Genomic DNA, 111,614 nt, shown 5'->3' on the forward strand with positions numbered 1-111,614 from the left:
GTCCACAGCGGGTCTGTCCACAGCGGGTCTGTCCACAGCGGGTCTGTCCACAGCGGGTCTGTCCACAGCGGGTCTGTCCACAGCGGGTCTGTCCACAGCGGGTCTGTCCACAGCGGGTCTGTCCACAGCGGGTCTGTCCACAGGGGAGTTATCCACAGCTGACACATCTCTTGCGTGCTTATCCACAGGCCGAGCGCCTGGAGCGGGCGATTTCGCGGTCGAATTGTTCGCCGTAGGACGGTGTGAGGCACTTCGATCCACAGGCGGAGTATTTGCAGCGGCCCCCTCCGCAGGGGTCCTATCCACAACGGCCGAAGCCACAGTGGTCGTATCCCCGGCATCTCTGTCCACAGGGTGCCTGTTTACAGGGGTGAGATCCACAGCCGGCCTGTTCATGGCGGGTCTGTCCACACTCGGGATATCCCCAGCGCCGGTTTCCCCAGCGCCGGTTTCCCCAGCGCCGGTTTCCCCAGCGCCGGTTTCCCCAGCGCCGGTTTCCCCAGCGCCGGTTTCTTCTAGGTGGGTTTCCCCCGGGCTCAGTTTCCCAGCGTGGTTTTCCACAGCCTTTGTGTCCACAAGCTGCGCCAAGAGTGTGGTCACCGGGATTCGGATGGTTGGCGTCTTCGCTGGCGGGACCGTGATGGCAAGGGTCACCAGTGCCGTGGGAAGAGGGGCGGCGGGGATGTACGCAAGCGTGTTCGCCGGAACCTGGACCAGAGCGACCGGCCTTATCAGCACGGGAATCGTCACAGGGACCGCCAGGAAAGCGGTCGTCGGCGTGCGCACCACGGGGAGCGGACTCCACGCCGGCTCGGCGGACGGCGACGGTTGGGCCGGGCGCAGGAGGCGGGCCAGAACGGCTCGGGGCAGCCGGATGGTTTCGCTTCGTTCGCAGGTCACCTCTGCCAAAGGTCCGCGTACTTCCGCGTGACAGGACGTTCTCACTTCCACCGGGATATCTGCCATTTCTTCGTTCTAGCAGCTCAGAGGCCATTTACCTGACGTACCGAACGGTTGGTATGCTCGTGCCCTCAACCGAAGAGCCGGGAGGGCACTGTGGCGCGCTGGGGAATCACCATCCCGTTCGCGGGGAGCGGTCTCGATCGGGAGCTGATCGCCGAACTGCCTTCTCTCGGTTACACCGACGCCTGGTCGGCCGAGGTCAACGGCAACGACGGGTTCACTCCGCTGACTCTGGCCGCCGAGTGGGCGCCGGAGTTGCGGCTGGGCACGGCGATCGTCCCGGTCTCGACGCGGGGGCCCGGTCTGCTGGCCATGACGGCGGCTACCCTCGCCGAGCGGGCGCCCGGGCGGTTTCTGCTCGGTATCGGCGCGTCCTCCCCCGCGATCGTCGAGCGGTGGAACGCCGGGGAGTTCGTCAAGCCGTTCGCGCGCACGCGTGACACGTTGCGGTTCCTGCGCAGGGCGCTTGACGGTGAGAAGGTCACCGAGGCCTATGAGACCTTCTCCGTTCAGGGGTTCAAGCTGGAGCGGGCGCCGACGACGCCGCCGAAGATCGTGTTGGCGGCGCTTCGGCCGCGCATGTTGCGGCTCGCCGCCGCCGAGGCCGATGGTGCGATCACGAACTGGTTGTCTCCGGGTGACGTACAGAAGGTTCGGGGTGAGATCCACGACGAGACCGAACTGATCGCGCGGCTCTTCATCATCGTCAGTGAGGACGCCGACCGGGTCAGGGCCATCGGGCGGCGGATGATCGCCGGGTATCTCACGGTGCCGGTGTACGCGGCGTTCCACGACTGGCTGGGGCGAGGTGAGGTGCTGGGGCCGATGCACGAGGCGTGGGCGGCCGGTGATCGGGCGGCGGCGTTGAAGGCCATTCCCGACGAGGTGGTCGACGATCTGATCATCCATGGCACGGCGGAGCAGTGCCGGGCGCGGGTGAACGAGTACGTTGAGAACGGCCTCACCACGCCCGTTCTGGCCCCGCTCGACCTCGGTGACCAGCCGATGGACCAAACGGTAAGGAATCTGGCCCCGCAGTAACGGAACCAACGCCGCAAAGTCCTCCGTTATCGGGGCAAATGGCCGGGCAGGGAGGCACTCATGGTCAAGGCACGACGGGCGGCGCAGGCGTACAAGGCCTACCAGGACATCTCCAGGCCCGGCAGCCCCGGGCTGGGCGCCCGCATCCGCGCCCTGCCCCGCATGCTGGCCGGCGCGTTGCGCGGCGACTACCGCGAACTCGGCAAGGGCAAGCTGGCCCTGATGGGCGCGGCGATCCTCTACATCGTGAGCCCGGTCGACGTCGTCCCGGAGGCGCTGTTCCTGGCGCTGGGCGTGGTCGACGACTTCGGTGTGTTCCTGTGGCTTGCGACCTCACTGCTGGGCGAAAGCGGGCGCTACGTGGACTGGGAGCGCCGGAACCTCGCCCTGTCCCCTGAACCGGGAGCCGACCGCCGCCCCTTGGCCTAGAGAAGTCCCTGCTCGGCAGCCTGGCTAAGTCGACTTGTCAGCGCCTGGTCGCGCGCCTGGGTGTAGGGCCACCAGGCGAAGTCCGGGAGAAGCCGGATCGTCCGGACCTGCTCGGCACGGCTGCTGTCGGCCGCCTTGGGCTCTCCGGCATCTCAGGCGTTGATGGCCTGGCCAAGAGGCCGGCCAGTCGTGGCTTGGCCCGCGTCCGGGACCTGGACTGAGGAGCGCAGGAGAGCGAAGCGAACCGGAGCGACGAGGGAAGGCCCGGACGGAAGGCGGCCAAGCCCGCCGCGCCGGAGGCGCGGCCATCAAACAGGTCAGATCTCTTCCATGCGGAGCCACGCCCGTGACGGCAGCGGGTGTCCGAACAACCGGGCCGCGTTCCCGTAGGCCACCCGTGCGATGTCCGCCGGCGGCAGGTTCCCCAGTCGCCTTGCCACCGATCGCTGGGTGTCAGGCCACGACGACTCCGCCCGGGGATATCCGCTCTCCAGGAGCACGTGTTCCATCCCGACGGCCATGCGCACCCCGCTCAGGGCCGTGTCGTCGAGGGTGCCGAAGAAGAAGTTGCGGCGGAGGACCTCGCTCGGGCGCAGGCCGCCGTCCCAGGCCGATTCGCTCGACACCGGGTGGTCGAGGGCGTAGTCGGCTCGTTCGGCCAGCATGGGGAGCCAGCCCACGCCGCCCTCGACGATGAGGATGCGCAGGGCGGGGAAGCGCAGGGGGATGCCCGACCACAACCAGTCGGCGCAGGCGAACATCGCCGTCGACGGCATCAGGGTCGTGATCGCCTCGATGGGGGTGTCGGGCGAAGGCACGGGGGCCCACGACGAGGCGCCGGTGTGGAGGCAGACGACCGTGCCGGTCTCCTCGCAGGCGGCCAGGAACGGGTCCCAGTGGCCGCTGTGGATCGACGGGAGGCGCAGGCGGGTGGGGAACTCGGGGAAGACCACGGCCTTGAAGCCGCGGGCGGCGTTGGCCTTGATCTCCTTGGCGGCGACCTCGGGGTCTGGGAGCCAGGGGAGCTGGAGGGCGATCACGCGTTCGGGGTAGGTGCCGGCCCATACGTCGACGTGCCAGTCGTTCCAGGCCTTCACCAGGGCTAAGCCCAGGTCTTGGTCGCGGGTGCGGGCGAAGGCGACGCCCGCCTGGGTGGCCAGCATGCCGGGGAAGTTCAGGGCCGCCCAGATTCCGGCACGGTCCATATCCTCGATGCGCGCGTCGACGTCGTAGCAGCCGGGGCGCATGTCGTCGAAGCGGACCGGGTCGAGGGTCCACGCCTCGCGGGGGCGGCCGGCGCCGACGTCGATGCCCGCGGCCGGGTAGGTCGCGCCGCCGTAGCGCCACACCTGGTGGCCGCTGTCGGTGTCGACGACCTTGGGGGCCGCGTCGTGGTATTTGGACGCGAGGCGGTTCTCGAAGAGGTCGGGCGGCTCGATCACGTGATCATCGACTGAGATGATCACAAAATCCCGCCGCCTCGGCTCAGGGTCGGGAAGCAGCGGGGTACTCACAGCATTCAACGTTAGAGCCAAGGAATAACGCCAAACAAGCTGGCAGGTCTCCGGTTGGTATCCGTTCGTCAGGTCACGGCGGGGCTGGTCGCCTCGGACGCCCCACCATTATCGGTACTTTCGCGCCGGTCGTGAAGCTCTCGGCGGATCAGGAGGATCCAGCCGCCGATCGCCACCCCGATGAACAGCCACCACTGCACTCCGTAGGCCAGATTGAGCCCTCCGCCACCACCCGATTCGGGGGCGGGCACGGGTTCGGGGGCTTTTTCCGCCCTCGGCCGCTGTTCGATGAGATCGACGTACCCGCCGTAGAGGGGGGAGCCGACCAGGCCGGCGATGGGGCGGTCGTCGATCAGGAGGACCTGGCCCGCCGGGAGGCCCTTGCGGTCGATGATGCCGGTCGTCTCGGTGGTCTCGGCCGGGCGCAGGCGGCCCGTCAGTGTCACCTCGCCGCCAGGGGGCGGCGGGACCTCGGGGAGGGTGTCGATGGTCGCGCCGGCCTTGACCCAGCCCCGGTTGACCAGCACGGCGCCGTCGGCGGTCTTGAGCGGGGTGAGGACGTAGAAGCCGACCTGGCTGTTCTGGGTGCGGCGGCGGACCAGCAGCTCGTGGGCGGTGTCGTAGGTGCCGGTGGCGGTGACCCTGCGGAACTTGTCCTTCTCCGGTACGGCCCCGCCCACGCTCGTCAGCGTCTCGACCGGCACCGGAGGCGCGGACAGGTTCGTGGCGTTGCGGTCTTCGGCGGCGGAACGGTCTTCCCACCGGCCGAACTGCCATCGTCCGAGGAAGACGAAGGCCGGGATCACCAGCAGCACGACGACGTGAAGTGCCAGCCAGCGAGGGGTCAGCAGGAACCGGTACACGCCCTACAGACTAAGGACCCTAGGCGGTGCCCTTGACTCTGGATCCCGGTCCGGGCAGCGCGACGGTCTCCCGCGGTCCTCCCACGTGGTGTCCGTCGGCGCAGCGCAGCTCCAGCGTGACGTGGGCGCCGCAGTCGCGGTGGGTGACCAGCAGCGACGGGCCCTCGGGGTCGGCCAGGTAGCGGTCGCCCCACTGGAGCAGCGCGACCAGGATCGGGAAGAGCTCGCGGCCCTTGTCGGTCAGCCGGTATTCGTCACGTTGACGCTGGCCCGGTTCCTGGTAGGGGACCTTGCGCAGGGTGCCCTCGTCGACGAGCCGGGCCAGGCGGGCGCTGAGCACCTGACGGGGGGCGCCCGTGTTGGCCTGGATGTCGGCGAAGCGGCGGACGCCGGCGAAGGCCTCACGCAGCACCAGGAAGGTCCACTTCTCGCCGAGCACGGCGAGGGTGCGTTCGATGGAGCAGTTGTCCAGCCGGAAGGCGCTTCGCGGCGGATCGGTCATGGCACGCATCGTAAATCATCACTTCCTCTACCCATCTGAGTCTACTTGACATACCCAGCCCGGCAAGAAACCCTGAGTCCATGCAGAGAACTCAGGTGGACGTCCGCCCCGCGGGGCCGGATGACGCGGACGGGGTGCGGAAGTTCCTGCTCGACCTCTCGCTGCACACGCAGACGCGCCGTTTCTTCGCCGGGCTCACCCGGCCCACGGACACGCTCGTCACGGCGATGCTGGCCAGGGACGACCGCCGCGACGCCTTACTGGCCACCGTCGACTCCCTGGTGATCGGGCACGCCATGGCCTACCGGAAGGGCGACGAGGCCGAGATCGCGGTCGTGGTGGCGGACGCCTGGCAGGGGCAGGGGGTCGGCTCCCGGTTGATCAGGGAACTGCTCGACCGCGCGGCCGGGGTCCGTTGGGTGACCATGGACGTGATGGGGGAGAACCGGCGAGTGCTGGCCATGATCAACAAGGCCTGGCCGGAGGCCGAGATGGCCGTCGAGCACGGGTCGGTTCAGGTCAGAGCGACCCTCGCATTTGCAGAACAAAGCTCTGTTAGGCCACCATTGATGGTGTGAAGAGCGCGAAGATCGGTCGAGACGGGCGGACCAGGATCATGGACGGCGCCCTGCGCCGGTTCAGCCAGGACGGCGTCTCCGCCACCACTCTCGCCAGCCTCCGCGAGGAAAGCGGCGTGAGCGTAGGTAGTTTCTATCACCATTTCGCCAGCAAAGAGCACGTATTCGGGGTGCTCTACGCCGAAACGCTGACGATGTACCAGGAAGCGTTCATCACCCGGCTTCTCGCCAACGACGACGCCCGCGCCGGGATCGAGGCGATCGTCGCCTTCCATATGGAGTGGTGCGGCGAACACCCCGAACGGGCCCGGCTGCTGATCAGCGAGCGGCCGCCCCGGCGCGAGGAGCCCGGCGGCGCCGAGGTCTCCGAGTCGCGGCGCACCTTCTTCCGCCAGGTCGCCGACTGGTGGAAGCCCCACATGAAGTCGGGGCTGCTCAAGCCGGTCCAGTCGACCATGTGTTACGTGTTGTGGCTCGGCCCCGCCCAGGAGATGTGCCGGTTGTGGTTCGCCGGCGCCCACCAGCCGACCGACGAGGAGATCCGGTCGCTCGCCGAGGCCGCCTGGGCCAGCCTCAGCGGCTGAGCACCCGCCAGGTGCGCTTGTCGAGGGAGATCTCCAGCCGCAGGTCGTGCCGCTGGCGGCGCATGCCCGGCACGGCGATCGTCCGGTGCACCGCGTAGCGCCCCCGGGCCGGGTAGCCGAAGCCCAGCTCCCCCGGCAGCACCCGCAGGTCGTCGCGGTTTCCGCAGGCCGGGCACGTCCACGAGACCAGGTCGCGGCCGCGGTTGTAGTCGTGGCAGGCGCGGAAGTAGTCGTCGGGCCGGAATCGCGAGCCGCACGCCAGGCACGGTATCAGCATGGCAAACTCCCCGATGAGGTTGTCCGGGTGATACGCCCGCCTGCTTGACCGGAACTTGCAAAGCGCTTACGGCGCTAGATTGCTCTGTGTGGACGCACCATCTGACCTGCTCCTACGGCTTCGCGACCGGTTCCACGAGATCGGCTACACGATCGAGGGCGTACGCGAGAGGCTCGGCGACACGGCGGCCTCGGCGCTGGCGCGTGAGGAGCTCGTCCCGGCGCTGCGCGCGACGCGTGACGGCGACTCGCTGGGCACCCTGATCCGCCTGTGGTGGCTGGGGGTGCCGGTCAGCACGGCCGCCGCCGACCTGCCGCTGCAGGAGCTGCTGCGCAGCGGGTTGCTGATCAAGGTGGGGGACACCGTCCAGGCCAACGTCCACATCCAGCCCTGGGAGACCGGCGGCTTCGTGGTGTCCGACCGGAAGGTGCGGCCCGGCGATCCGGCGTTGCGGCGTGACCACGTGGTCGGGGCGGGCGGGGCGTCGGCGAACCTCGCGCAACTTGTTTCACGTGAATCCGTCGACCGGGCGCTCGACCTCGGCACCGGCTGTGGCGTGCAGGTGCTCCACCTCGCCGATCGGGCGAGCGAGATCACGGCGACCGACGTGAACGCCCGCGCGCTCCACCTGGCCCGGCTGAGCTGGGGGCTCTCCGGGGTCACCGGCGTCGAGACGCGCAAGGGCTCGATGTTCGACCCGGTCGCCGGTGAGCGCTACGACCTGATCGTCTCCAACCCCCCGTTCGTGATCTCGCCCGCCGGGCGGCTGACCTACCGCGAGACCGGATACCGGGGCGACGAGTTCTGCCGCGACCTCGTCCGGCTCGCGCCCGCCCACCTGGCCGCCGGGGGCACCTGCCACCTGCTGGCCAACTGGCTCCACGTGCGCGGCGAAGACTGGCGCGACCGCGTCGGCGGCTGGATCTCCGCGACCGGCTGCGACGGCTGGGTGGTGCAGCGCGACGTACAGGATCCGGCCGAATATGTGGAGTTGTGGTTGCGTGACGCGGCCGAGCAGGGCACCCCGGTCTACCGCGACCGCTACGACGAGTGGCTGGAGTGGTTCGAGGCGCAGGAGGTCGAGGGCGTCGGGTTCGGCTGGATCACCCTCAACGACTCGGGTTCCCTCGATCCCGTCGTACGGATAGAGCAGCTCACCCACCAGGTCGAGCTCCCCGTGGGGGCCTACGTCGACCGGGTCCTCGACGCGATTACCACCGCCCACCGGCTGAGCGACGACGAGCTGCGGAACGTCGCGCTGACCCTGGCCGAGGGCGTGATCGAGGAGCGGGTCGGCCCGCCCGGCGCCGACGACCCGTCGGTGATCCGGCTGCGCCAGACCCGGGGGCTGCGCCGGACGACCGACGTCGGCACCGTCGAGGCGGCGCTGGCCGGGGTCGTCGACGGCGAGCTGAAGACCGGACCGCTGCTGGCCGCCATCGGCGAACTCACCGGCAAGCCGGGCCTGGCCGACACCGAGAGCGTGCGCCGGCTGGTGGCCGAGGGGTTCTTCGCAATCGGGCGTTGATCGATCGTCAAGCGCGGCGTCAGAGAGTGAAAGCGGGCGAGGAACCCGGGGGTAGGGACCTCGCCCGGCCCGGCCGGTCGTTTTCAGAGAGGCGGCTGGCGATCACCGAGGCGCACCGTGTGGTTCCCACCGGGCCCCCTAACGCGCCGGGTGAGAGCAGCGACCGGCCGGGCGCTCATGTCCAGTGCGGAAAGGAACCCAGGGTGATCAACCACGTCCGGATGACCAGGCTCGATGACGAACTAGGTCTCGACGCGATCGGCGAGCAGCTTCCGGACGTCGTCCGCCTCGGCCGAACCGAGCCGGATGAACAGGTCGAGGGCCTTCTCTAGCGCGTCGCGGCTGCGGGTGCGGCTGCCGAGCCCGCGCAGCGCCTTGCCGAGCGCGGTCAGCGACTGGGCCTCTCCGTAGGGATGGGTGATCTCCCGGCTGACCTGGAGGGCCTGCTCGGCGTGCCGGGCGGCCTCCTGGAAACGTCCGGCCTTGGTGAGGGTGGTGGCGAGCCGGTTGCAGACGCGCTGCTCCCAGACCTTCTGGTTGCTGGCGCGGAAGAACTCCAGGCATTCGGCGTGGTGGACGACGGCCTCGTTCAGGCGGCCCACGTACGACAACACCACGCCCAGGTGGTAGCGGGCCCTGGCCACGCCGGGGCCGCTGCCGATCTCGCCGAAGATCTGCAGGCCCTGCTCCGAGACGGCGACCGCGTCGGCGGCCCGGCCGAGCAGCAGCAGGTCGCGGGCCGAGTAGCTGAGCACCAGCGCCTCTCCGGCCAGGTTGCCCAGCTCGCGGTAGACCTTGGTCGCCCGGCCGAACCAGTCGAGCGCCTCCGGGTGCCTGCCGAGTCGCCCGGTCACCACGCCGAGCGCGTTGTAGGTCTCCCCGAGCAGGGCGTGGTCGCCGGTGCGTTCGGCGATCTGCAGCGCGTCCCGGAACTCCTGGTCGGCCTCGGCCAGCCGGTTCACCCCGAACAACATCCGGCCGCGCACGTAGTGGGCACGCAGCCGGGTCGGGTCGTCGCCGGCCTCGACGAGGGCGCGGGTGCGCACGTCGAACTCGCGGGCGAACGCGCCCGCCTCCAGCAGCGGCTCCATCGCGACCAGCAGATCGGCGGCCGCGGGCAGGTCGGCGCGTGTCTCCGAGGCAGATTCATGGCGCGGGCCGCGACCGGCCTCCGGCCGGTCGCGGCCCGCTTCTTCCGCGACCTGGCCCAGCATGGCGAACAGGTCGTCGGCCTCGGCGGCCAGCCACGCCACCGACTCGTCGGCCGAGCCGAACGTGTGGCCCCGGGTGCCGATGACCGTGAGGTTGTCGGCGACCTTGCTGCCCTCGTACGCCAGCCGGTGGGCCGCGCGGGCCGAGCCCAGGTAGAAGCCGAGCAGCCGGCGCAGTGCCTCGTGGCGGGCCTCGGGGGTCTCGGCGTCCTCGGCCTGGCGGCGGGCGAACAGGCGCAGCAGGTCGTGGAAGCGGTAGCGGCCCGGCGCGGGCGCTTCGAGCAGGCTGACGTCGACCATCGACTCCAGCACGTCCTCGGTCTCGACCGGGCTCAGGTCGAGCACGGCCGCCGCCGCGGGGGTGGAGATGTCGGTGCCGTTGGGCAGCGACAACAACCGGAACGCGCGGGCCTGGCGCGGGTCGAGCTGGCCGTATCCGAGGGCGAAGGTGGCCGAGACGGCCAGGTTCCCGATCTTCAGCTCGTCGAGGCGGCGTCTCTCGTCGGCCAGCCGGGGGACGAGCGAGGCGACCGTCCACGACGGGCGCGAGGCCAGCCGGGCGGCCACGATCCGGACCGCCAGCGGCAGGAAACCGCAGGCCGCGACCACGTCCATGGCGGCGGCGCGTTCGGCCGCGACCCGTTCGGCGCCGGCCACCGCCGAGAACAGGGCCAGCGCCTCGTCGGGCTCCATCACGTCGAGGTCGAGCAGCTTGGCCGCCGGGAGGTCGGCCAGTTTGCCGCGGCTGGTGATGAGCGCGGCGCAGCCGGGGGCGCCCGGCAGCAGGTGTTCGACCTGATCGGCGTCGCGCGCGTTGTCGAGCAGCACCAGCATGCGCCGGTCGCCGAGCAGCGAGCGGAACAGCGCGGCGCGGTCGGCGAGGCCGTCGGGGATGACGTCGACGGGGATGCCGAGCGCACGCAGGAACGCCGCGAGCGCGGTCTCCGGCGGCGTGGGTTCGCGGCCGTAGCCGCGCAGGTCGGCGTAGAGCTGGCCGTCGGGGAAGGTGTCGTGCAGCAGGTGGGCGACGTGCACGGCCAGGGTGGTCTTGCCGACGCCGCCGATGCCGCAGATGGCCGCGATCGGCACGCCGTCGGTCGCGCCCAGCTGGTTGAGCAGCCGGTTCACCAGGGCTTTGCGGCCGGTGAAGTCGGTGACGGCGGCCGGGAGCTGCGCGGGTTTCGGCATCTCGACCACGGGCGTCGGCTCGGCGTGCTCCTCCGATGCCGGTCTCGGCTTCATGACGTACACGAGCGTCGGGTCGGCGGCCAGCACACGGCGGTGCAGCTCGGTGAGTTCGGCGCCCGGGTCGATGCCGAGTTCCTCGATGAGGGCGTTGCGGGTGTCGGTGAAGACGTTGAGCGCCTCGGCCTGCCGGCCGCAGCGGTAGTAGGCGAGCATGAGCTGCGCGCGCAGCCGCTCGCGCAGCGGGTGGTCGGCGGTCAGCACCATCAGCTCGGAGATGACCTCGGCGTGCCGGCCGAGTTCGAGGTCGAGGTCCATCAGCGTCTCGACGGCCGCGATGCGGCGCTCGAGCAGCCGTTCGCGCTGCGACTCGGCGTAGGGCCCGACGGCGCCCGCGAGTGGCTCGCCGCTCCACCAGGTCAGGGCCTCGCGTAACGTCTCGGCGGCCCGGTCAGCGTCGCCCGCCTTGCGGGCCGACTCGCAGGCGTGCACCGCCTTCTCGAACCGGGCCAGGTCGAAGGCGTCGTCGGGCAGCCTGAGCGCGTAGCCCTTGCCGACCGAGGTGAGCAACTGCGGTGGTGTACGGGGAGAACGGTCCGGCTCCAGCGCCGTGCGCAACCGGGAGACATAGGTGCGCAGCGCGCCAAGCGCCCGGGGCGGCGCCTCCTCGCCCCAGACGGCGTCGATGAGCTCGTTGGGGGTGACCGCGCGGCCCTCGCGCAGCAGCAGCATCGCCAGGATGGACCGCTGCAACGGAGTGCCGAGATCGAGCTCGGCGTCGTCTCGCCAGGCTCTGACGGGTCCAAGTACCGCGAAGCGCAGCTGACCACTCATCAGGAGCCCTCTTCGTACCAATCGGAAGTTTCGCTCGAATGATACGGCGTCAGGTCGCTCGCAATGAGGTCTCAAGGACGGTGAAAGTCCCGTGCAGGCAGGTCGGCCTATCAATGAGCCGTACCCGGAAACGGGGATCGTCCTCACAAACCTGGAGTATCCAATGCGCATCCGCAACGTGCTCGGCGTCGTCGCCACCGCCACCGCCCTCACCATCGGCATGGGCGCGGTCGCCTCGGCCGCCAACGCCGCTCCGCTTTCGTCGAACGACTGGGACTACGACGACGACTGGGGCTACTACTACAGCAACAACGGCAAGGCCAAGGCCAAGGGCTGGATCGACGTCGAGTACGACGACGAGGAGTCCAACACCGTCCGCATCGGCGGCAAGCTCTTCGACCGCGACTACCGGACCGAGCACCAGGGCGGCAAGTGCGGCTACGTCGCCTTCCGCTACGTCTCCTGGGACGACGAGGAGGACGACTGGTCCTCCAGCTACAAGACCTACAAGCAGTGCGGCACCGACGGCTGGAAGAACTTCAAGTTCACCCGCCACGACGTGGCCCAGGTCGAGGTCAAGGTCTGCCAGGTCGGCCTGCACCACAACTTCGCGACCAAGTGCGGCTCCTGGCACGAGATCTACAACGCGTGGGACGACGAGTTCGGCTACACCATCTGATCTTCCACCGATCCATATAGATAGGGGACAATCGCTCCAAAGCGACTGGTGACACGTCACTTGGACAGCACTTCCGCAACAACGTGAGATGACAGCGGCCGGTGCGGGCGATGGTCACCCGGACACGCAGCGGCCCGCCCTCCGGCATGGGGGCGGGCCGCTCGTTCCGTTTCGGCTCGAAGTAATGGCTGGTCAGGCGGCGTGCGCGTAATCAAGACGCGCCAGGATCCGTTCTCGTACCGCCGGCCATTCAGAGCGCAGGATCGAGTAATACGCCGTATCTCGGACCGTGTTGTCGGCGCCTCGGCTGTCCGCTCGCCGCACACCGTCGAGGTGTGCGCCGAGGGCCTCGATGGCGGCCCGGGATCGGTTGTTGCGTACGTCTGCCTTGAGAGTTATCCGGTGGACCTGCCACGTCTCGAACGCGTGGGAGAGCAAGAGATACTTGGCCTCCCGGTTGACACCCGTGCCCTGGGCGGAGGCGCCCAGCCAGGTGTAACCGATGTCCGCGACCGACGGGACCTCGCCCACCACGCCTTTGGTGCCCGGCGGCCAGGGCATGGGGCCCTGCCAGTACTCCAGGTGCATCAGACGGGTGGCACCGACCACGCGGTCGGTGTGCAGCCACCGGATGGCGAAGGGCATCGTGCGGCCCTCCGCCTGCTCAGCCAGAGCGGCCTCGACGTACGAGACCATCTCCTCCCGGCCTGCGGGAACGCGAGTAAACGAGTACGTCGCGCGGTCCTCGCTCGCCGCGGCGACAAGATCGTCGACGGCCGCGAGGGTGAGCGGTTCCAGGCGCACGAAGCGCCCGGACAGGGTGACAAAAGCGGGCATGAGCACATGATGGGGTCTGGACGACATGTCTGGTGCCAAATGACACACGACATCTTGTGGAACCCCAGGTTGAGCGCCCACCATAGCCATAAAACCGCAGGTCAGAGGTGTTTCTTCGCGGCTTCGCCACGGCCGCCGAGAGTAAAGATTCGACAAAGATCGTCAACGCGCCGGAGCGGGTGCCAGGAACATCCTCCTTCGGGCTCTCGACAGCTCCTTCGTGGTCAGTCCGCCGAGGGCTTCCTCCAGGTAGTCGAGCGATTCGGCCACCCACGGGAGCGCCAGCGGATCGGATCCGTGCAACGCCGCGAGACGCTGTTCGGCGGTCTCGCCGTACAACAGGGAAGTGGCCACGCGGACCCGCGCCGAACGGGGCTCGTCGCCGAACGCGGTGCCCGGCAGCACGCCGACGCCGTGGCGGTCGAGCAGGGTCCGGGCCAGTTCGTCGGAGCTGTCGAAACCGGGCATCTGCGGATAGAGGTAGAACCCGCCCTGCGGCACGTCCACCTTCGCGCCCGCGCGCGCGAACCGGTCGGCGACCGCGCGGGCCACGGTGGCGTGCAGCCGCCGTGAGTCGTCGATACGTTCCACGATCTCTTCCGGCTCGGCGAACGCGTACGCGGCGGCGTGCTGCACCGGCGCGGCCGGGGCCGACCAGATCTCACTGGCGACCGCGAGCAGCCGCTGGCGCAGCGCCCACCCGCCGGGCGTGTGCGGCAACCGGGCCACGCCGATCCGCCAGCCGCCCAGCGCGAGCGACTTGCTCAGGCCGCTGGTGATGACGGTGCGTTCGGGCGCCACGTCGGCCGGGCTCAGGAAAGGGGTGGCGTGCGGGTCGTGCACGAGGTCGCGGTAGATCTCGTCGGAGATGATGACCAGGTCGAGCTCGCGGGCGACCTCGGCCAGGCGCCGGACCGTCTCCGGCCGGGCCAGGCGGCCGGTCGGGTTGTCGGGGAGCGTGACGAGCACCGAGCGGACCGTCCGGCCCTGCGCACGGGCGTGCAGCACCGCCGATCTGACCTGGTCGGGGTCGGGGACCCCGCCCTCGCCGGCCGGGGTCGGCACCAGGATCGGGCGCACCCCCACGATCTCGGCCTGGGCGGCGTAACTGACCCAGCTCGGCATCGGCAGCACCATGTCCCCGGGAGACCTCCACTCGCCCGGGTCGGCGCCGATGGCGACCAGCAGGCCGAACAGCAGCGACTTGCTGCCCGGTCCGCAGACCACCAGGTCGGGGTCGGTCGGCAGCTCGCGCCGCGACCAGTAGCCGGCCGCCGCCTCGCGCAGCGCGGCCAGACCCGCGACCTCGCCGTAGCCGTTGCTGGCCCCCGCGTCGGCGAGCCGGGCCAGCAGGGCCGGGTGTACGGGCAGCCCGGCCTCACCGAAAGCCAGGTGCAGCACCCGCTGCCCGGATCTCCGTCTTCGGGCGATGTCTTCGTTCGCGGCCAGAGTCGCCGAAAGTGTGACGTGCATACTGATTCCTCCTGAATGCTGTGGAACGTACCCACCTTGTGTGGGTACGGGCATCAGGACAAGCGAGGCTTTTCGGTGCCGGGCATAAGGAGATCCGATGCTGGATCTGCGGCGTTTGACGTTGTTCTGCGAGTTCGCCCGGAGGGGCAGTATCGCCGCCGCGGCCGCGTCCCTCGGCTACAGCGCGTCGGCGGTGTCGCAGCAGCTCGCGGCCCTGGAACGGGAGGCCGGCGCGGCCCTCATCGACCGGACCAGCCACAGTGCGGAACTCACCGACGCGGGGCGGCGGCTGGTCGTGCACGCCGAACGCATCCTGGCGATGGTCGAGACGGCCGAGTCCGACCTGTCGGCACATGCCGGCACGCCGACCGGGCGGGTCGTCATCACGGCGTTCCCGACCGCCGCCGTCGCCTTCGCGCCCGCGCTCGCCCAGTCGCTGCGGCGGCACAAGCAGCTCGCCCTGCGGTTGTCGCAGAGCCGGTCGGGCCGGGGCATGCGCGAGGTCGAGTCGGGCGAGGCCGACATCGCGCTCGTGGACGACTGGTGGGGGCGGGTGCGGCGGCGCGAGACGCTCACCGTGTTCCCGCTGCTGCGCGACCCGCTGGTCCTGGTGGTGCCGCGCAGACACCGGCTGGCCAACCTCGACGAGCCGGTCGACCCCGCCCAGCTGCGCGACGAGGCGTGGATGGCCACCCCCGAGGGCGAGCCGTCCCGCACCGCCGTCGACCGGCTGCTCACCGAGGTCGGCGGCGCGCCGCCCGTGGCCTGGGAGTTCGAGGGCCTCGGTACGATCCTGAGCCTGGTCGCCAAGGGGATAGGGATCGCCGCGGTGCCCGCCCTGTGCCTGGCCGCCGGGGTGCGCGGAGTGGTGGTCAGGGAGTTCCCCGGGGAACCCGTCGAGCGGGTCATCACCGCCGTGGCGCGCGAGTCGTCGGTGCACCGCGCCTCGGTGGCCGCCTCCCTCCGGGCGCTGCACGTCGCCGCCCGCTATCTGGCCAGTGATCTCGGCTATCTGACCCCCACGAACGGGTTCGCCGACTAGGTTTGGCCGGTGCCGTCGTACACACTCGAACGCCTGCTCACCACGGGAAGCAACAAGATCGTCGCCGGGGTCGACGAGGTCGGCCGGGGCGCCTGGGCCGGGCCGGTGTCGGTGTGCGCCGTGGTGACCGACTTCAGCGAACCGCCCGAGGGGCTGACCGACTCCAAGATGCTCGCGCCCGGCCGCCGTGAGGCGATGGTGTCCCTCCTGGAGTCGTGGGTGGTCGGCTTCGGGCACGGCGAGGCCTCGGTCGAGGAGATCGACACCCTCGGGATGACCGAGGCGCTGCGGCGGGCCGCCCGGCGGGCGCTGGAGGCGCTGCCGGTCAAGCCCGACGTGGTGATCCTGGACGGCAAACACGACTACCTCGGCGCTCCCTGGGCGGTGCGCTGCGAGATCAAGGGCGACCTGAACTGCGTGTCGGTGGCGGCTGCGTCGGTGCTGGCGAAGGTGCGGCGCGACCTGTTCATGGCCACCCTCGAAGGCGCCGACGTCTACGGCTTCGCCGAGAACGCGGGTTACCCGTCGCCGGCACACCAGGCCGCGCTGGCCGAGCACGGGCCGGCGGAACACCACCGGTTGTCGTGGTCCTACCTCGACGACCTGCCGAAGTGGCGGCACCTGAAGCGGCACCGCGACCCCGCGGTCGGAGAAGGGCAGCTCAGCCTCGGGTTCTGAGCATCTCCTTCAGTTCGCCGATCTCCTTCAACGCCTCGCGGAGCAGCTTCTCCGTGTCGTCGCCGGTGTCGAACCTGCGGCCGAACCAGGAGGCCAGCGTCGCCGTCACCACACCCAGCAGTGCGACGCCGCCGAGCATCAGGGCCGAGCCGATGAGGCGGCCGTCGGGGGTGACGGGATAGGTGTCGCCGTAGCCGGTGGTCGTCATCGTGGTGACGGCCCACCAGGTGGCGTCGCCGAAGGTCAGGATGTTCGCGCCGGGGGCGTCGCGTTCGACGCGCAGGACCGCGAGGCTGGCGGCCAGGCCGAGCACGAGCGTTGTCGTGGCGGTGAAGGTCAGCACCTTGCGCTGGAAACCGAGCCGCCGTTGCAGCATGCGCAGCGGCATCATCAGCGGCAGCAGGATGACCAGCAGGTCGATGACGTTGTCCTTGGCGAACGCCTTCTTGTCGCCGGCCCGCACGAAGCGCGTGACGTATTCGGCCAGGAACAACAACCAGCAGCCGAGCTGGGCGAGCCAGCAGGTCAGCTTCCAGTCGTAGGGGATGTGCGGGAAGAGGATCGGGGTCGCGTACGCGACCAGGAAGACGCCCGCGAAGACGAGCATTCGCCACTCGGCCCTCATGGCGGTCAAGTCTAGGCGGGCGCCCCTGTTTTTCTGGGCAGGTTCAGAGCGCGAGACACAGCCGGCCTCCGGCCGGCTGTGTCTCGCTTTGCCCTGGTCAACGCGCTACTAGCAGTCGACGAGCTCCGGCTGCTGGTTGAGGATCTGGGCGCGCGCGGTGGTGAAGTCGGCCAGTTCGGCGGTCGCCGACGGGTCGAACACGGCCACGCGGTGGCAGTTCTGGAACGCCAGCTTCACCTGGAAGTGGCGTTCCAGCGCGCCCCGCATGGCGTCACTGGCGAGGCAGCGCAGGAGCTGCCCCCGGGCCGCCTCGTCGGGCGGCGGGACCTGGTTGTCGGCGAAGGTCGCGCCCGACTCGGTCCGCGTTCTGACCAGCTCGCTGATCAGCCCCCATGCGTACGGCAACGAGTCGCGGACGCAGGCCACGAAGGCCGCATCGTCCACGTCACCGGCCCTGGCCTGGTCGAGCAGATCGTTCGGAACGGTCAGCGACATGAGGCTTTCTCCTCTCGGTTGGGGCGTTTATGACGTTATGCCAAGGCGACGCTCCCGAAAATAAAGCCGGGATCGATCTGGCCGGCCAGATCCACGCCGGTCGCCTTGTTCGCCCAGGCGCGCGCGTTGCGCAGGTGGAACTCGTGCGCCTGACGGCCGAACTTCGCCCAGTCCTTCTCGGCCGCGTCGACTCGGTCGAGCAGGGTCTGGAGACCGGCGAGGTTCCCGGGCTCCAGGTCGTTCAGGGTGAAGGCGCGGCCTTGTTCCATGGCCCGTACGGCCGGGCTGTGGTCGAGGCAGGTGAGCAGGTCGGGGCCGACCTGGTCGTGCAGGAACGCCCGGTCGTCGGCGGTCTGGACCTTGTTGCCGACCACGGCGACGGCGACGTCGAACTCGGCGGCGTACTCCTGGTACTGCCGGTAGACACTGACACCCTGGCGGGTGGGTTCGACCACGAGGAAGGTGACGTCGAACTTGGTGAACATGCCGCTGGCGAACGAGTCGGCCCCGGCGGTCATGTCGACCACGACGTACTCACCCGGGCCGTCGACCAGGTGGTTCAGGTAGAGCTCGACCGCGCCGACCTTCGAGTGGTAGCAGGCCACCCCGAGGTCGGTCTCGCTGAAGGGGCCGGTCGCCATCAGGCGCAGGCCCTCGACCTCGACCGACGGGAAGAACGGGTCGTCGAGGGTGAGCAGGCGCGAGCCCCGGCCGGGCGGGGTCGTCTTGACCATGGCCGCCGCCGAGGGGATGCGCGGGTTGTCGCCGCGCAGGTGGTCTTTGATCTCGGTGAGCATGCCGCCGAGCGGACGGGGCTGCTCCGCGCCGAGAACGAGCGCGAGATGCTGGTTGATGTCGGCGTCGATCGCCACGACCCGGGCGCGGGTGGCTACGTAGCGGGCGAAAAGCGAGGAAAGGGTGGTCTTGCCGCTGCCGCCCTTGCCGACGAAGGCAACACGCACGGGTGGTCTCCCTGATCACGACGATGAAAACGATTGTCGTAATCAGTGTGCCATGGATCTTCAGGTCTGCGTGGGCGAGTAGGCCCGGAAGACTCGGAGCAATGTGGGCCGCATGCGGTCCCATTCGGCGGCGGTGGTCGTCCACGTGAGAACCGTTGTGGTGGTTTCGGTGGAGATGACGCGCCGATATTGGTGGTACGTCTGCCCCTTCACCAGGTGTGTGTCTCGCGCGTTACGAACCTGGCGCCAGGTGAACTCCCAATCGGCCGCCGACCCGAGCTTCGACCCGACGGTCTTCAGGCGCAGCTTCGTGTACGCCTCCACGTTGGGATAGAGGATCGCCTCGGCCTCGTGGAGGGCGGCCAGCGGATCGGTGCCGACCTGGTTCGTCACCTCTATCGACAGGTGGCCGCGCTTGCGGGGGTCGACCCACCAGACGGCGTACTCCCCGACGGTGCGCTTCCACGTGCGGGGCGCCACGGCGTGCCAGCCGGCCGGGGAGTCGTAGGGGACCAGCCGGAACCGCAGCGTGTCGACAGGCGAGGGCGACGGCGAGGGCAACACGACGGGCGCGGTGGTCGGGCCGGTCGCGGCGGTGCGGGTGGTGATGACCGTCGAGTCGGAACGTAACAGCGCCCACCCGCTGACCGCGCCCGCGATGACGACGACGGCCGCGCCGACCGCGATGAACCGCATGCGCGTGCCGCCCCGCACCGGTTTCGGCGCGGGCGGGGCCGGCGGCGGCTCGAACGCCGCGAGCAGTTCGTCGGCGGTCTCATGGGACGGACGCCGCTTCGGGTCGCGCGCCAGCAGCGCCGCGAGCACCGGCCGCAGTTCCTCGGGAGCGGCCGACACGTCGACGTCCTTCGCGGGGGTGCGCGGCTTCTCCTGCGGCAGCGCCGGCGGCTTGCCGGTGACCGCGAAATAGAGCGAGGCGCCCAGCGACCACAGGTCGGCGGTCTCCCTGACCGGCGCGTCGGGATCGGTGCGTTCCGGCGCCCGGAACGCGGCCGCCGACCGCGCCGAACTCCACGACTCGCCGTGGGCGGGCGACCGCTCGCCCACCCGCTTGGCGAACACCGGGTCGGCCGCCACCGCGCCCACGCCGAAGTCGGCCAGCACCACCCGGCCGTCATGCCCGACCAGGATGTTCGCGGGCCGCACGTCGCCGTGCCGGACCCCGGCCGCGTGGGCCACCGTGAGGGCGGCGAGGGCGGTCCTGACGACGTACGCGGCCTTGGGCACCTCCAGCGGCCCGTCACTCGCCACGATCCCGTCGAGCGACCTGGAGCGGGCCAGCTCCATGACGACGTACAGCGTGCCGTCCTCTTCGGCGACGTCGAAGACGGAGGCGATGCCGGGATGCCGCAGCCGCTCGGCCTGCCGCGACTCCCGCGCGATGCGCTGCTGCAGGGCGGTCAGGCGGCTCTCCCGCAACCCGGCGGGGAGCAGCACCTCACGGACGGCCACCGGGCGGTCGAGCAGGTCGTCGTGGCCTTCCCAGACGATGCCCGTGTTGCCCTGGCCGAGCGCCCGGACGAGCCGGTACCGCTTGACTACGAGCTGCCCCGGACTTCCCATAAAGCCTGCCTCTGCACACCCGGGCCTCTATAGGAGTCGGAGTCTTCCACAACTAATGGGGCTTAGGTGAGGTATGTGTCACAGGGTCGGCAAAGACCCTCCGGCGAGGTGGGCCAGGGTCACTCCGGTGAGGACGCGGGTCTCGTTCTCGCGCAGCGCCGCCCAGACCTTCTCCAGCGGCTCGGAGGCGCCGAAGAACGCCTCGTTGTCCTGCGGCACCCCCTCGATCACCACGATGACCTCGGCGAGGGTGATCTGGTCGGCGGGCCGGGCGAGCCAGTAGCCGCCGTCGGGGCCGCGCTGGCTGTGGATCAGTCCCGCGCGGCGCAGTTGCAGCAGGATGTTGTCCAGGAAGCGGCGCGGGATGCGCTGGGCGGTCGAGATGCGTTCCGCCGGGACGGGCCCCGGAGGGGCGGCCGCGAGTTCGGCCGCCGCCCGGAGCGCGTAATGGGTGCGTGCTGACAGGCGCATGCCTGTCAGCCGATCCGCTGGTCCAGACCCCAGCGGCGACGCAGCGCGTTGTCCGCCGCGCCGAAGAGCACGTCGACCACGATGCCGATGAGCAGGATGATGATCATCGTGGCCAGCAGGCGGGCCGAGTCGGCCAGCTCTCGGGCGTAGTGGAGCTGCTCGCCCAGTGAGGGCTGGTTGGCGATGATCACCAGGATCTCGCCCGCCATCAGCGACCGCCACGCGAACGCCCAGCCCTGCTTCAGCCCCGCCAGGAACGACGGCAGCGAGGCGGGCAGGATCAGGTGCCGATAGAGGGAGATCCGCCGCAGCCCGAGCACGTGACCGGCTCGGAGCAGGATCGGCGGCGTGTAGTCGACGCCGGTGATGAGGCCGTTGGCGATGGACGGCGCCGCGCCGAGCACGACCACGAAGGTGATCGCGTTCTCGGTGAGGCCGAACAGCAGGATGGCGAGCGGGAACCAGGCGATCGACGGCATCGTCTGGAGACCGGTGATCAGCGATCCGAACGCCGCCCGGAGCAGCTTGACCCGGGAGACGGCCGCGCCGATGACGACGCCGACCACGATGGCCAGCAGGAAGCCCGACACGGCCCGGCGCATCGTGGTGGCGACGGCGTGCCAGAACTCGGCCTCGCCCAGGCGGTTCCCGAGTTCGCCGAGGGCGGTGACCGGGCCGGCGAAGACGTACTCGGGCCAGAACTCGGCCAGGACGACCGCTTCCCAGATGACCAGGACGATCGAGATGGCCAGCAGCATGGGCCACAGGCGGCCCCAGATCGCCGCCGGGATGTTGCGCTTGGCCTTGACCTGGATCTCGAGCGCGTCGAGGCCGGCGATCTGCGCGTTGACCTTCTCGGGGCTGTCAACGGCCATGGCGGCTGACCTCCTCCTTCAGCCGGACCGTGATCTCGCCGGCCAGCTTGGCGACCTCGGGCGATTCGGTGCGGCGCGGGCGTTCGAGCTCCACCGTGTAGTCCTCGATCACGGTTCCCGGGCGGCTGGACAGGAGAACCACCCGGTCGCCGAGGCGGACCGCCTCGCGGACGTTGTGGGTGACGAACAGGATCGTGAGGTTGCGCTCGCGCCAGATGCGCTCGAGTTCGTCGTGCAGCAGGTCGCGGGTCATCGCGTCGAGGGCGCCGAACGGTTCGTCCATCAGCAGGACGTCGGCCTCCTGGGCGAGCGCGCGGGCGAGGGAGACGCGCTGGCGCATGCCGCCGGACAGTTCGTGGGGGCGCTTCTTGGCGAAGCCGCCGAGGTGGACGACGTCGAGGAGCTCGGCCGCCCGCTCCCTGCGCTTCCTGCGGTCGAGCTTGCGCAGCGCCAGCTCGACGTTGCCCGTGACGGTCAGCCAGGGGAACAGGGCGGGTTCCTGGAACATCATGGCGATCTGCCTGCCGCCGGTCTCGATGGTCCCGGCGGTCGGCCGGTCGAGGCCCGCGACGAGGTTGAGCATGGTGCTCTTGCCGCACCCCGACGCGCCGAGGAGACAGACGAACTCGCCCTGCCCCGCCGTCAGGGAGACCTGGTCGAGGGCGAGGAGGCTGGTGGCGCCCCGGCCGTACACCTTGGAGACGGCGTCCAGCCGGACGGCGGGCACGGGGCCCTCCATCCGGCCGTGGCCGAGCTCCTGGGTAGGAGCTGTCACTTGTCGCTCACCGCCGTCTCGCCCTTGGCGGCCAGGATCCCGTTGAGCGTGGTCAGGTCGTAGATGCCGTTCAGGTCGAGCGGCTTCAGCAGGCCCACCTTGATGGCGTGGTCGGCGCTGCCGACCAGCGAGGAGGCGATCGGGTCGTTGGTGAACGTGATGTTCTTCAGCGCCGCGTCGAGCACCTCGGGCTTGAGCGGCTTGCCGGTCAGCTTCTCAAGCTGCGCGTTGACCGCCGTGGCCGCGCCGGCCGGGTCGGAGTTGATGAAGGCGGTCGACTCGACGTGGCCCTCGATCAGCTTCTTGACCAGGTCGGGGTGCTCCTTGGCCCACTCCTGCCGGACGATCAGGTGGGTGATCACGAACTGCTTGTTCGGCCACAGGTCGCGCTCGTCGATCAGGACCTTGCCGCCGCTCTCCTGGATCAGGCGGCTGGCGAAGGGCTCGGGCACCCACGCGCCGTCGATGTCACCGGTGGCGAAGGTCTGCAGGGTCAGCGAGTTCTCCTGCGGCACGATCGACACCTCGCCGCCACCCTTGGTGTCGGTCTTGATGCCCTTCTCGTCCAGGTAGTAGCGGAGCGCGACGTCCTGGGTGTTGCCGAGCTGCGGGGTGGCGACCTTCTTGCCCTTGAGGTCCTCGATGCTGTTGATCTCGGGCTTCACGACCAGGTAGACGCCCCCCGACGCCGCCCCGGCCACGATCTTGATCGCCTGACCCTTCGACTTCTCCCACGCGTTGATCGCGGGGTTCGGGCCGATGTAGGTCGCGTCGATGGCCCCCGAGAAGACCGCCTCGATGGCGGCGGGACCGGCGTTGAAGGTGCTCGTCTTGAGGGTGACGTTGTCGCCCAGAGCCTTGGTGAAGTAGCCCTTCTCGACGCCGACGAGGGCGGTCGAGTGGGTGATGTTGGGGAAGAACCCGAGCCGGAGCTCGCTCTTCTCCGCAGGTGCCCCGCCGGCAGGAGCGGAGGCGCCCCCGTCGGCGGTCGTACCGCCCCCGCCGCAGGCGGCCGCGAGCGAGGTGACCATCACCGCGGCCAGCGCGGCGACTACCCCGCGAACCCTGCGAGCCTTCATACGCTTCTCCCTGATTCCTACTTAATAAGTCGGGTTAGGCAGTATTAAAGAGCGATCCAAGATTCCCGTCAAGCCCGGTAGGTTTTTGGACATCATGCAAACGTCTAGGAGTTGTATATATACTTACTGTGACTCTGAAGGGACGACGTGTGAGCCTTATAGCTGTCATGAGATCGCTCGATCGGAGGTGAAGGACGTGGGTGCGGGGCGCGAGGATCGTGAATACTCGCTCGACCACGGCCCTCACGGGATCGCGGATCTGGATCGCATGCCAAGGGACGCGCGCTACGAACTCGTCAACGGATGGATTGTGATGTCCCCCTGGCCTGGCATGCGCCACGACTATGTCGGGAAGAAACTCGTGCGAATCCTGGATTCGGCCATCGAGTCCGCCGGAGCTGACCTCTACGTCAACGGTCCTGTCGACATGTACACGGTGAGAGGTCTACGAGTACCTGACATAGCGGTGGCTGACTGGGCGAGTGTGCGCCAAGGGCTGGAAGACGACGAGCGTGCCCATTCGCCGCACAGCATCAAGCTGGTGATCGAGGTGATCTCCCGAAACAGTGGCAGCGAGCGTACCGACCGATATGAGAAGGCCGTCGAGTATGCGGCTTCCGGAGTGCAGGAATACTGGATCGTCGACACCCATCCGACGGTGAACATCACCCGATACGCTCTGGCGTCCGCCTACCTGACCTATCACCGGTTGGAAAGAGTGTTCGCCGGAGCCGTCTTCAAGTCGGAGACGCCGGTGCCGATCGAGTTCGATCCGGCCGTGCTCTTGGAGGCATGAACAAGGCGACCGCCGGATCTCAGGCGCAGGAGTCGTCGAGGTCGATCGGCTTGTCGGCTTTCGCCTTCGGCTTGGCGGCCGGGGTGGCCGCCACCGGGCGGGTGCGTTCGCCCAGGGCCTCGGCGACCTTCTCTTTGATCAGGTCCCAATCCGGGTTTCCGGTCCGGATCAGCGGCGGCACGAACTGGAGGCTGGTGATCTCGGCCTCCTTGACCTTCGGGGCCAGGTCGATCAGATCGGGCACCAGACTGCGCGGGATGTCGGTCGAGACGTAGCGCTTGGTCGCGTCCGCGATGCGTTCGAAGCCGCGCAGCACCTTCAGCGGGTCGGCCTGGTCGGCCACCGCGTTCAGCAGGCACTTCTGCCGGCCCATGCGCTGGTAGTCGTCGCTGTCGGTGCGGGAGCGGCCGAACCACAGGGCCTCGGTGCCGTTCAGCCGCCGGGTGCCGGCCTTGATGAGGCCCTCGCGGTAGGCGCCGAACACGATGTCGTGCTGCACCGTGACGGTGACGCCGCCCATGGCGTTGATGATCTGGGCGAAGCCGCGCATGTCGACCATCGCGTAGTAGTCGACGTCGAGGCCGAGGATGTCGCCGACCGTCGACTTCAGCAGGTCGGCGCCGGACCGTCCCTGGTCTTCGCCCCACTGGAAGACCTCGTTCAGCAGAGCGGCCGGGGGGAAGCCGTCGACCGGCACGTTCTGCAGGTTGCGCGGCAGCGAGAACAGGACCGACTCCCCCGTCCGGGTGTCGACCGACGCCACCGTCATGCTGTCGGTCCGGGCGCCGGGCCGGTTCTTGGCCGCGTCGGCGCCGACGAGCAGGATGTTCAGGCGTTCCCGGCCCGCCCAGGGGTCGGCCGCCACGGGGGCCGCGACCGCGGGGGCCGGGTCGTCGGCGACGAAGACCGTGCTGACGACCTCGTTCGACACGTACGCCAGCCGCGACGCGTAGCCCAGCGGCGCGGCCACCAGCACGCAGAGCCCGGCGACGGCGAGCAGGGGGAGGCCGAAGCGGGTCCGCCGGGGGCGGATCACCAGCCACGACCAGATGATGACGCCCGCCCACGCGACGGCCAGTGTCACTCCGGCGGCGACGACGACGTCGAGCCGCCGCAGCGCCAGCGTCGGCGCGTTGCCGAGGACCGTCACCGCGGCCGACAGCAGGGTCAGCCACAGGGCCGCGAGGGCCAGGCCCGTGCGCACCCGGCCGGTCCAGATGTGCGCGACTCCCCACAGGAGCGTCGAAGCGAGCGTCAGGGCCAACGCCCTGCGCAGGCTCCGGTTTTCGCGCATGACGTCCCGTATGCCCTGTTCGATGCGAATTTAACGTGTCGTGCAGGTGTCGTGGGTCGCGTCGAAGCCCTCGACGTCTTCGATCGTGGTCTTCGGTTCCTTGAGGCCCTGGTAGTCGGCGCCGAGCACCAGGACGACCTGCTGGGTCGTGCCGTTCCGCACGTTGAACGTGGTCGACTTCACCAGTTCGCGGAACACCCGCGCCGCGCGCGTCTGGCCGTTCGGGGTGTATTTCACGAACGTCTTCGCGTAGGGCTTGGGCGCATCCTGCACGCCGAGGATGTGGTAGCCGCGCTGCTCCAGGATCGCCGCCACGTTCGTGGCCAGGCCCGAGCGGCCCGAGCCGTTCTGCACGAGCACGTGGATCTGGCTCTTGGGGATCTTCTGCTCGCCCGTGTCGACCTTGGAGGTGAGCTGGTCTTTGGCGACCATCGTGAACAGGCTCCTGGCCTGCGGCTGCACCCACTCGACCCGGCCGGGGCTGGTCAGCGAGTAGTGCCACGGCGTGGTGATGAAGCGGATCGACCCGGCCTTCAGGCCCTCGGCGCTGAGCGCCAGGTCCTTCAGCACCGAGGGGGTCAGCTCGGGGTCGGTGGTGATCGACTTGGTCACGGCGTCGAGCAGGGCCAGCAGCGCGCCGGGGTTGGTGAGGGTCTCGCCGCTCATCGCCTTCTTCGCCATCGAGGCCAGGAACATCTGCTGGCGCTGGATGCGGCCGATGTCGGAGCCGTCGCCGAGGCTGTAGCGGGCGCGGACGTACCCGAGGCTCTGTTCCCCGTTGAGGGTCTGCTTGCCGGGCGCGAGGGTGAGCAGGGCCTTCTTGTCTTTGATCCCCGGTTCCGGCACGCAGACCGGCACGCCCCCCAGCGCGTCGACCATGGCCTTGAAGCCGGTGAAGTCGACCTTCACGTAGTGGTCGATGTGAATCTTGGTGAGCGTCTCGATCGTCTTCCACGTGCAGCCGATGCCGCCCGAGTTGAACGACTCGTTGATCATGCCGACGTGGGCGTTCTGGCCGGGGAAGCCCTTCCTGGCCGGGCAGGCCGGCAACTGGACGAGGGAGTCGCGCGGGAAGCTGATCAACGTGGCGCCGTCGCGCTTGGGGGAGATGTGGGCCAGGATGATCGTGTCGGTGCGTTCTCCGGCGAAGGAGCCGTAGCGGGCGTTCGCGCCGTTGCGCTGGTCGGAGCCCACGATGAGCACGTTCAGCGCCGGGTTGATCTTGTCGGGCCGGTGGCCCAGGTCGGACGTCGGGACCGACTCGTGCTTGACGTTCGTGGTGACCTTCACGTAGCCGGTGACCACGAAGCTCGCCGCCCCCACCACGACGCCCATCACGGCCGCGACCAGCACCTGCACCCACGCGACCCACAGGCGGCGGGGCCGTTCTGGCAGCGGCGGCGGAACCAGCCTTGGACGCACGTCGACCTGACTCAACGCCCTACCCCCGGGGGAAACGATCCGGGGCCACCCCCCGGTCACCGCTGCAAAGTGTAACGACGAATCCCCTAATGCCCGGCCGAAACCGGCGGTCCGGTGCTTCCACGAGGATTCAGACTGGCCGCCCGGTCTTCGAACGAACCGGGCTCCGACCCGTCGATCAGGTCGAGCAGCATACGCGCGGCGTGTGCCCCATAGGCCGGGATGTCCCTGGTCAGGGCGGTCAGCGGGGGGCGTACGACCTGAGAGAGGGGCGAGTCGTCCCAGGCCACGATCGACAGGTCGGCGGGCACGGCCAGGCCCATCTCCTGGGCGACCGAGAGGCCGGCGACGGCCATGATGTCGTTGTCATAGACGATCGCGGTGGGCCTGACCCGCGACGACAGCAGCCGCCGCGTGGCCCGCGCGCCCTCCTCGCCCGTGTAGTCGGTGTGCACGACCGGGCAGTCGTCGAGCCCGGCGCAGGCGCGGGCGAACTCGCGGTCGCGCAGTGTGGTGTGGACGAGTTTCGGCAGGCCCGCAATTCGGGCGATCCGGCGGTGGCCGAGGGCGGTCAGATAGTCGACGGTCTCGCGTACCGGGGCGCCCTCGTCGGACCAGACCGGCACCAGCGAGCCCGCCCCCGACGGGTCGCCGATGACGACGACCGGCATGCCGAGCTCCTCCATGACCGGGACACGCGGGTCGTCGACGTGCAGGTCGACCAGGAACGCGCCGTCGATGCGGCCCTCGCCCCACCAGCGCTGGTGGACGGCGATCTCGCCGTCGTGGTCGCCGACGACCTGGAGCATGAGCGCGAAGTCGCGCGCCGACAACTCGGCCTCCAGGCCGCTGATCAGCTCCATGAAGAACGGTTCCATGCCGAGGATGCGGGCCGGACGGCACAACGCCAGGCCGATCGCGTTGGCGCGGGCGCCGTTCAGCGCGCGGGCGGCGCTGTTCGGTCGCCACCCGATTTCATCGGCTATCGCAAGAATGCGTCGCCGGGTCGACTCCGATACACCGGGTTGCCCGTTGAGGGCGTAGGACACCGCACCCTTGGAAACCCCCGCCTGACGTGCGATATCAGAGATCGTCGGTCTTTTCACGAACCCACCCCGTCGTGCGACTTAACTGGTTCAGCGTATATCAGCCTATTGACACCCCCGTCATGTGGATTTTACGGTCTCGGTACTTATCCGGTTCAGTCATGAATCACGCATTGGGAGTCCCTTGGGAGCGCTCCCAACTCGTCGGCCGGGGGCTCCCACCGGCCGGCCCATCGGGGTTGGCCAGCAGGTGTGTGGATGCAAGGAGAAGAGACGATGCGGAACCGCGCTACCCGGTTTCTGATCCCCATCGTGGCGGCGGGCTTACTCGCCGCCGCGTGTACGAGTGGCGGCACTCCCACTCCGGCCCCGGGAGCGTCGGCGCCAGCCGCGCCGGCTCCCGCCGCCGAAGGCGGCGCCTTCCCCCGGAACGAGACCCTCTACACGAGCGGCACCCAGTGGGGCCCGCCCGCGAACTTCAACCCCATCCGTGAGTGGGACTCCGCGACCGGCACCAAGGGCCTGGTCTACGAGACGCTGTTCCACTTCGACCCGGTCGCCGGGAAGCTCACCCCGTGGCTGGCCGCGAGCGGGGCGTGGGTCGACGACACGACGTACGAGGTCAAGCTGCGTCCGAACATCACCTGGTCGGACGGCAAGCCGTTCACCGCCGAGGACGTCAAGTTCACCTTCGAGCTCGGCAAGATGGAGACGATCCCCTACCACAACCTGTGGAACTGGCTCTCGGCCGTCGAGGCTCCCGACGCCTCGACCGTGAAGTTCACCTTCTCCAAGGCCAACTACCAGCAGTGGGACTTCAACATCTACAGCCGGTCGATCGTGCCCAAGCACATCTGGGAGGGACGCTCCGAGAAGGACGTGCTGGACGGGATCAACGAGAACCCCGTCGGCACCGGCGCGTACAAGTACCACAGCCACGACCAGGACCGCGTCGCGTGGGTGAAGAACGACACCTGGTGGGGCAAGGCGCAGCTCAACCTCGACCCGAAGCCGAAGTACATCGTCGACATCGTCAACTCCTCCAACGAGGTGGCGATGGGCCTGCTGCTGCAGAAGGGCCTCGACCTCTCCAACAACTTCCTGCCGGGCGCGGCCAACCTGGTCAAGGGCCCCTTCGGCATCAGCACGTTCTACCCCGAGCCGCCCTACATGCTCTCGGCCAACACCGCCTGGCTGGTGCCCAACACCACCAAGAAGCCGCTCAACGACGCCGCGTTCCGCAAGGCGCTGGCCACCTCGGTCGACGTGAAGAAGATCGTCGAGGGCGTGTACGGCAACCTGGTCAAGCCCGCCAGCCCGACCGGCCTGCTGCCGCAGTGGGACCAGTTCGTCGACCAGGCGGTCGTCGGCCAGAAGGGCTTCGCCTTCGACACCGCCAAGGCCAAGCAGATGCTCGCCGACGCCGGTTACAAGGACGGCAACGGCGACGGCCTGGTCGAGAACAAGGACGGCTCGCCGATCGCGCTCAAGCTGATCGTGCCGGCCGGATGGACCGACTGGATGGAGGCCATCCGGGTCATCGCCACCGGCGCCAAGGCCGCGGGCATCAACGTCGAGGCCGAGTTCCCCGACTACAACGCCCTCGTCGAGGCCCGCAACACGGGCAAGTTCGACCTGGTCATCAACAACGAGCGCCAGCTCTCGAACTCGCCGTACACCTACTTCGAGTACGTCTTCCAGCTCCCCGTCCAGGACCAGCAGAACACCGTGAACTTCGGCCGGTACGAGAACGAGGAGGCCTGGAAGCTGGTGCAGCAGCTCGACGGCACCAAGACCGACGACATCGAGGGCATGAAGAAGGTCGCCTCGCAGCTTGAGGGCATCATGCTCGACGAGATGCCGGTCATCCCGCTCTGGTACAACGGCCTCTGGTCGCAGGTCAGCAGCAGCGTGTGGAAGAACTGGCCCTCCAGCGAGGGCAGTGCGCCCAAGTCGGCGCCCACGATGTGGCGTAACTGGCTGGAACTCGGCGGCTTCGAGTCGCTCGCGGCGCTGCAGCCGGTCGCTCCCTAGTCAACCCGTCTCGGCCCTCCCCGGCGCTGCGAAGCCGGGGAGGGCCTCCCTAGGGAGAACCCCTCTTGCGTCGCTATTTCGGCAGGAAACTGCTCATCTACGGGCTGACCTTCTTCATGGCCGTGACCGTCAACTGGCTGGTGCCGCGCCTCATGCCGGGTGACCCGGTCGCGAGCATGCTGGCCCGCGCGCGGGTCGCGCAGCCGGAGGCCCAGGAAGCCCTGCGTGTCTACTACAACAACCTGTTCGGCTTCGACCTCCCCTGGTGGCAGCAGTACCTGAACTCCTGGGGGTCCCTGTTCCGCGGCGACTTCGGGATCAGCCTGTGGGCGTTCCCGACCCCGGTCGCCGACCTGCTCACCCGGGCGGTGCCCTACTCGCTGGCGCTGCTCATCCCCTCGATCCTGCTGAGCTGGGTGGTCGGGAACCGGCTCGGCGCGCTCGCCGCGCGCCGCAAGGTGCTGGACAACACGGTCCTGCCGGTCTCGTACGTGCTGACCGCCACCCCCTACCTCTGGCTGGCCGCCCTGATGGCCTGGGGATTCGGCGTCGTGTGGGGCATCTTCCCGGTGGCCGGCGGCTACAGCTTCTCCATGACGCCCTCGTTGACGTGGGCGTTCGTCGTCGACCTGTTCTGGCACTGGTTGTTGCCGTTCGCGTCGTTGTTCCTGGTCGCGCTGGGCGGCTGGGCGATCGGCATGCGCAACGTGATCATCTACGAGCTCGAATCCGACTACGCCAACTACATGTCGGCGCTGGGCGCCCCGCAGAAGCTCATCCGGCGCTACGCGTTCCGCAACGCCGTGCTGCCGCAGATCACCGGTCTGGCGCTGCAACTCGGTGTGCTGGTCGCGGGCGCGCTGGTGACGGAGATCGTGTTCTCCTATCCGGGCCTCGGGTCGCTGATCCTGGCGGCCATCCAGAACAAGGACTTCTTCCTGCTCCAGGGCGCCTTCCTGTTCATCGTGCTGGGCGTGCTGATCGCCAACTTCATCATCGACGTGGTCTACGTGATCGTCGATCCCCGTACGCGAGTCGGAATGGCGGGTGCCGCGGCATGAAGACGGAGGCGCTCTACTTCGCGATCCGCAACACGAAGCTGCTGGTCGGGGCCGGGATCATCCTGGTTCTGCTGGGAATCGGCGTGATCGGGCCGTTCTTCATCGACAAGCCCCCGACCGAGTACGTCGGCATGCAGATGCAGCCGCCCGGCGGGGAGTACTGGCTCGGCACCAACACGTTCGGGCAGGACCTGTGGGCCCAGTTCGTGCACGGCCTGCGCACCACGTTCCTGGTCGGCGCGCTCGGCGGGGGCATCGCGGCGGTCATCGGCATGGTCGTCGGGTTCCTGGCGGGCTACAAGGGCGGCTGGATCGACGAGATCCTCAACATGCTCACCAACATCGTCCTGGTGCTGCCGACGCTGGCGGTGCTGTTCATCCTGAACGCCTACATCGGCGTCCGGAGCGCCGGCATGCAGGCCCTGTTCGTCGGGCTGACGCAGTGGCCGTGGGCGGCCCGGTCGATCCGCGCCCAGACCTTCTCGCTGCGCGGACGCGACTTCGTCGACCTGGCCCGGCTCAGCGGGGTGGGGTCGGGCCGCATCATCATGCGCGAGATCGCCCCGAACATGAGCTCCTACCTGCTGCTCACCTTCATCCTGCTGTTCGGCGGCTCGATCCTGATCGCCTCGTCGCTCGACTTCATCGGCCTCGGCCCGACCGACGCCGTCTCCCTCGGCCTGATGCTGCAACAGGCCCACCAGTGGAGCGCGATGCACCTGGGCCTGTGGTGGTGGTTCGTCCCACCCGGGGCCGGCATCACCCTCATCGTCGGCGCCCTGTACGTCGCCAACGTCGGCCTCGACGAGGTGTTCAACCCCAAGCTGAGGGAGCTCTAGATGACCCTGGAAGTGGACGACCTCAGGGTCTACTACCGGACCCTGAAGGGCGACGTCCAAGCCCTCGACGGGGTCTCCTTCGGCCTCCGCGACGGCGAGATCCTGGGCCTCGCGGGGGAGTCGGGCTGCGGCAAGACCACCCTCGGCAAGGCGCTGATCCGGCTCGACGGCCGGATGAAACACGTCGGCGGCAGCGTCACCCTCGACGGCCAGGTGCTTCCGATCGGCGACGACGTCAGGATGAACCCCTACCGGTTCAAGCAGGTCTCGCTCATCCCGCAGTACTCGATGAGCGCGATGAACCCGACCCGCAAGATCGGCCGCATGGTCCGGGAACTGCTCGAATCGCGCCGGGAGAAGCTCGACCTCGACGAGCTGCACAGCCGCCTCGACCTCGTCGAGCTGCCGAGACACGTCCTGGGGAAGTATCCGATCGAGTTGTCCGGCGGCATGAAGCAGCGCATGGTCATGGTCATCTCGACCCTGCTCAACCCGTCGCTGCTGATCGCCGACGAGATCACCTCGGCCCTCGACGTCTCCACGCAGAAGGCCGTCGTCACCACGCTGAAGGGCTTCCGCGACCGCGGGTTCGTGAAGTCGATGATCTTCATCACCCACGACATCTCGCTGACCAACCAGCTCGCCGACACGATCATGGTCATGTACGCCGGGAAGCTGGCCGAGAAGGCCCCCGCCTCGACCGTGGTGAACGCGCCGAAACACCCGTACACCCAGCTGCTGATCTCCTCGTTGCCCGAGGTCGGGGTGCGGTACGCCGACAAGCGCCTCACCGGCATCCCCGGGAACCCGCCGTCGCTGCTCAAGCCCGAGCCCGGCTGCCGGTTCCGGGACCGCTGCCCGCTGGCGTTCGAGAAGTGCGCCGAGGACCCGCCGCCGGTCGAGGTCGAGAAGGACCACGTCGTCGCCTGCTGGAAGGCCGCCTGATGCTGAAACTCGACGGGGTCACCAAGGTCTACCGGATCGGCGCGTTCGGCGGGCAGACCATGACGGCGGTCGACGACGCCGGTTTCGAGATCAAGCCGGGCGAGGTGGTCTCGCTGATCGGCGAGAGCGGCAGCGGCAAGAGCACGATCGGCAAGATGGTGCTCCGGCTGCTCCCGCCGACGTCCGGGACGATCTCCATCGACGGCCGCGACGTGCGCGGGATCGGCAGGCGCGACTACTACCGCAAGGTCCAGGGCGTCTTCCAGGACCCGTTCAGCTCCTACAACCCGGTCTTCAAGGCCGACCGGGTCTTCGCGATGATCCGCGAGGTCTACTTCAAGGGCGTGCCCGACAAGGAGTGGACCGCGAAGATCGAGGCCGCCCTCGACGCCGTCCGGCTCAGCCCGGGGGCGGTGCTGAACAAGTTCCCCCACCAGTTGTCCGGCGGCCAGCTCCAGCGCCTCCTGATCGCGCGGGCGCTGCTGCTCGACATCGAGTACCTGGTCGCCGACGAGATCATCTCGATGCTCGACGCGTCCACCCGCATCGACGTGCTGAACCTGCTGGCCGACCTCAAACAGCGGGGCCTCGGGGTGCTGTTCATCACCCATGACCTGGCGCTGGGCAACTACATCAGTGAGCGGACGGTCGTGCTCCACAAGGGAAGGATCGTGGAGTACGGACCCACCGACGCCGTCTTCGAGCAGCCGGAGCACGCTTATACGAGGAAGCTGCTGGCGTCGGTGCCGCAACTGCACACGAAATGGGAGGACGCGTCGTGATCAGGACGCTGCACGAAGGATGGACCGTCACGGCCGTCTCGTCGACCGGGCAACCCCGCCCGGTCGTGGCGGGACTGCCGGCGACGGTGCCGGGATGCGTGCACACCGACCTGCTCGACGCGGGGATCATCCCCGACCCCTATCTCGACGACAACGAGAACCGGCTCAAGTGGATCGGGCGCACCGACTGGTCGTACGAGACGTCCTTCGACTGGGCCGACCCCGGCGACCAGCGGGCCGACCTCGTCTGCGAGGGCCTCGACACGGCCGCGACGGTGATCCTCAACGGCGTCCAGATCGGCCAGACCGCCAACCAGCACCGCGTCTACCGCTTCCCGGCCCGGCACCTGCTGCGCGAGGGGAGGAACACGCTGAAGGTGCTGTTCGAGGCCCCCTACGGCTACGCCGAGAAGCAGCGGGCCGCGCTCGGCGACCGGCCCGGCGCCTACAAGGAGCCCTACCAGTTCATCCGGAAGATGGCCTGCAACTTCGGCTGGGACTGGGGCCCGACCGTGGTCACCTCGGGCATCTGGCGGCCCATCTACCTGGAGACCTGGTCGTCGGCCCGCCTCGCGGAGGTCCGCCCGCTGGTGACCCTCGACGGCCGCGATGGCAAGGTCCGCGTGCACGTCACCGTCGACCGGGCCGCCCAGGCGCCGCTCACCGTGACCGCGTCCGTCGCCGGGGTCGAAGACCGGGTACGCCTGGCGCCCGGCGAACGCACCGCCGTCATCACCCTGACCGTGCCCGAGCCCGACCTGTGGTGGCCGCGCGGTTACGGCGAACAGCCGCTCTACACGCTGACCGTGACCGCCGGCGACAGCGTGTGGTCGCGGGAGATCGGCTTCCGGTCGGTGACGCTGGAGCGCGAGGCCTTCCGGTTGATCGTGAACGGTCAGCCGGTGTTCATGAAGGGCTTCAACTGGATCCCCGACGACTGCTTCCCCAACCGGGTCACCCGGGAGCGGGTCGCCGAACGTCTCCACCAGGCTGTGGACACCGGCGCGAACACGCTGCGGGTGTGGGGCGGCGGCCTCTACGAGAGCGAGGACTTCTACGCCCAGGCCGACGCCCTCGGCGTGCTGGTCTGGCAGGACTTCCCGTTCGCCTGCGCCGCCTACCCCGAGGAGGGCCCGTTCCGGGCCGAGGTCGAGGCGGAGGCCCGCCAGCAGGTCACCCGCCTGTCGAGCCACCCCTCGCTCGTCCTGTGGTGCGGCAACAACGAGAACATCGAGGGGCACGCCGACTGGGGCTGGCAGGACACCCTCGACGGCCGTAGCTGGGGCGCCGGGTTCTACTTCGACCTGCTCCCCAAGATCGTCGCCGACCTCGACCCGACACGTCCCTACTGGCCGGGCTCCCCCTATTCGGGCAGCCCGGACGCCCCGCCGAACGACCCGTCGCGCGGCACCACCCACATCTGGACCGTCTGGAACCGCGAGGACTACACCTTCTACGGCACCTACACGCCGCGCTTCGTCGCCGAGTTCGGCTTCCAGGGCCCGCCCGCGTGGGCGACGCTGCGCCGCGCCGTCTCCGACGAGCCGCTGACGCCGACGTCCAGAGGCGTCGTGCACCACCAGAAGGCCCACGACGGCAACGGGAAACTGCTGCGCGGCCTCGGCGACCACCTGCCGCAACCGCGCGACTTCGACGACTGGCACTACTACACCCAGCTCAACCAGGCCCACGCGATGGCCTTCGGGGTCGAACGCTTCCGCTCGCTGATGCCCTACTGCATGGGCACGATCGTCTGGCAGCTCAACGACTGCTGGCCCGTCACGTCGTGGTCCGCCGTCGACGGCGACGGCCGCAGGAAGCCGCTCTGGTACGCCCTCCGCCGCAGCTTCGCCGACCGTCTCGTCACCTTCCAGGACCCGGAAACCGTCGCCGTCGTCAACGACACCTCCGATGAATGGCAGACAGAACTGGTTGTCGTCCGGTTGACTGTGCACGGTGAGGAACTGGCACGGGAACGTTTCCCGGTGCGCCTGGCGGCCCGGTCGGCGATGACCGTCCCGCTGCCGGCCTCGATGGCGCCGGGCGACCCGTCGAAGGAGCTCGTGAGCGCCTCCGTCGGCGACCTCCGGGCCCTCCGGTTCCCCACCGACGAACTGCCGCAGGCGTCCTACGAGGTCACGACAGAGCAGATCAGCGATGGTGTACGGGTCGAGGTCACGGCCCGCACCCTGGTCCGCGACCTGGCCCTGTTCCCCGACCGCCTCGACCCGGCGGCGGTCGTCGACGACATGCTCGTCACCCTGCTCCCCGGCGAGACCGCGACCTTCGTCGTGACCGGGAAGGATCTCGGCCCGGAGGCGCTGACCGCCTATCCGGTGCTCCGCTGCGTCAACGAATAGACAGGGGAATCATGACCGTCTTGGCGATAGACATCGGAGGTACGAAGTTCGCCGCCGCGACGGTCGAACCCACGGGAGCGATCACCGCCAAGCTGGAGATGCCGGTCGGCCCCGACCCCACGGCCACGCTGAAGGACATCGTGGCGCGCATCGTCGTCCCGGGGCTGATCTCCGAGGAGGGCCTGACCGGCGTCGGCATCGGCTCGGCCGGGCCGCTCGACGCGGTGCGGGGCACGGTGAGCCCGGTCAACATCTCGGTCTGGCGGGACTTCCCGCTGGTCAAGACGGTGGCCCAGCTGCTGCCCGGGGTGCCGGTGCACCTCGCCGGCGACGGCCAGCTGATGGCGCTGGGCGAGTGGTGGCGGGGCCGGTTCTCGGCCGGGGCGCTGCTCGGGATCGTGGTGTCGACCGGCATCGGCGGCGGGCTGGTGTTCGAGGGACAGCCGCACCTCGGGCCCACCGGGAACGCCGGGCACATCGGGCACATCCGGGCCGGTGAGGGCTGGGAGCCGTGCCGGTGCGGGGCCGTCGGGTGCGTGGAGACGATCGCGTCCGGGCCGTCGATGGTGCGGTGGGCGCTGGCCAACGGCTGGCAGCAGGCGGTGGAGCCGACCTTCTGGGCCGGGCGGCCGGTCGACGCCAAGGCGCTGGCCGCCGACGCCAAACGCGGCGTCGCGGTGGCCGTGGAGGCGTTCGACCGGGCCGCGGGCGCGCTGGCCACCGCGATCCTCACGACGGCGGCCCTCTTCGACGTGGACAACGTGGTCGTCGGAGGCGGGGTGGCCGCCGCCGGGACGACGTTGCTGACCCCGCTGCGGCGGGCGGTGGCCGACCAGGCCGGGCTCGGTTTCCTCCGCCGCCTGAAGGTCGAGCCGACCAGCCTCGGCCGCGACGCCGGGCTGCTCGGGGCGGCGGCCCTGGCACTCGGACGGGAGTGACATCCTGTTCCCCGGAGGACGACCACACCGACTCACGAGGACGTACACAACGTGGACCTGCTCACCAACCCGATCAAGGACTACGGATGGGGTTCCCGCACGGCCATCGCCGCGTTGACCGGCCGTACCGCGACCGGCCCCGAGGCGGAGATGTGGCTCGGGGCGCATCCGTCCGGCCCCTCGCGGTTGACGCGGGACGGCGTCGAACACGCCCTCGACGAGGTCATCGCCGCCGACCCCGCCGGTGAGCTGGGGCCCGAGGTCGTCGAGCGGTTCGGCGAGCGGCTGCCCTACCTGATGAAGCTCATCGCGGTCGACGCCGCCCTCTCCATGCAGGTCCACCCCACCCTCGACCAGGCGGCCGACGGGTTCGCGCGGGGCGACCGGAACTACTCCGACCCGTGGCCGAAGCCCGAGATGATCGTCGCGCTGACCCCGTTCTCCGCGCTGGCCGGTTTCCGGCCCGGCCCCGAGGCGGCGGCCCTGGTGGCGGCTCTCGAACTGCCCGCCCTTCAGCCGGTGGCCGACCGGCTTGCCGCCGGCGACGTGCTCGGCGCGCTGCGGGTGCTGCTCGAATGGCCCGCCGACGAGCGGCCCGCGCTGGTCGCCGACGTGGTGCGGGCGTCGCGCCACCCGCTGGTGGCGACCCTCGCGGAGACCTACCCGGCCGACCCCGCCGTGCTGGCGCCGCTGCTCATGCGGCACCACGAACTGGCTCCCGGCCAGGCCATCTACCTGGGCGCGGGGGTGCTGCACGCCTACCTGAGCGGGTTCGGCGTCGAGATCATGGGCAGCTCCGACAACGTGCTGCGGGCCGGGCTGACGCCCAAGCCGATCGACATCGACGAGCTGCTGCGCATCACCGACCCCGACGAGCAGCCCGCCGAGATCACCCCCGTCGGCGACCTCTACCTGCCCCACTGCCCCGAGTTCCAGCTGCGCCGCTTCGTCCCCGGCGAGGGCCGCACCCTCCCGGGCGGGGTGCCCCGGATCGCGGTCTGCGTGGAGGGCACGGTCGTGCTCGCCGGCGAGACCAAGCTGCGCCCCGGCGACTCGGCCTTCCACGCCGCCTCGGCGGGCACCTTCGAGGTGTCCGGCCAGGGCGTCGTCTTCGTGGCCGAACCGCGCCAGAGCTAGCGTGCGGCGGCGACGACCTCGATCTCGAAGCCGTCGCCGCTCACCACGTGGCCGGGCCGGACCTTGAAGCGCTTGCGCAGCTCGACCTCGCCGTCGACCAGCACGTAGCCCTCGGCGACCATGTATTTGGCCTCGCCGCCGCTCTCCGCGATGGACAGATATTTCAGCAGGTCACAGAGCGGGATGAACTCGTCATCCAGTTCAAAGGTCTCGCGCACCTCCCCAGCATAGGGAGGGTCAGCGGTCGCCCGCCCAGACGAACAGGGCGGCGCCGCTCAGCAGCAGGGATACGCAGCACGCCACGGTGCGCAGGTGGTTCCACGGCGCCCACTTCGGCGCGAACTCGGCCCAGACCCGCGCGGCCCGCGCCGGATCGGTGATCTCCCCCGCGGCGAGCAGCGCGTTGTTCAGCGGGACGTTCACGATCGCCGTCGGCACGAACGAGCCGAGCACGTAGACGGCGGTGGCCGCGAAGAAGAGCAGCGCCGCACCGCGGTGACCCGAACCCAGCAGCAGCACCCCGGCGAGGGCCGCGACCAGGGGCGCCCCGATGAACGAGGCGAAGAACAGCGGGTTGAGGATCTTGACGTTGATCTGCTGCATCGCGGCGACCGCGTGATCGGCCCGCGAGGCGTTGAGCCCCGGGATGACCGACACCGAATAGGCGTAGAACAACCCGGCGATGTTCCCCATCAGCAGCAACGCCAGCCCGGCGACGATCACGGTGAGCACGAACATGACAACTCCTGTCTGATGGCCGCGCCTCCGGCGCGGCGGGCTTGGCCGCCTTCAGTCCGGGCCTTCCCTCGTCGCTCCGGTTCGCTTCGCTCTCCTGCGCTCCTCAGTCCAGGTCCCGGACGCGGCCAAGCCACGACTGGCCGGCCTCACGACCAAGTCAGACGGTAAAGAAGGGAGATGTCCCCGCGTATCCGACTGGGGGTTGGACATGTCTCCGACCACAGGGGGAAGCCGGGGTGCCGCGTGATCTTTTGTTTGGTGTTCGTGCTGGTCACGGTGGTCTGGTATCTCCTCCGGGGGGTTTCGCGGTGGTCGCCGCGAGCACGGCGGGCCGTTCAAGCCGGGTCGCCCTACACGCGGTTTCTGCACCAGTGGGTGCTCTCGGCGCCCGCCACGTTCACCTATGTCGTGGTGTTCACGAGTTCGACGATTCTGCAGCGGACGGGGCCGCCGGATCTGATCGACGTGCTGACGACCTTTCAGAGCACCAATCTGGCGCGGTTGTCCGACAATCCGCTCGTGGTGCTCGCGGACAGCGCGCTCTGGGTCTCGGACCGGGGGGCGTTCCTGGCCTTCTACGTGATCGTGTACGCCACCGTCGTCGCCTGGGCCGAGCAGCGCTACGGGACGCCGCGCATCATCGTCATCGGGCTCTGCGGGCACGTGTTCGGGTCGCTGCTGACGGCGTTCGTGGAGTATCACGCCATCACCAACGGGCTGGCACCGGCGCGGCTGGCCGTCTCCACCGACGTCGGGGTCAGTTACATCATGGTCGCCGGGGTGGTGGCCGCCGTGATCCTGATGCGGGGGCGGTGGCGGGCCGTCGGGGTCATCACGCTGACGCTGGGGGTCGGAGCGCCGATCGTGATCAGCCGGAGCGTCTGGGACCTGGGGCATCTGCTGGCCACGATCTGCGGTCTGGTGGCCGCGCTGATCTGCCTGAGGGTGGCGCCGCCGCGTACACCACCCGCTTTTGACCTGGGAAAATGGGGTATGTCCCCTTCGTCGCCGGTCTTGGGGGGAAACGATGGCGCGGGGTGACGTGCCGCGGGTGGCGTCCATCGTGTTGACGGTGCTGGCGGTCTACTCGGCGGCGATCGCCATCGTGCCGCCGCTGCGCGAGATGGCACGGCCGCTGACCGCGCTGGTCGACGACTTCGCCGTCCCGCTGACGCCCAACCTGGCCTACGCCGCGTTCCTCGGGCTGCTCGCCGGGGCGCTGGCGCGGCGCAAGCGGGTGGCCTGGCGGTTGCTGGTGCTGATGCTGGCGTTCTCGGTGCTGCTCAGCGTGATAGCCACGCCGCTGGTGGCGATCGCGCCGATGGCGGAGATACCCGACCAAGGACGGCTGCTCAGCGAGGTGCTGGTCTCCGGGGCGATCGCGCTGATCCTGATCGGCTATCTGTGGTGGGGGCGGGCTGAGTTCTTCGCCAGGACGCAACCCGCGTCGTTCCGCAAGGCCACGGCCACGCTCATCGCGCTGCTCGGGGCGTCCTACGTCGTGGGCTTCCTGCTGACGATCTTCTTCCCGGGCGACCTGATGCGGTCGGCCCGCGCGATCTGGGTGCTCAGCCGGGTGCTCGGCGGGGTGATCGAGGTCGAGGACTACGGCCATCCGCCGGCCTGGGTCGCGTTCCTGATCGGGCTGATGAGCGCCGTCGCGCTGCTGGTGGCGTTCGGGGTGCTGTTCCGGTCGCAGCGGCAGCGGGCCGTGCTCGCGCCCGGCGAGGAGGAGCGGCTCCGTGCGCTGCTGGGTGAACGCGACTCGCTGGCCTACTTCGCCACCCGGCGCGATCGCAGCGTCATCTTCTCGCCGAGCGGCAAGGCCGCGGTGTCGTTCCGGGTGGTCAACGGGGTCACCCTCGCGGGCGGCGACCCGCTGGGCGACCCCGAGGCGTGGGACCACGCGATCAAGGCGTGGATCGGCCAGGCCCGCGAGTTCGGCTGGACCCCGGCCGCCATCGGCTGCGGCGCCGAAGGGGCCAGGGCCTACCAGCGGGCCGGCCTGAAGGTGCTCGAACTCGGCGACGAGGCCGTCATCGAGGTCAAGAGGTTCAGCCTGCAGGGCCGGGAGATGCGTGGCGTCCGCCAGGCGGCCAACCGGGTCGAACGGGCCGGCTACCAGCTCCGGGTCCGCCGCCACGGTGACATCGCCCCCGAGGAGATGCTGCTGATCAGCCGGCGCGCCGACGCCTGGCGCGACACCGAGACCGAACGCGGGTTCTCGATGGCCCTCGGCCGTCTCGGCGACCCGCTCGACGCGAACTGCGTGCTGGTCGAGAGCCTCAGCAGGGACGGGGACGAGGCGGCGCTGTTGTCGTTCGTGCCGTGGGGCGAGCGGGGGCTCTCGCTCGACCTGATGCGCCGTGACCGGACGGCGGAGAACGGCCTGGTCGAGTTCATGGTCGCCGGGCTGGTCAGGAACGCCGGCTGGCTCGGGGTCGAACGTGTCTCGCTCAACTTCGCGGTCTTCCGGTCGGCCTTCGAGGAGGGGGCGAGGATGGGCGCCGGCCCGGTGATCCGGGCCTGGCGGCGCACCTTGTTGTTCCTGTCACGCTGGTGGCAGCTCGAAGCGCTCTACCGGGCCAACGTGAAGTATCACCCCGAGTGGGTGCCCCGCTTCCTCGCGTACGGGGACACCCGCGACCTCGTCAGGGTGGGCATCGCCTCGGCCATCGCCGAAGGCTTCTTCAAGCCGCCGACGCTGCCCCGGATGCTCAGCTCTGCACGAACACCGACCGCCAGTTCGGCTGCTCCAGGTAGCGACGCAGCTCGACCAGGCCGCTGAGCCAGCCGGCCCACCCGGCGTAGGGGGGCTGGGCCGCGTCGAACCCGCTCGCCACGAACGTCAGGGTGGTCTTGCCGCCGGAGCCCTCCAGCTCCCAGCTCGTCACCATGTTGCCCCAGTCGATCGTCGACGCGGTCGGCTCCAGCGTGACGATCTTCGCCGCGTAGTCGCCGGCCGCCTCGAAGCCGCCCATCGCGAACCGGCCGCCGACCTCGGGCTCGATCTCGATCGGGTAGCCGAACCACGCGGTGGCCTGCGCGGAGTCGGTCAGCGCGGTGTAGACGCGGTCGGCCGGGGCGTCGATCTCCAGCGTGGCGGAGAACGCGCCGACCTTCGCCGTGTAGTCGACCTTCGGGCCGAGCCTGCGGCCCTCGACGTGGTCGGCCAGGTTGCCGAGCGCCAGCGCCCAGAAGGTCTCCAGCGCGGCGAGCGGGCTCGGGCTGCCCGAGAAGACGAGCGAGCGGTCGAAGTGGGACTGGACCACCGCGACCACGGTCTCCCCGTCGGTCTCGGTGAGCCGGATCTCGGTCGTGGTCTCGGTGCCGTCGAGCGTCCAGGCGAACTTGATCAGGTCGTCGGCGACCTCCAGCACACGCTGGTGGGGGGCGTCGCCGTCCAGGGTGTGGCGGCCCCAGAAGTCGTACCGCTCGGGCAGGTCGACCTCGGCGTGCTCGGCGAACCAGACGCGCAGTTCGGCGGGGTCGGTCAGGGCCTGGAACACCGTCTTGAGCGGGGCCTGGATCCGGACGGCCGTGATGGGGGACTGGGTCATGACTCTTCTCCTTGCTGGTTCGGGTAACAGGCCACGACGAGCTTGAAAGGGTCGCCTTCAGCACCGCCGTACTTCGTGAACAGTCGTTGCAGGGTTTCCTGGAGCTCGGCCAGGAACTCCGGCCGTCGCTCCGTCGGGACGCGGATGTCGCCCGAGACGCCGATCGACGGCAGCTCGGGGACCGATCGGTCGAGTGCGGCGATGTCGGCCTGGACCTCTTCGACCAGGTCGAGGAGGTGGCCCAGGCTCAGCTCGTCGCGGGCCCGGCCCAGGCCGATGTGGCCGACGAGCCGGGGTGAAAGCCAGTAGGAGCGGGCGGTGGCCTGGTAGATGCCCTCGGAGATGCCGCGCACCTTCCGTTCGGACACCTGCTCGACCAGCCCGGCCTCCACCAGGCGTTTCACGTGGTAGTAGACCCGCTGCGGGGTCTGCGCCAAGATCGCGCCCACTTCGCCGCAGGTGCGCGGCTCGGCGAGCTGCCGCAGCACGTCGATGCGCTGCGGCTTGAGCAGGGCCTCGGCCTGCTCGATCTGTTCCAGGTACAGGACGTCTCTCATCGCAAAAACAAGTTTGTACGTAAAAAACTTCCTTGTCAATAGGGCGCGAAACCGTGATGCGGAGCGAGCGGGTGTCCCCCTAAAGTCCCCACCGTGGAACAAACCGACCGCAAAGCGCTCATCGCCGCGGGGGTGACCGTGGTGCTCTGGGCGTCCGCGTTCGTCGCCATCAGGCACGCCGTGCTCTCGTACTCCCCCGGAGCCCTCGCCCTCGGGCGGATGCTGGCCGGATCGCTGACCCTTCTGGTCATCCTGCTGGCCCGGCGCGAAGGGCTGCCGCCGCGTGCGGCCTGGCCCGGGATCGCCGTCTCCGGCGTGCTCTGGTTCGGGATCTACATGATCGCCCTCAACTGGGGCGAGCAGGAGGTCGACGCCGGCACGGCCGCCATGGTCGTCAACATCGGGCCGATCATCATCGCCCTGCTGTCGGGGCTGTTCCTCGGCGAGGGGTTCCCGCGCCGCCTGCTCATCGGCATGGCCGTGTCGTTCACCGGCGCGGTCGTGGTCGGCTACTCCATGTCGGAGGGCGGCGGGGCCTCGGTGCTCGGCGTGGCGCTCTGCGTGGTTGCCGCGCTGACCTGGGCGATCGCGACGATCGTGCAGAAGCCCGCGCTGCGGCACGCCTCCGCGCTCCAGGTGACCACCTTCGGCTGCCTCATCGGCGCGGTCACCTGCCTGCCGTTCGCCGGGCAGCTCATCGGCCAGGCCGCCGACGCGCCGCTGTCGGCCACGCTGAACCTGGTCTACCTCGGCGTTTTCCCAACGGCGTTGGCCTTCACGACCTGGGCGTACGCCCTGGCGCGGACGACGGCGGGGAAGATGGGCGCCACCACCTACGTGGTGCCGGCGATCGTGATCGTGATGGCCTGGGTGCTCCTGGGGGAGACCCCGACCTGGCTGGCCCTGGCGGGCGGCGCGCTCTGCCTGGCCGGTGTGGCCGTCTCCCGGCGGAGAACGGCCTGATCATCTCTATGCGCGGGCCCGCTCGCCGGCGAGCAGGTGGGTCAGGCGTTCGACCGTGGGGCGTGACTCGACGTGCAGCCGGGCCACGTCGAGGCCCTCGTCGCCCAGGACCGCGAGCAGCGCGATGGAGCCCACCGCGTACACGACGATGAAGCCGCCCCGGCAGCGGATGACCACCTCGCGCAGTTCGTGGAGGCCCACCTCGTAGCCGAAGCGCTTGCCGAGACCGAGGGTCGCGGCCGACAGGGCCGAGACGTTCTCGGGGGAGACGCCGTCGGTGTCGGCGACGACGAGCAGACCGTCAACCGTGGCGACAGCCGTCTCCATCACCCCCGTGACGCGGTCGCGCAGGGAGTGCAGTTCTGCCTTCAGGGCGTTCTGTGCCATGGTTCTTTACTTTCGTCACGTGCTACTTCGGGTGGTGGTGAGCAGGCCCTCTCCGACCAGGGCGGCGATCTCCTTGAGCACCACGAACAGGCCCTGGCCGAGGGCGAACGCGATGTCGCGGGGTGTGCGCCGCCCGTTGGCCTTGATGAGGATCTCGTGACGCAGGCGGTCGGCCGCGATGGTCGGCGGCCGGATCGGCTGCACCGCCGTGGGCCGGATGAACGGCGTGATGCCCAGCTCACGCCACTCTTCGGTGATCGCCAGCCGGCGGGCCGTCTCCCGGGCCAGCCGTTCCCGGGCGATGCCCGGCACGACCGGTAAAGGCGGCGGCACGTCGTGGTCGCCCACCGGCTCAAGCTGGGTGTCCTCGACGCCGAACATGGCCATCGCGAAGACCGCGTCGAACACCGCGGACAGGCAGACGGCCTCCAGCCCGGCCTCCCCCACGCTGCCCCGGCCGACCAGTTCGGCGGCGAGCCGGTCGTCGGGGGCGCCCGCCGTGAACGCCTCGTTCCAGGCCGCCTCGCTCACCCGCCCCGAGCGGATCAGCAGGGATTCCGGTCCGGGAGACGCCGGTGTGGTCGCCGCGACGACCAGCCCGTCGCGGACGTGCACGATCCCGCCCGGACTTCCCATGACACGCAGCAGGTGAAAGCCGTCGACGGGCTCGCCCAACCGGAGCATGGAAACGACACCGACGGGGTGATCGAGGTCGTGCGATGACACTTTTGTGCCCTTCACTATCTGAGGCCGCAAGAGTTACCTTATGTCCCTGCAAGCACAACAGCATTGGATAAGGCAGCATGAACATCGAAACCGCCCTGAAAGAGGCGATGGCCATCGACGGGGCGATCGGCGCCGCACTCGTCGACTACGGCAGCGCAGATGGACCTGTAATAACCGACATTTCCTAACGGGATTTTCATGCGACGGAATGCGTGATCGTGCCCGAATAAGAACCCGCGACCGCCGATGACGGAACTCTGACAATTACTGTCGGATTCCACGCGACCGTGGTATTTCCCACTGCCAGAGTCACGCTGAATGCCGTGTGCGTGCCCGTGAGGGCGGTCGCGTTCGCGGCGGTGAGCTGGCCCGGGGTGAACACACCCGTGCCCGAGACGGTGGTCGCCGGGCCCGACCAGTAGGAGATGTTGGGCCTGGAGATCGTGAACGTGTTGCCGCCGACCGTGGTGGTGAAGTTGGTCGTGTTCACCGTGGCCGTGTAGCTGACCTGGACCGCCGAGCCGCGGGTGTCGGCGACGGTGACCGTGCCGAGCTGGGCCGACAACTGGCCTCCGATGGTGGTGCTGCCGAGCGCTCTGGAGGTGGGGGCGGTGATGGCCAGACCGGCGTTGGCCGACCGTTTCGCCGAACCCTCCCGCCATCCGCCGGGCTCTCGACGGGGCGCCGGGCGTGCCGGGGACGGCGGGCCACTTCGGGCGGACTCCTCCTGAGTGCCATCCAGGACGCCGCCCACGGTCCCGCCCTCCCCGGCTTCCTCCCCCACGGCGGGGACGGCCGTCACCACGGCGGCGACCACCGCTACCAGGGCCGCCGTCACGCGTGCTCTCACGGTGTCCTCCGGGCTCGTCGCCAGATGAGGTAGCCGCCGCCCGCCACGGCGAGCGCCCCCGTCCCGGTGAGCAGGACGGTCGGCGAGAGGAAGGCGGTGCGGCTCAGTTTCACGGCGGCCGTCGTGTCGGGGGCGGCGGGGAACCTCACGGTCCCGCTCGCGGTCCTGGTGGTACGTCCGCTCGTCAGCTCCAGGTCCGCCCTCCACGGCCCCAGAGGCAACGAGGGATCGAGGAGCACCTCGACCCGTCCGACGTCGTCGGGCGCCATGGTCACGCCGCCCGTCACCTTGAACGGCCCGGCCGAGGTGCCGCCGGGGCCCTCCGACAGCCGCAGTTCACCGCTGACGTCGACGGCCCGCAGGCCGGTGTTGGTGACCTGCGCCTCCAGGCGCGGCCTGCCGGCCGCGTCGCGGCCGGCCCAGATCCGGTCGACGCGGAAGTCGGTCGGCGGTTCGCCGCCGGGCCCGACGTCGAGGTAGACGCGGATGCCCACCCGGTTGTTGACCTGGACGTTCCGTTCCTCCGTCGCCGGGGCGCGGGCCTCGGCCCACATGACGGCGTACCGCTCGCCCTTCCAGGCGGTCCGCGGCACCCGGATGGTGGCCCTGAGCACGCGTTCGCCGCCGGGAGGCAGCGTGACGGCAGGGTGGTCGAACACGATCCACGACGACAACTCGTTGGCCGTCTGGTCCGGCAGGAAGCCGAACTTCCTGTTCTTGATCTCGGCCCCGGCCGCGTACAGCCACAACGTCCGGGGTTTCGCGGAGGTGTTGTTCACGGCGATCCGCCGGTGGATCACGGTCCCCGGCGTCACGTGGTCGACGATGTAGGCCCGCGCCCGCGGATCGTCGGCTCTGTCCTCCGGCGCCTCGACGAGCCGGATCCCGATCTGCCCCTCCGGCTTCGCGTCCGCCCGGCACGTCAGGGCCGGTACGGGAAGCAGCACCAGGAGAGGCGGGATCAGGATCCGGAGGAGGGCGGCGCGGTCACGCGACCGAATGGGTCACCGTCCCCGTGTACGTGCCGGCGACCGCGGAGTTCGGGATGGTGACGCGCAGGGTCGGGTTCCAGGTGACCGTGTTGTTGCCGACCAGCGCGGTCGCGGTGAAAGCGGTGACCTGGGCGGAGAGCGGCTGGGCCAGCAGCACCGTGAGCTGGCCGGGCGTGAAGGTGCCGACGCCGGTGGCTGTGGTGGCCGCGCCCGAGGCGTACGCGGCGTCGGCCTTGGGGATCGTCTCGTTCGCGGTGCCGCCGCCCGTGGTGAAGTCGGTCGAGGAGACCCGGGCCGTCCATGAACCGAGCAGCGCGGCCCGCAGGTCTGAGACCGTGACCGGGCCGATCGTGCCCTGGAGGGTGGCGCCCGAGGCGGTGTTGCCCAGGTTGACGCTCGCCGGGGCGCTGATGGTGAGCGCGCCGCCCTGGATCGTGAAGGTCACGGTGGTGTCGGCCGCCTGGGCCGGGGCAACGGATCCGATCAGCAGCACCATGGCCATGCCGATCACATATTTGAGAAACCGCATCGGTCATCCTCACATCGCCCGGAAACACCGGGTTGCGAACAAGTCAGCGCGAGCGTAGATCGCTGACGAGCCGCCCCCCGGCGCTCCTCGCGCGGGTCAGAGGAGATCTTGACCATCCGCTGGGTCACCGCAGGGTGGTCACCCTGTAGTGAGCTCGGGCAGCACCTTCGCGCCGAACGTCTCGATGAACCGGGTCTGCTCCTTGCCCACGTGGTGCAGGTAGACCTCGTCGAATCCGGCGTCGGCGTACCCGCGCAGCCAGTCGGCGTGCCGCGAGGTGTCGGCGGACACGAAGACCGACTTGGCGACCTCCTCGGGGGTGACGAACCGGGCCACGCTGTCGAACATCTCCATGGTGTCGAAGTCCCAGCTCCCGGGCGGGCCGACCACGTTCGACCGCCACTGGTCGTGCGCGGTCGCGAGGGCCTCCTCCTCACTCGGCGCCCAGCTCAGATGCACCTGTACGGCCGCCGGTCCCCGCCCGCCCGCCTCGCGGTAGGCGTCCAGGACCTCCTTCGACTTTGGGCTGTTCACCGTGATCAGCCCGTCGGCCCACTCCGCGACCCACCTGGCGGTCTCCACGCTGACCGCCGCGCCGATCAGCTTCGGCGGCTCCGCCGGGAGCGACCACACCCTGGCCCGGTCGACGGTGACGAGCCCGTCGTGGGTGACCTCTTCGCCGTTCAGCAGGGCCCTGATCACGTCGACGCACTCGCGCAGCCGCTGCTGCCGGATCTCCTTGCGCGGCCACCGGTCACCGGTGACGTGCTCGTTCGACGCCTCGCCGGAGCCGAGCGCGGCCCAGAAACGGCCCGGGAACATCGCCGCGAGCGTCCCGATCGCCTGCGCGACGATCGCCGGGTGGTAACGCTGGCCGGGCGCGTTCACCACGCCGAACCGCAACGTGGTGGCCTGCAGCGCGGCACCCAGCCACGACCACGCGAACCCCGACTCGCCCTGCCGGGCGCTCCAGGGCGCGATGTGGTCGGAGCACATCGCCATCGCGAAGCCGGCCTCGTCGGCGAGGCGGACGGCGTCCAGAAGATCACTGGGGGAAACCTGCTCATGGGAGGCGTGAAAGCCATAGATCGCCATGCCTAACGACTACCCCGGCAAGTCATCCGCTATCGGGCGTAAAGCGGGCAGCTCTATGGTGGGCGCATGTCCTCAAGATCACTGTTGACCGGCGCCGCGTTGACCGCGACCGCCCTGCTCACCGTCGCGGCCCCGGCCGCCCAGGCGGCGGCGCCCGCCCCCGCCACCGTCGCGAAGAACGTGTTCAAGGGCTTCGTCGCCAAGGACAGGAAGGCGATGCTGAAGTGGGCCGCCCCCGACGCGGTCGACAAGCTCCTCAAGTACAAGTTCCGCACCCCCGACAAGTTCGCCGGCTGCACGGCCGCTGGAACGTGCCGATACGTCCACACGAGCGTGAAGGTGCCGGGCGACCTCAACGGCATCCTCATGGTCGTCAAGGGCTCCCGGGTGACCGCGGTCTACACCTCGCAGCACGTCACCTCGCCGTCGACGGTCGCGAAGACCTTCTACCGGTACTGGCAGCTCGGCGCCAAGACCCGCGCCCGCGAGATCGCCACCGCCGGGGCCATCAAGACCCGCTTCGCGGTCAAGTACGACCCGACCGGCGTGCCCTACCACTGGCAGGGCTGCTCCAAGGAGACGAAGGGCTACAGCTGCGCCTACTCCTACGAGGGCGGCGCCATGTTCCTGCACGTGCGGGGCACGAAGGCGGCCGGCTACTACGTGAACTCCGTGAGTTACATCGCCGACTGAAAAGGCATATAGGTCCCGTCTCCGCCGACGGGACCATGCACAGACCCGGTTCGGGTCGGCACGCTGGGTGTCCGGCAACTCTCCCGAAAGGGGAGTCCCTTGGACACGCTCATGCCCGTCCTGTTCATCCTCGCCGTGATCCTTCTCGTGTACGGCGCGGCGCAACGCAACCCGCTCAGGAAGTGCCCTCGCTGCGGAGGCAAGGGCACTCTCCCGTCGAGTGTGTTCGAAGGCCGCTACCGGATCTGCCCCCGCTGCGACCGCAAGGGCGAGATCGGCGGCTAGCGAACCTCGTCCCACGTCATCCGCGTGCTCCGCGGCGTTTCGCCGCCCGGTCGAGGGCCCAGATGTAGTACCAGGGGCCGCTGCGGATCGCGCGGAGGCTGTTCTGGTTCATCGCCTGGATGACGCCCCACAGCCCGCCCGTCGCGCCGAGGATGCCCAGCGCGGGCAGGAGCGCCGGCCCGTGGACGGCCACCAGCGTGGCGCTCACCGTGCCCACGACGGCTCCGCTCGCGGCGACCGCCCGGGTGCTCCGGACCCTCGCCATCTCGTCACGGCAGTCGAGGATGTGCCCCTCGATCTCAAGGCCGATCCTGGCCAGTTCCCGCTCGGACTGGACGGCGTCATGCGCCTGGTCGAGTCTGGCGAGCGTCTGGCGCAGGTGGTTGCGGAGACGTTCGTAGGACCCGAACTCCTCGACGGTGATCTTGCCGAAATCGCGCAGACCGACCCCGTCGATGAACGGCAGGTCCATCTCCAGAATCGGCCGGACGACTCTGCTCTTGACCGGCCTGTCACCGGACACCTCGATCGCCCGGCGCCCCTCGACGAGAAAGTCGATGTCGTTCTTGTGCTTGACCGGCTTCGTCTTGCCGACGGCGCGTCCGTCCTCCAGACGTTGGGTGCGGACACTGTAGCTGGGCAGATACCACGCGAGTCCGGCACGCAGCAGGGGCTCGGCGTCTCTAATCCAGGTTCCGAGACGCGCGAGGTCGGGCGTGGTGAATCCGACGTACCGGTCGTCCCAGGCCTCGGCGTATCCGTCCCTCTTCCGGGCCGCCTCCGCCACGCCGAAGTAGTTCGTCGGCATGTCACCCAGGTTCGGCTTGTCCGAGCGGTATCGGTGGATCTCGTGGTACTTCCCGCGCCAGTCGTCCGACAGCAGCAGCGTGTCGGAGATGAGTGAGACGCGCTTGGTGATCACGTCGAAGGAGCCCCGCCGGACGCCGAGACCGACGTCGAACGTGTGGTTGCCGATTCCGGCCCGGTCGGTCAGCGTGGCCCTGTGGTCGTCCCAGAAGTAGACGGCGTACCGCCGCGCGACCTCCTCCGGGGGATCCTGAGGAGACACATGGCGGTAGAACCGCCGCATGTGCTTGGCGATGACATGATCCTGAACGCCTCCGCGCCGCCACGGCCACATTCATCAAGCGTAGATTCTGCGGACCTTGGCCGGCAGGGCGCTCCCACGGCCCGCCGACCAAGGTCACGACTGGCGATCAGCGCACGTACACGTTGGGCCTGGCGGGGGTCGCCATCCCGTCGCCGATGAAGAAGCTCGGGTGGGGTGGCTGGTTGTAGGCGGTGTTCTGCCAGGCCAATGCGACGCGGTACATCGGGTCGTGCAGCAGGGTGTGGATCTTCACGCCGGTGACCGTGGGCGTCGAGTAGACGCGCAGCGCCCGGTTGTCGCTGGTCGGCCAGATCACCTCTTCGCGCCAGTCGCCGAGGATGTCGCCCGACAACGACGGGGTCGCCTTGGTGCCGTTGTTGGAGTGCACGCCCGAAGCGGTCAGCAGGCGGGTGTCGCCGCCGGTGCCGTACTTGTCGATGCGCACGTCGTCGAGGAGTTCGCGTACGGGATCGGCGTCCCACCAGGCCAGGAAGTTGATCGACGAGGGCTCCCGGCCCAGGCTCGCGCCGGTCGGCGACCGGAGCGTGGTGTCGCGCGCCGACCACGACTCGGCCCCCGCACTGCCGGCCCACACGTCGGCCGAGACGCCGCGGCCGTTGTCGCCGCCCGAGGCGGTCTGCCAGAGGATCTGGCCGGTTCGCGCGTCGGCCATCCACGAGCCCGGCTTCGAGGTGTCCTCGCTGACCTTGAAGATCTCCAGGCCCTGCCGTGCCGGGTTCAGGTCGCCGACGTGCAGCGCGTCGCCGTGGCCGAGGCCGGTGCTGTAGAGGCCCGAGCCGTTGTCGTTGATGACGGCGGCGCCGAAGACGATCTCGTCTCGGCCGTCGGCGTCCACGTCGGCGATGGAGAGCTGGTGGTTGCCCTGGCCCGCGTAGGAGGTGGCGTTGTTGGAGTCGAAGGTCCACCGGCGGGTGAGCGAGCCGTTGCGGAAGTCCCAGGCCACCACGACCGCCCGGGTGTAGTAGCCCCGGGACATGATCAGCGAGGGGCGCTGGCCGTCGAGGTAGGCCGTACCGGCCAGGAACCGGTCGACGCGGTTGCCGTAGTTGTCGCCCCAGCTGGAGACGGTGCCGCGTCCCGGAAGGTAGTCGACGGTCGACATCGCGGCGCCCGTCTGGCCGTTGAACATGGTCAGGAACTCGGGGCCGGAGAGCACATAGCCGCCGGAGTTGACGTAGTTCGCCGACGCGTTGCCGATCACGGTGCCCCGGCCGTCGACGGTTCCGTCGGCGGTCTTCATGGCGACCTCGGTGCGGCCGTCGCCGTCGTAGTCGTACACCTGGAACTGCGTGTAGTGCGCCCCGGCGCGGATGTTGCGGCCGAGGTTGATCCGCCACAGGCGGGTGCCGTCGAGTTTGACGCCGTCGACGTAGACCGGGGACGTGACGCCCGACTGGGAGTTGTCCTTGGCGTCGTTCGGCTCCCACTTCAGGACCAGGTCGACGCGGCCGTCACCGTCGAGGTCGCCGACGCTGGCGTCGTTGGCGGTGTAGTTGGAGCTCGGCGGCGTGATCGGGACGTCCAGGTAGCCGTTGGCGAACCTCAGCGAGGTCTCCGAGCTCGGCCCCTCCACGCCGCCGTTCACGGCCCTGATCGTGTACGTCGCGTCGGACGCCGCCCCGCTGTCCAGGTAGTTCGTGGAGTTGGTGACGGTGGCCACGCGGGTGCCCGACCGGTAGACGTTGAACGAGGTGTCCCGGGCCTCGGTGCCGAGCAGCCGCCACGACACGAGGTTCGCGCTGCCGCTGCGGACCGAGATGACGCCGCGGTCGAGGTCCTCGACCTGTTTCGCGCCACTCGGCGTGGGCGTGGGCGTGGGCGTGGGGGTGGGTGTGGGGGTCGGCGTCGGGGTCGGCGTGGGAGTCGGGGTCGGCGTCGGGCTGGGCTGGGGGCCGTTGCAGGGGACGCCGTTGAGCACGAAGTTCGTGGGCGCGGGGTTGTTGGTGCCGCTCATCGAGGCGTTGAAGCCGAACGCGGTCGAGGCTCCCGTGCCCAGCTGGCCGTTGTAGCCGGCGTCGTCCGCCGTCACGTTGGCGCCGCTCTGGGTGAGGGCGGTGTTCCACGCCTGGGTGATCTGCTGACCGGCGGTGAACGTCCAGGTCAGCCGCCATCCGTCGATGGGGTCGCCGAGGTTGTTGACGGTGACGGTGGTGGAGAAGCCGCCAGGCCACGACGTGCCGACGGAGTAGTCGATCCGGCAGGCCACGGCGGCCTTGGCCGGACTCTGCCAGGCGACCGCGGCGACCAGCAGCCCTGCCGCGATGAGGGCGAAACGTTTCATAGCCGGTCCAATCTGGGGGAGCGTCAGGCCCAGAACGTAGAAATCACGACTCAATTGGTCAACGATCGTCGACTTCGCCGTAATGTCATCCGAGGTCGTGACTGAAACGTTCAGATCGGCCGATTCGGACCCATGGGTCTCATGTCTATTTTCGGACCGCACGAGAAAGCCTGATCTGTCGGCACACGGCGCACCTGTCGGGCGGGGCCGACAATGGCCGACCCTTCGCCGGGATATCCGGATTTAGCCAGCGTACCGGCCCCGAAAAAAGGGACACAAGCCCACATCGCGGCGCTCGAATTTTTTCTTCAGAAGTTTGTTTACAGGCCTGATCGCCGGGGGTAGTTCAGGGGTGTCACTAAATAAGGCGCCACCCCCCGGGGCGAAAATCAAATGAGCTCGATATTTGTGGGGGTGTGTTGTGAGCAGGCTGATCGGCAGAACATGGGCGGTTCTCGTCTCGCTCGCCTTCGCCGTCATCGGATTGTTCGTTCCCGCAGGTACGGCTCTTGCCCTGTCGGTGACGCCGGTGCCGGACGTGGTGGTCGACACTGAGGAGACCGTCGCGGGACGCATCAATCTACCGCGGTGGCCCGGCGATCTCGCGCCGGGCGGAGATGCCACGGTGACGCGGACGATAAAAACAACGAGAAATTATCTGCTCGTCGAATTCGTGCCGGTGATTCTGGTCAGAGATAATCGGCCGGTTCAGGTATACGGCGCGTGGCGGCTGCCAACCTCCGCCCACGTCGCCGGCACCCCCGCACACCGGGCCCGCGCACCGCCTCACACCTGAGCCGAACCACAGACTTACCGCGAAAAGAGATCACGATTGGCGTGCCCCCATCAACGGGGGCACAGCGGTACCTTTTCTCCCCGCGAAGCTCGAAGGAATCGAACTCCGGCGCGTCTCCATGCGCCGGTGGCCCCGTTCCGCACCTCGTTCGGCGTGGTGACCGGCGGTGCCGAGGGGTGGGGCGAACGCGTGGCCATGGCTGAGCCGCGCCACAGCCCCGAACACCCCTCCCTTCCCGCGCGACGAGATGACCACTGGGATGACCACTGCGAAGGAGTGGACAGGCCTCTGAGAGCATCGGGTTACCAACGACCGATGTCAGGAGATCCCTGTGGCCGTCGACCGGCTCCTCCCCACCCCGGAGGCCCGTGACCTGCTCGACCTCACCCGTGATGTGGCGGACAAGGAACTGCTGCCCATCGTGGACCGGCACGAGCGCGCCGAGACCTATCCCGAGGGCCTGTTCGCGACACTCGGCGCGGCCGGCCTGCTGAGCCTCCCCTACCCGGAGGAGTACGGCGGCGGCGGCCAGCCCTACGAGGTCTACCTCCAGGTGCTCGAAGAACTCGCCGCGCGCTGGGCGGCGGTGGCCGTGGCGGTGAGCGTGCACTCGTTGTCGTGCCATCCCCTGGCGACGTTCGGCACCCCCGAGCAGATCGAACGCTGGTTGCCCGACATGCTCGCCGGAGACCTCGTCGGCGGCTACAGCCTCTCCGAACCCCAGGCCGGCTCCGACGCCGCCGCCCTGACCTGCCGCGCCACCCGCGTCGCCGACGGCTACGAGATCAACGGCGCGAAGGCGTGGATCACCCACGGCGGCCGCGCCGACTTCTACGCCCTGTTCGCCCGGACGGGCGAGCAGTCGATCTCCTGTTTCCTCGCACCGGGCCAGGTCGACGGCCTGACCTTCGGCAAGCCCGAAGAGAAGATGGGCCTGCACGCCGTCCCCACGACCAGCGCCCACTGGGACGGCGCGATCCTGCCCGCCGACCGGCTGATCGGCGCCGAGGGCCAGGGCCTCCAGATCGCCTTCAGCGCCCTTGACTCGGGCCGCCTCGGCATCGCCGCCTGCGCGACCGGCCTGGCCCAGGCCGCCCTCGACGCGGCGGTCTCCTACGCGAAGGAACGCACCACCTTCGGCAAGCGCATCATCGACCACCAGGGCCTCGGCTTCCTGCTCGCCGACATGGCCGCGGCCGTCGACTCGGCCCGCGCGACGTACGTCGACGCCGCGCGGCGCAAGGACGCGGGCCTGCCGTTCTCCCGGCAGGCGTCGGTGGCGAAGCTGGTGGCGACGGACGCGGCGATGAAGGTGACGACCGACGCGGTCCAGGTGTTCGGCGGATACGGGTACACGCGCGAGTTCCCGGTGGAGAGGTACATGCGCGAGGCGAAGATCATGCAGATCTTCGAGGGCACCAACCAGATCCAGCGATTGGTCATCGCGAGAGGCCTGGCCCGCTGATCCGGTCAGCCGGGTAGCGGGGGCGAGAGGTCCCAGACGCGGATCGACTCGTCGCGGCCGCCCGTGATGGCGACCGGTTTTCCGCCGACCGTGCCGAACGCCGCGCAGTACACGCGGTCGGTGTGCCCCTCCAGCGGGCCGCCGAGTTCGGCGCCGGCGTTCAGGTCCCAGACGCGGGCGGTCTTGTCCTCGCTGGCGGTGATCGCGATCGGCTTTCCGTCCGACTCGCCCAGGGCCACGCCCCACACCCAGCTCGTGTGGCCGGTCAGCGGGGTGCCGAGGGTCGTGCGGGTCGTCAGGTCCCAGAGGCGGGCGGTCTTGTCCTCGCCACCCGTCACGGCGATGGGCTTGCCGTCGAGTTCGCCGATCTCGACCGACCGGGCCCAGCCGATGTGGCCGGTCATCGGCTCGCCGAGTTGTTTTCTCGTGGTCAGGTCCCAGACCCGGACCCAGCCCTCGTCGCCGGTGCTGACGACGATCGGGACGCCGTTCGCCTCGGCCAGCGCGACCGCCCAGACGGCGCCCGTGGTGCCGGTCATGGGGTCGCCGATCTGCTCGCCGCTGTGCAGGTCCCAGACGCGGACGGTGCCGTCGACGCCGCCGCTGACCGCGATGGGGTCGCCGTTCAGCGTGCCGATGTCGACGCCCTTGACGCCGCCCTCGTGGCCGAGCATCGGGTTGCTCATCTGGGTGCCGTTGCGGAGATCCCAGATGCGCAGGGAGCCGTCGTCGGCGGCGGTGACGGCGATCTCGGTGCCGTCGAGCAGGCCGACGGCGACGTCTCTGACCCACTTCTCGTGGCCGGTCATGGCGTACAGCTCGGAGCCGGTGTTCAGATCGACGACGCGGACCGTGTTGTCGTCGCCGCCGCTCACCGCCGTCGGCACTCCGTCGATGTCGATGAAGCCGATGTTGCGGACGTCGTCTTCCTGGACGTCGACCGGTCCGCCCACCGGCCGGCCGAAGGTGACCGGGGCGGGGGTGAGCGTGGTGCCCATGCGGGCGCCCTCGCCGGTCGTGGCGGTGTCTCCGTCGGGCCAGAGTTGCCAGGTCAGGATGCCGCCGGCCACCGCGACCGCCAGGGCGCCGGCCAGCCAGGCCGGTTTCCGGTTCTTCACCGGAGGGGCGAGCGGCATGGTCTCGACCGCGAACTCGTCGCCCGTCAGGGCCTTGACCAGGTCGGGGGCCGTCGGGCGGAGTGCCGGGTTCTTGTTCAGGGCCTGCTCGATCAGCGGCTTGAGGCCCGCGGGCACGCCGTCGAGTCGCGGCTCGCGGTTCATGATGGCGTTGATGATCTGCGGCACGGTCGTGCCGGGGAAGGCGCGTCTGCCGGTCGCGGCGAAGGCCATCGTGGCCGCCCACGCGAACACGTCGGCGGCCGGGGTGACCTCGCCGTGCTCGATCTGCTCGGGGGCCATGTAGCCGGGGGTGCCGATCGAGCCCGACATCGTCGCGGTGTGGTCGAGGGCGCGGGAGATGCCGAAGTCGATCACGACGGGGCCCTCCGGGCCCATCAGCACGTTGCTGGGCTTGAAGTCGCGGTGCACGATCCCGGCCCGGTGGATGGCCGCCAGCGCGGTCGCGGTCGCCACGGCCAGGCGTTCGAGGCCGCCGCCCGTGCGCGGGCCCTCCTGCTGCACCACGTGGTGGAGGGAGGCGCCGGGCACGAACTCGCTCACGATGTAGGGCCGGTCGCCGAAGACGCCCATGTCGAGCACGCGGGCGGTGCAGAAGGGGGCGACCCGGCGGGCCATCTCGACCTCGCGCAGGAAGCGCCGGCGGTGGTCGGCGTCTTTCGACAGTTCGTCGTGGAGGACCTTCAGCGCGACCGGGGTGCCGTCGGGGGTCTCGGCGCGGTAGACCGCGCCCTGGCCGCCGTGTCCGATGCGGTGGAGGATGCGATAGGTGTCGATCGACGCCGGTATGCCAGGCTCCGCGTTCACGACCTCATGATAGGAGCGGTCCACCGAACCGCAGGATCACGATTCGGCCAGCCCCCGCAGGCAGCGGCCGGGCGGAGAGGTGGAGGCGGCGGGCGATCTCGCCGTTCCGCGGACGCTCCCCCGACGAGTCGAAGGCGCGCGGTCGGCTCCGTGTGAACGCGGGTGAGAACGCACACGCTGGTTCACACGGCACCCCCGGATAGTCAGAGGCGTCACGAAGACAGAAGTCCAAGAGGGGGACATCACAATGAGCGAGTCCGTTAAGGCTCTGATCGCCCAGGCGCGCGCGCAGATCGACAACCTGCCGGTCGACGAGGTCGCCAAGGCGGTCGAGACCGGCGGCGTCACGCTGGTCGACCTGCGGGAGCCGGGCGAGGTGGAGAAGGAGGGCACCATTCCGGGGGCCGTCCTCGCTCCCAGGGGGATGCTCGAGTTCTACGCCGACCCGTCCAGCCCGTACCACCGCGCCGAGTTCGACCCGGCCGGCACCGTGATCCTGTTCTGCGCCTCCGGCGGCCGGTCGGCGCTGGCCGCCCGGACGCTCCAGTCGCTGGGCTACCAGGACGTCGCCCACCTCGACGGCGGGTTGAAGGCCTGGAAGGACGCGGGCCGTCCGACCACCCACGAGAACTGAAAGTGGATCTGGGCCGATGCCGTCCGTCAATGTGAGAGTAGTCGGAGACGGCGGCTAGGCCGGGGAGGGAGCGGGCTCATGGTGTCGATCCGGCTGCTCGGACCGCCGGTCGTCGAGATCGGCGGCCGGCCGGCCAAGCCACCGCGCGGCCGGAAGGCGTGGGCCCTGCTCGCCTATCTGCTGCTGGCCGAACGGCCGCCCAGCCGCAAACGCCTCGCCGAGCTGCTGTTCGGCGACGCCGACGACCCGCTGGGCGCGCTGCGCTGGACGCTGGCCGAACTGCGCCGCTCGCTGGGCCTCAAGGAGGCCCTGTCGGGTGACCCGGTGCGCACCGACTTCGGGGAGGACGTCACGGTCGACGTGCGCGTCCTGCTCGACCAGGACGCCGATCCGGCGCCGCTGCTCGAACTCGGGGGAGAGCTGCTGGAGGGTGTGCACCTCGCGTCCTCCCTCGAGTTCGAGTCCTGGCTCCTGGTGGCCCGCCACCGGGTGGCGGGGATGATCGAGGCCCGGCTCCGGCAGGCCGCCGCCCGGCTGCTCGCGGCCGGGCGGGCGAAAGAGGCGGTCGTGTACGCCGCCCGAGCGGTCGAGCACAACCCGCTCGACGAGGGCAACCACGAGCTGCTGGTGCGCAGCCTCACCATGGCCGGCGACCGGGCCGCCGCGCTGAAGCAGGTCTCCGTGTGCGAAGACCTGATGCGGCGAGAGCTGGGCGTGCGCACGTCGCCCGCGTTGCGGGAGGCGGCCACGGTCGGCTCCGACTCGCCGATGTTGCCGCCGCTCAGCGGCCGGGCCGCCGCGATCAGCCAGCTCAACGCGGGCCGGGCCGCGATCACGGCGGGGGCCGTGGGGCCCGGCGTCCAGTGTCTGCGCACGGCGGTCGCCGAGGCCTCCCGGACGGGGGACGCGGCGCTGAAAGCGCGGGCCTACTGCGCGCTCGGCAGCGCCCTCGTCCACGCCCTCCAGGGGCGCGACGAGGAGGGCTCGCTGGCGCTGCACGAGGCGATCCTGCACGCGGTCGCCTCGGGCGACCGGTCGGTCGCGGTGACCGCGCACAAGGAACTCGGCTTCGTCGAGGTCAAGGCGGGCCGGCGGACCGCCGCCACGATGTGGCTGACCAAGGCCGCCGAGATGGCGCAGACCGACGCGGAGATGGCGGCGGTCTGCGGGGTGCTCGGCCAGAACACCTCCGACCAGGGCGACTACCGGGCCGCGATCGGGCATCTGGAGGAGTCGATCGAGCGGGCCGCCCGCTGCGGCGACCACAAGCAGCACGCCTGGTCGTTGTCGATCCTCGGACGCGTGCACCTGATGCGCGACGAACGCTCCCAGGCCCACGCGGTGCTCCGGCGTTCGCTGGAGCTGACCGAGGAGCAGCGCTGGATGGCGTTCCTGCCGTGGCCGACCGCGCTGCACGCCGAGATCGACCTGCGCATGGGCGACGTCGAGGCCGCCGCCGACGGCCTCGAACGGGCGTGGGTGCTGGCCTGCCAGGTCGAGGACCCGTGCTGGGAGGGGACCGCCGCGCGGGGGCTCGGCCTGCTCAGCCGTGATCGGGGCGACCACACGGCCGCCTTCCGCTGGTTCGGCCAGGCGACCGACAGCTGCAACCGGCTGCCCGACCGCTACCAGTGGGTGCACGCCAACGTGCTCGACGCGACGATCACCTGCGCGCTCGACGCCGGCGACACCGAGCGGGCCCGCCCGCTCGTGACCACGCTGGGATCCCTGGCGGCCCGGTGCGACATGCGCGAATGGGTCGTCCGGGCCCATCTGCACAACGCCCGTCTCGGGGACCGGACGGCGCTCGCCTCCGCGCGGATGCTCGGAGCGGGGATCGACAACCCCGCTCTCGCCGCGCTGCTTCGTTAGGAAACAGGGGAAATGTACGATTCGACGGCCTGGACGCTGGTCGACGAGGGGTGGGGCCGCCGCGCGGTCGACTTCGCGACGCTCAGCGAACCGGGGAACTGCAGAGAATACGTCGCCATGCACCAGCATCTCGGGGTGGGCGACGGCGACCGCATACTCGACGTCGCCTGCGGCGCGGGGCTGGCCCTGGAGCTGGCCGCCGTCCGGGGCGCCCGGTGCGCGGGCATCGACGCCTCGGCCCGGCTGGTCGCGGTGGCCCGCGACCGCAACCCCGGCGCGGACGTCCGTGTCGGCGACATGCACGACCTGCCCTGGGACGACGCGTCGTTCGACGCCGTGACCAGCTTCCGCGGGGTCTGGGGCACCACGCCGCTGGCGCTGCGAGAGATCCACCGGGTGCTGAAGCCCGGCGGCCGGGTGGGGCTGACCGTGTGGGGGCACATCAAGAAGTCCCCCGGCGCGTGGGCGCTGGAGCCGTTCCGGCTGGCCGCGCCGCCGAAGGTCGACAACCAGCGGAACATGGTCGCCCTCGGGCGTCCGGGGGCCGGTGAGCAGGTGCTGGAGGCGTTCGGGTTCGCCGACGTGCGGCGGGTGACGGTGCCGTTCGCGTGGGAGTTCGCCGACCCGGCGACCTACGCGCGGGCACTGGCGTCGACGGGGCCGGCGTACGAGGCGATCCAGAACGTCGGCGAGGACGCGTTCACCGCCGCCGCGATCGAGGGGGCGCGCGAACGGCTGCGGGCCGGTCTGCCGCTCCGGGCGAGTGTCGACGTGGTCGGCTATCTGGCCCGGAAGGAGGCGTGATGAGCAGCTTCCTGGCCGACGTGGAGGCCGATCCGGCGGAGGCCGAGGTCGATCTCAAGGAGTTCGGCTACGTCATGAACGCCACCCGCTTCTGGGGCTACCGGCCCGAGGTGGCCGAGGGCATCTTCGGCCTGGCCAGAGAGGTCACACGCGGGATGCCGCTGCGGCTGCGGGGCATCATGGTGGCCGCCTGCGCGGTCGCCTACGGGAACTCCTACTGCGCGTTGTCGTGGGGCAACAAGCTCGCCGTCTGGGCCGACCCGGAAACGGCGGTCTCGGTGCTCACGGGCTCCGACGCCGACCTGACCGAGGCCGAGCGCGCCGTCGCCGCGTGGACCCGCAAGGTCACCCGGCGGCCCCACGCGACCACCGAGGCCGACGTCGGGGAGTTGCGGGCCGCCGGGTTCACCGACGCGCAGATCTTCGACATCACGACGTTCGTGGCGCTCCGGATCGCCTTCTCCACGGTCAACGACGCCCTCGGCCTGCGGCCGGACGCGCAGTTGCGCACCACCACACCCGAGGGCGTCCTCGCGGCGGTCGACTTCGGCCGCCCGATCGCCGACTAGACCGACCCGACCAGCCGGGCCTCGACGCTGCGCAACATCCCCTCCGCCGTGGCCCGGGGGAGGTAGGCGGTGTCGGCGATGAGGCTCAACTGGCCGGTGCCCGCGTCGGTGCCGACCGTGAAGAACACCTTGAACCTGACGCCCGGCCAGGCGTTCTTGGTGTACGTCCTGGTGTGCGCCACCGACAGGTCGGCCTCGGGCGGGAGGGCGGGCCAGCCGGGGGCGGCCCGGCGGTCGTTGAAGAAGGCGTCCAGGTCGTGCCCGCCGGCCTTCTCGCGCATCGCCGTCATCGCGAACGGGTCGTAGTGGGCGTTGCGGTAGGCCTGGAGGGCGGCCCGATGGGTGGTGCGGCAGAACTCGGGGAAGTCGCGCTCCCGCAGGTCGAGCACGATCAGGGCGTCCTGGCCGACCGTGCCGACCATGCCCCGGGTCCGGGCGTCGCGGCGGTTGTTGTGCACGAGCTGCATGACCACCCGTGACCGCGCGCTGACCTCGCCCAGCTCCCCGGCGCAGGCGGCCAGGAGCACACTGGTCGAGCTGACCGCCAGCCGGTTCGACAAGCGGGTGGCGGCCACCGCCAGCGCGGGCGACTCCATGGTGACCTCGATGAACCGGGGGTCCTCGGGTTCGCCCGGCGGATGGTCGAAGACCTCCAGCGGGGCGTCGGCGAGCACGTCGCGCCAGTAGGAGATCGACCGCGCCGACCGGGCCTGCCAGGCGTCGGAGGCCTCCAGCCCGGCCTGGTCGCGGGGCTGCCAGGCCACCGGCGGCGGCGTGACCCCCTTCAGCAGGGCCTTCCACTCCTCGGCCAGCAGGGCGAGGGCGTGGTAGTCGACCGCCAGATGGGTGAAGACGCAGGCCAGGGCGAACGGGCGGCCGTTCTTGACCACGACCGCGCAGCGCAGCGGCCATTCGGCGCCGTGGTCGAAGACGGTGTGCGCCATCTCGCCCGCCACGCGCTCGGCGACCCGGAGCCCGCGTTCCGGTCCGGCCTCGACCAGGTCGATCTCCAGCACGCCCTCGCGGAGGATCCGCTGCCCGGCGTCGGAGAAGGTGGTCCGCAGGGCCTCGTGCCGTTCGATCAGCACCCGCAGCGCGTCGAGCACCTGGGGCAGTTCCCTGCGGCCGTACACGGGGAACACGAACGGGCAGTTCAGGTAGTTCTGGCTGTCGCCCATCAGGTGGACGGCCCGCCACATCAGCCGCTGGCCCCAGGTCAGCGGCGCCTCCCCCTCTGTGGCGCCATTGAACTCGATCTTCATTTCAGCGCCGCGACAAGGGTGTCGACGTCCTCGAACGACGACAGGTCGCCGCTGAGGTCGATCTCCAGGCCGAAGACGTCCTCGATGGTGTCGATCAGGCTGATCCTGGCCAGCGACGTCAGGCCGAGCGCCGACAACGTGTGCCGTCCGGCCAGCACCTCGCCGGGGCTGATCACGCCGCCGGACGCGTCCGCGATCATCCCCGCCAGCCGCACCCTGAGCTCTTCGGTCATGCCATCTCCAGATCGAGCAGTTTCTCGACGGCCAGTGCCGGCCCGGCCGCGGTGGGCCGTTCCAAGACCGTCCTTATCGGTACGTTCAACGGCGTTCCAGGAACTCGATGGTGCCGTCGTCGCGGTATCGGGCCAGGTCGCCGGTCCGGTAGAGGCGGTCGCCCGGGGCCCCGAACGGGTCGTGCACGAAGCGCTCGGCGGTCAGCTCGGGCCGCCACCGATAGCCGGGGGCCACCCCCGCGCCGCCGACGCACAACTCACCCGGCGTCCCGACCGGCACCAGCCGGAGCCGGTCGTCGAGCAGGCGGATCGTGGTGTTGGCGATGGGCCGCCCGATGGAGTCGTCGTCGGAGAAGGTGCTCCAGATCGTCGTCTCGGTCGAGCCGTAGACGTTCACCACCCGGCCGAACCGCTGCCGGAGTTCGGCCGCCAGGGGCGTGGGCAGCGGCTCCCCGCCCGTCAGCGCCGTCGCGCCGGTGATCCCACCCGGCAGCAGCAGCCGCCAGACCGAGGGCGTGGCCTGCACGAACGTCACGCCCTGCGCCTTCGCCAGATCGGCGAGAGCCTCCGGGTTCCGTACCGCCCCCGCCCCCGCGACGACCACCCGGCCGCCGGTGATCAGCGGCAGGTAGAACTCCAGCGCCGATCTGTCGAACGCGGGTGAGGCGAGCGCGAGCCAGCGGTCGTCCGGGCCCGATCCGAGCAGGTCCCGCATCGCCAGCAGCAGGTTCGCCAGGTTCCCGTGGGTGATCTCGACGCCCTCGGGCCGCCCGGTCGAGTCCGAGGTGTAGACGACGCAGGCGAGGTCGTCGGGCGAGGTCAGCCGCAGGTAGCCCTCGTGGTCGTCGGCCCGCGCGTCGGTCAGCACGAGCTTCGGCTGGGCGTCCGCCAGGATCAGGTCGAGGCGCTCGGCCGGATGGCCGGGATCCAGCGGCAGGTACGCCGCCCCCGCCCGCTGCACGGCCAGCAGCGCGACCAGCAGGTCGTCGGAGCGGGGGATCCGGACCGCCACGAGGTCGCCGGGGCCGATGCCGAGCCGCCGGAGCCGTCCGGCCAGCCGCCCGGCGGCCATGTCGAGCTCGGCGTAGGTCAGCGTGCGGTCGTCGCACCAGACCGCGACCGCCTGGGGGGTCGTCCGCACCTGGGCCGCGAACAACTCGGGCAGCGTGACCGGCGGGTAGGCGACGCCGGTGTCGTTCCAGGTGACGAGTAATTTCTCCCGGTCGGCGTCCGGGACGACGTCGAGCTCTCCGACGGCGTCGGCCCGCCGGTCCCCTTCACCGAACGTGATCTCCGCCTGCTCGGGAAGCGTGAGGTGTCGGTCAACCCGCACGGCCACCACCGTTTCGAAATATTTCGAGCCACCGTGAACCCGGTCAGGGGGCACGGAAAGTGACAGCTTGCCCAGGCAGGACAAGCAGTGAAATTTCTCGTATCGGCAGGATAGGCAACGTCAGCGGGAAACGACAGAGAAATGTTTGAGACGTTATTCCGAAACTTTCGAGAGATCGAAGTCCTCGCCCATCTCCGCGAGGCTGGCCTGGAGCACCTCGCCCAGCGGACGTGACTCGCGCTCGTCGAGCCACACCACGATCGCGACGCGCAGCGCCGCCAGGTAGGCCGCCGCCAGCACACGCGGGCGCAGCGTGTGGTCTTCGAGGCCCTCGCGGGCGGCGACCTCGACGGCGATCTCCTGTTCCAGCAGCGCCTGGTTGGCGAGCTGGCGGGCGAGCAGCGCCGGATGGCGGCGGGCCAGCCGGGTGCGCATCGCCCACTCGCGGTCGGCCTCCTTGCCCTGGTCCTCGTAGAGCTCGGCGGAGGCGCGGCAGAGCGCGGGCCAGGCGCGTTCGCCGGGCGGGCGGCGGCGGATGCGCTCGACGAGTTCCTGGATGCGCTGTTCCTCGCCGTAGAGGACGGCGTCCTCCTTGCCGGCGAAGTAGTTGGAGAACGTCCGCCGGGAGATGTTGGCGGCGTCGGCGACGGCCTCGACGGTCACCGCGTCGAAACCCAGCTCCACGGTCAGCCGCAGCGCCGCCTCGTGGACGGCCTGCCGGGTCTCGGCCTTCTTCCGCTCTCTCAGTCCCACAGGGGGCACCCTACTGTGCGCGCAAAATTGCGCAATGGGTAATATTGCCGGGTGAGCAAAACTTCTCGGCAAGTCCTGGAGGCGCTCAGCGGCCTCCTGCTCGTGCTCTTCGTCGCGATGATCTCCAGCACGATCGTCTCGGTCGCGCTTCCGCAGATCATCACGGCGCTGAAGGGCACGCAGTCGCAGTACACCTGGGTTGTCACCGCCTCTCTGCTGACCGCGACGGCGACCACTCCGATCTGGGGTCGCCTCGCCGACCTCTACAACAAGAAGACCCTCCTGCAGATCGCCGTCGGCCTGTTCCTCGTCGGCTCGCTGGCCTGCGGCTTCGCGCAGAACACCGCGCAGCTCATCGCCTTCCGGGCGGTCCAGGGGCTCGGCATGGGCGCCCTCCAGGTGCTGGTCCAGGTGATCATCGCGGCGATGATCCCGCCCAAGGAGCGCGGCAGGTACAACGGCTACCTGGGCGGCGTGATGGCCGTGGCGACCGTCGGCGGCCCGCTGCTGGGCGGCGTCATCGCCGACACCTCGTGGCTCGGCTGGCGCTGGTGCTTCTGGATCGCGGTGCCGTTCTGCGTGGTCGCGTGGGCCCTGCTGTTCAAGACCCTCAAGGTCGAGACCGTCCGGCGCGACGTGACCGTCGACTACGCCGGGGCCGGCCTCATCGCGGCCGGCGTCAGCGTGCTGCTCGTGTGGATCACCTTCGTCGGCAACTCGTTCGACTGGATCTCCTGGCAGACCGCCGCCATGGTCGGCGGCTCGGTCGTCCTGCTCGGCCTGGCCACCTTCGTGGAGGCGCGGGTCAAGGACCCGGTCGTCCCGCTGCACGTCATCAGGCAGCGCACCCCCGCCCTGGCCATCCTCGCCAGCCTCGCGGTCGGCATGGCGATGTTCGGCGGCGCGGTCTTCCTCGGGCAGTACTACCAGGTCGGCCGCGGCTTCACGCCCACCGAGGCCGGGCTGATGACGATCCCGATGATGGCCGGCGTGCTGCTCTCCTCGGCGATCTCGGGCCAGATCATCTCCCGCACCGGCAGGGTCCGCCCGTGGATCGTCTCGGGCGCGGTGATCCTCACCGTCGGCTTCCTCGGCCTCTCGCGGATCGACCACACCACCTCGATCTGGTGGATCATCCCGGCGATGGTGCTGGTCGGCGCCGGTGTCGGCATGTCCATGCAGAACCTGGTGCTGGCCCTCCAGAACACCGTCGCCCTGCACGACCTGGGTGCCGCCAGCGGCGCGATCACCTTCTTCCGCTCCCTCGGCGGCACCATCGGCGTCTCGGTCCTCGGCGCGATCCTGGCCGACCAGGTCGCCGAGAACGCCGTGCGCAACCCGCTCCCGGTGGCCTTCGCCGACGCGACCGGCCACATCTTCCTCGTGTCGGCCGCCATCGCCGCCCTCGGCGTGGTCGCGACGTTGTTCTTCCGCCCGGCCCCGCTGCGCGAGACCGTGGAGAAGGAGGAGCCCCCGGTTCCGGCAGGCGTCTAGGGGCGCTCGCCGACGCCCGTCGCGACCTCCTCGATCCGTCCCCGCACGCCCCGGTCGGGCTTGAGCGGCTCGGTGTCCATGCCCGCGCCCTCGCGCAGCCCGGACAGGAAGGCGAGGAGCGCCTCCGGGGCGGCGTGCTGCGGCGTCCAGCCGAGCTCCTCGCGGGCGCGCCTGGTGTCCATCAGCGGGATGTGGAGGGCGATGTCCAGCATCCCCGGCGTGGCCGGGATCAGCCGCAGGCGCCAGGCGGCGGCGACCGCGGCGCGGGCCAGCGAGACCGGCACCGGGATCAGCCGGGCGTCGAGGAGCTCCGCCAGGGTGGGCATGTCGAGCACCGGCTCGGCCGCGATGTTGAACGCGCCCTTGACGGGCTGGGTGGCGGCCAGGTGGAAGGCCCGCGCGGCGTCGTCGGTGTGCAGGATCTGGAGCCGCAGCCCCGGGATGTCCGGGATCAGCGGGACTCCGCCCGCCCTCGGCGTGAACGGGCCGCCGAACAGCCGGCGCTGCTCGGAGGCGGCCTCGCGCTTGAAGATGAACCCGGGCCGCATCCGCACCACGCGGGTGCTGGGGTGTTCGAGCTCGAAGACGTCGAGCACCCGTTCCAGGTAGGCCTTCTCGCGGCCGTAGGGGGCCGCCGGCCAGCCGTGGGTGGGCCAGCTCTCGTCCACGGGACCGCCGCCGGGCGAGTAGGCGCCGACGGACGAGGCGTACACCAGCTTGGGCACCCCGGCCTCGGCGACGGCGTTGAAGACGCGGATGCCGCCCAGCACGTTGTTGCGCCAGGTCAGGATCGGCCGCCGCATCGGCTGGAACAACCAGGCGAGGTGGATGACCGCGTCCGCGCCGGAGAAGATGTCCTGCAGGTCGTCGGTGGAGATGTCGGCGGCCCGGAACGTGGTCTTCGGGCCGCCCTCCCATCTGGGCCGCCTACGGGCCACCCCCACGATCGTGGTGACCTTGGGATCCGACTCCAGGGCCGCGATGAGGCTCGTGCCGACGTTACCCGTTGCTCCAACCACGACTACTCGCATATCGGGCGAATGCCCCAAAGGGTGCCAGCGAAAACTACACCTCCGCGGTCAGGCCCTCCCCCATGGGGAACCAGGTCAAGGGCAGCTGAGCTTGGACGATGCCCTCCCGGCCGTCCAGGAAGTGTGACCAGCCCTCCCAGTGGACCGCGAAGACGTTGGCCGGAGCCATGTCGCCGAGCAGGGTCACCGCGTCACGGCCCGTCATCGTGTAGCGCAGCGGGCCGGTGATCGGGAACCGCACGCCGCCCAGATGGAAGACGACCGTGCCGGGCTTCAGCCTGCGAGCGGTCCCGCGGAGCGGGGCGTACAGGACGGTGTCTCCCGTGATCCACAACGGGCCGTGGGTCTGACCGGGCCATTCGAGGGCGAACCCGATGACGTCGCCGACGATGGGGTGGCTCAGCGGCGGACCGTGCCGGCAGGGAGTGGCGGTGATCGTGACGTCGTTCAGGCGGGTGCTCTCGCCGGGGCGGAGCCCGGTGCCGCCGATCCGGGCGGCCCCCGAGTGGGTGGTGATCACCAGCGGGACGTCCTTCAGGAAGGCCCGTCCGGCGGCGTCGAGGTTGTCGTCGTGGTGGTCGTGGCTGAGCAGCACCGCGTCGACCGGCCCGATCTCCTCGGGTGTGAGCGCCGGTCCGGCGACCTTGGTCGACGAGGTGCCCCAGCCGAAGTCGTACCGCCGGCCGGGCGCGTCGAAGGTCGGATCGGTCAGCAACCGCAGACCCTCGAACTCGACGAGTAACGTCGGGCCGCCGACATGGGTGAATGTGACCTCCGTCATGCCTCGTATTTTGGCGTTCTGGACATGTCCGGCGGGAGTCCCCGGCTCCGACGTATCGGGTGAGCGAAGGGAGAACAGATCATGAAATACATGATCATGCTGTACGGCTCACAGCGTGACTTCGACGCCATGGCGACCGGCGGCCCCGAGGTGGCCGAGATGCACGCGTTCATGGAGAAGTGGAACAACGACCTGGTCGAGTCGGGCGAGTTCGTCGACGCCAAGGGCCTGTCGGCGCCCGTCCACACGCGCCGCGTCTCGATGAAGGGCGGAGTGCCGGTCGTCACCGAGGGCCCTTACCCGGAGACCCAGGAGGTGCTGGTCGGCTACACGATCGTCGAGTGCGCCGGCATCGACCGCGCCACCGAGATCGCCGCCCGGCTCGCCCACACGCCCGGCCAGCAGGGCGAGGGGCAGTACGTCGACGTGCGGCCGATCATGGAACAGTTCGACGACATGTTCGAATGACGGATCATCCCGGTGTGGAGGACCTGCTGCGCGAGCACGCGCCGCAGGTCCTCGCCGCGCTGGTGCGCCGCTACGGCCACTTCGACACGGCCGAGGACGCCGTCCAGGAGGCGCTCCTGGCCGCCGCCACCCAGTGGCCGGCCGACGGGGTGCCCGGCAACCCGAAGGCGTGGCTGATCACCGTCGCCGCCCGCCGCCTGACCGACCTGCTGCGCAGCCAGCGGGCCCGCCGCGAGCGGGAGGAGGCGGTGGCCCGCTGGACCCCCGTGCCGGCCGACCCGCCCGCCGCCGGAGACGACACGCTGGTGCTGCTGTTCATGTGCTGCCACCCGGCGTTGTCCCCGGCCTCGCAGATCGCCCTGACCCTGCGCGCCGTCGGCGGCCTGACCACGGCGGAGATCGCCCGCGCCTTCCTGGTCCCCGAGGCGACCATGACGCGGCGCATCACCCGGGCGAAACAGGCCGTCAAGGAGAGCGGCCAGCCCTTCGGCCTGCCCCGCGACCGCGCCGACCGCCTGGGCGTGGTCCTGCACGTGCTCTACCTGATCTTCAACGAGGGCTACGCGACCACCTCGGGCCCCGACCTCCAGCGGGTCGAGCTGGCCCGCGAGGCGATCAGGCTGACCCGCATGCTCCGCCGGACCCTGCCGCACGACGGCGAGGTGGCGGGCCTCCTGGCCCTCATGCTGCTCACCGACGCCCGCCGCGCCGCCCGCACCGGCCCCGGCGGCGCCCTGATCCCGATGGACGAACAGGACCGCTCCCTCTGGGACCGGGCGCGGATCGCCGAAGGCGTCGCCCTGCTCGAAGAGGCCCTCCCACGCGGCGAACCCGGCCCCTACCAGCTCCAGGCCGCCATCGCCGCCCTCCACGACGAGGCCCCGACGCCCGCCGAGACCGACTGGCCCCAGATCCGCGCCCTGTACGACGTCCTCTACGAGATGACCCCCACCCCGGTCGTGGCCCTGAACCGGGTGGTCGCCCTGGCCATGAGCGAGGGCCCGGCCGCCGGCCTGGCGGCCCTGGAGACGATCGCGCCGGTCGACCACCGCGTGCTGGGCGTCCGCGCCCACCTGCTGGAGCTGACCGGCGACCTCCCGGCGGCGCATAAGGCCTACCTCGAAGCCGCGGAGGCGTCGACGAGCCTGCCGCGCCAGCGCTACTTCCAGCACAAGGCCACCCGCCTTGACGGCAAATGCTAAAGACTTTAGCTTTAAAGCTATGAATATTAGCTACGTGGAGCGTGAGGGCGGCCGGATCGCCTACGAGATCGACGGCGACGGCCCCCTGGTCGTCCTGGCCCACGGAATGGGCGACAGCCGGAAGGCCTTCCGGTTCCTCGCGCCGAAGCTGGTCGCGGCCGGTTACCGGGTCGCCTCCGTCGACCTGCGCGGCCACGGCGACTCGTCCACCGGCTGGGCCTCCTACACGCGTACCGACACCGCGAACGACCTCCTCGCGCTGATCAGGGAGCTCGGCGGCCCGGCCGTCGTCGTGGGCCACTCGTTCGCCGGAGGGTCGGCGACGATCGCGGCCGTCGACGCGCCCGAACTGGTCTCGGCCGTCGTGCTGGTCGGGCCGTTCACGCGGGCGCAGAAGACGGACTTCGGGGCACTGCTGCGCAACGGGCACCACCGGCGCGGGATCATGCTGCTGATGGCGACCGCCGTCCTGCGCAGCGGGAAGATGTGGAAGAAGTACCTCGACCACGCCTACCCGGGCCCCAAGCCCGCCGACTGGCAGGCCTACCTGACCACTCTGGAGACCACGCTGCACATGGACGTCGTGGCGAAGATGGGCATGAACCCGCCGGTCGACGCCGACAAGAAGCTGCCCCTGCTCAAGGCCCCCGCGCTGGTCGTCATGGGCGACCGCGACCCCGACTGGGGCGACCCGAGAGCCGAGGCCGAGGGGATCGTCGCGACCATGCGGGCGGGGGCCGTCACGATGATCCCGGGCGCCGGGCACTACCCCCACGCCCAGTTCCCCGACCGGGTCGCCGACGCCGTGCTGCCGTTCCTCGCGGAGCACACACGTGGTTAGGGCGGGCCTGACGCCCGAGATCGTCGTCGACCACGCGATGGCGATCGTCGACGAGCACGGCCCGGCCGCCGTCACCCTGTCGGCGGTGGCGGCCAGGGCCGGAGTCGCCACGCCCTCGCTCTACAAGCACGTGCGCAACCTGGCCGAGCTCACCGAACTGGTGTCGATCAGGGTGATGGACCAGCTCGCCGAGCGCGGCTTCGCCGCCGTCGCCGGCCGGTCGGGTGAAGACGCCCTGCGCGCCTACGCCGACGCCTGGCGCGGCTACGTGAAAGACCACCCGGGCCGCTACGCCGCCATGATCCAGACCGCGTCGCCGGAACTGTCGAAGGCCGGCCAGAAGCTCGTGGACATCACGCTGGCCGCGCTGCGGTCGTACGGGCTCGAAGGCGAGCAGGCCATCCACGCCACCCGCGCCTTCCGCGCCGCCGTCCACGGGTTCGTCACCATAGAGGCGGTCGGCGGTTTCGGTCTGCCGTACGCCATCGACGAGAGCTACCACCGGCTGATCGGGATGGTGATCGCGGGCCTGCCGAAACCCGTGTGACAAGATCGCCCCATGTGTCACAGCACCGACAGCAGGCCACCCGCGCCGCCGGTGGCCGGGGCGGTCGCCTCTCAGGAGCAGACCACGCTGACCAGCGAAGACGGCACCCGCTTCCTGGCCTACCGGGCCGAACCCGCCGAGCCCAACGGCCGCTCGGTGATCATCCTGCCGGACGTCCGCGGCCTCCACCCCTACTACCGCGACCTGGCCGTCCGGTTCGCCGAGGCGGGTTTCCACACCATCGCCATCGACTATTTCGGCCGCACCGCCGAAACCGACGATCGGGGCGAAGGCTTCGAGTTTCAGCCCCACGTCGCCCAGGTCACCCCGGAACAGGTCGACATGGACGTCGCCGCCGCCCGGGCCGAGCTGCCCGCGCCGGTGTTCACCGTGGGCTTCTGCTTCGGCGGCTCCCACTCGTGGCGGCTGGGCGCCCACGGCAGCGGCCTGGCCGGCGCGATCGGCTTCTACGGCGCCATCCGCCGCATCGGCGAGGTGCCCACCACGCCCGGCGCCCCGATCCTGCTGCTGCGCGGCGGCGCCGACACGGCGTCCACCCCCGAGGAGTTCGACGGCTTCACCGCCGCACTCGACGCCGCGGGCACACCCAACAGGTCTGTCATTTATGACGGCGCCCCCCACTCGTTCTTCGACCGTTCGTTCGCCGAATGGGCCGAGGCCTGCGACGACGCCTGGCGTCAGATCATGGCGTTCACGGCCGATCACTCGCAGTAAGAGAAATGTCACTGAGGGTGTCATCGTGGCCGCTCGCCCGGGTTGGTGACCATCAAGGTCCCCCCACCCGTGAAGGGAGTGGCCCGATGGCTACCAAGTTTCAGTACCGCAAGATCACTGGTGTCTTCCGCGCGATGGACGTCGACGGCGACGGCTACCTGACCGAGTCCGACTTCGAGGCGCTGGCGAGCCGGTGGGCGGCGATCCAGGGGCAACCCAAGGGCCGCATCTACGCGATCATGATGAACTGGTGGGCCACCCTCCTCACCGCCGACCGCGACGGCGACGAACGGGTCACCCTCGACGACGTGATGCTGATCGTCGACCGCCTCAACGAGATGCCCCACGCGATGGCCACCACGGCCCTGTCGATGTTCGACGCGGTCGACGTGAACGGCGACGGCATGATCTCGGCCCGGGAGTACAACCAGCTCATCGTGGGGTGGACCGGCGTGCCGACCGACACCGACGACATCTTCGACGAACTCGACGGCGACGGCGACGGTTACCTGTCCCGCACCGAGTTCGGGGAGTTGTGGGCCGAGTTCTGGTCGGGCGACGACCAGCGGGCCTCGGGGTCGCTGGTGTTCGGGCGGATCGACGTGCCGGCGCGCTGAGTTGCGAGAATGGCGCGATGCCGCGCGAACTCGAAGACCTCCCCTACGCCCCCTACCTCGAGCCCCTGACCGGCGGTCTCGAACGGGAGGGCGACTACGACGGCGTCCACCTCCGTGACGCCACACTCGACGACGTCAACACGGTCGGCGCCCGGTTCATGGAGTCAGCGGTCCAGCAGGTCACGATCAACGACGGCCGCATGGACCGGAGCCGCTACAACGACGTCTGGTTCCACACCGTCCGGTGGATCGGGGTGAACCTCGCCGAGACCGACTGGTTCGACGTCGAGGTGATCTCCAGCGCCATGTCGGGCGTGCCGATGTTCGGCTCGAAGGTCCACCAGGTGGTCTTCCACAACTGCAAGCTCGACTCGGTCAACCTGCGGTCGGCCACGCTGCGCAACGTCACCTTCGACGACTGCCTGCTGCGTGAGGTCGACTTCGCCGGGGCGACCCTCAAGGAGGTGTCGTTCCCGGGGTCGGAGCTGGAGGAGGTCCGGTTCGACAAGGCCCAGCTCGCCAAGGTCGACTTCCGGGGGGCGCGCACCCTCGGGATCGCCGACGGCCTGGAGTCGCTCCGCGGCGCGACGATCTCGATGAGCCAGCTATTCGACCTTGCCCCACGTATGGCTCAGTCGCTGGGCATCTCCGTACGCGATTGACCGGCGGTCCAGGTGCCGGGCCACGATGAACACCACGATCGCGACGACCAGCAGCGGGATGCCCTTGGCGAAGGTCGAGTCGGAGAGCAGGGGCGAGTCCCACCAGGCGTGCATCAGCATGGCGAGGATCCAGGCCGAGACGGCCACCGTCACGCGCGCGGCGAGGGTCCGGTCGGTGCGCGCGATGGCGTAGCCCAGGCCGGCTCCGGCGACCGCGGTCATCGCCCAGTGGCTCCACCAGGCCGAATACACCAGCCGGGCGAACAGCGACTGCACGGTGTCGCCGCTCTGCTGGATGCCGCCGGTCGCGATGATGGTGTTGAAGACGTACAGGAAATCTTCGACGATCTGGAAACCCAGGCCGACGATCGCGCCGTAGCCGAACCCGGCCAGCGCGCCCGACATGACCCACGGGGCGATCAGCGCGATCAGGGCCACTCCGGCGAGTTTCGCGGTCTCCTCGTCGAGGGGCGCGACGATGGCGTCGGCCCAGCGGTCGGCGAAGAGCGGGCTGGTGGCCTTGGTGAGCAGGGAGCTGAACGCCGTGTTGGCCAGGAAGGCGACGCCGAAGGCGGCCAGGCCGCCCCAGGCCAGGGCCATCCACGAATAGCCGATCGGCGCCGCGCGGAGCGGCCGGACGCGGGTGAACAACCAGAACGCGGCGAGCAGAACCGGCACCAGCACGCACAACGCGATCATGGTGCCGATCGTGAACACCCGGGCCTGCGGGACCAGCGTCGTGTTGATCAGCAGGAGGCCCGCGACGACGCCGAGCAGCCAGACCCAGAAGGCGGGGCGGCCGGTCACTGCGGGCCTCCGGCGAACTTGATCGAGGCGATCATCTGGCTGATGTCGTCGCGGTGGGCGGCGACGGCGGCCGCGTCGCCGCCCACCAGGACGCTCGCACCCTGCTGAGGGGCGGCGAAGACGGCCTGGGTGCCGGTGCGGTCGTCCAAGGTGATCATCCCGACGAGGCCGGGAACCCCCTGCACGGTCTGGATCGGGGTGGGGCTCTCGGCTCTGACGGGCACGCCCTGCGCCTTGAAGATCAGGTGCTGACCGGTCCAGAGCTCCTGCGGAGTCGCCGACGCGACGTCGATCGCTCCGAGCTGGACGGTCGCCCCGCCGCTGACCAGCGTCACCGACTCCGACAACGACGACGCGCTCTCGTCGAGCGACCACCCGGCGGGCACCGGCATGGAGACGGGGCGTGAGCCGCCGTCGAACGCCTGGCCGACCTCGATGACCGTGCCCGCTCTGAGCGGCACCGCGACGTCGGCGACGACGGAGTTGGCCAGCGGCAGGCCGATGGCCAGGATGCCGAGTATCACCAGGATCGCGATCGATCCGGGCCATCCGGTGCGCGACATGAGACCCCTATGAGAACAGGGGGGATTCCCGACTCATAACCGGCTACGTCAGAACAAAACCTGCTTCCCGGGCGAGCTGGAGCTCTTCCCGGGTCTCGACCACCAGGACCGGCACCCCGTCGGTGCTGATCAGGCCGTCGTCGGTACGGTTGCCACCCACCGGCTCCCGCACCCCCAGCAGGCCCAGGCGGCGGCAGACACCCGCGCGGACCTCCGGCTGGTCCCATCCGATCTCGCCGGTGAAGACGAGGGCGTCGAGGCGGTCGAGCGAGGTCGCGGCGGCGGCGATCTCCCGGGCGACGCGGTGGCAGTAGACGTCGAGGGTGAACGTGTCGCCCGCCTCGACCAGGTCGCGGGTGTCGCCGGAGAAGCCGTCCGAGAGGCCCAGCAGCCCGGAGTGCCGCTCCAGCCCGTCGCGCAGCTCGGCGAGGGTGAGCCGCCCGTCGAGCAGCCAGAGCAGCATGCCGGGGTCGACGCTGCCCGACCGTTTGCTCATCGGGACGCCCTCCAGGGGCGTGAAGCCCATCGAGGTGTCCATCGACCGTCCGTCGCGCACGGCGCACACCGACGCGCCGCCGCCCAGGTGGCACATGACGAGCTGGGACGCCTCGACCAGCTCGCCGGCCCGGCGCAGCGCGTGGGCGTAGGAGAGGCCGTGGAAGCCGTACCGGCGCAGGCCGAAGCGGGCCCGCCAGTCGGCGGGGAGCGGATAGGTCCAGGCCACCTCGGGCAGGCCGGCGTGGAAGGCGGTGTCGGGGCAGAGCACCTGCGGGACGTCGGGCAGAGCCTCCAGCGATGCCCTGACCAGCCTCAGGGCGGGCGGCAGATGCAGCGGGGCGAGGTCGGCGATCTCCGAGAGGCGGTCGACCAGCTCCGGCGTGGCCCGCACCGGCTCCCGCACGATCGGCCCGCCGTGCACCAGCCGGTGAGAGATCGCGTCGGGTTTCTCGTCGAGGAACTCCAGGAGGGCGTCGGCCGAGGTCGGGGCCTGTTCCACGTGGTGCTCGGCGAGCACCTTGCCGTCCGGGGAGACGAGGTGGAGCTGCAGACTCGATGAACCGGCGTTGACCGTCAGAACTCTCACAACGAGGACACTTCCCCGCGAAGCCGGGTAGAGACCCCGAATGGATGCACTGCAGCAGGTCTCCGCGTACTGGCGTGCCGCCAACTATCTTTCGGCAGGGCAGATCTATCTGCTGGACAACCCGCTGCTGACCGAGCCGCTGCGCCCGGAGCACATCAAGCCGCGTCTGCTGGGCCACTGGGGCACCACGCCGGGCCTCAACTTCGTCTTCGCCCACCTGAACCGGATCATCACCGAGCGCGACCAGGACATGATCTACATCGCCGGGCCCGGTCACGGCGGCCCGGCGACCGTGGCGCACGCCTGGCTGGAGGGCACCTACAGCGAGCTCTACCCCGACGTCTCCCAGGACGCCGCCGGGATGCGCCGCCTGTTCCGCCAGTTCTCCTTCCCCGGCGGGATCCCCAGCCACGCCGCCCCCGAGACGCCCGGGTCGATCCACGAGGGCGGTGAGCTGGGCTACTCGCTGGCGCACGCCTACGGCGCCGCGTTCGACAACCCCGACCTGGTGGTGGCCTGCGTGATCGGCGACGGTGAGGCCGAGACCGGCCCGCTGGCCGCGAGCTGGCACTCGAACAAGTTCCGGCACCCCCGCAAGGACGGGGTCGTGCTGCCGATCCTCCACCTCAACGGCTACAAGATCGCCAACCCGTCGTTCCTGGCCCGCATCCCCCCGGCCGAGCTGGCCAAGCTGATGGAGGGCTACGGCTACCGCCCCTACGTCGTCGAGGGCGACGACCCCGACCAGGTGCACCCGCTGATGGCCAGCACCCTCGACGCCGTCTTCAACGAGATCGCGACCCGCCCCGAGCACCTCCCGATGATCATCCTCAGGACCCCGAAGGGGTGGACGGGCCCCAAGGAGGTCGACGGCAAGCCCGTCGAGGGCACGTGGCGGGCCCACCAGGTGCCGCTCTCCGAGGTCCGCACCAACGACGAACACCGGGAGCAGCTCCGGGAGTGGATGTCGTCGTACCGGCCGGAAGAGCTGTTCGACGAGACCGGCCGGCCCTGTCCCGAGGTCGTCGGGCTGGTGCCGAAGGGCACGCGGAGGATGAGCGCCAACCCGCACGCCAACGGGGGAGAGCTGCTCCGGCCGCTCGTGCTGCCCGACTTCCGCGACTACGCCGTGGCGATCGACAAGCCGGGCACCGCCTCGACCTCGCCGACGCAGGTGCTCGGCGGCTTCCTGCGCGACGTCATCGCGGCCAACCCGCACTCGTTCCGGCTGCTGGGCCCCGACGAGACCGCCTCCAACCGGCTCCAGGCCGTCTACGAGGCGACCGGGAAGGAGTGGCAGGCGGCGATGTTGCCGACCGACGAGAACCTCCGGCCCGGCGGGCGGGTCATGGAGGTGCTGTCGGAGCACCTGTGCCAGGGCTGGCTGGAGGGCTACCTGCTGACCGGCCGGCACGGGTTGTTCAACTGTTACGAGGCGTTCATCCACATCGTCGACGCGATGTTCAACCAGCACGCCAAGTGGCTCGACACCGCCCGCGAGATCCCGTGGCGGCGTCCGGTGGCCTCGCTCAACTACCTGCTGTCCTCGCACGTCTGGCGGCAGGACCACAACGGGTTCACCCACCAGGATCCGGGCTTCCTCGACGTCGTGCTGAACAAGAAGGCGAGCGTCGTGCGGGTCTACCTGCCGCCGGACGCCAACACGCTGCTCTCGGTCGCCGACCACTGCCTCCGGTCGCGTGACTACGTCAACGTGATCGTCGCCGGGAAGCAGCCGGTGCTCGACCTGTTCGGCCGGGAGGAGGCCGTCACCCACTGCACCCGCGGCCTCGGCATCATCGACTGGGCCTCCAACGACGCCGGGCACGAACCCGACGTGGTGCTGGCCTGCGCGGGCGACGTCCCGACGCTGGAGACCCTCGCCGCCGTCTCGCTGCTCCGGGAGAAACTGCCCGCCCTGCGGGTACGCGTCATCAACGTCGTCGACCTGATGCGCCTGCAGCCGCCGGCCGCGCACCCCCACGGCCTGCCCGACGCCGAGTTCGACGCCCTGTTCACCACCGACAAGCCGGTCATCTTCAACTTCCACGGCTACCCGTGGCTGATCCACCGGCTGACCTACAAACGGCACGGCCACGACAACTTCCACGTGCGCGGCTACCGCGAGGAGGGCACCACCACCACCCCGTTCGACATGGCCATGCTCAACGGCATCGACCGGTTCCACCTGGTCAGAGACGTGATCGACCGGGTGGAGGGGCTCGGGGTCCGGTACGCCGCCCTGCGCCAGGAGATGACCGACGCGCGGCTGCGGGCGCGTTCCTACACCCGTGAACACGGGGAGGACGCGCCCGAGATCCGCGACTGGACCTTCTAGGCGAAGACCGTCTCGGGCTTGCGGGCCCGTGCCGCGACCACCGTTCCGGCCAGGGCCGCCCCCACCACGGGGATGAACAGGGCGGCGTGCAGCGACCCGGTCGCGTAGACCGCGGTGGCTGCCGAGACGCCGAGCGCCATGCCGAACTGGAAGCAGCTGTAGAGCAGGCCGCCGGCCACACCGTGCTCCCGTTCGGCCACGCCGTCGGTCGCCGCGATCGTGTACGGCCCGTAGGCCAGCGCGAACGCCACCCCGACCAGTAGCAGCGCGGGCAGCATCATCAGCGCCGCCTGGTCGATGCCGGTGGGCAGGAACAGCAGGTAGGCGACCGCGCCCACGGCCGCGCCGCCGAGGATGACCCGGACCGTGCCGTACTTCCTGATCAGCCACGGCGTGACCGTCGGGCCGAGAATGGCGTCGACGCCCATCGTGGCCATGATCAGCCCGGTCTCCAGGGTCGACCAGCCGCGCTCCTCCTGCAGGTGCAGGGTGACCAGGAACTGGAAGGAGGAGAACGCGGCCATGAACAGGACGGCGCTGACGTTGGTGCGGGCGAGCGTGCCGGTCTTCAGCAGGCCGAGCCGCACCAACGGGTGGGGCGCCCGGCGTTCGATGGCGACGAACGCGGCGACCAGCGCGAACGCGGCGGCGAAGACGGGCACCGCCCACAGGTCGGGGTGCTCCAGCCGGACCACCCCGTAGATGAGCAGCAGCATCGCGCCGGTCACGGTGAACGCCCCGGCGAGGTCGAAGCGGCCCTCGGCGCGCTCGCCGTTGTCGCGGATCAGCGGGATCGCCGCCGCGAGCAGCAACGAGGCGAAGATGACCGGCGCGAAGAACACCCACCGCCAGCCGAACGTGGTCAGCACGCCCCCGGTGACCATGCCGAGCGAGTATCCGGCGCCGCCGACCGCGCCATAGATGATCAGGGCCCGGTTGCGTAACGTGCCCTCGGCGAAGTTGTTCGTGATCAGCGACAGCCCGGCCGGGGCGATGAACGCCGCCGCGACCCCCGTGACGAACCGCGCCAGCAGCAACATCCACCCCTCGGTGGCCAGCCCGCCCAGGCCGCTGAAGACGACGAAGACGCCCAGCCAGAGCAGGAACATCCGCCGGCGGCCCAGCATGTCGGCGGCCCGCCCGCCCAGCAGGATGAACCCGCCGAACCCGAGCACGTAGGCCGACACCACGCCGCTCAGCACCCCCGTCGACAACCCGAGATCGGCCCTGATGGCCGGAAGGGCGACGTTCAGCAGAGCGACGTCGACGCCTTCCATGAAAATCGTTCCGCACAGCACAAAAAGCACGCCCCACGTGCGCATGTGTGGCCCCCTGAGTCGGTTACCTCTTGTAAGCGACTCCATCCTGGGTAACCATTGCGAGCTATGGAAGACGGGACTTTTTTGACACCCGGTCACTGTGGAGATACCGGCCCCGACTACGACGCATTCCAATGGGACAGCCGCGAAGACTGCGAAGTGCGGCAGATTCTCGACCGCATCGCCGACAAGTGGTCGCTGCTGGTGATCGCGCTCCTCGACAACAAGACGATGCGTTTCACCGAGCTGAAGCGGGAGATCGACGGCATCAGCCAGCGCATGCTCGCCCGCACCCTGCGCCACCTCGAACGCGACGGCCTGGTCAAACGCACCGTCTTCCCCGTCGTGCCGCCTCGGGTCGACTACGAGCTGACCCCGCTCGGCGAGAGCCTGCACGAGACGATCCAGGCCCTGGTGACCTGGACCGAGGCCCACCAGACCCAGATCGCCGCCGCCCGCGAGAACTACGACCGCCTGGTCGGTGAATCCGCTCCGGGGTGATCTGGGTCGGCCGCGTGGCTATCGGCTGCCTTTGTCAATTCCTTGCGGGTGGCCGCCTATCGTCGGACGTGTGGAGATGAACGCCTGGGTGGTGGCCCGGCCGGGCACGCTGGAGTTCACCCGGCTGCCGGTTCCCGTGCCGGGGCCCGGCGAGGTGCTCGTCAAGGTCGAGGTCTGCGGGGTGTGCCGTACCGACCTGCATCTTCTCGAAGGCGATCTCGCCGTCCACCGGCCGCGGACCGTGCCCGGCCACGAGGCGGTCGGGCGGATCGTGGACACCGGTGAACGCGTCGGGGTGGCGTGGTTGCGGTCGACCGACGGGACCTGCCGTTACTGCCGTCGCGGGAACGAGAATCTGTGCCCTTATTCGACGTACACGGGATGGGACGCCGACGGCGGTTACGCCGAATATCTCGTCGCGCCGCGCGACTACGTCTATCCGCTGCCCGAGAACTATCCGGCCGAGAAACTCGCGCCGCTGTTGTGCGCCGGGATCATCGGCTACCGCTCGCTGCTGCGGGCCGACCTGCCCCCCGGCGGGCGGCTCGGCGTCTACGGGTTCGGCGCGTCCGCCCACCTGACCGCCCAGGTCGCCATCGAGCAGGGGGCGACCGTCCATGTGCTGACCCGGTCGGAGGAGGCGCGGCGGCTCGCCCTCGAACTCGGCGCGGCCTCCGCCCGCGGCGCCTACGACCAGCCGCCCGAGAAACTCGACGCCGCGATCCTGTTCGCGCCGGTGGGCGACCTGGTGCCGACCGCGCTCGAAGCCCTCGACCGGGGCGGCACCCTCGCCGTCGCCGGCATCCACCTGACCGACATCCCGGTCCTGAACTACGACCGGCACCTGTTCCAGGAGCGCGACCTGCGCTCGGTGACGGCCAACACCCGCGCCGACGGCCGCGCCTTCCTGGAGTTCGTCGCCGAGCACCCGCTCACCGTCGAGACCACGCCCTACCCGCTCGACCAGGCCGACCGGGCGCTCACCGATCTGGCCCACGACCGGGTCAACGGCGCCGCGGTGATACGGATCGGATCATGACCCAGGCGCCCGTCGCCGCCGTCACCGCGGCGAACACCACGGCCAGCACCGTCGCCTGGCTGTAGGTGGGCACGAGTCCCTGACTCCAGGCCGTGAACGGCGCCATGACGACCAGCCAGGTAAGCGCGCCCGTGCCCACTCCGAAGGGCCAGACCCACCACGGGGGGCGCGCCTCCGCCGCACTGAAGATCACAAAAGGGACCGCGACCGGCGGCAGCGCGAGCCTGCACACCATGACGTCCACGCCCATGGGGAAGAGCAGGTTGCCGGTCTCGGGGTGCAGCGGGATCCATCCCCACGCCGCCGCCCAGAGCGCCACGGCGCCGATCCCGAACGCGACGCTGCGTGTCCCGAGCACCAGAACCAGCAGCCCGGCGGCGATCGCGACCAGCGCGGCGTGGCGGGGCAGTTGGTCGTCGTAACGGCCGGGCGCGTCGACCGGCACCGCGAGCGACTCGTCGGGCCCGTCGTGATCCAGTCCCCAGCGCCGCCACGTGCCCGAGGCGTCGCGGACCGCCACTCCGTCGGCGCCGTTGGCGACCACGACCAGCCCAGGGACCGCCGACACGCTCAGCGATTCGACCGGCGGGACCAGCTCGGGGAGGTCGGCCGGGTGGGCACGGCGGAGCCGATCCTGTACGTGTTCCGACAACTCCCACGAGGTCGTCCAGTCATCGTCCCCAGCCGACGCCTCCTCGACCATCAACCGCCCGGGCACGATCCGATAGCACCGGCCGGTCGCGCACGACGAGACCGAGGGCGGCGGGCTCTTCAGGGCAGGCCACCACAACCACGTCCGCCCGTCGGTGGTCACATAGCCGCCCCACTCGCCTTCAAGCGCGGTGTGGACGATGATCGAGTTCCCGATGACCTGGGTGGAGTAGGCGGCAGGCGGCACGTAGGAACGGTCGATGCTGGTCGCGGTGATCGCGAGCACGGCGGCCGGGGTCAGCAACACGACGACGGTCCTCCCCACGGGCACGGGGTGCCGGGAGGCGAGCCAGGCGACGTACAGGGCGGGCAGGGTCAGCAGGTCGGTCGGGTCGGCGAGGATCACCGAGGGCCCCCAGGCCAGCGACCACGCCTCGGAGGCCAGCCACGCCCCGGTCTCCGAGGCCTTGACCAGGGTGAACCCGGCGCCGGTGACCGCGATCGAGAGCCAGGGCCGGCGGAGCGCCAGGTCGAGCACGGCGGGCAGCAGGATCAGCCCGGCGACGTCGCTGAGCTTCCCGGTGACCACCCCGGGCCAGGTGTGTTTCAGCAGGTGGTCGTTGACGACCAGCACGACCAGGGCCAGCACGGTCAGCGGATGACCGATCCACGATGCCCGTCTCATCGACGCCCGCCTTTCAGGTAGCCGGTGACCATCCCCGCCGCCGTCACCAGCGTGAAGGCGGCCAGGGACGCCCGACCGGCGTCGGTGTAGAAGTCCAGTGCGCCCGCGCTCCAGGCGGCGTAGGGCGCCAGCACCGCCGACCCGGCCACCAGCCCGGTGACCAGGCTCACCGCGACCAGCCGTCCGGTCGGCCCGGCCCTGCTGATCCCCCAGGACAACAACCCGGTCCCCACCACCATGAGCAGGAGCGCGGGCGGCATCCCGAGAAAACCCAACGTCGAGTCCGCCATGCTCAGGCCGAATCGCAGGCCCAGGAGCAGCACGGCCCCGCCGATCACGATCGGCCAGTTGCGGGCGCCCGCGAGCAGCGCCAGCAACGCGGCGGCCAGCGCACCCAGCGCCACGAGGTCGGTCACGTCGTAACGGCCCGGCGTGGTCAACGGCACCGCGCTGGAGGCCCGCAAGCCGTCCGGACCGACGCCGAGCCGGTGCCAGGCGCCCTGGGCGTCCCCGCAGGGCGATGCCGTCGGCGCCGTTGGCGACCACCACCAGCCGTTCAGTCACCGCCACCGCCAACGACTCCACCGGCTCGCGGTGGCCGAACGGCGGATCGGGATGGCGGCGGACGAGACGGTCCCTGGCCTCGTCGGGGATCTCCCAGACGGTCGTCCAGCGCCCACCGCGGATCTCCTGGACGCCCAGGCGACCGCGCACGACCCGGAAACAGGCCGCGCCGTGGCAGTCCCGCGGCGTCCGCTCTGCCCGCTCGTTCTGGATCCACTTGTCCCAGGTGAGCCCGTCGCGGGTCCGGTAGGAGATCAGGTCGTCGCCCATGCCGTAACCGCCCTTGGTGTGGACGACGATCTCGTTCCCGACCGCCTCGACGGCGTAGGCGCTGTACGGCCAGTCATACGGCGCGGCGCTCGTCGCGGCCACGGCCAGCACGGCGGGCGGCACGACGAGGTACACCACCGCCTTGTGCACGGGGACCGGATGCCGGTACGCCCACCAGGCCGCCCAGAGCGCCGGCAGCGCCAGCAGGTCGGTCGGGTCGGCGAGCACCCTGGACGGCCCCCAGACCGCCGTCCACGCCTCGGAGGCCAGCCACGCGCCGGTCGCGGTCGTCTTGACCAGCGTGAACCCGACGCCGGTGACGGCGATGGAGACCTTCGCGCGCCCGACCACCAGATCGAGCAGCGCGGGGAAGAGGACCAGCCCGGCGACGTCGCTCAGCTTCCCGGTCACGAACCCGGGCCAGGCGGCTTTCAGCACATGGTCGTTGACGACGAGAACGACCATGGCCAGCACGGTCAGGGGCTGGCCGATCCAGGTATGCCGCACCACTTAAGGGAACGCGCCAAACCCGGCGAAACCGATACCCGTGATCGTTTTGGGACCGGATCGTACGTACGCCGATGCCCGGCCCAGGTGCCCGAAAGGCTTTCGCCGACACTCTGTGACCACATCGGAACGGTTTCGGGTATTTGCCGAGGTCGGGCATTTCCGACATCATCTGGGGGTTAGTCACGTACGACCCCGGAGGCTCCCTCATGCACCGTTCCTCGCTGCTCCTGGCGGCCGGTGTGCTCATCCTCGCGACCGCCTGCGCCCCCGAAGAGACGGCCACGCCCCCGGCGGCGGCCCCCAGCGGGACGGCTTCGGCCGCCGACGCGTGCGCGAAGGAGAGCCTCAAGCTCATCACGCCCGGCAAGCTGACCATCGGCACCGACAAGCCCGCGTACGAGCCCTGGTTCAAGGACGACGACCCCGCCAACGGGCAGGGCTTCGAGGGCGCGGTCGCCGCGGCCGTCGCCAAGGGGCTCGGGTTCACGCCGCAGGAGGTCGCCTGGGAGACCGTGCCGTTCGACTCCTCGTTCGCGCCCGGGCCGAAGAAGTTCGACTTCGACATCAACCAGATCTCCATCACGCCCGAGCGGGCCAAGGCGGTCGACTTCTCCGAGGGCTACTACACGGTCAAGCAGGCCGTCGTGACGCTCGGCGACTCGAAGTTCGCCGCCGCGGCGAACCTCGCGGCGCTGAAGGACGCCAAGATCGGCGTACAGGTCGGGACGACCGCGCTGAGCGCGGTGCGCGAGGTCATCCAGCCCGGCGTCGACCCGAGCGTCTTCAACCAGCAGATCGACGCCGTCAACGCGCTGAAGAACGAGCAGATCGACGCCATCGTGGTTGACCTGCCGACCGCGTTCTACGTCACCGCTGCCCAGGTCGAGGGGTCGAAGATCGTCGGGCAGTTCGCCTCGTCGAGCGGCGCCCCCGAGGAGTTCGGGCTGCTCTTCGAGAAGGGCAACACCCTCGTGAGCTGCGTCAACAAGGCGCTGGCCGAGCTCAAGTCGTCGGGTGAACTGGCCAAGATCGAGCAGCAGTGGCTGACCGCGGCCGCGGGCGCGCCCGAACTGTCGTGACGACCACCTGGGTCAAGAGCGACCGCCAGAAGGAGCGCGAGAAACTCCTAAGGACCCAGGGACGGCGATCGTTGTCGGCGGCGACGATCTCGACGGTCGCCGTGGTGGGCTTGGTCGTCGTCGGGCTGTACGCCTCGCCGGGCTGGCCCCGGGTCAGGGAGACGTTCTTCAGCTGGGACGCCATGGTCACGGCGCTGCCCGACATCCTCCAGGGCTTCCTGCTGAACGTGACGATCTTCCTGATCGCCGAGCCGGTCGTCTTGCTGCTCGGGCTCGGGGTGGCGCTGCTGCGCGGGCTGCGGTCGCCGGTGTTCTTCCCACTCCGGGTGCTGGCCGCCCTCTACACCGACGTCTTCCGCGGCATCCCGGTCGTGTTGATGATCTTCCTGGTCGGGTTCGGCGTCCCAGCGCTCCGGCTCCAAGGGGTGCCGAACGATCCGGTGGTGCTCGGGACGATCGGGCTGATCCTGTCGTACACCTCCTACGTCGCCGAGGTGTTCCGATCGGGGATCGACTCCATCCACCCCAGTCAGCGGTCCGCCGCGCGGTCGCTCGGGCTGTCGCACGGGCAGACGATGCGGTACGTCGTCGTCCCGCAGGCCGTCCGCCGGGTGATTCCACCGCTGCTGAACGACTTCGCGTCGCTCCAGAAGGACACCGCCCTCGTCGCGTTGCTCGGCCCGCTGGAGGCGCTGCGGCAGGCGCAGATCCACGCGGGCGAGATGTTCAACTACACCCCCTACGTCGCCGCCGCGCTGCTGTTCGTGGCGCTCACGGTGCCGCTGGCCCGCTTCACCGACCACCTGGCCGCCCGCGCGGCACGTCAGCGCGGAGGCGCGACATGACCCTCCTCACGATCGACGGGGTCTGGAAGCGGTACGGGGACCACGACGTCCTCAAGGGCGTCGACCTGACTGTCGACTCCCACGAGGTCGTCTGCCTCATCGGCGCCTCCGGCTCCGGCAAGTCGACCCTGCTGCGCTGCGTGAACCTGCTGGAGACCGTCGACGACGGCGCGATCACACTCGACGGTGTTGAGCTCACCGACGTCCGGGCCGACCCCGACGACGTGCGGAAGCGGATCGGGATCGTCTTCCAGGCCTACAACCTGTTCCCGCACATGACGGTGCTCGACAACATCACCCTCGCTCCCCGCAAGGTGCACGGCGTCGGCCGCGCCCAGGCCGAGGAGCAGGCGCGCGAGCTGCTGACCCGGTTCGGGCTGGAGTCGAAGGCCCGCGACTACCCCGACCGGCTGTCGGGCGGCCAGCAGCAGCGGGTGGCGATCATCCGGGCCATCGCGACGCAGCCCCGGCTGCTGCTGCTCGACGAGGTGACCTCGGCGCTGGACCCGACGCTGGTCAACGAGGTGCTCGGGGTGATCAGGGAGCTCAAGGCGTCGGGCATGACCATGATCCTGGCCACCCACGAGATGGGCTTCGCCCGCGACATCGCCGACACGGTCTGCTTCCTGGCCGACGGGGTGCTGCTGGAGCGCGGTCATCCCGACCAGATCTTCGGCGCGCCGAAGCACCCGCGCACCCGCGAGTTCCTGTCGCGCACGTGACCGGATCGGTCCGGGGCGGGACCCGATCCGGCCTGTTCTTCCGGTTTCCTAGCAGGTCAGACTGGTGGACATGAGCCGAGCGCTGATCGTCATCGATGTCCAGGAATCCTTCCGCGCCCGCCCCGAGTGGGACCTGATCGGCAACCCCAAGATCGCCGAGCCGGTCAACCGGCTGGTCCGGGCGGCCCGCTCGAAGGGCGACCTCGTCGTCTGGGTGCTGCACGAGGAAGAGGGCAGCGGCGGGGTGTTCGACCCCGCGTCGGGGCACGTCACGCTGCTGTCCGAGCTCGACCAGCCGGTGGCGGGGGAGCTGATCCTGCGCAAGTCGGCCCACAACGCGTTCACCACGACCAACCTCCAGCAGCGGCTCGTCGAGGCGGGGGTGCGCGAGCTGGTGGTGTGCGGGATCCGTACCGAGCAGTGTGTGGAGACGACCGCGCGCCTCGCCAGCGACCTGGGTTATCAGGTCGTCTTCGTCAGCGACGCGACCACCACCGAGGGCGTCGGCGGCTTCTCCCCCGACGAGATCGTGGCCCGCACCGAGGCGGTGCTCCGCGACCGCTTCGCCCGCATCGCGACGGTGTCCGAGCTGGTATGACCCTGGTCGTCTTCGCCCTGGTCGACGGCGTGCACCTGCTCGACCTGGCCGGTCCGGCCCAGGTGTTCGACACGGCCGGCTACCGCCTGGCCTACGTCGCCGACCAGCCGCAGGTCATGAGCGCCCAGGGCCTGCCCCTCGTGGCCGGGCAGGAGTGGCCCGCTCTGGGCGTGGACGACCTGGTCGTGGTGCCCGGCTGGCGCGGCGAGACCCGTCTGTCCGACCGCCTGCTCGCGGGCCTCGGGCGACACCACGAGTCGGGCGGCGTGGTGGCGAGCGTCTGCGCCGGCGCCCGCGCGCTCGGCGCGGCCGGCCTGCTCGACGGCCGCCGCTGCACCACCCACCACGACCTCCAGGACGACCTGGCCCGGCGCCACCCGAGGGCCACCGTCGTCCGCGACGTGCTGTTCACCGTGGACGACCGCGTCATCACCTCGGCCGGCATCGCCAGCGGCGTCGACCTGGCCCTCCACGTGGTCGCGACCCGCCACGGCCCGGCCAGGGCCGCCCAGGTGGCCCGCGAGATGGTCGTCTACGCCCGCCGCAACGGCACGGAACCGCAGGCCAGCGCCATGCTCCGGCACCGCGACCACCTCGACGACACCGTCCACGAGGTCCAGGACCTGATCGACACCCGCTTCACCGAACCCCTGCCGCTGTCCCGCCTGGCCGCCCACGCGGGCGTCAGCGAACGCACGCTGACCCGGCTGTTCACCCGCGCCACCGGCCTCACCCCATTGCGCTACCAGCAGGCGCTCCGGATGGAACACGCCGAACACCTGATCGGCCACGGCACGACGGTGGAGGCGGCGGCGAGAGAGGCGGGCTTCGACGACGCCCGCATGCTCCGCCGCCTCAGGGCTCGATCAGGCCGGCCCTGATCGCGTAGCGGGTCAGGTCGAGCCGGTCGCTCATGCCGAGCTTGGCCAGGATGTTGGCGCGGTGGCGGTCGACCGTCTTCGGGCTGATGACCAGGGTCTCGGCGATGGCCTTGGCCGAGTTGCCCTCGGCGATCAGCTTGACGATCTCCTCCTCACGCGGGGTGAGTATCTGGTCGGGCAGCGCCTCGCCCCGCCGGTGGCGGTGGAGGTAGTCGCGGATCAGCGCGGTGACCGCGCCCGGGTAGAGGAACGGCTCGCCGCGTACGGCGGCCCGGCAGGCCTCGATGAGGTCGCGGTCGGCGACCGACTTCAGTACGTAGCCCGAGGCGCCGGCCTTGAGCGACTCGAAGAAGTACTGCTCGTTGTCGTACATCGACAGGATCAGGATGCGGATGCCCGGCCACCGCCGGGAGATCTCCCTGGCGGCCTGGAGGCCGGTCATCCGGGGCATCGCGATGTCGAGCACGGCCAGGTCGACGTCCTCGTCCCGGCAGGCGTCGACCGCCTCCGCCCCGTCGGCGGCCTCGGCCACGACCTCCAGGTCGGGTTCGGCGTCGAGGATCAGGCGCACCCCCCGGCGCACCAGCGCGTGGTCGTCGGCCAGCAGGATCCGCGTCATCCGATCACCCCGGGTATCGTCAGCGTGACCTCGGTGCCCTGCTCCGACGTCACGGTCAGGCGGGCGCCGATCAGCAGCGCCCGTTCCTGCATACCCCGCATTCCGGCCCCGTCGGCACGCGCGCCGCCGACTCCGTCGTCTGCGATCTTCAGCACGAGGTCGCGGCCGTCGGGACGGAGCGTGAGCCGGACCGACGAGGCCTTGGAGTGGCGCACCACGTTCGTGAGGCTCTCCTGGGCGATGCGGTAGATGACCAGTTCGACCTCAGGGGTGAGCGGCGGCAGCGCCTCGATCCGGCGGGTGACGTCGACGGCGGGGGCCACGTCGGCGGTCAGCGCGGTCAGCGCGCTGTGCAGGCCGAGGTCCTCCAGCACCCCCGGGCGCAGCCGCCGGGCGACCTGCCTGACCTCGTCGAGGCTGCCCCGGACGGTGTCTCTGACCAGTTGCAGTTCCTCCGACAACTCGGCGGGGGCGCGGTCGGCGACCCGCTTCAGGCCGAGCAGCGCCACGGTCAGGCTCTGGCCGATCTCGTCGTGCAGCTCGCGGGCGATGCGCTGGCGTTCGTTCTCCTGGGCGGCCAGGGCGTGCGCGCTGGCCGACGACCGTTCGGTCTCCAGCCGTTCGAGCATCGTGTTGAAGGAGTCGATCAGGTAGGTCAGGTCGCCGTTCCCCCGGTCGACCGCCCGGTCGTGGGTGTGCAGGTCGACGCGGTGCATGAGGGCCGTGAGGGTGGTGAGCGGGGCCAGGCTGCGCCGCAGGAGCAGCGCGTTGGTGACCAGGATGATGGCCAGCCCCGCTCCCAGCACCAGGATCTCGCGGAGCAGGACCGGCGAGGACACCGTCGCGGGCGAGAACGCCAGCGCGAGCGTGCCGATCGTGAACACCGCGCCGTTGATCACGCACAGTCGCCAGAACAAGGGCCCCATGACTCCAGGTTGGCAAGCCTTGTCTGTTCTGTCCATGCAGGCTGCGCCGCCCCGAAGATGGGTGTCAGACCCCATAGTCGGACAAAAGGTTAGAGGGAAGACTGAAGGCGTTCCCAACTCCGGAGGTGACAGGCCGTGACCGAAATCTACGCGCCCTACCGTCCGGCGCGAGTGGATGGTGACATGCAAGCGCGCGACATCGCCGCGACCCTGCCGACCGTGACCTCGACCGACCCGGTCGTGCGCGCGGTTCGGATCATGGTCCTCAACCGGCTCCCCGGCCTCATCGTGGTCGACGGACAGAGCCGGCCCTGGACGGTGCTGCCGGGTACGCAGGTACTGCGGCTGGCGATACCGCTGAGCATCCACGAGGACCCCGCCCTGGCGCGGACGCTGGATGAGACCCATGCCGATGTGTTCTGGCAGGAGATCGGCAACCTGACCGTGGGCGACTGCCTGCCCAAACCCGTGGCCCGACCCGTGACCGTCCCGATGGGGGCGACGCTGCTGGAGATCGCCGCGCTGATGGCGCGGGCCCGCAGCCCGCTGGTGGCGGTGGTCCGCGACGACGGCACACTCCATGGCGCGATCACGCTCGAACGTCTGCTGATCAGCCTGTCCATCTGAGGCCTGACCTTTTCTGACTTGGGCGCCGGCGGCCGCGACTGTGCGGGCGGTCCCCGCCGGCGCCCAACCCCTCACCTGCCCGGAGGTCGTTTTCGCATGCCCACCGTTCCGCTGGCCAGGCCGGGATGAGCGCAATCCTCGCCGTCGCCGTCTTCGTGATCGCGTTCTACTTCATCGCCACGGAGAAGGCGAACAAGGTCAAGGTCGTTCTCATCGCCGCCGGGGTCATGACCGTCCTCGGATTCGCGCCCGGAGCGGAAGTGTTCTTCTCCGAGCATTCCGGCGTCGACTGGAACGTCATCTTCCTGCTGCTCGGCATGATGATCATCGTCGGGGTGGTCAAGCAGACCGGGTTGTTCGACTATCTGGCCATCTGGGCGGCGAAACGGTCACTCGGGCGGCCGTACCGGCTGATGGTCATGTTGATGGCCATCACGGCCGTCGCCTCGCCGTTCCTCGACAACGTCACCACGATCATGCTGGTCGCGCCGGTGACGGTGATGGTCTGCAATCGGCTGCGCATTCCGGCGCAGCCCTACCTGATCGCCGAGATCCTCGCCTCGAACATCGGCGGCGCCGCCACCCTGATCGGCGACCCGCCCAACATCATCATCGGCAGCCGCGCGGGCCTGACCTTCAACGACTTCCTGATCCACATGGCCCCGGCCGTCGTCGTGATCTTCGCGGCGTTCGTGCTGCTCACCTACCCGCTGTTCCGCAAGTCCTTCGAATACCACCCCGAGCACGTCGCGGCCGTCATGGCCCTCCAGGAGAGACGCGCGATCACCGACCGGCGCCTGCTGGTCAAGTCGCTCATCGTGATGGGCGGCGTGGTCGTCGCCTTCGGCCTGCACGCGGTCGTACACATCCAGCCGTCGATCATCGCGCTCGTCGGCGCCGGGGTGATGCTGCTGGTCACCAAGGTCGACCTCTCGGACGTGCTCAAAGAGGTCGAATGGCCCACGCTGGTCTTCTTCATGGGCCTGTTCGTGATGGTCGCCGGTCTCACCCACACCGGGGCGATCCGGGCGATCGGCGAGTGGACCGTGGACCTGTTCGGCCAGAACCACTTCGCCGCCGCCACGTCACTGCTGTTCGGCTCGGCCGTGCTGGGGGCGTTCTTCGACAACATCCCGTACGTCGCCACGATGGCCCCCGTGGTCGAGGGCATGGCCGCCGCCGCCCCCGACCCGCAGACCTCGCAGGCCCTGTGGTGGTCGTTCGCCTTCGGCGCCGACTTCGGGGGCAACGGCACGGCCGTCGCGGCCAGCGCCAACGTGGTCGCCATCGGCATCGCCGCCCGGACGGGCAACCCGATCTCGTTCTGGCAGTTCACCCGCTACGGGATCGTGGTGACCCTGCTCAGCACGACCATGGCGTGGGCGTACATCTGGCTTCGCTACTTCTGACGGTCCCTGCCGTGCGCCACGGGGCAGCCCTTGGCGGCGTACAGGAGGAACTGGGTCGACTCCTCGGCGGAGAAGTTGTCGTCGGAACCGATCACCAGGGTGCACTCACCGGTCTTCAGGCGCGGCCCCCAGGCCAGGCTCTCCAGGTTCTGCGTGGGCTCGGGCCGGTTGATGTCGAGGACCAGTGTCTTGCGGACCGGACGGTAGAACATGCGGGTCATCAGGCTGTCGCGGTGCAGGATGTTGGTCGCGCCGCGCAGGTCGATCTCGTAGAGCCGCACCCGGTAGTTGACGCCCTCGATCCACGACCGCTCCAGCGCCAGGTAGCGGTGGTCGTCGATGGCCAGCAGCTCCGACACCCCGCTGTCGGTGGCGCCCGTCGCCGGGATCGGGGCGGCGGGCAGCTTCTCGATCGGGTAGGCGTACTGGGCGCGGACCCGTCCCTCGCGGTTCCACACGGTGATGCGGGCGGGGGCGCCGCCGTCGACGGCCGGCGGGGTGCCGTCCTCGAAGCGCGGCCCCTCGACGATCGCGGTGATCCGGCGCTTGGTCAGCGTCAGGCCCTCGATGCCGAAGTTGCGGCGCGGCCCCCGGTTCTCGTCGGTCAGCAGCAGGTTGTCGGGCAGCTGGAGGCCTCGCACGTGCTCGCCCTGCCGGTTGACCCAGCGGATGAACTGCTGCGACAGCGGGATGGCGGTGTTCTGCGGGTCGGGCCGGTCACCTTCGCTCGACCAAAGGAGCTTGCGGGTCAGCGGGTCCCAGCGGATGCTCTCCGGGTCGGCCGAGTCGGGCTGCGCGTAGGCGGGGTAGGGCGAGCCGTCGGGCCGCTTCAGGGTGTAGACGCTCTTGAGCGAGACCCCGCGGAACTCACCGGTCCGCTTGTTGATGTCGAGTTTCCCGGTGTAGAACCGGGCCGGCTGGTAGCGCCAGCGGTCGTCGGAGATGAAATACCAGGTCCCGGTGGCCGGGTCGCGGTCGATCCCGGAGATCCCGCCGAACGTGGTGCCCTCGACCTGGGTCAGGTGCGGCAACCGCTGCTCACCGAGGAACCGGGTGATCCGGAAGTCCGGCCGGTCGGCCGCCAGGGCGGGCGGGGCCAGGCCGATGAGGGCCATGGCCATCAGGGCGATCCGGGCAAGATGGTGTCGCACGATTCTCCTCGTCCCCCGAACAATTCGATCGGGGTCATGAGATCGCGTACGACGGCGCAAGTCACGCGTGGAGATCCGGGCGTGCTTCCGCAATTCTCCGCAATTCGCGCCTAGCGGGACGGTTCCTTGACCTTCCCCTGATACTCACGGGAGTTCGGCGAACCGCTCCACGTCGTCGGTGCGCCCGGAGATCAGGATCACGTCGCCGTAGGAGAGTTCGGTGTCGGCGGTGGCGTACGTGAAATTCTCGTTCGGACTCTTCACGGCCACCACGGTGACCCCGTATTTGCGCCGCAGGTTCGACTCCCCGAGGGGGCGTCCCACGTATTCGCGCGGCGGGCGCGTCTTGCAGAGCGCGAAGTCGTCGTCGACCTGCATGTAGTCGAGCATGCGCCCGCTCACCAGCCGAGCCACCCGCTCGCCCATGTCGTTGTCGGGGAACACCACGTGGTGGACGCCGATGCGGCGCAGGATCTGGCCGTGCTGCTTGGTGATGGCCTTGGCCCAGATGTCCTCGATCTCCATCTCGACCAGCAGGGCGGCGGTCAGGATGCTGGCCTCCAGGCCGGTGCCGATCGCGACCACGGCCCGGTAGAAGTCGGGCACCCCGAGCTGCCGCAGCGCCTCCAGGTCGGTCGCGTCGGCGGTCGCCACGTGGGTGATGCTCCCGGCCAGGTGTTGCACGGTCTTGGGGTTGTTGTCGATGGCCAGCACCTCGGTGCCCCGGCGGGTGAGTTCGAGAGCCAGCGAGCTCCCGAACCGCCCCAGGCCGATCACCACGACGGCGTCGCTCTTGTCAGCCAACGATCACACGCTCCTCGGGAAGTTCGTAACGGCGGGTGCGTTCCTTCAGCGCCAGCGCCGAGCCAAGGGTGAGGGGTCCGATGCGCCCGATGAACATCAGGATCAGCAGCAGCACCTGCCCCGCCTGCGGCAGATCAGCCGTGATGCCGGTCGACAGGCCCACCACGCCGGTGGCCGACACGACCTCGAACAGCACCTCGCCCAGCGGGTGGGGGCTGATCACCAGCAGCACGTACGTCGACACGGCCACCAGCGCCGCGCTCATCGCCGTGATGACGATCGCCTGCCGCTGCACCGACGACGACAACCGCCGGTGCCCGACGTTGACGTGGTTCTCGCCGCGCATCTCGGCCCACACGACCAGGATGATGAGCCCGAAGGTGGTCACCTTGATCCCGCCGGCCGTGCCCGCGCTGCCGCCGCCGATGAACATCAGCAGTTCGGTGGCCAGCCAGCTCGACGGCTCCATCGAGGCGATGTCGATGCTGTTGAACCCGCCCGACCGCGGCATCACGGCGGTGAAGAACGCCGCCAGCAGCTTCCCGGGATCGTCGAGCGCGCCCAGCGTCTTCGGGTTGTGCCACTCGGCCGACAGGAAGACGAGTGTCCCGCCGGCCAGCAGGATGGTCGTGACGAACAGGGTGATCCGGGTCAGCACCGACCAGCGGCCGGGGTGCCGCCAGATCCGCACCAGCTCGAAGATGACGGGGAAGCCCAGGCCGCCGACGATGACCGCGACGGCGATGGTCAGGCAGATCCACGGATCGGTGGCGAACCTGATCAGGCCGTCGGGCCACAGGGCGAAACCGGCGTTGTTGAACGCCGAGATCGCATGGAAGAAGCCCAGGTAGGCGCCGCGCAGCACGGGTTCGTCGTAGGCGACGACGAACCGGACGGTCAGGATCGTGCCGGCGACCGTCTCGCAGAGCAGGCTGAACAACACGACGTTGCGGACCACCCGCCGCACGTCGCTCATGTTCATCGCGCGGGTCTCCACCTGCGCGATCATCTGGGTGCGCAGCTTCAGCCGCCGCGCGATCAGGACGGTGAACAGGGTGGCCAGGGTCATGATCCCGAGACCGCCCATCTTGATGAGCGCGGCGATCACGATCTCGCCGAACACCGACCAGTGGGCCGCGGTGTCGACCATGACGAGGCCGGTCACGCAGGCCGCCGAGGTGGCGGTGAACAGGGCCGGCATCAGCCCGGGTGAGGTGCCCGACGTCGTGGCGACGGGCAGCGACAGCAGCAGGGTGCCGACCAGGATGGCGAGGCCGAACCCGCCGACGACCACCCGAGCGGGATGGTGAAAGATCGACGGCCGGCGGACGCGCCGCGCCGTTAACAACCCAGCCATTGGAGAAACGCCTCCGGGAGCACGGCGTGATCGGCCCCCACGCTAACAGCAACCGCCGGGTTAGGGTGGATCGCATGGCTCCCCGGCACGCATCCAGCTTCGGCTGGTCCATGAGCGTGGTCCTGCGACGCTGGCAGCAGTTCGCCGACGAGACCTTCAAAGACCTCCCCCACGGTGCCCGCGGGTTCAACCTGCTGTCGGTGGTGGTGCACGAGGAGGTCCGCACCCAGGGCGCGCTCGCGACCAGGCTGGCCGTCGACCGGACCGTCCTGACCTATGTGATCGACGACCTGGAGAAGGCCGGGCTGATCGAGCGTCAGCCCGATCCGCGCGACCGGCGGGCCCGCCGGATCGTCGCGACCGAGCAGGGCCGCAAGGTCCAGGCCGAGGGCGAGGAGCGGATGGCCGACGCCGAGGAGCAGGTGCTCGGCGGCCTCACGGAAGACCAGCGGGAGGTCTTCCGCGAGTGCGCCGACCGCGCCGCGGAGGCGATCTACAACGCCTCTCCCGGCGCCGATCTGTGCGGGCCGTAGGTCAGGCGTACAGGAACCAGAACCACTGGTTGCCGCCCATGGTCTGGTAGACGCAGCGGTAGCTGGTCCACCAGCCCCACTGGATGCCCAGGTTGCCGCCGTTGTAGCAGTCGGCCTGGAGGTAGTAGGCGTACCGGATGCTGTCGGCCTGCGCGGGCGTGGCGGTGACGGAGACGGTGAGGAACACGCCGCTCACGAGAGCGACCGAGGCGAGCAGTTTGCGCATGGTGGTCCTCCTGGGGAGTGGGGGCCGGCACCCGGAATATCGCATCGGCGTCGGCCGTCTCCCAGGTGTGCGCCCCCGTGCCGGGCGGCGACCTCGCAGGATCGTGTCCCGCATGTGAAACCTTCAGCGGATCTTGAAGGTCTGACATATCGTCCAAAACGGAGGAATGATGCAGACCACTCTCATTCGGCTGGACCACTTACCGGCCGGCGAGCGGTTCGACTTCTGGTGGGAGGCCGTCGCCCAGTCCGTGGTGTCGGTGGACGCCGCCAGCGCCCAAGCCGCCGACTTCTGGGCCGAGATGACCGCCGTCGACCTCGGCCTGGTCCAGATCTCCCGGGTGCGCTCGGCGGAGTTCGAGGCCCGCCGGACCACCCGGCGCATCCGCCAGTCGGACCCGGAGTTCTACCAGCTCAACTACACCGTGAGCGGCAGGTCGGGCCTGGAGCAGCAGGGCCGCCAGTGCTCGCTGAGCACCGGCGACTTCACCCTGTACGACACCTCGCGGCCCTTCCACGCCTGGTCGGTGGCCACCCCGAGCCAGCCGCCCCACGGCATCGTGGTCCAGTTCCCGCACCGCGCCATCCCGCTGCCGACGGCCACGGTCGAACGTCTGCTCTGCCGGCCGATCCCCGGCCGCACCGGTGTCAACGGCCAGCTCGCCGGCCTGCTCATGCGGCTCGCCGGCCCCCGGCCCGCCCCGGCCCCGCTGACCACGACCATCCTGGAACTGATCACCGTCCTGCTGGCCGACCACGCCGGCGTCGCCAAGCCCGGGGACATCCCGCTGATCCGGGTCCAGGCCTTCGTCGAGGACCACCTGCCCGACTCCGGCCTGTCTCCCGCCTCGATCGCCCACGCCCACCACATGTCGCTGCGCAACCTCCAGCGCCTCTTCGAGCGCCAGGGCCTCACCGCGGCGAACTGGATCCGCGACCGCCGCCTGGCCCGCGCCCGCCGCGACCTGGCCGACCCGCGCTGCGACAACCTGGCGGTCCGGGCGATCGGGGCCCGGTGGGGGTTCCAGAACGACGCCCACTTCAACCGGACGTTCCGGGCGGCCTACGGGGTGTCGCCGGGGGCCTACCGGACGGGCCTGCGCTCGACTCTCACACGGTGAGAGGGTCCAGGCTGGTCCCGTGCGCCACTGTGAGACCACGACCCTGGGAGTGCTGCTCCGGCACGAAGGGCTCGACCTGTCCGAACCGATGATGTTCGGGCTCGGTTCGGGGTTGTCCTTCGTCTACTGGGACAGCAAGGCGATGCCGTTCCCCTTCCTGGGCGGCCGGGTCAGGCCGTTCGACCTCACCAGGAACCTGACCGCCCGGCTGGGCCTCACCCTGCGGGTCGAGGAGACCACCTCGCCCGCCAAGGCGTGGCGGAACGTGGCGACCTTCCTCGACGCCGGGCGCCCGGTCGGACTGCAGCTCGACTGCTACCACCTGGAGTACTTCCGGTCGAAGATCCACTTCGGCGGTCACGTCGTCGCCGCCCACGGCTACGACGAGCACGACGTCCACCTGATCGACACCGATCAGCAGGGCGGGCGGGTCCGCACCAGCCGCGCCAGCCTGGCCCTGGCGCGGGCCGAACGCGGCCCGATGACCGCCAGGAACCGCTCGTTCACCATCGAGATGCCGGAGAGCCCGGCGCCCTGGCGGGACCGGATCGTCCCGGCGATCAGAGACTGCGCCGAGGCCTTCCTCGCCGCGCCCATCACGAACCTCGGCCACCGCGGCATCGGGAAGGCCGCGAAGCTGGTGCCGAAATGGCGGCTGCCGGCCGAAGACCGGCGGCAGGTCGCCCTCCTCATGGAGCAGGCCGGAACCGGCGGCGCGCTGTTCCGCAACCTCTACCGCGACTTCCTCGGCGAGTGCCTGGAGACGGTCGACCGTCCGGAGATCCGCACCGCCCACGACCTGTACGCCGAGGCCGCGGCCCGGTGGACCGAGGTGGCCGCGCTGATCGAGCAGGGGCGTCTCGACGAGGCGGGCGCCGTTCTCGGCGACCTCGCCCGCGTCGAGGAGACCGCCATGCGGGCGCTGCGCCGGATGTAGCACCCAGGTCACGAACCCCTCAAGCTTGTTCCTCCTGTGGCGATATGTGGTTGTTTGTCTGAGTTGCTGGGGATGGGGGGCCTGTTCGGGAAGGGATGAGCGATGGGCACGCCGAAGGAGCCGTTCGCGCGGCTGATCCGGGAACTGGCCGGCCTTCTCCTGGCCCTCGTCGAACGCGCCCCCGCCGGGGAGTCGCCGATCGTCGTCCGGGAACGGCCGCACGCGAACGTCACCCGGCCGGTACGCCGCCTCACCCGCCCCGAGGGAGAAACGACCACCAGGGAGAGGTAACTCATGACGGTGCAGCCTGTGGGAAGCCGGCCGGGAGGCGGCGTTCAGAAGGGTTCCTCCGGCAACGGCCTGGCCGACGTCATCGACACGATCCTCGACAAAGGGCTCGTCATCGACGCCTATGTCAGCGTCTCGCTGATCGGCATCGAGATCCTGAGCATCGACGCCCGGATCGTCGTGGCGAGCGTGGACACCTACCTGCGTTTCGCCGAGGCGACGAACCGGCTCGACCTCACGAAGTCCCGGAAGCCGGGGCTTCCCGAGGTCGTCCAGACCGTCACGAGCGGCGGAGGCGGCCAGCAGGCCCCCCAGCCCGAACAGCTCGAACAGGCCAAGGAACGCAGCCCGCTGGAAGCCGCCGGCGACAAGCTGAGCGACTTCTCCGATGCGGTTCCCCGCCAGAGCAGGCAGGAGGGCTGACATGGACCAGTCGGCGACCTACATCTACGGCGTCGTCCCGCAGGACATCGAGGTCGACGCCGAGGCCACCGGGGTGGGCGACCCGCCCGCGCCCATCACGTCGATCCGCCACGGCAAGATCGCCGCTCTGGTGAGCGACGTCAGTACCGGCCGTCCGCTGGGCACGCCCAAGGACCTGTACGCCCACGAGCAGCTCCTCAACGCCACCGCCGCCGAGGTGCCCGTGTTGCCAATCCGCTTCGGCGCCGTGCTGGCCAGCCGCGAGGCCGTCGTCGAGGAGTTCCTGGCCCCGTACCACGACGAGTTCGCCGCCGCCCTCACCGAACTGGAGGGCCGCTCCCAGTTCGTGATCAAGGGACGTTTCGTCGAGGAGACGGTGCTCGGCGAGATCCTGGCCGAGAACCCCGAGGCGGCCCAGCTCCGCGAGGAGATCAGCACGCTGCCCGAGGACGCCGCCCGCGACCACCGCATCCGCCTCGGCGAGATCATCAACCAGTCGATCGAGGCCAAACGCGACGCCGACACGGCCGCCATGTGGGACCAGGTCGAACCCGTCACCGTCATGCAGACCGTTCGCCCGCCGTCGCACGAGCTCGACGCCGTGCACATGGCCGTACTGGTCGAGAACACCCGGCAGGACGACCTGGACCGCGCGGTCGAGGACCTCGCACGCAAGTGGGCCGACCAGGTCACGCTGAGCCTGTTCGGCCCGATGGCGCCGTACGACTTCATCGTCTCGCAAGAGCAGGACGGCGAGTGATGGGCCTGTTCACCTCGATCCTGGAACTGCCGCTGGCCCCGGTCAAAGGCGTGATCAGGCTGGGCGAACTGCTCCGCGACGAGGCCGAGCGCAAGATGCGCGACCCGACGGTGGCCAGGCGCGAACTGGAGCAGATCGAGGCGGCCCAGGCCGCGGGCGAGCTCACCGAGGAGGAGGCGTCCGAGGCGATGAACGCGGTCCTGCAGCGCATGATGCCGCCGGAGGGAGAGTGACCGATGGGCACCCTGACGGCCGTGACCGCGGGGGAGGCCGGAGTCAAGCTGATCTCCGGCCTCACCTCGAAGGAGGCGGAGGGCGTCACCCTCGTCGAACCGGCGGAGTCAGGCTGGCTGGTCGTCGTCGAGGTCGTCGAGGACCGCCGCATCCCCTCCTCCGGCGACATCCTGGCGCTGTACGAGGCCGACCTCGACAAGGAGGGCAACCTGCTGTCGTACCGCAGAAAGGCCAGGTACCGCCGAGGCACGGGAGGTTGATGAGATGACCGACGGCTCCCGCTACGCGCCGTCCGTACGCCCCGGCTCCCAGCCCGCCGCGCGCCGGGAACCCGCCAACCTCGGCGACATCCTCGAACGCGTCCTCGACCGGGGCGTGGTCATCGCGGGCGACATCCGCGTGAACCTGCTCGACATCGAACTGCTCACGATCAAACTCCGCCTGGTGATCGCCTCGGTCGACACCGCCAAGGAGATGGGCATCGACTGGTGGGAACACGACCCCTGGCTGACCGGCGACAGCAAGGCCCTCCAGGACGAGAACCGCCGCCTCCGCGCCCGCCTCGACGCCCTGGAGAACCGGTCACTCGAATCGGGAGACCACCATGACTGACACCGGCACCTACCTGTACGCGGTCACCGAAGAGACCCCTGCTTCCGGCCTGGAAGGCCTGCACGGCGTCGCCGACACCGAGGTGCGGACCATCCCGTGCGAGGGCCTGGTCGCCTACGTGAGCACCGTCTCCTTGGACGAGTTCGGCGCCGAGCCGCTGCGACGGTCGATGGAAGACCTCGACTGGCTCAGCGAGACGGCCGGAGCCCACCACCACGTGGTGGAGGAGGTCGCGGACCGAGCACCCGTGGCGCCCGTTCGCCTGGTGACGGTGTATCGCGGCGACGAACAGGTGAAAGACCTGCTTCGGGCGCGCCATGACGATTTCGTGGACGTCCTCTCCAGCGTGGCCGGGCGCCGGGAGTGGGGCGTGAAGGCGTACGTCGACCTGAGCGCCCCCGGCCCTGCCCAGACGGCGCCTTCGCTCGGCGGCCCGGGGACGGCCTACCTGAAGCGGCGCCAGGCCGGCCTGCGCAGCCGCGAGGAGGCGTGGCGACAGGCCGCCATGGAGGCGGAGCGGCTCCACGAGACGTTGTCGTCGATCGCGGTCGCCAGCCACCGGCATCGTGCCCAGGACCCTGAGCTGTCCGGGCGCAAGGAGGCGATGCTGCTCAACGGGGCCTACCTCGTCGAGAGATCCCGCGACGACGAGTTCCTGAAGACGGTCGACGACCTGCGCGACCGCGGCGTGGAGATCGAGCTGACCGGACCCTGGGCGCCCTACTCCTTCACCGACCTGGAGGTGCGCGGTGACGGTTGACGGCCCCCGCGGCGCCGCCCTGGCCGAACAGGGACGGCTCCCCGCTGAGCGGGTGGCCCTTGTCGACCTGCTGGACCGGTTGCTGGCGGGGGGCGTGGTGGTCAGCGGGGACCTGGTGTTGTCCATCGCGGACATCGACCTGGTGCGGATCTCGTTGCGGGTTCTGATCATGTCGGTGCGGGAGAACCTGGGGGAGGCATGAGCGAGCCTGTGCGGACTGCGCGGATGCGGATTCAGGCCGATTCCGAGGCCATGGAGCGGGATCTGTCGCGGTTGGTGCTGACGCTTGTCGAACTGGTGAGACAGCTGGTGGAGCGTCAGGCCATTCGGCGGATGGAGCAGACGGATCTGACGGATGAGCAGATCGAGGTGCTGGGGTTGACGTTGATGCGGCTGGAGGAGGCCATGACGGAGGTGTGTGAACGGTTCGGCCTTTCACCCTCTGAGCTCAACCTGGATCTCGGACCGCTGGGGACGTTGCTGCCACAGGAATAAGGCAGCCGGGCCGAGCACGCCCACTCGGGTCGCTCCTCGGCCCAGGAGCTCTTTCCGTCCTCGGTCAGCAATCGCTCGCCATCTCCGCGGGGCCACAACACCGCGGCCATGCAGTTCAGCCTTACCCGTTCTTCTCCGCGGGCCACAACACGGCGCGCACGTCGTGGGGCAACCGGGCGAGCAGATGCATGACCGGCGCTTCGGAGAGCTCTCCGCAGAGGAATTCCGTGACCGCGGGAGCGAGCTTCGGGACGTCGTGGAGGGCGATGCGGCCGGAGCGGGCGAAGTATTCGATGAACTCCTCCCGGCTGCGGCGAATCGGCACCCGGTTGGGATCCCAGCCGTTGTAGTACACCCCGCGCAGCAGATCGGGCAGTTGCGCGGCGAAATTGGCCCCGTTCTGGACGGTCAGCCCGTCCCTGACCGCGTGCAGCCAGGCCCTCAGCACACGCTGGGAGAAGTCACGATCTTCGGTGCCGATCGCCTCGGAGAGGTGGGCCAGCCACCGATTGGTGGTCTGGACGGTGTGCTCGATGCTCTGTACTCGTGTGTGCGACATTGTCTCCCCCGGGATGTCGTGTCGCTCTCACCGGTTCGGATGATCTCAGGCGCGAAACGGCCAGGTGGTTCCCCCTGTTCATCCCCTCACCTTCGCTTCTTACCCAGCCGGAAGACGGTCGGCGAACCAGTCACGCGCCAGGCTGGCGACGATTTCCAGCGCCCCGGGCTCTACGAACAGGTGAGTGGCGTCAGGCACGATCTCCAGGCGGTTCTCGCAACGCAACCGCTGCCGCGCCCACCGGTTGAGATCGAGCACCGGTTCGTCCCGGCCGCCCACGATCAGCAACGTCGCCGCACGCACCGCCGGCAGACACGGCCCCGCCAGATCGGGCCGCCCGCCCCGGGACACGACGGCGGCCACCTGGTTGCCGGGCTCCGCCGCCGCCCACAACGCGGCCGCCGCCCCGGTGCTGGCCCCGAAGTAGCCGATCGGCAACCCCGCCACCCGAGGCTCGTCAGCCAGCCAGGTCGTCACCCGCCCGAGCCGCCCGGCCAGCACCTCGATGTCGAACACGTTGACACGATCACGCTCCTCCTCGACGGTGAGCAGGTCGAAAAGGAAGGTGGCCAAGCCCGCCTGATTGAGCACCGAGGCCACGTACCGGTTGCGCGGACTGTGCCGGCTGCTGCCGCTCCCGTGCACGAACGCCACCACCCCCACGGCGTTCTCCGGGACGACGAGCCGCCCCGGCAGGCGGACGGGGCCGACGTCCACCATCACATCCAGCTGATCGGAAGCCCGCCGCAGCAGCTCGACCACCTGCTCGTCGGTGGTCTGCGTGAAATCCGAGTAGCAGACGCCGATGCCCCAAAGGGCGGAGGGCGTCTCCAGGCAGATCACCTCATCGGCGTCCTGACGCAGCCTCGCGAGCACGTCCGGAGTGCCGACCGGAACCGCCAAGACCACCCGCGCGGCCCCGTACGCCCGAGCCACCTGGCAGGCGGCCTGAGCCGTGCCTCCCGTGGCGACCCCGTCGTCCACGATGACGACCGTCCGGCCCGCCAGATCGAGCGGCCCCCGACCGGGCCGGAAGCGGCGCGCCCGAGCCTGCACCTCCTGCCGCTCACGCTCCTCCACCGTCGCCATGTCCTTCTCCGCCACACCGGTCATTCGTACGACCGCCGGGTTGACTACGCGTACGCCACCCTCACCGATCGCGCCGAACCCGAGCTCGGGTTGGACCGGCACCCCCAGCTTGCGGACCACGATCACATCCAGCGGCGCACCCAGGGCCCGCGCCACCTCGAACGCCACGGGCACACCACCCCGAGGCAACCCGAGGACGACCGGCTTCTCCTCGACAAGCCCGGCCAGACGTTCCCCCAGCCGAACACCGGCCTCATGACGATCGCCGAACATCGCCATAACCGCCTCCTCAGCACTTCCGCCTGTGCCCCGCGTCGGTGACGAAGGCCCCTCTCTCTTCACCATTAGGCCTCGGGGGGTGCGGTGGGCAGGATCTAAGGGCCCAGTTCGCGAGCGGCAGACGACGGTGTGGCAGCCGGGGTTGACCAATTTCGTGCCGCGGCTGACGACGCGTGCGATTTTGGCTGTCCATACGAATGGCGACCCCGCGCTCGGTGACCTCGATCGAGCAGTCGGCCACGACCGAGGCATGGGTGACGCTTGTCGGTATCACCAGGGTGGTCATGCGTCCATGGGGACGCCGAGAGGAATCAGGAGATCTTGCCTGGTCGAGGGTGTCGCCTTGGTATTTTCTTGATCGACGAGGAGGCGTGGGCGAGCCTTTCGGTAAGCGTTGAAGGTCCGTATCCAAGGAGGATCATGCGTTACTGGCTCCTGACCTGGAATCCCAAGACCTTCGACCTGGCCGCCGCTCGTCGAGATGGCCAGCCGATCGGAGACTGGCGGGTGGGGAGGTTCCGTGACGAACTCCAGGTAGGCGATCGCTTCCTCTTCTGGCGCTCGGGCAGCGGTGGCATCGCGGCACTCGGACGGATCGGCGGCGTGCCGGTGTTCAAGCCGGTGCCATCCCCGGACTACTGGACCGAGGTACCTGAGCAGGCCTGGTTCGTGCCGATCGAGATTGAGCAGTGGCTCGATGTCGACATCACCTTCGGGCAGCTTCGAGCCGACAAGCGGTTCGAGGGAATGGGTTTCATCAGGATGCCCGGGGCGGCCAATCCGCACCCGGTCACCGAGGCGCAGTGGGAAGCCTTCATGTCTCACCTCTAACCCCGCTGGGCAGGTGCGAGAGCCCGCCCAGGGGATCCCTGGACAGGCTTTTCGTGCCACATCTGCGAGAGCGTGGCGGAATGCCTGGCACCGCACCTGCATATGGCCCTGCGCGGCACCCCTGTCCCGCGCGGACATCCGCGCTCTCGCGGCGGCCACCTGTCACCGTGCCGAGGCGGAAGCCTGGCTCGCGGGGTAACAAAAGTCCTGGTCGCCTCTTCGGCTGACCAGGACTCCATGGAATTACGGTTTGTGTCCGAGGGGGGACTTGAACCGTTCGCCTATCTTTTGGAGTCGCTAAGCCAGGGATGTCTGGATCTTTGATGACCATCTATGCCTCGGGCCTTGGGATGAGTCGCGCAACAGGCGTTGTGACCCCTCGTAGGGGCGATGAGGACCCGCCAGGGCCTGCTGGTCCACGAGAGTGAGATGCTGCGACCCCTCGCAGGGGCGATGAGGACGCGGGCTTGTTATATGCGCCATAACCGGCCCCACATGTTGCGACCCCTCGCAGGGGCGATGAGGACCGCGGACCTCCGGGCTATCGAGGCGGCGTGGATGAGTTGCGACCCCTCGCAGGGGCGATGAGGACTTCGAGAGGGCCTATGGGTAGGCGCATTTGCGCCGGTGTTGCAACCCCTCGCAGGGGCGATGAGGACACCGGCACCATCCCCACGAACGCCTGGTGGCGGGCGTTGCGATCCCTCGCAGGGGCGATGAGGACCCGCACTGCTCCACATGGCCATGGGTGGCGAGATGTTGCGACCCCTCGCAGGGGCGATGAGGACCTCCGCGGCGCCGGATACAGCGTCCAGTCCTTCGGGTTGCGACCCCTCGCAGGGGCGATGAGGACGCGCACCGGACATTGTCGAACAGCACAAGGGGATTGTTGCGACCCCTCACAGGGGCGATGAGGACCTCGCCCGCGGCATCGCCCGCAGCCTCCTCGACGAGTTGCGACCCCTCGCAGGGGCGATGAGGACGACGGCCGGTCTTTCATGGACCCGATCGCCCAGACGTTGCGACCCCTCGCAGGGGCGATGAGGACTCCTTCTCGGGAAGCTGGCCCAAGTGGGGTACGACGGTTGCGACCCCTCGCAGGGGCGATGAGGACGAGGGCCTGGCGGTGCATCCGGCAGGCCGTGGCAGTTGCGACCCCTCGCAGGGGCGATGAGGACCGGCAAGGTCATCGCCTCCACCAAGGCTTCGAGGTGTTGCGACCCCTCGCAGGGGCGATGAGGACGTGGGTGCGGTCATGGTGGTCATGACCATGCGGCAGAGTTGCGACCCCTCGCAGGGGCGATGAGGACCTGTTCCGGGCGTTCATCCGCGCCAGCGATGACCCGTTGCGACCCCTCGCAGGGGCGATGAGGACGGCTGCCGGGCATGACACCTGGGAGATCGAGCGTCGGGGTTGCGACCCCTCGCAGGGGCGATGAGGACTCGGCCGTTCGGCCGATCCTGGCGGTTGCGACCCCTCGCAGGGGCGATGAGGACCGTTCGGCGGCCGGTGATCCAGCCGAGCCCGAACAGTTGCGACCCCTCGCAGGGGCGATGAGGACCGACGGCGGAGATGTACGCGTCCTGGGGCAACACGTTGCGACCCCTCGCAGGGGCGATGAGGACCGATCACCCGCTCCAGTCGACCGACACCAACACGCTGTTGCGACCCCTCGCAGGGGCGATGAGGACCGCCGGGGTCCCGCTGGTCGGACACAACATCCGGTAGTTGCGACCCCTCGCAGGGGCGATGAGGACCGAGGTCCATCGGCACCCGGCGCGGCTGCCCGTTCGGGTTGCGACCCCTCGCAGGGGCGATGAGGACCTCAATGAAGTCGCTCTCGTCGAGCGCGTCGATCTGGTTGCGACCCCTCGCAGGGGCGATGAGGACCTCAATGAAGTCGCTCTCGTCGAGCGCGTCGATCTGGTTGCGACCCCTCGCAGGGGCGATGAGGACCCCGACCCCGAACAAGCCCGAGCAGACGGCACTGTTGCGACCCCTCGCAAGGGCGATGAGGACTTGGCTCATTCAGGCGCGCAGGTACCACCTGCGACAGTTGCGACCCCTCGCAGGGGCGATGAGGACAGGGCGCATGTATCCGGGCGCCGCGACGGAGCCGCCGGGTTGCGACCCCTCGCAGGGGCGATGAGGACATCACGGCCGGCATTCTCGCCCACCTGCTGACGCTGTTGCGACCCCTCGCAGGGGCGATGAGGACGGCCGCCTGGCCGAGGAGCCGCCCGCGTGGGCGATGTTGCGACCCCTCGCAGGGGCGATGAGGACCGGAGACCGCTCATGCGACCACTGCTGGGTGACCCTCAAGTTGCGACCCCTCGCAGGGGCGATGAGGACCCGGCCGCCTTGGCGAGCGTGGCCGCGTCCACGTCGGCCGGTTGCGACCCCTCGCAGGGGCGATGAGGACGCGTGGACGTCGTCCAGACGAAACCACCGTTCGGTGTTGCGACCCCTCGCAGGGGCGATGAGGACCGTCGAGAGCCTCATGGCGGAGCTGCGGCGCATGTTGCGACCCCTCGCAGGGGCGATGAGGACATCAGGTCCTGCACGTTCCCGCCGGCGTCCAGCCAGTTGCGACCCCTCGCAGGGACGATGAGGACATCGCCCACATCCGCTCCTGCACCACCTGCGGCTGGTTGCGACCCCTCGCAGGGGCGATGAGGACCACGTAGCAGCGCTTCCAGGTCTGCCGCTTCGGTGTGTTGCGACCCCTCGCAGGGGGCGATGAGGACGAGTTCGGGGGCGGGGACGTCCCAGGTGCCGGTGTGTTGCGACCCCTCGCAGGGGGCGATGAGGACCGCCGCGGAGGGGATGGCGACCAAGAGGCAGCGCAAGTTGCGACCCCTCGCAGGGGCGATGAGGACTCGGTGTATCCGGTGGGGACGGCGCTGGCCATCAGTTGCGACCCCTCGCAGGGGCGATGAGGACCTGGCACGACGTCGCGCCGCGGTTCCTGGAGGTCGTGTTGCGACCCCTCGCAGGGGCGATGAGGACCGGTGAGCCGTCCCCGTCAGGGATCCACAACTGGTTGCGACCCCTCGCAGGGGCGATGAGGACATCCACACGTTCCTGCTGGCACCATCGGCATACGCGGTTGCGACCCCTCGCAGGGGCGATGAGGACCTGGACGTACGACTCGGATGGAGAGCCTCGCGAGCTGTTGCGACCCCTCGCAGGGGCGATGAGGACCTGCGGTGAGGGCGGCGCAGCGTGAGCTCGACTCTCGTTGCGACCCCTCGCAGGGGCGATGAGGACTCCCGGGTCGCGACCGTTCGCTGGATCCCCGGCCAGTTGCGACCCCTCGCAGGGGCGATGAGGACTTGTGGCGTGGCAGTCTGGCGTGGGCCTCGCGGTATGTTGCGACCCCTCGCAGGGGCGATGAGGACGCGCGGCGCCCGCCGGCGCACCGCCGCCAACGGGAGTTGCGACCCCTCGCAGGGGCGATGAGGACCGGGTCATCGCCGAGACCGAGCTGGTCCGCGACGTCGCGTTGCGACCCCTCGCAGGGGCGATGAGGACCCCAATGTAAAGCCGCAGGTCATAAGCGGCGACATCGAGGCGTTTCCGGCCCAATTTTCAGCAGACCTTCGGTAGTGCAGCAGAGCCCGGTGTGTCGCTGAAATCTGTCGCTATGGAGTGGTCAAGGAGCGGGATCACAGGATATCCGTGGGCTCCGGCTCCGTGGCTCCCCACGCAAACCGTTGCGGCGTGCTGCCAGGCGGAAATGTGTACACGATGACGCTGTCGTAGCTGAGATCGAGAACAGCGGTCACATCGGCCTGGAAACGACGCAGCTGAGCAGGAGTGAGCTGGCCCTCGAAAACGCTGCGCTGCACGTGGTGAAGGTATTGACGGCAGGTCCGCAAGATCTGCGGGTTCCGTTCGGCGGCGGTGTCATAGACCACCACGACGTACACGAGGTCACCACCAGATCCGGAAGGGCTTGTAACCGGTGTTCTCCAGACAGTGGCGAGTCAGCGCGAGTGCGTCGAGGTAGAGCAACTCGTCATACGCCACCGGACGGCCCAGCGTGCGATGGGCGACGGTGACGGCGAACTCGTCCCTGACGGTTTGGACGACGAGCTTGCGGCCCGCCTCGCTGAGCATCGCCTGATTGGTGTCGCTGTCGAAGTGGTGTTCCTTGAGCTGATTACGGCCAGCCATACGCAGGAGCAGACGCTCGGCGAAAAGCGGCTTGAACATCTCGGAAAGGTCCAGGACGGGCGAATGCCGCTGCCGCTCCATGCTGCTGTGCAGAAACGCAATACCGCTGTGCAAGGGCGTGAGGCGGACAGCCGTGAGAACGCGGGCGTAGACGATGCCGTTGACGTAACTGATGAAGGCGTTGCCGGCATTCTTGGGCGGTCGTCGGCTTCGCCCGGCGAGCTGAAGCCATTCAGGAAGCTTGGTATCCATGACCGCCCAGGCCGAGCGGCGGAAGGTCCCTTCGGCGCCCATCAGGTGAGCCGCGCTCTCGGCTTCCGCCACGGACTTCTGAAGGGTCGTACAGGGGCTTTTCAGCAACTGCCGGTCTACGACGCGTCGGACGTTGAAGGCCGTGGCCTCGACGATGTCGCGAGCGACCTTCAACCCGGCTTCACGGTCGCCGGCGAGCCGGGCTTGAGCGAGGACGGTCTCACCCGAGGTGCTGGTGTCAGAGGTCAGCAAGGAGCCGGCGTAATTGCCGTAGTGGCTGAGCAGGTGCACGTTGATGCGGTGCCGGTTGAGCAGCGAGACAACCGCGGTGTTGATGTCGGTCTCCGCGCAGGCGACGATATCCCGCACGTCGGTGATGGGAATGTGAACGGGTGATCCGTTCTCACGCTCGATCAACAGCGACTGATCCTTACGCCGGATCCGGCACGGGCTGGTCAGCCAGTAGGTACGAGAGGCGGTTGGCACGGGTCAGTCCATCCAGCAGTAGTCGGTGAAGCTGCATCCCCGGCACGCGCTGCGGGCGAGCCGAGGCGGGGAGACGGCCAAGGCTGCAGTCTCAAGGACTGCGGCGATATCGGCCTCTGCCTGTGCGGAAGCCTGTTCTGTGTAGACCAGCTTCTTGGTCCGGCGCGTCTTGGGGTAATGAAGGACCGCCCCTTTCGCGTCGACTCCGACCCGATGCAGGCGGTAGCAGTAATGGCGAGCCTGCGCTTCATCTGCAGGCGTCGACCGATTCGACGACTTCACCTCGTGAACCCACTTTTGGCCGTCGACGAAGTCCAGGCGAGCGGCCCCCAAATCGACCGGGGTAGCCCGGGTGTAGGTGGTGTCATGGACGGCCTCGCCCATCTGCACGGCCGCGTTGAGATGCTCGGGTCGTACACCCCTGAGGAAAAGCCAGAGCTGCCGGCGGCAGTGATAGAGGTACTTGATGTGCGTTCCGCCGATGTCTTCGGAATCGATCACAAGACCTCACCCGGCTGGTAGGTGATCTGGGCTGGTCCGCTGATGGAGCGGAGACCCAATCGTGGGTCGTAGTCGCCGTGGATGACGCGGACCTGGAGCTTCTTGTCATACCCGCTGAGAGGTCCGGCCCAGTAGGGCAAAGGGAGCAGATATTCGTCAGCCAGCAGGCGTCCCGCTCTCGGCTGCCCGGGGGCCTCTGCCAGGGCATCCGCATAGGCGTCGCGGTCCTCGGCAAGGATCGCTTCGGAACCGTCGAAGAGTTCGTCGAAGACGGCGGCGAGATCCGAGCGGGAGTCGAAAGGCCGCCGGAAGGTCAGGAGCCTGTCCGTGAAAGTCTGGTAGTAGTTCTGGACTTCCTCACGCCAGGCTGCCCCCCAATGGGTGGCGTAAATGAGGTTCAGCCAGGCGGTGGCGTCGGCTTCGTCGACGTCGGTGTCGGAGTGGGCGACCAGGAGTTCCCAGGCGGCCTCGACGGGTTCACGAGCGTAGATTCCGTCCGCGTACTCGGTACCCGGGGCGTTGCGGCGCGTGGTCCAGTTGGGAAGGTGGACGATGACGTCAGCGGGGGGACGGGCAGCCAACCGATTGACACGGCCGAATCGTTGAAGCAGGGCCTCCAGGGGAGCTGCGGCCGTCAGGAGAACGTCAAAGTCCAGGTCCAGGCTGACCTCGACACATTGTGTGGCGATCAGGAGTCCCGGACGTCTCTCCGACAGACCAGCGCCGAACCTGCTCCTGATGCTCCGTTCGATGCTGTTCCTGTCGCCGCGCCGGAAACGGGAGTGCAGCAGGAGCGCGGAGCCTTCGCCATGGAGGTCTTCCGTGCCCGGCCCCAATTCTTCGAACAGTTCCAGCGCTTGGGCGACGTTGTTGGCCACCACCAGAACGGACTCGTCACGAATCAGACGAGAGCGGATCTCGTCGAGCGCCGCTGGATCCATCAGGTGGTGGTCTCTCGTACGGAGGCGATGACGAGAGGGCAGGTCGAAACCGGCGGCGTCCACCGGCGAGACAGGCTGGGTGAGTGTCTGCGTGAACAACTCGGACAGCGCGTCGGGCAAGGTCGCCGATACGACGGCGATGCGTCCTCCGAGGCGTTCCCACAGGCGGGTAGAGGCGAGGATGCAGCCGAGCCGCTGGGGGTCGTAGACGTGGAGTTCGTCGAGAACGAAAACGGAATTGGCCGCGTCGATGAGGATGCCGGAATGCGCAGGGCCGGCAAGAGCCGCGCGCATCAGTTGGTACGGGGTGGCGACGCGTACGCTCTCGCGGAACAATTTGGTCGCCGCGGCGCGGGAGACGGCCTTGGTGGCGGCGTCGACACGGCAAGGGTCGTTGTCTTGGTCCGTCTCGTCGCCGTCCTCAGGGGCGATGGACGCGGCAAGGTGGTAGGAAGCGGCCTTGGAATGCGCGACCCCTACCGTTCCCGGTACTTGGAAAAGGTCTTCGAGGCGATCGGCCATCGCGTTGATGGACGACAGATAGGGCAGCACGAAGAACACTCGTGGCACCCCACCCGTCCGTTGGGCCAAGTCGGTGACCTGGTTCGCGGCCCACAACAGCACGGCCTCTGTTTTGCCGCTGCCCGTGGGCGCCTGCAGGAGCAAATGACCTAGCTTCGTCTCGGCCTTCACCTGGTGGGGACGGAGCGCTCTGCCCTGGTCGGCGAACCTCTGATCCAGGAGCGCTCGGAATGAGCCGTCCAAGGGCTGGCTCAAGGACAAATGCTGGTGTGCGGACGACAGATGGTCGGCCAGCGTGACGGCTCCCTGCAACAGGACCGCGCTGAGGCCACGATCTGCTGAGCTGCGTGTGTCCCACTCGTTGAGCACAACATCAAGCAGGTTGTACGCCGCCATCAGCAAGGAATCGACGTCCAGCGGCGTCTGCACGGTGGCGGCCACGGGCAGACCGACAAGCTTGGTCTTTTCGCGAAACCATTCCTCTAATTCCGGGACGATCTGCTCGTGGATCGGCCCGATCCTTTCCTGCAGGTCGGCTATGTCACAGTTACCGTAGAGGCTCATCAAATCGCGGCCCGGGTCCCCGTCCAAGGGCCGGTGATGGGTAGCGACGGCAGTAGCGACCCAGAGCAGCAAGTCCGGATTCTCGATGAGGGACGGCAGGAATCCCAGGGACAGGACTTCGTGCCGTTCCCCCCACATCCGGACACGTCCCGCGAGCATGTCCTGAAACCCGGTGGGGATCTTTCCGCCGTCGTGGGTGAGTCCGGCGAGCTCCACAGCAGGCCAGAACAGCGACTGGAGTCCGTCATCGAGACCTGAGATCGTGCCCACCCGGCGCGAGACCTGGCGGGCGGCGCTATGAGTGTCCGCCAGGTGATCCGTGAGCAGTTCCTGGGGACGGCCGCCGCGCCTGCTCTTGGCGTAAACAGACTTCAGGTCCACCGGCGTCATCGCCAGGCAACTGTTTCGGGATGACAAATGGGCAGTAGCGCCACAGCCTGCCCACTCTCGGTCGACCGACTTCCCGGTACCACTGTCTGGCTCAATCCGGAGGTGTCGTAGCGGTAGGTGTCCCACTTTGTCCGGTCGCGGCCTGGGCCGATGGTTGTCGGCAACCGAAGCGGCGTCCCCCCGGCCACCCCGGCTTCCTCGGCAACGATCGCGGACCGCAACGCGCCGGGATGAGGGGTGAGGGTCACCATACGCAGCGAAATGCCTACGAGATCCTGGCTACGGCCCAGGCGTAACGGCCATATCGGGCGACGAAGTCTCTGCCGCCAGAGCTCGGGATCATCCGGAAGCCATACCGTTAGCACGGCTGCGGCCAGGAACTCACGATCCCGTGGTGTGGGAGAGGCTTTCTTACCGGAGGCATCCAACGGGTGGTACGTCTCGTAGTCGACGTTCTTCCCGGCCGAGCGGAACGCCATCGCAAACCGCAGACCCGGGTCTACCGCGTCCCACCCGCCGGCGGCACCGGCCAGCAGCCCCCCAACCGTCGCTGGCGGTGGGCAGGGGAGAGTGACCTGTACGCCCGCGTAAAGAGGATTACGGAAGGAGGCGACGGGTGCCGTGAACGTCGCCTCCAGCATGGTCGTGTCCGTGACGGTCATGCCGTCGGGTCCTCGAACCAGCTGTCGTGATCGCCGTCGCGGATCTCCTTCGCAAG

At 69.6% G+C, this 111,614-nt stretch carries 117 protein-coding genes and 2 CRISPR repeat arrays (1 of these 119 only partly in view); of the genes, 60 read left to right on the top strand and 57 right to left on the bottom strand.

Annotation, left to right across the window (positions count from 1 at the left end):
* The first annotated feature begins 1,056 nt into the window (after positions 1-1,056).
* The gene (locus tag QSK34_RS14265) at positions 1,057-2,004 is read left to right on the top strand and encodes an LLM class F420-dependent oxidoreductase (RefSeq protein WP_285584197.1); all 948 of its coding nucleotides are present in this window, start codon (positions 1,057-1,059) and stop codon (positions 2,002-2,004) included.
* A gap of 60 nt (positions 2,005-2,064) precedes the next feature.
* Complete coding sequence (locus QSK34_RS14270) at positions 2,065-2,433, top strand: YkvA family protein (protein ID WP_161480721.1); 369 nt, start codon at positions 2,065-2,067, stop codon at positions 2,431-2,433.
* 317 nt (positions 2,434-2,750) lie between these two features.
* Here QSK34_RS14270 and QSK34_RS14275 read toward each other — a convergent pair whose 3' ends face one another.
* The 3 genes from QSK34_RS14275 to QSK34_RS14285 form a co-directional block, all read right to left on the bottom strand.
* A complete protein-coding gene (locus tag QSK34_RS14275; RefSeq protein ID WP_285584199.1) occupies positions 2,751-3,875 on the bottom strand; it encodes an amidohydrolase family protein in 1,125 nt (374 codons plus the stop codon).
* A gap of 140 nt (positions 3,876-4,015) precedes the next feature.
* Positions 4,016-4,810 carry an SURF1 family cytochrome oxidase biogenesis protein gene (locus QSK34_RS14280; protein ID WP_285584201.1) on the bottom strand — a complete coding sequence of 265 codons (795 nt, stop codon included), beginning with the start codon at positions 4,808-4,810 and terminating at the stop codon, positions 4,016-4,018.
* A 19-nt stretch (positions 4,811-4,829) separates the two neighbouring features.
* Entirely contained in the window at positions 4,830-5,312 is a 483-nt protein-coding gene (locus tag QSK34_RS14285; protein WP_285584203.1) for a winged helix-turn-helix transcriptional regulator, read from the bottom strand.
* Between the two features lie 80 nt (positions 5,313-5,392).
* On the opposite strand from QSK34_RS14285, the gene QSK34_RS14290 reads away from it, so the two are divergent.
* Together QSK34_RS14290 and QSK34_RS14295 are read left to right on the top strand one after the other, a co-directional pair.
* Positions 5,393-5,890, top strand: coding sequence for a GNAT family N-acetyltransferase (locus tag QSK34_RS14290; protein WP_285584205.1), 498 nt, complete (start codon positions 5,393-5,395; stop codon positions 5,888-5,890).
* On the top strand, positions 5,887-6,474 hold the full coding sequence (locus QSK34_RS14295) for a TetR/AcrR family transcriptional regulator (protein WP_161480726.1): 588 nt from the start codon (positions 5,887-5,889) through the stop codon (positions 6,472-6,474). Before QSK34_RS14290 ends, QSK34_RS14295 begins: the two co-directional genes overlap by 4 nt.
* Here QSK34_RS14295 and QSK34_RS14300 read toward each other — a convergent pair.
* Entirely contained in the window at positions 6,464-6,751 is a 288-nt protein-coding gene (locus tag QSK34_RS14300; protein WP_161480727.1) for a hypothetical protein, read from the bottom strand. The genes QSK34_RS14295 and QSK34_RS14300 overlap by 11 nt on opposite strands.
* An 88-nt stretch (positions 6,752-6,839) precedes the next feature.
* Between QSK34_RS14300 and QSK34_RS14305 the strand changes: the two genes are divergently transcribed.
* Entirely contained in the window at positions 6,840-8,279 is a 1,440-nt protein-coding gene (locus QSK34_RS14305; RefSeq protein ID WP_285584210.1) for a DUF7059 domain-containing protein, read from the top strand.
* 242 nt (positions 8,280-8,521) lie between these two features.
* On the opposite strand, the gene QSK34_RS14310 is transcribed toward QSK34_RS14305, so the two are convergent.
* Positions 8,522-11,509, bottom strand: a complete 2,988-nt coding sequence (locus tag QSK34_RS14310) for an AfsR/SARP family transcriptional regulator (RefSeq protein WP_285584212.1) — start codon at positions 11,507-11,509, stop codon at positions 8,522-8,524.
* Positions 11,510-11,672: 163 nt separating this feature from the next.
* Between QSK34_RS14310 and QSK34_RS14315 the strand changes: the two genes are divergently transcribed.
* Positions 11,673-12,188 carry a hypothetical protein gene (locus QSK34_RS14315; RefSeq protein ID WP_285584214.1) on the top strand — a complete coding sequence of 172 codons (516 nt, stop codon included), beginning with the start codon at positions 11,673-11,675 and terminating at the stop codon, positions 12,186-12,188.
* 192 nt (positions 12,189-12,380) lie between these two features.
* On the opposite strand, the gene QSK34_RS14320 is transcribed toward QSK34_RS14315, so the two are convergent.
* Both QSK34_RS14320 and QSK34_RS14325 read right to left on the bottom strand, forming a co-directional pair.
* Positions 12,381-13,025: a GNAT family N-acetyltransferase gene (locus QSK34_RS14320; RefSeq protein WP_051759914.1), complete on the bottom strand. Its 645-nt coding sequence runs from the start codon at positions 13,023-13,025 to the stop codon at positions 12,381-12,383.
* A gap of 162 nt (positions 13,026-13,187) precedes the next feature.
* The gene (locus QSK34_RS14325) at positions 13,188-14,498 is read right to left on the bottom strand and encodes a pyridoxal phosphate-dependent aminotransferase (protein ID WP_285584217.1); all 1,311 of its coding nucleotides are present in this window, start codon (positions 14,496-14,498) and stop codon (positions 13,188-13,190) included.
* Between the two features lie 97 nt (positions 14,499-14,595).
* Here QSK34_RS14325 and QSK34_RS14330 point away from each other — a divergent pair, with 97 nt between their 5' ends.
* The gene (locus QSK34_RS14330; RefSeq protein WP_161480731.1) at positions 14,596-15,540 is read left to right on the top strand and encodes a LysR family transcriptional regulator; all 945 of its coding nucleotides are present in this window, start codon (positions 14,596-14,598) and stop codon (positions 15,538-15,540) included.
* 9 nt (positions 15,541-15,549) lie between these two features.
* A complete protein-coding gene (rnhB, locus tag QSK34_RS14335; protein ID WP_285584220.1) occupies positions 15,550-16,218 on the top strand; it encodes a ribonuclease HII in 669 nt (222 codons plus the stop codon).
* Here rnhB and QSK34_RS14340 read toward each other — a convergent pair.
* The 8 genes from QSK34_RS14340 to QSK34_RS14375 all read right to left on the bottom strand — a co-directional run bounded on the left by QSK34_RS14340 (position 16,202) and on the right by QSK34_RS14375 (position 23,081).
* Positions 16,202-16,843, bottom strand: a complete 642-nt coding sequence (locus QSK34_RS14340; protein ID WP_285584222.1) for a potassium channel family protein — start codon at positions 16,841-16,843, stop codon at positions 16,202-16,204. The genes rnhB and QSK34_RS14340 overlap by 17 nt on opposite strands.
* 108 nt (positions 16,844-16,951) lie before the next feature.
* Complete coding sequence (locus tag QSK34_RS14345; protein WP_062430486.1) at positions 16,952-17,338, bottom strand: SCO5389 family protein; 387 nt, start codon at positions 17,336-17,338, stop codon at positions 16,952-16,954.
* Positions 17,339-17,373: 35 nt separating this feature from the next.
* Positions 17,374-18,300: an ATP-binding protein gene (locus QSK34_RS14350; protein WP_285584228.1), complete on the bottom strand. Its 927-nt coding sequence runs from the start codon at positions 18,298-18,300 to the stop codon at positions 17,374-17,376.
* 60 nt (positions 18,301-18,360) lie between these two features.
* A complete protein-coding gene (locus QSK34_RS14355) occupies positions 18,361-19,881 on the bottom strand; it encodes a serine/threonine-protein kinase (protein WP_285584230.1) in 1,521 nt (506 codons plus the stop codon).
* Positions 19,882-19,959: 78 nt separating this feature from the next.
* On the bottom strand, positions 19,960-20,352 hold the full coding sequence (locus QSK34_RS14360; RefSeq protein ID WP_137247878.1) for an RrF2 family transcriptional regulator: 393 nt from the start codon (positions 20,350-20,352) through the stop codon (positions 19,960-19,962).
* A gap of 5 nt (positions 20,353-20,357) precedes the next feature.
* Positions 20,358-21,227 carry an ABC transporter permease gene (locus QSK34_RS14365; protein WP_285584235.1) on the bottom strand — a complete coding sequence of 290 codons (870 nt, stop codon included), beginning with the start codon at positions 21,225-21,227 and terminating at the stop codon, positions 20,358-20,360.
* Complete coding sequence (locus QSK34_RS14370) at positions 21,217-22,002, bottom strand: ABC transporter ATP-binding protein (protein WP_502875470.1); 786 nt, start codon at positions 22,000-22,002, stop codon at positions 21,217-21,219. The genes QSK34_RS14365 and QSK34_RS14370 overlap by 11 nt, the downstream gene beginning before the upstream one ends.
* The gene (locus QSK34_RS14375) at positions 21,999-23,081 is read right to left on the bottom strand and encodes an ABC transporter substrate-binding protein (protein ID WP_285584237.1); all 1,083 of its coding nucleotides are present in this window, start codon (positions 23,079-23,081) and stop codon (positions 21,999-22,001) included. The genes QSK34_RS14370 and QSK34_RS14375 overlap by 4 nt, the downstream gene beginning before the upstream one ends.
* Before the next feature lie 196 nt (positions 23,082-23,277).
* Here QSK34_RS14375 and QSK34_RS14380 point away from each other — a divergent pair, with 196 nt between their 5' ends.
* Positions 23,278-23,877, top strand: coding sequence for a Uma2 family endonuclease (locus tag QSK34_RS14380; RefSeq protein WP_285584239.1), 600 nt, complete (start codon positions 23,278-23,280; stop codon positions 23,875-23,877).
* Positions 23,878-23,896: 19 nt separating this feature from the next.
* On the opposite strand, the gene QSK34_RS14385 is transcribed toward QSK34_RS14380, so the two are convergent.
* From QSK34_RS14385 to QSK34_RS14395, 3 genes are all read right to left on the bottom strand, one after another.
* Positions 23,897-25,171, bottom strand: coding sequence for an LCP family glycopolymer transferase (locus QSK34_RS14385; RefSeq protein WP_285584241.1), 1,275 nt, complete (start codon positions 25,169-25,171; stop codon positions 23,897-23,899).
* 30 nt (positions 25,172-25,201) lie between these two features.
* The gene (locus QSK34_RS14390) at positions 25,202-26,608 is read right to left on the bottom strand and encodes an LCP family protein (RefSeq protein WP_285584245.1); all 1,407 of its coding nucleotides are present in this window, start codon (positions 26,606-26,608) and stop codon (positions 25,202-25,204) included.
* 71 nt (positions 26,609-26,679) lie between these two features.
* A complete protein-coding gene (locus QSK34_RS14395; protein WP_161480742.1) occupies positions 26,680-27,699 on the bottom strand; it encodes a LacI family DNA-binding transcriptional regulator in 1,020 nt (339 codons plus the stop codon).
* 216 nt (positions 27,700-27,915) lie between these two features.
* On the opposite strand from QSK34_RS14395, the gene QSK34_RS14400 reads away from it, so the two are divergent.
* From QSK34_RS14400 to manA, 8 genes are all read left to right on the top strand, one after another.
* On the top strand, positions 27,916-29,673 hold the full coding sequence (locus tag QSK34_RS14400; RefSeq protein ID WP_285584247.1) for an ABC transporter substrate-binding protein: 1,758 nt from the start codon (positions 27,916-27,918) through the stop codon (positions 29,671-29,673).
* A gap of 65 nt (positions 29,674-29,738) precedes the next feature.
* A complete protein-coding gene (locus QSK34_RS14405; protein WP_285584249.1) occupies positions 29,739-30,734 on the top strand; it encodes an ABC transporter permease in 996 nt (331 codons plus the stop codon).
* A complete protein-coding gene (locus QSK34_RS14410) occupies positions 30,731-31,573 on the top strand; it encodes an ABC transporter permease (protein WP_285584251.1) in 843 nt (280 codons plus the stop codon). The genes QSK34_RS14405 and QSK34_RS14410 overlap by 4 nt, the downstream gene beginning before the upstream one ends.
* Positions 31,574-32,518, top strand: coding sequence for an ABC transporter ATP-binding protein (locus QSK34_RS14415; protein ID WP_285584254.1), 945 nt, complete (start codon positions 31,574-31,576; stop codon positions 32,516-32,518).
* A complete protein-coding gene (locus QSK34_RS14420; RefSeq protein WP_285584256.1) occupies positions 32,518-33,300 on the top strand; it encodes an ABC transporter ATP-binding protein in 783 nt (260 codons plus the stop codon). Before QSK34_RS14415 ends, QSK34_RS14420 begins: the two co-directional genes overlap by 1 nt.
* Positions 33,282-35,660 carry a glycoside hydrolase family 2 protein gene (locus QSK34_RS14425; protein ID WP_285584258.1) on the top strand — a complete coding sequence of 793 codons (2,379 nt, stop codon included), beginning with the start codon at positions 33,282-33,284 and terminating at the stop codon, positions 35,658-35,660. The genes QSK34_RS14420 and QSK34_RS14425 overlap by 19 nt, the downstream gene beginning before the upstream one ends.
* Before the next feature lie 11 nt (positions 35,661-35,671).
* Entirely contained in the window at positions 35,672-36,598 is a 927-nt protein-coding gene (locus QSK34_RS14430; protein ID WP_161480749.1) for an ROK family protein, read from the top strand.
* Positions 36,599-36,649: 51 nt separating this feature from the next.
* Positions 36,650-37,735: a mannose-6-phosphate isomerase, class I gene (manA, locus tag QSK34_RS14435; RefSeq protein WP_285584261.1), complete on the top strand. Its 1,086-nt coding sequence runs from the start codon at positions 36,650-36,652 to the stop codon at positions 37,733-37,735.
* On the opposite strand, the gene QSK34_RS14440 is transcribed toward manA, so the two are convergent.
* Positions 37,732-37,953 (bottom strand): RNA-binding S4 domain-containing protein, encoded by a 222-nt coding sequence (locus tag QSK34_RS14440; protein WP_030452705.1) that lies wholly within the window; start codon positions 37,951-37,953, stop codon positions 37,732-37,734. The genes manA and QSK34_RS14440 overlap by 4 nt on opposite strands.
* Before the next feature lie 19 nt (positions 37,954-37,972).
* Entirely contained in the window at positions 37,973-38,473 is a 501-nt protein-coding gene (locus tag QSK34_RS14445; RefSeq protein WP_285584264.1) for an anthrone oxygenase family protein, read from the bottom strand.
* Positions 38,474-38,716: 243 nt separating this feature from the next.
* Between QSK34_RS14445 and QSK34_RS14450 the strand changes: the two genes are divergently transcribed.
* Together QSK34_RS14450 and QSK34_RS14455 are read left to right on the top strand one after the other, a co-directional pair.
* Positions 38,717-39,514 (top strand): rhomboid-like protein, encoded by a 798-nt coding sequence (locus tag QSK34_RS14450; protein WP_285584266.1) that lies wholly within the window; start codon positions 38,717-38,719, stop codon positions 39,512-39,514.
* Positions 39,501-41,261, top strand: a complete 1,761-nt coding sequence (locus tag QSK34_RS14455) for a phosphatidylglycerol lysyltransferase domain-containing protein (protein WP_285584268.1) — start codon at positions 39,501-39,503, stop codon at positions 41,259-41,261. The genes QSK34_RS14450 and QSK34_RS14455 overlap by 14 nt, the downstream gene beginning before the upstream one ends.
* Here QSK34_RS14455 and QSK34_RS14460 read toward each other — a convergent pair.
* Positions 41,191-42,033 carry an SRPBCC family protein gene (locus QSK34_RS14460; RefSeq protein WP_285584270.1) on the bottom strand — a complete coding sequence of 281 codons (843 nt, stop codon included), beginning with the start codon at positions 42,031-42,033 and terminating at the stop codon, positions 41,191-41,193. The two genes, QSK34_RS14455 and QSK34_RS14460, sit on opposite strands and share 71 nt — an antisense overlap.
* Positions 42,030-42,590 carry a winged helix-turn-helix domain-containing protein gene (locus QSK34_RS14465; protein WP_161480754.1) on the bottom strand — a complete coding sequence of 187 codons (561 nt, stop codon included), beginning with the start codon at positions 42,588-42,590 and terminating at the stop codon, positions 42,030-42,032. Before QSK34_RS14465 ends, QSK34_RS14460 begins: the two co-directional genes overlap by 4 nt.
* Positions 42,591-42,683: 93 nt before the next feature.
* On the opposite strand from QSK34_RS14465, the gene QSK34_RS14470 reads away from it, so the two are divergent.
* Entirely contained in the window at positions 42,684-43,553 is an 870-nt protein-coding gene (locus tag QSK34_RS14470; protein ID WP_285584278.1) for a DMT family transporter, read from the top strand.
* A gap of 6 nt (positions 43,554-43,559) precedes the next feature.
* On the opposite strand, the gene QSK34_RS14475 is transcribed toward QSK34_RS14470, so the two are convergent.
* The 6 genes from QSK34_RS14475 to QSK34_RS14500 form a co-directional block, all read right to left on the bottom strand.
* On the bottom strand, positions 43,560-43,940 hold the full coding sequence (locus QSK34_RS14475) for a roadblock/LC7 domain-containing protein (protein ID WP_285584299.1): 381 nt from the start codon (positions 43,938-43,940) through the stop codon (positions 43,560-43,562).
* Positions 43,941-43,955: 15 nt separating this feature from the next.
* Positions 43,956-44,624 carry a hypothetical protein gene (locus QSK34_RS14480; protein ID WP_285584301.1) on the bottom strand — a complete coding sequence of 223 codons (669 nt, stop codon included), beginning with the start codon at positions 44,622-44,624 and terminating at the stop codon, positions 43,956-43,958.
* Between the two features lie 238 nt (positions 44,625-44,862).
* The gene (locus tag QSK34_RS14485) at positions 44,863-45,516 is read right to left on the bottom strand and encodes a hypothetical protein (protein WP_285584303.1); all 654 of its coding nucleotides are present in this window, start codon (positions 45,514-45,516) and stop codon (positions 44,863-44,865) included.
* The gene (locus tag QSK34_RS14490; protein ID WP_285584306.1) at positions 45,513-46,463 is read right to left on the bottom strand and encodes a hypothetical protein; all 951 of its coding nucleotides are present in this window, start codon (positions 46,461-46,463) and stop codon (positions 45,513-45,515) included. Before QSK34_RS14490 ends, QSK34_RS14485 begins: the two co-directional genes overlap by 4 nt.
* 40 nt (positions 46,464-46,503) lie before the next feature.
* On the bottom strand, positions 46,504-47,037 hold the full coding sequence (locus tag QSK34_RS14495) for a hypothetical protein (protein ID WP_285584309.1): 534 nt from the start codon (positions 47,035-47,037) through the stop codon (positions 46,504-46,506).
* A gap of 138 nt (positions 47,038-47,175) precedes the next feature.
* On the bottom strand, positions 47,176-48,132 hold the full coding sequence (locus QSK34_RS14500) for a TIGR03885 family FMN-dependent LLM class oxidoreductase (protein WP_161480759.1): 957 nt from the start codon (positions 48,130-48,132) through the stop codon (positions 47,176-47,178).
* A gap of 66 nt (positions 48,133-48,198) precedes the next feature.
* On the opposite strand from QSK34_RS14500, the gene QSK34_RS14505 reads away from it, so the two are divergent.
* A complete protein-coding gene (locus QSK34_RS14505) occupies positions 48,199-48,825 on the top strand; it encodes a hypothetical protein (protein ID WP_285584313.1) in 627 nt (208 codons plus the stop codon).
* Between the two features lie 99 nt (positions 48,826-48,924).
* Positions 48,925-49,110: a hypothetical protein gene (locus QSK34_RS14510; RefSeq protein WP_161480761.1), complete on the top strand. Its 186-nt coding sequence runs from the start codon at positions 48,925-48,927 to the stop codon at positions 49,108-49,110.
* 16 nt (positions 49,111-49,126) lie between these two features.
* Here the strand turns inward: QSK34_RS14510 and QSK34_RS14515 are convergent, their stop codons facing one another.
* Together QSK34_RS14515 and QSK34_RS14520 are read right to left on the bottom strand one after the other, a co-directional pair.
* Positions 49,127-50,251: a hypothetical protein gene (locus QSK34_RS14515; RefSeq protein ID WP_285584317.1), complete on the bottom strand. Its 1,125-nt coding sequence runs from the start codon at positions 50,249-50,251 to the stop codon at positions 49,127-49,129.
* Positions 50,252-50,327: 76 nt separating this feature from the next.
* Positions 50,328-52,523: a rhamnogalacturonan lyase family protein gene (locus QSK34_RS14520; protein ID WP_285584318.1), complete on the bottom strand. Its 2,196-nt coding sequence runs from the start codon at positions 52,521-52,523 to the stop codon at positions 50,328-50,330.
* A 421-nt stretch (positions 52,524-52,944) separates the two neighbouring features.
* Here QSK34_RS14520 and QSK34_RS14525 point away from each other — a divergent pair, with 421 nt between their 5' ends.
* The gene (locus QSK34_RS14525) at positions 52,945-53,319 is read left to right on the top strand and encodes a hypothetical protein (protein ID WP_161480764.1); all 375 of its coding nucleotides are present in this window, start codon (positions 52,945-52,947) and stop codon (positions 53,317-53,319) included.
* Positions 53,320-53,650: 331 nt separating this feature from the next.
* The gene (locus QSK34_RS14530) at positions 53,651-54,784 is read left to right on the top strand and encodes an acyl-CoA dehydrogenase family protein (protein WP_161480765.1); all 1,134 of its coding nucleotides are present in this window, start codon (positions 53,651-53,653) and stop codon (positions 54,782-54,784) included.
* Between the two features lie 5 nt (positions 54,785-54,789).
* On the opposite strand, the gene QSK34_RS14535 is transcribed toward QSK34_RS14530, so the two are convergent.
* On the bottom strand, positions 54,790-56,727 hold the full coding sequence (locus tag QSK34_RS14535; protein WP_285584319.1) for a WD40 repeat domain-containing serine/threonine protein kinase: 1,938 nt from the start codon (positions 56,725-56,727) through the stop codon (positions 54,790-54,792).
* A gap of 247 nt (positions 56,728-56,974) precedes the next feature.
* On the opposite strand from QSK34_RS14535, the gene QSK34_RS14540 reads away from it, so the two are divergent.
* The 4 genes from QSK34_RS14540 (at position 56,975) to QSK34_RS14555 (ending at position 60,606) form a co-directional block, all read left to right on the top strand.
* Positions 56,975-57,361 (top strand): rhodanese-like domain-containing protein, encoded by a 387-nt coding sequence (locus QSK34_RS14540; RefSeq protein WP_285584320.1) that lies wholly within the window; start codon positions 56,975-56,977, stop codon positions 57,359-57,361.
* A gap of 78 nt (positions 57,362-57,439) precedes the next feature.
* Positions 57,440-59,233, top strand: a complete 1,794-nt coding sequence (locus QSK34_RS14545; protein ID WP_285584321.1) for a tetratricopeptide repeat protein — start codon at positions 57,440-57,442, stop codon at positions 59,231-59,233.
* A 12-nt stretch (positions 59,234-59,245) separates the two neighbouring features.
* Entirely contained in the window at positions 59,246-60,037 is a 792-nt protein-coding gene (locus tag QSK34_RS14550; protein WP_285584322.1) for a class I SAM-dependent methyltransferase, read from the top strand.
* The gene (locus QSK34_RS14555) at positions 60,037-60,606 is read left to right on the top strand and encodes a carboxymuconolactone decarboxylase family protein (protein ID WP_285584323.1); all 570 of its coding nucleotides are present in this window, start codon (positions 60,037-60,039) and stop codon (positions 60,604-60,606) included. Before QSK34_RS14550 ends, QSK34_RS14555 begins: the two co-directional genes overlap by 1 nt.
* On the opposite strand, the gene QSK34_RS14560 is transcribed toward QSK34_RS14555, so the two are convergent.
* The 4 genes from QSK34_RS14560 to QSK34_RS14575 form a co-directional block, all read right to left on the bottom strand.
* Positions 60,603-61,868, bottom strand: a complete 1,266-nt coding sequence (locus QSK34_RS14560; protein ID WP_285584324.1) for a condensation domain-containing protein — start codon at positions 61,866-61,868, stop codon at positions 60,603-60,605. The two genes, QSK34_RS14555 and QSK34_RS14560, sit on opposite strands and share 4 nt — an antisense overlap.
* Positions 61,865-62,101, bottom strand: coding sequence for an acyl carrier protein (locus tag QSK34_RS14565; protein WP_285584325.1), 237 nt, complete (start codon positions 62,099-62,101; stop codon positions 61,865-61,867). The genes QSK34_RS14560 and QSK34_RS14565 overlap by 4 nt, the downstream gene beginning before the upstream one ends.
* 85 nt (positions 62,102-62,186) lie before the next feature.
* Positions 62,187-63,434 (bottom strand): AMP-binding protein, encoded by a 1,248-nt coding sequence (locus tag QSK34_RS14570; protein ID WP_285584326.1) that lies wholly within the window; start codon positions 63,432-63,434, stop codon positions 62,187-62,189.
* A 153-nt stretch (positions 63,435-63,587) separates the two neighbouring features.
* Positions 63,588-64,187 carry an acyl-CoA-like ligand-binding transcription factor gene (locus QSK34_RS14575; protein WP_285584327.1) on the bottom strand — a complete coding sequence of 200 codons (600 nt, stop codon included), beginning with the start codon at positions 64,185-64,187 and terminating at the stop codon, positions 63,588-63,590.
* Positions 64,188-64,238: 51 nt separating this feature from the next.
* Between QSK34_RS14575 and QSK34_RS14580 the strand changes: the two genes are divergently transcribed.
* Complete coding sequence (locus QSK34_RS14580) at positions 64,239-65,681, top strand: MDR family MFS transporter (protein ID WP_285584328.1); 1,443 nt, start codon at positions 64,239-64,241, stop codon at positions 65,679-65,681.
* On the opposite strand, the gene QSK34_RS14585 is transcribed toward QSK34_RS14580, so the two are convergent.
* On the bottom strand, positions 65,678-66,700 hold the full coding sequence (locus QSK34_RS14585; protein ID WP_285584329.1) for an NAD-dependent epimerase/dehydratase family protein: 1,023 nt from the start codon (positions 66,698-66,700) through the stop codon (positions 65,678-65,680). The two genes, QSK34_RS14580 and QSK34_RS14585, sit on opposite strands and share 4 nt — an antisense overlap.
* A gap of 46 nt (positions 66,701-66,746) precedes the next feature.
* A complete protein-coding gene (locus QSK34_RS14590; RefSeq protein WP_285584330.1) occupies positions 66,747-67,493 on the bottom strand; it encodes an MBL fold metallo-hydrolase in 747 nt (248 codons plus the stop codon).
* Positions 67,494-67,574: 81 nt separating this feature from the next.
* Here QSK34_RS14590 and QSK34_RS14595 point away from each other — a divergent pair, with 81 nt between their 5' ends.
* From QSK34_RS14595 to QSK34_RS14625, 7 genes are all read left to right on the top strand, one after another.
* Complete coding sequence (locus QSK34_RS14595; RefSeq protein WP_285584331.1) at positions 67,575-67,961, top strand: YciI family protein; 387 nt, start codon at positions 67,575-67,577, stop codon at positions 67,959-67,961.
* Positions 67,958-69,163, top strand: coding sequence for an RNA polymerase sigma factor (locus QSK34_RS14600; RefSeq protein WP_285584332.1), 1,206 nt, complete (start codon positions 67,958-67,960; stop codon positions 69,161-69,163). The genes QSK34_RS14595 and QSK34_RS14600 overlap by 4 nt, the downstream gene beginning before the upstream one ends.
* 19 nt (positions 69,164-69,182) lie before the next feature.
* Entirely contained in the window at positions 69,183-70,004 is an 822-nt protein-coding gene (locus tag QSK34_RS14605; protein WP_285584333.1) for an alpha/beta fold hydrolase, read from the top strand.
* Positions 69,997-70,551: a TetR/AcrR family transcriptional regulator gene (locus tag QSK34_RS14610; protein WP_285584334.1), complete on the top strand. Its 555-nt coding sequence runs from the start codon at positions 69,997-69,999 to the stop codon at positions 70,549-70,551. Before QSK34_RS14605 ends, QSK34_RS14610 begins: the two co-directional genes overlap by 8 nt.
* A gap of 12 nt (positions 70,552-70,563) precedes the next feature.
* Entirely contained in the window at positions 70,564-71,286 is a 723-nt protein-coding gene (locus QSK34_RS14615; protein WP_285584335.1) for a dienelactone hydrolase family protein, read from the top strand.
* A gap of 86 nt (positions 71,287-71,372) precedes the next feature.
* Positions 71,373-71,903, top strand: a complete 531-nt coding sequence (locus QSK34_RS14620; protein ID WP_161480783.1) for an EF-hand domain-containing protein — start codon at positions 71,373-71,375, stop codon at positions 71,901-71,903.
* 17 nt (positions 71,904-71,920) lie between these two features.
* On the top strand, positions 71,921-72,565 hold the full coding sequence (locus tag QSK34_RS14625) for a pentapeptide repeat-containing protein (RefSeq protein ID WP_285584336.1): 645 nt from the start codon (positions 71,921-71,923) through the stop codon (positions 72,563-72,565).
* Here QSK34_RS14625 and QSK34_RS14630 read toward each other — a convergent pair.
* The 3 genes from QSK34_RS14630 to QSK34_RS14640 are packed head-to-tail and all read right to left on the bottom strand — an operon-like array spanning position 72,509 to position 75,019.
* Positions 72,509-73,372 carry a PrsW family intramembrane metalloprotease gene (locus QSK34_RS14630; protein ID WP_285584337.1) on the bottom strand — a complete coding sequence of 288 codons (864 nt, stop codon included), beginning with the start codon at positions 73,370-73,372 and terminating at the stop codon, positions 72,509-72,511. The two genes, QSK34_RS14625 and QSK34_RS14630, sit on opposite strands and share 57 nt — an antisense overlap.
* A complete protein-coding gene (locus QSK34_RS14635) occupies positions 73,369-73,935 on the bottom strand; it encodes a hypothetical protein (protein ID WP_285584338.1) in 567 nt (188 codons plus the stop codon). Before QSK34_RS14635 ends, QSK34_RS14630 begins: the two co-directional genes overlap by 4 nt.
* A 43-nt stretch (positions 73,936-73,978) precedes the next feature.
* Positions 73,979-75,019 carry an acetate/propionate family kinase gene (locus tag QSK34_RS14640; protein ID WP_285584339.1) on the bottom strand — a complete coding sequence of 347 codons (1,041 nt, stop codon included), beginning with the start codon at positions 75,017-75,019 and terminating at the stop codon, positions 73,979-73,981.
* Positions 75,020-75,059: 40 nt separating this feature from the next.
* On the opposite strand from QSK34_RS14640, the gene QSK34_RS14645 reads away from it, so the two are divergent.
* Positions 75,060-77,357, top strand: coding sequence for a phosphoketolase family protein (locus QSK34_RS14645; RefSeq protein WP_285584340.1), 2,298 nt, complete (start codon positions 75,060-75,062; stop codon positions 77,355-77,357).
* Here the strand turns inward: QSK34_RS14645 and QSK34_RS14650 are convergent.
* On the bottom strand, positions 77,354-78,721 hold the full coding sequence (locus tag QSK34_RS14650; RefSeq protein ID WP_353051390.1) for an MFS transporter: 1,368 nt from the start codon (positions 78,719-78,721) through the stop codon (positions 77,354-77,356). The genes QSK34_RS14645 and QSK34_RS14650 overlap by 4 nt on opposite strands.
* Positions 78,722-78,835: 114 nt before the next feature.
* Between QSK34_RS14650 and QSK34_RS14655 the strand changes: the two genes are divergently transcribed.
* Positions 78,836-79,177: a winged helix-turn-helix transcriptional regulator gene (locus tag QSK34_RS14655; protein WP_328794393.1), complete on the top strand. Its 342-nt coding sequence runs from the start codon at positions 78,836-78,838 to the stop codon at positions 79,175-79,177.
* Between the two features lie 76 nt (positions 79,178-79,253).
* Positions 79,254-80,216 (top strand): zinc-binding alcohol dehydrogenase family protein, encoded by a 963-nt coding sequence (locus QSK34_RS14660; protein WP_285585298.1) that lies wholly within the window; start codon positions 79,254-79,256, stop codon positions 80,214-80,216.
* Here QSK34_RS14660 and QSK34_RS14665 read toward each other — a convergent pair.
* Entirely contained in the window at positions 80,182-81,552 is a 1,371-nt protein-coding gene (locus QSK34_RS14665) for a hypothetical protein (RefSeq protein WP_285584342.1), read from the bottom strand. The genes QSK34_RS14660 and QSK34_RS14665 overlap by 35 nt on opposite strands.
* A complete protein-coding gene (locus QSK34_RS14670; RefSeq protein WP_285584343.1) occupies positions 81,549-81,968 on the bottom strand; it encodes a hypothetical protein in 420 nt (139 codons plus the stop codon). Before QSK34_RS14670 ends, QSK34_RS14665 begins: the two co-directional genes overlap by 4 nt.
* 560 nt (positions 81,969-82,528) lie before the next feature.
* Here QSK34_RS14670 and QSK34_RS14675 point away from each other — a divergent pair.
* From QSK34_RS14675 to QSK34_RS14700, 6 genes are all read left to right on the top strand, one after another.
* Positions 82,529-82,900, top strand: coding sequence for a hypothetical protein (locus QSK34_RS14675; RefSeq protein WP_285584344.1), 372 nt, complete (start codon positions 82,529-82,531; stop codon positions 82,898-82,900).
* A 202-nt stretch (positions 82,901-83,102) separates the two neighbouring features.
* Positions 83,103-83,975, top strand: coding sequence for an ABC transporter substrate-binding protein (locus QSK34_RS14680; RefSeq protein ID WP_161480792.1), 873 nt, complete (start codon positions 83,103-83,105; stop codon positions 83,973-83,975).
* Positions 83,972-84,820, top strand: coding sequence for an amino acid ABC transporter permease (locus QSK34_RS14685; RefSeq protein ID WP_285584345.1), 849 nt, complete (start codon positions 83,972-83,974; stop codon positions 84,818-84,820). The genes QSK34_RS14680 and QSK34_RS14685 overlap by 4 nt, the downstream gene beginning before the upstream one ends.
* A complete protein-coding gene (locus tag QSK34_RS14690) occupies positions 84,817-85,542 on the top strand; it encodes an amino acid ABC transporter ATP-binding protein (RefSeq protein ID WP_161480794.1) in 726 nt (241 codons plus the stop codon). The genes QSK34_RS14685 and QSK34_RS14690 overlap by 4 nt, the downstream gene beginning before the upstream one ends.
* A gap of 70 nt (positions 85,543-85,612) precedes the next feature.
* The gene (locus QSK34_RS14695) at positions 85,613-86,140 is read left to right on the top strand and encodes a cysteine hydrolase family protein (RefSeq protein WP_285584347.1); all 528 of its coding nucleotides are present in this window, start codon (positions 85,613-85,615) and stop codon (positions 86,138-86,140) included.
* The gene (locus QSK34_RS14700) at positions 86,137-87,021 is read left to right on the top strand and encodes a GlxA family transcriptional regulator (protein ID WP_285584349.1); all 885 of its coding nucleotides are present in this window, start codon (positions 86,137-86,139) and stop codon (positions 87,019-87,021) included. The genes QSK34_RS14695 and QSK34_RS14700 overlap by 4 nt, the downstream gene beginning before the upstream one ends.
* Here QSK34_RS14700 and QSK34_RS14705 read toward each other — a convergent pair.
* Both QSK34_RS14705 and QSK34_RS14710 read right to left on the bottom strand, forming a co-directional pair.
* Positions 86,996-87,640 (bottom strand): response regulator, encoded by a 645-nt coding sequence (locus tag QSK34_RS14705; protein ID WP_030452753.1) that lies wholly within the window; start codon positions 87,638-87,640, stop codon positions 86,996-86,998. The two genes, QSK34_RS14700 and QSK34_RS14705, sit on opposite strands and share 26 nt — an antisense overlap.
* Entirely contained in the window at positions 87,637-88,566 is a 930-nt protein-coding gene (locus tag QSK34_RS14710; protein ID WP_285584352.1) for a sensor histidine kinase, read from the bottom strand. The genes QSK34_RS14705 and QSK34_RS14710 overlap by 4 nt, the downstream gene beginning before the upstream one ends.
* Positions 88,567-88,701: 135 nt before the next feature.
* Here QSK34_RS14710 and QSK34_RS14715 point away from each other — a divergent pair, with 135 nt between their 5' ends.
* Both QSK34_RS14715 and QSK34_RS14720 read left to right on the top strand, forming a co-directional pair.
* Positions 88,702-89,193: a CBS domain-containing protein gene (locus tag QSK34_RS14715; protein ID WP_285584354.1), complete on the top strand. Its 492-nt coding sequence runs from the start codon at positions 88,702-88,704 to the stop codon at positions 89,191-89,193.
* A gap of 125 nt (positions 89,194-89,318) precedes the next feature.
* Positions 89,319-90,602 (top strand): ArsB/NhaD family transporter, encoded by a 1,284-nt coding sequence (locus tag QSK34_RS14720; RefSeq protein ID WP_285584356.1) that lies wholly within the window; start codon positions 89,319-89,321, stop codon positions 90,600-90,602.
* Here the strand turns inward: QSK34_RS14720 and QSK34_RS14725 are convergent.
* From QSK34_RS14725 to QSK34_RS14735, 3 genes are all read right to left on the bottom strand, one after another.
* Positions 90,593-91,753, bottom strand: a complete 1,161-nt coding sequence (locus QSK34_RS14725) for an esterase-like activity of phytase family protein (RefSeq protein ID WP_285584359.1) — start codon at positions 91,751-91,753, stop codon at positions 90,593-90,595. The two genes, QSK34_RS14720 and QSK34_RS14725, sit on opposite strands and share 10 nt — an antisense overlap.
* Before the next feature lie 144 nt (positions 91,754-91,897).
* On the bottom strand, positions 91,898-92,557 hold the full coding sequence (locus QSK34_RS14730) for a potassium channel family protein (protein ID WP_202610178.1): 660 nt from the start codon (positions 92,555-92,557) through the stop codon (positions 91,898-91,900).
* The gene (locus QSK34_RS14735; RefSeq protein ID WP_285584363.1) at positions 92,550-93,914 is read right to left on the bottom strand and encodes a TrkH family potassium uptake protein; all 1,365 of its coding nucleotides are present in this window, start codon (positions 93,912-93,914) and stop codon (positions 92,550-92,552) included. Before QSK34_RS14735 ends, QSK34_RS14730 begins: the two co-directional genes overlap by 8 nt.
* A 74-nt stretch (positions 93,915-93,988) precedes the next feature.
* Between QSK34_RS14735 and QSK34_RS14740 the strand changes: the two genes are divergently transcribed.
* Positions 93,989-94,447: a MarR family winged helix-turn-helix transcriptional regulator gene (locus QSK34_RS14740; RefSeq protein WP_285584365.1), complete on the top strand. Its 459-nt coding sequence runs from the start codon at positions 93,989-93,991 to the stop codon at positions 94,445-94,447.
* A 1-nt stretch (position 94,448) separates the two neighbouring features.
* Here QSK34_RS14740 and QSK34_RS14745 read toward each other — a convergent pair whose 3' ends face one another.
* Positions 94,449-94,673, bottom strand: a complete 225-nt coding sequence (locus QSK34_RS14745; RefSeq protein WP_285584368.1) for a hypothetical protein — start codon at positions 94,671-94,673, stop codon at positions 94,449-94,451.
* 169 nt (positions 94,674-94,842) lie between these two features.
* On the opposite strand from QSK34_RS14745, the gene QSK34_RS14750 reads away from it, so the two are divergent.
* From QSK34_RS14750 to QSK34_RS14800, 11 genes are all read left to right on the top strand, one after another.
* Complete coding sequence (locus tag QSK34_RS14750; RefSeq protein ID WP_285584372.1) at positions 94,843-95,793, top strand: AraC-like ligand-binding domain-containing protein; 951 nt, start codon at positions 94,843-94,845, stop codon at positions 95,791-95,793.
* A 19-nt stretch (positions 95,794-95,812) separates the two neighbouring features.
* Positions 95,813-96,730 carry a BtrH N-terminal domain-containing protein gene (locus QSK34_RS14755; protein ID WP_285584376.1) on the top strand — a complete coding sequence of 306 codons (918 nt, stop codon included), beginning with the start codon at positions 95,813-95,815 and terminating at the stop codon, positions 96,728-96,730.
* A gap of 102 nt (positions 96,731-96,832) precedes the next feature.
* The gene (locus tag QSK34_RS14760; RefSeq protein WP_285584380.1) at positions 96,833-97,021 is read left to right on the top strand and encodes a hypothetical protein; all 189 of its coding nucleotides are present in this window, start codon (positions 96,833-96,835) and stop codon (positions 97,019-97,021) included.
* Positions 97,022-97,024: 3 nt separating this feature from the next.
* Entirely contained in the window at positions 97,025-97,441 is a 417-nt protein-coding gene (gene gvpJ / locus QSK34_RS37925; protein ID WP_285584385.1) for a gas vesicle protein GvpJ, read from the top strand.
* 1 nt (position 97,442) lies between these two features.
* Positions 97,443-98,201, top strand: a complete 759-nt coding sequence (locus QSK34_RS14770) for a GvpL/GvpF family gas vesicle protein (RefSeq protein ID WP_285584388.1) — start codon at positions 97,443-97,445, stop codon at positions 98,199-98,201.
* Positions 98,201-98,434 (top strand): gas vesicle protein GvpG, encoded by a 234-nt coding sequence (locus tag QSK34_RS14775; RefSeq protein WP_161480807.1) that lies wholly within the window; start codon positions 98,201-98,203, stop codon positions 98,432-98,434. Before QSK34_RS14770 ends, QSK34_RS14775 begins: the two co-directional genes overlap by 1 nt.
* Before the next feature lie 3 nt (positions 98,435-98,437).
* Positions 98,438-98,695 carry a gas vesicle protein GvpO gene (gene gvpO, locus QSK34_RS14780; RefSeq protein WP_030452768.1) on the top strand — a complete coding sequence of 86 codons (258 nt, stop codon included), beginning with the start codon at positions 98,438-98,440 and terminating at the stop codon, positions 98,693-98,695.
* A gap of 4 nt (positions 98,696-98,699) precedes the next feature.
* Positions 98,700-99,047, top strand: a complete 348-nt coding sequence (locus QSK34_RS14785; protein ID WP_161480808.1) for a gas vesicle protein — start codon at positions 98,700-98,702, stop codon at positions 99,045-99,047.
* Entirely contained in the window at positions 99,040-99,807 is a 768-nt protein-coding gene (locus tag QSK34_RS14790) for a GvpL/GvpF family gas vesicle protein (RefSeq protein WP_285584402.1), read from the top strand. The genes QSK34_RS14785 and QSK34_RS14790 overlap by 8 nt, the downstream gene beginning before the upstream one ends.
* The gene (locus tag QSK34_RS14795; protein ID WP_137247953.1) at positions 99,797-100,009 is read left to right on the top strand and encodes a gas vesicle protein; all 213 of its coding nucleotides are present in this window, start codon (positions 99,797-99,799) and stop codon (positions 100,007-100,009) included. The genes QSK34_RS14790 and QSK34_RS14795 overlap by 11 nt, the downstream gene beginning before the upstream one ends.
* Entirely contained in the window at positions 100,006-100,302 is a 297-nt protein-coding gene (locus QSK34_RS14800) for a gas vesicle protein K (RefSeq protein WP_137247954.1), read from the top strand. The genes QSK34_RS14795 and QSK34_RS14800 overlap by 4 nt, the downstream gene beginning before the upstream one ends.
* A 121-nt stretch (positions 100,303-100,423) precedes the next feature.
* Here the strand turns inward: QSK34_RS14800 and QSK34_RS14805 are convergent, their stop codons facing one another.
* Together QSK34_RS14805 and QSK34_RS14810 are read right to left on the bottom strand one after the other, a co-directional pair.
* Positions 100,424-100,861, bottom strand: coding sequence for a DUF2267 domain-containing protein (locus QSK34_RS14805; RefSeq protein WP_285584406.1), 438 nt, complete (start codon positions 100,859-100,861; stop codon positions 100,424-100,426).
* Between the two features lie 99 nt (positions 100,862-100,960).
* Entirely contained in the window at positions 100,961-102,229 is a 1,269-nt protein-coding gene (locus tag QSK34_RS14810; protein ID WP_285584408.1) for a phosphoribosyltransferase, read from the bottom strand.
* Positions 102,230-102,649: 420 nt separating this feature from the next.
* On the opposite strand from QSK34_RS14810, the gene QSK34_RS14815 reads away from it, so the two are divergent.
* Positions 102,650-103,060 carry an EVE domain-containing protein gene (locus tag QSK34_RS14815; RefSeq protein WP_285584410.1) on the top strand — a complete coding sequence of 137 codons (411 nt, stop codon included), beginning with the start codon at positions 102,650-102,652 and terminating at the stop codon, positions 103,058-103,060.
* Positions 103,061-103,428: 368 nt separating this feature from the next.
* Positions 103,429-105,742: direct repeats of the CRISPR family, unit length 30 nt; unit sequence GTTGCGACCCCTCGCAGGGGCGATGAGGAC.
* Positions 105,743-105,910: 168 nt separating this feature from the next.
* Positions 105,911-106,595: direct repeats of the CRISPR family, unit length 30 nt; unit sequence GTTGCGACCCCTCGCAGGGGCGATGAGGAC.
* A 134-nt stretch (positions 106,596-106,729) separates the two neighbouring features.
* Here the strand turns inward: QSK34_RS14815 and cas2 are convergent.
* The 6 genes in view from cas2 to cas7i are tightly spaced (at most 4 nt apart) and all read right to left on the bottom strand, a layout consistent with a single transcriptional unit that may run on beyond the window.
* Positions 106,730-106,993: a CRISPR-associated endonuclease Cas2 gene (gene cas2, locus QSK34_RS14820; protein WP_285584412.1), complete on the bottom strand. Its 264-nt coding sequence runs from the start codon at positions 106,991-106,993 to the stop codon at positions 106,730-106,732.
* A 4-nt stretch (positions 106,994-106,997) separates the two neighbouring features.
* Positions 106,998-107,978, bottom strand: coding sequence for a CRISPR-associated endonuclease Cas1 (cas1, locus tag QSK34_RS14825; protein ID WP_285584414.1), 981 nt, complete (start codon positions 107,976-107,978; stop codon positions 106,998-107,000).
* Positions 107,979-107,981: 3 nt separating this feature from the next.
* Positions 107,982-108,479, bottom strand: coding sequence for a CRISPR-associated protein Cas4 (locus QSK34_RS14830; RefSeq protein ID WP_285584416.1), 498 nt, complete (start codon positions 108,477-108,479; stop codon positions 107,982-107,984).
* Positions 108,476-110,896, bottom strand: coding sequence for a CRISPR-associated helicase Cas3' (cas3, locus tag QSK34_RS14835; protein ID WP_285584418.1), 2,421 nt, complete (start codon positions 110,894-110,896; stop codon positions 108,476-108,478). Before cas3 ends, QSK34_RS14830 begins: the two co-directional genes overlap by 4 nt.
* Positions 110,893-111,558 carry a CRISPR-associated protein Cas5 gene (gene cas5 / locus QSK34_RS14840; protein WP_285584419.1) on the bottom strand — a complete coding sequence of 222 codons (666 nt, stop codon included), beginning with the start codon at positions 111,556-111,558 and terminating at the stop codon, positions 110,893-110,895. The genes cas3 and cas5 overlap by 4 nt, the downstream gene beginning before the upstream one ends.
* Positions 111,555-111,614: the end of a type I-B CRISPR-associated protein Cas7/Cst2/DevR gene (gene cas7i / locus QSK34_RS14845; protein WP_285584421.1), read on the bottom strand. 966 nt of this gene lie beyond the right edge of the window; only the last 60 of its 1,026 coding nucleotides appear in the window; its start codon lies off the right edge, out of view; the stop codon is at positions 111,555-111,557. Before cas7i ends, cas5 begins: the two co-directional genes overlap by 4 nt.

The sequence above is a fragment of the Herbidospora sp. NBRC 101105 genome (assembly GCF_030269205.1).
GTDB lineage: Bacteria > Actinomycetota > Actinomycetes > Streptosporangiales > Streptosporangiaceae > Herbidospora > Herbidospora solisilvae.

Bases quoted from the DNA above. Each gene is read 5' to 3' on its own strand.
- QSK34_RS14270 (WP_161480721.1), top strand. From the start codon at position 2,065: ATGGTCAAGGCACGACGGGCGGCGCAGGCGTACAAGGCCTACCAGGAC.
- QSK34_RS14285 (WP_285584203.1), bottom strand. From the start codon at position 5,312: ATGACCGATCCGCCGCGAAGCGCCTTCCGGCTGGACAACTGCTCCATC.
- QSK34_RS14290 (WP_285584205.1), top strand. From the start codon at position 5,393: ATGCAGAGAACTCAGGTGGACGTCCGCCCCGCGGGGCCGGATGACGCG.
- QSK34_RS14300 (WP_161480727.1), bottom strand. From the start codon at position 6,751: ATGCTGATACCGTGCCTGGCGTGCGGCTCGCGATTCCGGCCCGACGAC.
- QSK34_RS14310 (WP_285584212.1), bottom strand. From the start codon at position 11,509: ATGAGTGGTCAGCTGCGCTTCGCGGTACTTGGACCCGTCAGAGCCTGG.
- QSK34_RS14315 (WP_285584214.1), top strand. From the start codon at position 11,673: ATGCGCATCCGCAACGTGCTCGGCGTCGTCGCCACCGCCACCGCCCTC.
- QSK34_RS14320 (WP_051759914.1), bottom strand. From the start codon at position 13,025: ATGCCCGCTTTTGTCACCCTGTCCGGGCGCTTCGTGCGCCTGGAACCG.
- QSK34_RS14325 (WP_285584217.1), bottom strand. From the start codon at position 14,498: ATGCACGTCACACTTTCGGCGACTCTGGCCGCGAACGAAGACATCGCC.
- QSK34_RS14330 (WP_161480731.1), top strand. From the start codon at position 14,596: ATGCTGGATCTGCGGCGTTTGACGTTGTTCTGCGAGTTCGCCCGGAGG.
- QSK34_RS14340 (WP_285584222.1), bottom strand. From the start codon at position 16,843: ATGAGGGCCGAGTGGCGAATGCTCGTCTTCGCGGGCGTCTTCCTGGTC.
- QSK34_RS14345 (WP_062430486.1), bottom strand. From the start codon at position 17,338: ATGTCGCTGACCGTTCCGAACGATCTGCTCGACCAGGCCAGGGCCGGT.
- QSK34_RS14355 (WP_285584230.1), bottom strand. From the start codon at position 19,881: ATGGGAAGTCCGGGGCAGCTCGTAGTCAAGCGGTACCGGCTCGTCCGG.
- QSK34_RS14360 (WP_137247878.1), bottom strand. From the start codon at position 20,352: ATGCGCCTGTCAGCACGCACCCATTACGCGCTCCGGGCGGCGGCCGAA.
- QSK34_RS14365 (WP_285584235.1), bottom strand. From the start codon at position 21,227: ATGGCCGTTGACAGCCCCGAGAAGGTCAACGCGCAGATCGCCGGCCTC.
- QSK34_RS14375 (WP_285584237.1), bottom strand. From the start codon at position 23,081: ATGAAGGCTCGCAGGGTTCGCGGGGTAGTCGCCGCGCTGGCCGCGGTG.
- QSK34_RS14385 (WP_285584241.1), bottom strand. From the start codon at position 25,171: ATGCGCGAAAACCGGAGCCTGCGCAGGGCGTTGGCCCTGACGCTCGCT.
- QSK34_RS14400 (WP_285584247.1), top strand. From the start codon at position 27,916: ATGCGGAACCGCGCTACCCGGTTTCTGATCCCCATCGTGGCGGCGGGC.
- QSK34_RS14410 (WP_285584251.1), top strand. From the start codon at position 30,731: ATGAAGACGGAGGCGCTCTACTTCGCGATCCGCAACACGAAGCTGCTG.
- QSK34_RS14415 (WP_285584254.1), top strand. From the start codon at position 31,574: ATGACCCTGGAAGTGGACGACCTCAGGGTCTACTACCGGACCCTGAAG.
- QSK34_RS14420 (WP_285584256.1), top strand. From the start codon at position 32,518: ATGCTGAAACTCGACGGGGTCACCAAGGTCTACCGGATCGGCGCGTTC.
- QSK34_RS14425 (WP_285584258.1), top strand. From the start codon at position 33,282: ATGGGAGGACGCGTCGTGATCAGGACGCTGCACGAAGGATGGACCGTC.
- QSK34_RS14430 (WP_161480749.1), top strand. From the start codon at position 35,672: ATGACCGTCTTGGCGATAGACATCGGAGGTACGAAGTTCGCCGCCGCG.
- QSK34_RS14445 (WP_285584264.1), bottom strand. From the start codon at position 38,473: ATGTTCGTGCTCACCGTGATCGTCGCCGGGCTGGCGTTGCTGCTGATG.
- QSK34_RS14455 (WP_285584268.1), top strand. From the start codon at position 39,501: ATGGCGCGGGGTGACGTGCCGCGGGTGGCGTCCATCGTGTTGACGGTG.
- QSK34_RS14460 (WP_285584270.1), bottom strand. From the start codon at position 42,033: ATGACCCAGTCCCCCATCACGGCCGTCCGGATCCAGGCCCCGCTCAAG.
- QSK34_RS14465 (WP_161480754.1), bottom strand. From the start codon at position 42,590: ATGAGAGACGTCCTGTACCTGGAACAGATCGAGCAGGCCGAGGCCCTG.
- QSK34_RS14475 (WP_285584299.1), bottom strand. From the start codon at position 43,940: ATGGCACAGAACGCCCTGAAGGCAGAACTGCACTCCCTGCGCGACCGC.
- QSK34_RS14480 (WP_285584301.1), bottom strand. From the start codon at position 44,624: ATGCTCCGGTTGGGCGAGCCCGTCGACGGCTTTCACCTGCTGCGTGTC.
- QSK34_RS14495 (WP_285584309.1), bottom strand. From the start codon at position 47,037: ATGCGGTTTCTCAAATATGTGATCGGCATGGCCATGGTGCTGCTGATC.
- QSK34_RS14500 (WP_161480759.1), bottom strand. From the start codon at position 48,132: ATGGCGATCTATGGCTTTCACGCCTCCCATGAGCAGGTTTCCCCCAGT.
- QSK34_RS14505 (WP_285584313.1), top strand. From the start codon at position 48,199: ATGTCCTCAAGATCACTGTTGACCGGCGCCGCGTTGACCGCGACCGCC.
- QSK34_RS14515 (WP_285584317.1), bottom strand. From the start codon at position 50,251: ATGTGGCCGTGGCGGCGCGGAGGCGTTCAGGATCATGTCATCGCCAAG.
- QSK34_RS14520 (WP_285584318.1), bottom strand. From the start codon at position 52,523: ATGAAACGTTTCGCCCTCATCGCGGCAGGGCTGCTGGTCGCCGCGGTC.
- QSK34_RS14540 (WP_285584320.1), top strand. From the start codon at position 56,975: ATGAGCGAGTCCGTTAAGGCTCTGATCGCCCAGGCGCGCGCGCAGATC.
- QSK34_RS14545 (WP_285584321.1), top strand. From the start codon at position 57,440: ATGGTGTCGATCCGGCTGCTCGGACCGCCGGTCGTCGAGATCGGCGGC.
- QSK34_RS14550 (WP_285584322.1), top strand. From the start codon at position 59,246: ATGTACGATTCGACGGCCTGGACGCTGGTCGACGAGGGGTGGGGCCGC.
- QSK34_RS14555 (WP_285584323.1), top strand. From the start codon at position 60,037: ATGAGCAGCTTCCTGGCCGACGTGGAGGCCGATCCGGCGGAGGCCGAG.
- QSK34_RS14560 (WP_285584324.1), bottom strand. From the start codon at position 61,868: ATGAAGATCGAGTTCAATGGCGCCACAGAGGGGGAGGCGCCGCTGACC.
- QSK34_RS14565 (WP_285584325.1), bottom strand. From the start codon at position 62,101: ATGACCGAAGAGCTCAGGGTGCGGCTGGCGGGGATGATCGCGGACGCG.
- QSK34_RS14590 (WP_285584330.1), bottom strand. From the start codon at position 67,493: ATGACGGAGGTCACATTCACCCATGTCGGCGGCCCGACGTTACTCGTC.
- QSK34_RS14595 (WP_285584331.1), top strand. From the start codon at position 67,575: ATGAAATACATGATCATGCTGTACGGCTCACAGCGTGACTTCGACGCC.
- QSK34_RS14600 (WP_285584332.1), top strand. From the start codon at position 67,958: ATGACGGATCATCCCGGTGTGGAGGACCTGCTGCGCGAGCACGCGCCG.
- QSK34_RS14605 (WP_285584333.1), top strand. From the start codon at position 69,183: ATGAATATTAGCTACGTGGAGCGTGAGGGCGGCCGGATCGCCTACGAG.
- QSK34_RS14615 (WP_285584335.1), top strand. From the start codon at position 70,564: ATGTGTCACAGCACCGACAGCAGGCCACCCGCGCCGCCGGTGGCCGGG.
- QSK34_RS14620 (WP_161480783.1), top strand. From the start codon at position 71,373: ATGGCTACCAAGTTTCAGTACCGCAAGATCACTGGTGTCTTCCGCGCG.
- QSK34_RS14625 (WP_285584336.1), top strand. From the start codon at position 71,921: ATGCCGCGCGAACTCGAAGACCTCCCCTACGCCCCCTACCTCGAGCCC.
- QSK34_RS14635 (WP_285584338.1), bottom strand. From the start codon at position 73,935: ATGTCGCGCACCGGATGGCCCGGATCGATCGCGATCCTGGTGATACTC.
- QSK34_RS14645 (WP_285584340.1), top strand. From the start codon at position 75,060: ATGGATGCACTGCAGCAGGTCTCCGCGTACTGGCGTGCCGCCAACTAT.
- QSK34_RS14650 (WP_353051390.1), bottom strand. From the start codon at position 78,721: ATGGAGTCGCTTACAAGAGGTAACCGACTCAGGGGGCCACACATGCGC.
- QSK34_RS14660 (WP_285585298.1), top strand. From the start codon at position 79,254: ATGAACGCCTGGGTGGTGGCCCGGCCGGGCACGCTGGAGTTCACCCGG.
- QSK34_RS14665 (WP_285584342.1), bottom strand. From the start codon at position 81,552: ATGAGACGGGCATCGTGGATCGGTCATCCGCTGACCGTGCTGGCCCTG.
- QSK34_RS14680 (WP_161480792.1), top strand. From the start codon at position 83,103: ATGCACCGTTCCTCGCTGCTCCTGGCGGCCGGTGTGCTCATCCTCGCG.
- QSK34_RS14690 (WP_161480794.1), top strand. From the start codon at position 84,817: ATGACCCTCCTCACGATCGACGGGGTCTGGAAGCGGTACGGGGACCAC.
- QSK34_RS14695 (WP_285584347.1), top strand. From the start codon at position 85,613: ATGAGCCGAGCGCTGATCGTCATCGATGTCCAGGAATCCTTCCGCGCC.
- QSK34_RS14700 (WP_285584349.1), top strand. From the start codon at position 86,137: ATGACCCTGGTCGTCTTCGCCCTGGTCGACGGCGTGCACCTGCTCGAC.
- QSK34_RS14705 (WP_030452753.1), bottom strand. From the start codon at position 87,640: ATGACGCGGATCCTGCTGGCCGACGACCACGCGCTGGTGCGCCGGGGG.
- QSK34_RS14710 (WP_285584352.1), bottom strand. From the start codon at position 88,566: ATGGGGCCCTTGTTCTGGCGACTGTGCGTGATCAACGGCGCGGTGTTC.
- QSK34_RS14720 (WP_285584356.1), top strand. From the start codon at position 89,319: ATGAGCGCAATCCTCGCCGTCGCCGTCTTCGTGATCGCGTTCTACTTC.
- QSK34_RS14735 (WP_285584363.1), bottom strand. From the start codon at position 93,914: ATGGCTGGGTTGTTAACGGCGCGGCGCGTCCGCCGGCCGTCGATCTTT.
- QSK34_RS14740 (WP_285584365.1), top strand. From the start codon at position 93,989: ATGGCTCCCCGGCACGCATCCAGCTTCGGCTGGTCCATGAGCGTGGTC.
- QSK34_RS14745 (WP_285584368.1), bottom strand. From the start codon at position 94,673: ATGCGCAAACTGCTCGCCTCGGTCGCTCTCGTGAGCGGCGTGTTCCTC.
- QSK34_RS14750 (WP_285584372.1), top strand. From the start codon at position 94,843: ATGCAGACCACTCTCATTCGGCTGGACCACTTACCGGCCGGCGAGCGG.
- QSK34_RS14760 (WP_285584380.1), top strand. From the start codon at position 96,833: ATGGGCACGCCGAAGGAGCCGTTCGCGCGGCTGATCCGGGAACTGGCC.
- gvpJ (WP_285584385.1), top strand. From the start codon at position 97,025: ATGACGGTGCAGCCTGTGGGAAGCCGGCCGGGAGGCGGCGTTCAGAAG.
- QSK34_RS14770 (WP_285584388.1), top strand. From the start codon at position 97,443: ATGGACCAGTCGGCGACCTACATCTACGGCGTCGTCCCGCAGGACATC.
- QSK34_RS14775 (WP_161480807.1), top strand. From the start codon at position 98,201: ATGGGCCTGTTCACCTCGATCCTGGAACTGCCGCTGGCCCCGGTCAAA.
- gvpO (WP_030452768.1), top strand. From the start codon at position 98,438: ATGGGCACCCTGACGGCCGTGACCGCGGGGGAGGCCGGAGTCAAGCTG.
- QSK34_RS14785 (WP_161480808.1), top strand. From the start codon at position 98,700: ATGACCGACGGCTCCCGCTACGCGCCGTCCGTACGCCCCGGCTCCCAG.
- QSK34_RS14790 (WP_285584402.1), top strand. From the start codon at position 99,040: ATGACTGACACCGGCACCTACCTGTACGCGGTCACCGAAGAGACCCCT.
- QSK34_RS14800 (WP_137247954.1), top strand. From the start codon at position 100,006: ATGAGCGAGCCTGTGCGGACTGCGCGGATGCGGATTCAGGCCGATTCC.
- QSK34_RS14805 (WP_285584406.1), bottom strand. From the start codon at position 100,861: ATGTCGCACACACGAGTACAGAGCATCGAGCACACCGTCCAGACCACC.
- QSK34_RS14810 (WP_285584408.1), bottom strand. From the start codon at position 102,229: ATGGCGATGTTCGGCGATCGTCATGAGGCCGGTGTTCGGCTGGGGGAA.
- QSK34_RS14815 (WP_285584410.1), top strand. From the start codon at position 102,650: ATGCGTTACTGGCTCCTGACCTGGAATCCCAAGACCTTCGACCTGGCC.
- cas3 (WP_285584418.1), bottom strand. From the start codon at position 110,896: ATGACGCCGGTGGACCTGAAGTCTGTTTACGCCAAGAGCAGGCGCGGC.
- cas5 (WP_285584419.1), bottom strand. From the start codon at position 111,558: ATGACCGTCACGGACACGACCATGCTGGAGGCGACGTTCACGGCACCC.